100 protein-coding genes, 2 tRNA genes and 5 pseudogenes (1 of these 107 running past the window's edge) are annotated in these 111,683 nt (G+C 69.7%); 58 read left to right on the forward strand and 49 right to left on the reverse strand.

Annotation, left to right across the window (positions count from 1 at the left end):
* The 8 genes from ASF22_RS04495 to ASF22_RS04530 form a co-directional block, all read right to left on the reverse strand.
* On the reverse strand, positions 1-215 hold a 215-nt coding region (locus ASF22_RS04495; RefSeq protein WP_156647604.1), incomplete at its 3' end, for a transposase.
* Between the two features lie 145 nt (positions 216-360).
* Positions 361-1,623 carry a beta-ketoacyl-ACP synthase II gene (fabF, locus tag ASF22_RS04500; protein ID WP_056261908.1) on the reverse strand — a complete coding sequence of 421 codons (1,263 nt, stop codon included), beginning with the start codon at positions 1,621-1,623 and terminating at the stop codon, positions 361-363.
* A 99-nt stretch (positions 1,624-1,722) separates the two neighbouring features.
* Entirely contained in the window at positions 1,723-1,959 is a 237-nt protein-coding gene (locus ASF22_RS04505; RefSeq protein ID WP_018044468.1) for an acyl carrier protein, read from the reverse strand.
* A gap of 309 nt (positions 1,960-2,268) precedes the next feature.
* Positions 2,269-3,009: a 3-oxoacyl-[acyl-carrier-protein] reductase gene (fabG, locus tag ASF22_RS04510; protein ID WP_056261911.1), complete on the reverse strand. Its 741-nt coding sequence runs from the start codon at positions 3,007-3,009 to the stop codon at positions 2,269-2,271.
* A gap of 14 nt (positions 3,010-3,023) precedes the next feature.
* On the reverse strand, positions 3,024-3,962 hold the full coding sequence (fabD, locus tag ASF22_RS04515) for an ACP S-malonyltransferase (RefSeq protein ID WP_056261914.1): 939 nt from the start codon (positions 3,960-3,962) through the stop codon (positions 3,024-3,026).
* Between the two features lie 91 nt (positions 3,963-4,053).
* Complete coding sequence (locus ASF22_RS04520) at positions 4,054-4,770, reverse strand: carbonic anhydrase (RefSeq protein ID WP_056173922.1); 717 nt, start codon at positions 4,768-4,770, stop codon at positions 4,054-4,056.
* A gap of 299 nt (positions 4,771-5,069) precedes the next feature.
* On the reverse strand, positions 5,070-6,188 hold the full coding sequence (locus tag ASF22_RS22810; RefSeq protein ID WP_082483518.1) for a BLUF domain-containing protein: 1,119 nt from the start codon (positions 6,186-6,188) through the stop codon (positions 5,070-5,072).
* A 33-nt stretch (positions 6,189-6,221) separates the two neighbouring features.
* Complete coding sequence (locus ASF22_RS04530) at positions 6,222-7,838, reverse strand: EAL domain-containing protein (protein ID WP_244474199.1); 1,617 nt, start codon at positions 7,836-7,838, stop codon at positions 6,222-6,224.
* Between the two features lie 486 nt (positions 7,839-8,324).
* Here ASF22_RS04530 and rpoZ point away from each other — a divergent pair, with 486 nt between their 5' ends.
* The 4 genes from rpoZ to ASF22_RS04550 all read left to right on the forward strand — a co-directional run bounded on the left by rpoZ (position 8,325) and on the right by ASF22_RS04550 (position 12,930).
* A complete protein-coding gene (gene rpoZ / locus ASF22_RS04535) occupies positions 8,325-8,729 on the forward strand; it encodes a DNA-directed RNA polymerase subunit omega (RefSeq protein WP_056092390.1) in 405 nt (134 codons plus the stop codon).
* Positions 8,730-8,978: 249 nt separating this feature from the next.
* Positions 8,979-11,216: a bifunctional (p)ppGpp synthetase/guanosine-3',5'-bis(diphosphate) 3'-pyrophosphohydrolase gene (locus ASF22_RS04540; RefSeq protein WP_056261919.1), complete on the forward strand. Its 2,238-nt coding sequence runs from the start codon at positions 8,979-8,981 to the stop codon at positions 11,214-11,216.
* Between the two features lie 43 nt (positions 11,217-11,259).
* Complete coding sequence (pyrE, locus tag ASF22_RS04545) at positions 11,260-11,850, forward strand: orotate phosphoribosyltransferase (protein WP_056261922.1); 591 nt, start codon at positions 11,260-11,262, stop codon at positions 11,848-11,850.
* Positions 11,851-12,252: 402 nt separating this feature from the next.
* A complete protein-coding gene (locus ASF22_RS04550; protein ID WP_056262215.1) occupies positions 12,253-12,930 on the forward strand; it encodes an NYN domain-containing protein in 678 nt (225 codons plus the stop codon).
* Here ASF22_RS04550 and ASF22_RS04555 read toward each other — a convergent pair.
* The 3 genes from ASF22_RS04555 to dapA all read right to left on the reverse strand — a co-directional run bounded on the left by ASF22_RS04555 (position 12,927) and on the right by dapA (position 15,040).
* Positions 12,927-13,514, reverse strand: coding sequence for a peroxiredoxin (locus ASF22_RS04555; protein WP_056261925.1), 588 nt, complete (start codon positions 13,512-13,514; stop codon positions 12,927-12,929). The two genes, ASF22_RS04550 and ASF22_RS04555, sit on opposite strands and share 4 nt — an antisense overlap.
* 71 nt (positions 13,515-13,585) lie before the next feature.
* Positions 13,586-14,059, reverse strand: coding sequence for an SsrA-binding protein SmpB (gene smpB / locus ASF22_RS04560; RefSeq protein ID WP_056092401.1), 474 nt, complete (start codon positions 14,057-14,059; stop codon positions 13,586-13,588).
* Between the two features lie 81 nt (positions 14,060-14,140).
* Positions 14,141-15,040 (reverse strand): 4-hydroxy-tetrahydrodipicolinate synthase, encoded by a 900-nt coding sequence (gene dapA, locus ASF22_RS04565; RefSeq protein WP_056261928.1) that lies wholly within the window; start codon positions 15,038-15,040, stop codon positions 14,141-14,143.
* Positions 15,041-15,223: 183 nt separating this feature from the next.
* On the opposite strand from dapA, the gene ASF22_RS04570 reads away from it, so the two are divergent.
* Positions 15,224-17,551 carry a lytic transglycosylase domain-containing protein gene (locus tag ASF22_RS04570; protein WP_056261933.1) on the forward strand — a complete coding sequence of 776 codons (2,328 nt, stop codon included), beginning with the start codon at positions 15,224-15,226 and terminating at the stop codon, positions 17,549-17,551.
* 8 nt (positions 17,552-17,559) lie between these two features.
* Here the strand turns inward: ASF22_RS04570 and ASF22_RS04575 are convergent, their stop codons facing one another.
* From ASF22_RS04575 to ASF22_RS04600, 6 genes are all read right to left on the reverse strand, one after another.
* A complete protein-coding gene (locus tag ASF22_RS04575) occupies positions 17,560-17,835 on the reverse strand; it encodes a hypothetical protein (protein ID WP_056261937.1) in 276 nt (91 codons plus the stop codon).
* 10 nt (positions 17,836-17,845) lie between these two features.
* Entirely contained in the window at positions 17,846-19,795 is a 1,950-nt protein-coding gene (locus tag ASF22_RS04580; protein ID WP_082483520.1) for a hypothetical protein, read from the reverse strand.
* Between the two features lie 119 nt (positions 19,796-19,914).
* Positions 19,915-21,741 (reverse strand): ATP-binding cassette domain-containing protein, encoded by a 1,827-nt coding sequence (locus ASF22_RS04585; RefSeq protein WP_056262219.1) that lies wholly within the window; start codon positions 21,739-21,741, stop codon positions 19,915-19,917.
* A 64-nt stretch (positions 21,742-21,805) separates the two neighbouring features.
* Positions 21,806-22,015, reverse strand: a complete 210-nt coding sequence (locus ASF22_RS04590; RefSeq protein WP_056173895.1) for a hypothetical protein — start codon at positions 22,013-22,015, stop codon at positions 21,806-21,808.
* Positions 22,016-22,090: 75 nt separating this feature from the next.
* The gene (locus ASF22_RS04595) at positions 22,091-22,405 is read right to left on the reverse strand and encodes a polyhydroxyalkanoic acid system family protein (protein ID WP_056092422.1); all 315 of its coding nucleotides are present in this window, start codon (positions 22,403-22,405) and stop codon (positions 22,091-22,093) included.
* A gap of 144 nt (positions 22,406-22,549) precedes the next feature.
* Positions 22,550-22,897 (reverse strand): septal ring lytic transglycosylase RlpA family protein, encoded by a 348-nt coding sequence (locus ASF22_RS04600; RefSeq protein ID WP_056173892.1) that lies wholly within the window; start codon positions 22,895-22,897, stop codon positions 22,550-22,552.
* 609 nt (positions 22,898-23,506) lie between these two features.
* Between ASF22_RS04600 and ASF22_RS04605 the strand changes: the two genes are divergently transcribed.
* Positions 23,507-24,700 (forward strand): site-specific DNA-methyltransferase, encoded by a 1,194-nt coding sequence (locus ASF22_RS04605; protein WP_274533799.1) that lies wholly within the window; start codon positions 23,507-23,509, stop codon positions 24,698-24,700.
* 63 nt (positions 24,701-24,763) lie between these two features.
* Here ASF22_RS04605 and mutY read toward each other — a convergent pair whose 3' ends face one another.
* Complete coding sequence (gene mutY, locus ASF22_RS04610; protein ID WP_056262222.1) at positions 24,764-26,062, reverse strand: A/G-specific adenine glycosylase; 1,299 nt, start codon at positions 26,060-26,062, stop codon at positions 24,764-24,766.
* 195 nt (positions 26,063-26,257) lie between these two features.
* On the opposite strand from mutY, the gene ASF22_RS04615 reads away from it, so the two are divergent.
* From ASF22_RS04615 to ASF22_RS04660, 10 genes are all read left to right on the forward strand, one after another.
* A complete protein-coding gene (locus ASF22_RS04615; protein ID WP_056173886.1) occupies positions 26,258-26,755 on the forward strand; it encodes a DUF721 domain-containing protein in 498 nt (165 codons plus the stop codon).
* A 93-nt stretch (positions 26,756-26,848) separates the two neighbouring features.
* The gene (locus ASF22_RS04620) at positions 26,849-27,505 is read left to right on the forward strand and encodes a thioredoxin domain-containing protein (protein WP_056261939.1); all 657 of its coding nucleotides are present in this window, start codon (positions 26,849-26,851) and stop codon (positions 27,503-27,505) included.
* A gap of 172 nt (positions 27,506-27,677) precedes the next feature.
* Positions 27,678-28,052: an AtpZ/AtpI family protein gene (locus ASF22_RS04625; RefSeq protein WP_056173881.1), complete on the forward strand. Its 375-nt coding sequence runs from the start codon at positions 27,678-27,680 to the stop codon at positions 28,050-28,052.
* Between the two features lie 85 nt (positions 28,053-28,137).
* On the forward strand, positions 28,138-28,893 hold the full coding sequence (locus ASF22_RS04630) for a F0F1 ATP synthase subunit A (protein WP_056173877.1): 756 nt from the start codon (positions 28,138-28,140) through the stop codon (positions 28,891-28,893).
* Between the two features lie 110 nt (positions 28,894-29,003).
* Positions 29,004-29,231, forward strand: coding sequence for a F0F1 ATP synthase subunit C (locus tag ASF22_RS04635; RefSeq protein ID WP_018044493.1), 228 nt, complete (start codon positions 29,004-29,006; stop codon positions 29,229-29,231).
* 130 nt (positions 29,232-29,361) lie between these two features.
* Complete coding sequence (locus ASF22_RS04640) at positions 29,362-29,925, forward strand: ATP synthase subunit B (protein ID WP_056261944.1); 564 nt, start codon at positions 29,362-29,364, stop codon at positions 29,923-29,925.
* Positions 29,926-30,036: 111 nt separating this feature from the next.
* Positions 30,037-30,522, forward strand: a complete 486-nt coding sequence (locus ASF22_RS04645) for an ATP F0F1 synthase subunit B (protein ID WP_200927097.1) — start codon at positions 30,037-30,039, stop codon at positions 30,520-30,522.
* Between the two features lie 285 nt (positions 30,523-30,807).
* Entirely contained in the window at positions 30,808-31,731 is a 924-nt protein-coding gene (locus ASF22_RS04650; protein ID WP_056261951.1) for an ABC transporter ATP-binding protein, read from the forward strand.
* On the forward strand, positions 31,728-32,489 hold the full coding sequence (locus ASF22_RS04655; RefSeq protein ID WP_056261955.1) for an ABC transporter permease: 762 nt from the start codon (positions 31,728-31,730) through the stop codon (positions 32,487-32,489). Before ASF22_RS04650 ends, ASF22_RS04655 begins: the two co-directional genes overlap by 4 nt.
* 33 nt (positions 32,490-32,522) lie before the next feature.
* The gene (locus ASF22_RS04660; RefSeq protein ID WP_056261958.1) at positions 32,523-33,488 is read left to right on the forward strand and encodes a hypothetical protein; all 966 of its coding nucleotides are present in this window, start codon (positions 32,523-32,525) and stop codon (positions 33,486-33,488) included.
* Between the two features lie 10 nt (positions 33,489-33,498).
* Here ASF22_RS04660 and ASF22_RS04665 read toward each other — a convergent pair whose 3' ends face one another.
* The gene (locus ASF22_RS04665; RefSeq protein WP_056261962.1) at positions 33,499-34,263 is read right to left on the reverse strand and encodes an alpha/beta hydrolase; all 765 of its coding nucleotides are present in this window, start codon (positions 34,261-34,263) and stop codon (positions 33,499-33,501) included.
* A gap of 143 nt (positions 34,264-34,406) precedes the next feature.
* Here ASF22_RS04665 and ASF22_RS04670 point away from each other — a divergent pair, with 143 nt between their 5' ends.
* Positions 34,407-35,237, forward strand: a complete 831-nt coding sequence (locus ASF22_RS04670) for an FkbM family methyltransferase (protein WP_056173858.1) — start codon at positions 34,407-34,409, stop codon at positions 35,235-35,237.
* Positions 35,238-35,341: 104 nt separating this feature from the next.
* Here the strand turns inward: ASF22_RS04670 and sfsA are convergent, their stop codons facing one another.
* Positions 35,342-36,052, reverse strand: a complete 711-nt coding sequence (sfsA, locus tag ASF22_RS04675) for a DNA/RNA nuclease SfsA (protein WP_056261965.1) — start codon at positions 36,050-36,052, stop codon at positions 35,342-35,344.
* 216 nt (positions 36,053-36,268) lie between these two features.
* Here sfsA and ASF22_RS04680 point away from each other — a divergent pair, with 216 nt between their 5' ends.
* Positions 36,269-37,099 carry a DUF937 domain-containing protein gene (locus tag ASF22_RS04680; RefSeq protein WP_056261970.1) on the forward strand — a complete coding sequence of 277 codons (831 nt, stop codon included), beginning with the start codon at positions 36,269-36,271 and terminating at the stop codon, positions 37,097-37,099.
* 30 nt (positions 37,100-37,129) lie between these two features.
* On the opposite strand, the gene ASF22_RS04685 is transcribed toward ASF22_RS04680, so the two are convergent.
* From ASF22_RS04685 to ASF22_RS04695, 3 genes are all read right to left on the reverse strand, one after another.
* Positions 37,130-37,357 carry a Flp family type IVb pilin gene (locus tag ASF22_RS04685; RefSeq protein ID WP_056261973.1) on the reverse strand — a complete coding sequence of 76 codons (228 nt, stop codon included), beginning with the start codon at positions 37,355-37,357 and terminating at the stop codon, positions 37,130-37,132.
* 106 nt (positions 37,358-37,463) lie between these two features.
* Positions 37,464-37,718 carry a DUF3072 domain-containing protein gene (locus tag ASF22_RS04690; RefSeq protein ID WP_056174160.1) on the reverse strand — a complete coding sequence of 85 codons (255 nt, stop codon included), beginning with the start codon at positions 37,716-37,718 and terminating at the stop codon, positions 37,464-37,466.
* Positions 37,719-37,826: 108 nt separating this feature from the next.
* The gene (locus tag ASF22_RS04695; RefSeq protein ID WP_056173844.1) at positions 37,827-38,714 is read right to left on the reverse strand and encodes a branched-chain amino acid aminotransferase; all 888 of its coding nucleotides are present in this window, start codon (positions 38,712-38,714) and stop codon (positions 37,827-37,829) included.
* A gap of 275 nt (positions 38,715-38,989) precedes the next feature.
* On the opposite strand from ASF22_RS04695, the gene ASF22_RS04700 reads away from it, so the two are divergent.
* The 4 genes from ASF22_RS04700 (at position 38,990) to ASF22_RS04715 (ending at position 41,880) form a co-directional block, all read left to right on the forward strand.
* Complete coding sequence (locus tag ASF22_RS04700) at positions 38,990-39,448, forward strand: MarR family transcriptional regulator (protein WP_244473836.1); 459 nt, start codon at positions 38,990-38,992, stop codon at positions 39,446-39,448.
* A complete protein-coding gene (locus ASF22_RS04705; RefSeq protein WP_056173838.1) occupies positions 39,448-40,173 on the forward strand; it encodes a response regulator in 726 nt (241 codons plus the stop codon). Before ASF22_RS04700 ends, ASF22_RS04705 begins: the two co-directional genes overlap by 1 nt.
* Positions 40,174-40,249: 76 nt before the next feature.
* Complete coding sequence (locus tag ASF22_RS04710) at positions 40,250-41,575, forward strand: ATP-binding protein (RefSeq protein WP_082479300.1); 1,326 nt, start codon at positions 40,250-40,252, stop codon at positions 41,573-41,575.
* Between the two features lie 119 nt (positions 41,576-41,694).
* Positions 41,695-41,880, forward strand: a complete 186-nt coding sequence (locus ASF22_RS04715; protein WP_056173834.1) for a hypothetical protein — start codon at positions 41,695-41,697, stop codon at positions 41,878-41,880.
* A gap of 432 nt (positions 41,881-42,312) precedes the next feature.
* Here ASF22_RS04715 and ASF22_RS04720 read toward each other — a convergent pair whose 3' ends face one another.
* Together ASF22_RS04720 and ASF22_RS04725 are read right to left on the reverse strand one after the other, a co-directional pair.
* Positions 42,313-45,450 (reverse strand): efflux RND transporter permease subunit, encoded by a 3,138-nt coding sequence (locus tag ASF22_RS04720; RefSeq protein ID WP_056261979.1) that lies wholly within the window; start codon positions 45,448-45,450, stop codon positions 42,313-42,315.
* A gap of 16 nt (positions 45,451-45,466) precedes the next feature.
* The gene (locus ASF22_RS04725; RefSeq protein ID WP_156647605.1) at positions 45,467-46,732 is read right to left on the reverse strand and encodes an efflux RND transporter periplasmic adaptor subunit; all 1,266 of its coding nucleotides are present in this window, start codon (positions 46,730-46,732) and stop codon (positions 45,467-45,469) included.
* Between the two features lie 218 nt (positions 46,733-46,950).
* Here ASF22_RS04725 and ASF22_RS24490 point away from each other — a divergent pair, with 218 nt between their 5' ends.
* The gene (locus ASF22_RS24490) at positions 46,951-47,124 is read left to right on the forward strand and encodes a hypothetical protein (protein ID WP_200918877.1); all 174 of its coding nucleotides are present in this window, start codon (positions 46,951-46,953) and stop codon (positions 47,122-47,124) included.
* 63 nt (positions 47,125-47,187) lie between these two features.
* Here ASF22_RS24490 and ASF22_RS04730 read toward each other — a convergent pair whose 3' ends face one another.
* Together ASF22_RS04730 and ASF22_RS04735 are read right to left on the reverse strand one after the other, a co-directional pair.
* Positions 47,188-47,418: a hypothetical protein gene (locus ASF22_RS04730; RefSeq protein ID WP_056262228.1), complete on the reverse strand. Its 231-nt coding sequence runs from the start codon at positions 47,416-47,418 to the stop codon at positions 47,188-47,190.
* A gap of 184 nt (positions 47,419-47,602) precedes the next feature.
* Complete coding sequence (locus tag ASF22_RS04735; protein ID WP_056261982.1) at positions 47,603-47,803, reverse strand: hypothetical protein; 201 nt, start codon at positions 47,801-47,803, stop codon at positions 47,603-47,605.
* A 372-nt stretch (positions 47,804-48,175) separates the two neighbouring features.
* On the opposite strand from ASF22_RS04735, the pseudogene ASF22_RS24720 reads away from it, so the two are divergent.
* A pseudogene (locus ASF22_RS24720) lies at positions 48,176-48,524 on the forward strand (hypothetical protein); the annotation flags it as partial.
* Positions 48,525-48,744: 220 nt separating this feature from the next.
* Here ASF22_RS24720 and ASF22_RS04740 read toward each other — a convergent pair.
* Positions 48,745-48,834 (reverse strand) — tRNA-Ser (locus tag ASF22_RS04740).
* A gap of 288 nt (positions 48,835-49,122) precedes the next feature.
* On the opposite strand from ASF22_RS04740, the gene ASF22_RS04745 reads away from it, so the two are divergent.
* The 3 genes from ASF22_RS04745 to ASF22_RS04755 all read left to right on the forward strand — a co-directional run bounded on the left by ASF22_RS04745 (position 49,123) and on the right by ASF22_RS04755 (position 52,386).
* On the forward strand, positions 49,123-49,776 hold the full coding sequence (locus ASF22_RS04745; RefSeq protein WP_056174155.1) for an ABC transporter ATP-binding protein: 654 nt from the start codon (positions 49,123-49,125) through the stop codon (positions 49,774-49,776).
* A gap of 143 nt (positions 49,777-49,919) precedes the next feature.
* Positions 49,920-51,161 carry a hypothetical protein gene (locus ASF22_RS04750; protein ID WP_056261985.1) on the forward strand — a complete coding sequence of 414 codons (1,242 nt, stop codon included), beginning with the start codon at positions 49,920-49,922 and terminating at the stop codon, positions 51,159-51,161.
* A gap of 70 nt (positions 51,162-51,231) precedes the next feature.
* Positions 51,232-52,386 carry a dimethylmenaquinone methyltransferase gene (locus ASF22_RS04755; RefSeq protein ID WP_056261988.1) on the forward strand — a complete coding sequence of 385 codons (1,155 nt, stop codon included), beginning with the start codon at positions 51,232-51,234 and terminating at the stop codon, positions 52,384-52,386.
* A gap of 49 nt (positions 52,387-52,435) precedes the next feature.
* On the opposite strand, the gene ASF22_RS04760 is transcribed toward ASF22_RS04755, so the two are convergent.
* Positions 52,436-53,677, reverse strand: a complete 1,242-nt coding sequence (locus ASF22_RS04760; protein ID WP_056261991.1) for an acyl-CoA dehydrogenase family protein — start codon at positions 53,675-53,677, stop codon at positions 52,436-52,438.
* Positions 53,678-53,866: 189 nt separating this feature from the next.
* Here ASF22_RS04760 and ASF22_RS04765 point away from each other — a divergent pair, with 189 nt between their 5' ends.
* The 4 genes from ASF22_RS04765 (at position 53,867) to ASF22_RS04780 (ending at position 59,902) form a co-directional block, all read left to right on the forward strand.
* Positions 53,867-55,243, forward strand: a complete 1,377-nt coding sequence (locus ASF22_RS04765; protein ID WP_056173815.1) for a Wadjet anti-phage system protein JetA family protein — start codon at positions 53,867-53,869, stop codon at positions 55,241-55,243.
* Between the two features lie 138 nt (positions 55,244-55,381).
* Positions 55,382-55,648 (forward strand): hypothetical protein, encoded by a 267-nt coding sequence (locus ASF22_RS04770; RefSeq protein ID WP_056173812.1) that lies wholly within the window; start codon positions 55,382-55,384, stop codon positions 55,646-55,648.
* 74 nt (positions 55,649-55,722) lie between these two features.
* On the forward strand, positions 55,723-56,355 hold the full coding sequence (locus tag ASF22_RS04775) for a DUF4194 domain-containing protein (RefSeq protein WP_056261993.1): 633 nt from the start codon (positions 55,723-55,725) through the stop codon (positions 56,353-56,355).
* A gap of 88 nt (positions 56,356-56,443) precedes the next feature.
* Positions 56,444-59,902, forward strand: a complete 3,459-nt coding sequence (locus tag ASF22_RS04780) for an SbcC/MukB-like Walker B domain-containing protein (RefSeq protein ID WP_056261996.1) — start codon at positions 56,444-56,446, stop codon at positions 59,900-59,902.
* Here the strand turns inward: ASF22_RS04780 and ASF22_RS04785 are convergent.
* A complete protein-coding gene (locus tag ASF22_RS04785) occupies positions 59,847-60,818 on the reverse strand; it encodes a LysR family transcriptional regulator (RefSeq protein WP_056261998.1) in 972 nt (323 codons plus the stop codon). The genes ASF22_RS04780 and ASF22_RS04785 overlap by 56 nt on opposite strands.
* A 92-nt stretch (positions 60,819-60,910) precedes the next feature.
* On the opposite strand from ASF22_RS04785, the gene ASF22_RS04790 reads away from it, so the two are divergent.
* Entirely contained in the window at positions 60,911-61,837 is a 927-nt protein-coding gene (locus ASF22_RS04790; RefSeq protein WP_056262002.1) for a ring-cleaving dioxygenase, read from the forward strand.
* Positions 61,838-61,899: 62 nt separating this feature from the next.
* On the forward strand, positions 61,900-62,526 hold the full coding sequence (locus ASF22_RS04795; RefSeq protein ID WP_056262004.1) for an alpha/beta hydrolase: 627 nt from the start codon (positions 61,900-61,902) through the stop codon (positions 62,524-62,526).
* A gap of 37 nt (positions 62,527-62,563) precedes the next feature.
* Here the strand turns inward: ASF22_RS04795 and ASF22_RS04800 are convergent, their stop codons facing one another.
* Positions 62,564-64,708, reverse strand: coding sequence for a TonB-dependent siderophore receptor (locus ASF22_RS04800; RefSeq protein WP_056262231.1), 2,145 nt, complete (start codon positions 64,706-64,708; stop codon positions 62,564-62,566).
* Between the two features lie 376 nt (positions 64,709-65,084).
* Between ASF22_RS04800 and purB the strand changes: the two genes are divergently transcribed.
* From purB to ASF22_RS04825, 5 genes are all read left to right on the forward strand, one after another.
* Positions 65,085-66,392, forward strand: a complete 1,308-nt coding sequence (purB, locus tag ASF22_RS04805; protein WP_056262007.1) for an adenylosuccinate lyase — start codon at positions 65,085-65,087, stop codon at positions 66,390-66,392.
* 60 nt (positions 66,393-66,452) lie between these two features.
* Positions 66,453-67,313: a D-amino-acid transaminase gene (locus ASF22_RS04810; protein ID WP_056262009.1), complete on the forward strand. Its 861-nt coding sequence runs from the start codon at positions 66,453-66,455 to the stop codon at positions 67,311-67,313.
* 148 nt (positions 67,314-67,461) lie between these two features.
* Positions 67,462-67,755, forward strand: coding sequence for a hypothetical protein (locus ASF22_RS04815; RefSeq protein WP_056173783.1), 294 nt, complete (start codon positions 67,462-67,464; stop codon positions 67,753-67,755).
* Positions 67,756-67,924: 169 nt separating this feature from the next.
* Positions 67,925-69,217: an adenylosuccinate synthase gene (locus tag ASF22_RS04820; protein ID WP_056262012.1), complete on the forward strand. Its 1,293-nt coding sequence runs from the start codon at positions 67,925-67,927 to the stop codon at positions 69,215-69,217.
* Positions 69,218-69,296: 79 nt separating this feature from the next.
* Complete coding sequence (locus tag ASF22_RS04825) at positions 69,297-70,727, forward strand: hypothetical protein (RefSeq protein WP_056262015.1); 1,431 nt, start codon at positions 69,297-69,299, stop codon at positions 70,725-70,727.
* A gap of 77 nt (positions 70,728-70,804) precedes the next feature.
* Here the strand turns inward: ASF22_RS04825 and rpoH are convergent, their stop codons facing one another.
* On the reverse strand, positions 70,805-71,695 hold the full coding sequence (gene rpoH, locus ASF22_RS04830; RefSeq protein WP_056173774.1) for an RNA polymerase sigma factor RpoH: 891 nt from the start codon (positions 71,693-71,695) through the stop codon (positions 70,805-70,807).
* Between the two features lie 261 nt (positions 71,696-71,956).
* Positions 71,957-72,961, reverse strand: a complete 1,005-nt coding sequence (locus ASF22_RS04835) for an RluA family pseudouridine synthase (RefSeq protein WP_056173768.1) — start codon at positions 72,959-72,961, stop codon at positions 71,957-71,959.
* A gap of 199 nt (positions 72,962-73,160) precedes the next feature.
* On the opposite strand from ASF22_RS04835, the gene ASF22_RS04840 reads away from it, so the two are divergent.
* Positions 73,161-73,235 (forward strand) — tRNA-Glu (locus ASF22_RS04840).
* Between the two features lie 314 nt (positions 73,236-73,549).
* On the forward strand, positions 73,550-73,723 hold the full coding sequence (locus ASF22_RS24495) for a hypothetical protein (RefSeq protein ID WP_200927096.1): 174 nt from the start codon (positions 73,550-73,552) through the stop codon (positions 73,721-73,723).
* 49 nt (positions 73,724-73,772) lie between these two features.
* Here the strand turns inward: ASF22_RS24495 and ASF22_RS04845 are convergent, their stop codons facing one another.
* Entirely contained in the window at positions 73,773-74,672 is a 900-nt protein-coding gene (locus ASF22_RS04845; protein ID WP_056173765.1) for a metallophosphoesterase, read from the reverse strand.
* Between the two features lie 85 nt (positions 74,673-74,757).
* A pseudogene (locus tag ASF22_RS04850) lies at positions 74,758-75,237 on the reverse strand (VIT1/CCC1 transporter family protein); the annotation flags it as partial.
* Positions 75,238-75,550: 313 nt separating this feature from the next.
* Between ASF22_RS04850 and ASF22_RS04855 the strand changes: the two are divergent.
* The 4 genes from ASF22_RS04855 to ASF22_RS04870 all read left to right on the forward strand — a co-directional run bounded on the left by ASF22_RS04855 (position 75,551) and on the right by ASF22_RS04870 (position 79,302).
* Complete coding sequence (locus ASF22_RS04855) at positions 75,551-76,273, forward strand: lysophospholipid acyltransferase family protein (protein WP_056173759.1); 723 nt, start codon at positions 75,551-75,553, stop codon at positions 76,271-76,273.
* Entirely contained in the window at positions 76,270-77,616 is a 1,347-nt protein-coding gene (locus ASF22_RS04860; protein WP_082483528.1) for a 3-deoxy-D-manno-octulosonic acid transferase, read from the forward strand. Before ASF22_RS04855 ends, ASF22_RS04860 begins: the two co-directional genes overlap by 4 nt.
* A gap of 10 nt (positions 77,617-77,626) precedes the next feature.
* Entirely contained in the window at positions 77,627-78,604 is a 978-nt protein-coding gene (gene lpxK / locus ASF22_RS04865) for a tetraacyldisaccharide 4'-kinase (protein ID WP_056262019.1), read from the forward strand.
* Positions 78,605-78,669: 65 nt separating this feature from the next.
* A complete protein-coding gene (locus tag ASF22_RS04870) occupies positions 78,670-79,302 on the forward strand; it encodes a LysE family translocator (protein WP_056173753.1) in 633 nt (210 codons plus the stop codon).
* 4 nt (positions 79,303-79,306) lie between these two features.
* Here the strand turns inward: ASF22_RS04870 and ASF22_RS04875 are convergent, their stop codons facing one another.
* Complete coding sequence (locus tag ASF22_RS04875; protein WP_156647613.1) at positions 79,307-80,206, reverse strand: zinc ABC transporter substrate-binding protein; 900 nt, start codon at positions 80,204-80,206, stop codon at positions 79,307-79,309.
* Between the two features lie 185 nt (positions 80,207-80,391).
* Here ASF22_RS04875 and ASF22_RS04880 point away from each other — a divergent pair, with 185 nt between their 5' ends.
* The 4 genes and pseudogenes from ASF22_RS04880 (at position 80,392) to ASF22_RS04895 (ending at position 85,027) form a co-directional block, all read left to right on the forward strand.
* Positions 80,392-82,173, forward strand: coding sequence for an ABC transporter transmembrane domain-containing protein (locus ASF22_RS04880; RefSeq protein WP_056262025.1), 1,782 nt, complete (start codon positions 80,392-80,394; stop codon positions 82,171-82,173).
* A 57-nt stretch (positions 82,174-82,230) separates the two neighbouring features.
* Positions 82,231-83,268 carry an aldose epimerase family protein gene (locus tag ASF22_RS04885; protein WP_056262028.1) on the forward strand — a complete coding sequence of 346 codons (1,038 nt, stop codon included), beginning with the start codon at positions 82,231-82,233 and terminating at the stop codon, positions 83,266-83,268.
* Positions 83,265-83,585 (forward strand): annotated as a pseudogene (locus tag ASF22_RS04890) (YnfA family protein). Before ASF22_RS04885 ends, ASF22_RS04890 begins: the two are co-directional and overlap by 4 nt.
* 152 nt (positions 83,586-83,737) lie before the next feature.
* The gene (locus tag ASF22_RS04895; protein ID WP_056173735.1) at positions 83,738-85,027 is read left to right on the forward strand and encodes an alpha-hydroxy acid oxidase; all 1,290 of its coding nucleotides are present in this window, start codon (positions 83,738-83,740) and stop codon (positions 85,025-85,027) included.
* Between the two features lie 131 nt (positions 85,028-85,158).
* Here the strand turns inward: ASF22_RS04895 and ASF22_RS04900 are convergent.
* The 4 genes and pseudogenes from ASF22_RS04900 to tesB form a co-directional block, all read right to left on the reverse strand.
* Positions 85,159-87,943, reverse strand: a pseudogene (locus ASF22_RS04900) (DNA translocase FtsK).
* A 201-nt stretch (positions 87,944-88,144) separates the two neighbouring features.
* Entirely contained in the window at positions 88,145-89,650 is a 1,506-nt protein-coding gene (locus ASF22_RS04905) for an ammonium transporter (protein WP_056173726.1), read from the reverse strand.
* A gap of 132 nt (positions 89,651-89,782) precedes the next feature.
* A complete protein-coding gene (locus ASF22_RS04910; RefSeq protein ID WP_056094106.1) occupies positions 89,783-90,121 on the reverse strand; it encodes a P-II family nitrogen regulator in 339 nt (112 codons plus the stop codon).
* Positions 90,122-90,436: 315 nt separating this feature from the next.
* A complete protein-coding gene (gene tesB / locus ASF22_RS04915) occupies positions 90,437-91,315 on the reverse strand; it encodes an acyl-CoA thioesterase II (protein WP_056262031.1) in 879 nt (292 codons plus the stop codon).
* Between the two features lie 160 nt (positions 91,316-91,475).
* On the opposite strand from tesB, the gene ASF22_RS04920 reads away from it, so the two are divergent.
* Positions 91,476-92,735, forward strand: coding sequence for an FAD-dependent monooxygenase (locus ASF22_RS04920; protein WP_056262035.1), 1,260 nt, complete (start codon positions 91,476-91,478; stop codon positions 92,733-92,735).
* A gap of 19 nt (positions 92,736-92,754) precedes the next feature.
* Here ASF22_RS04920 and ppa read toward each other — a convergent pair whose 3' ends face one another.
* The 3 genes from ppa to ASF22_RS04935 all read right to left on the reverse strand — a co-directional run bounded on the left by ppa (position 92,755) and on the right by ASF22_RS04935 (position 94,336).
* Positions 92,755-93,294, reverse strand: coding sequence for an inorganic diphosphatase (gene ppa, locus ASF22_RS04925; protein ID WP_056173721.1), 540 nt, complete (start codon positions 93,292-93,294; stop codon positions 92,755-92,757).
* A 142-nt stretch (positions 93,295-93,436) separates the two neighbouring features.
* The gene (locus ASF22_RS04930; RefSeq protein WP_056173718.1) at positions 93,437-93,760 is read right to left on the reverse strand and encodes a DUF2892 domain-containing protein; all 324 of its coding nucleotides are present in this window, start codon (positions 93,758-93,760) and stop codon (positions 93,437-93,439) included.
* A gap of 69 nt (positions 93,761-93,829) precedes the next feature.
* Positions 93,830-94,336 (reverse strand): GNAT family N-acetyltransferase, encoded by a 507-nt coding sequence (locus ASF22_RS04935; RefSeq protein ID WP_056262038.1) that lies wholly within the window; start codon positions 94,334-94,336, stop codon positions 93,830-93,832.
* A 194-nt stretch (positions 94,337-94,530) separates the two neighbouring features.
* Between ASF22_RS04935 and ASF22_RS04940 the strand changes: the two genes are divergently transcribed.
* The 3 genes and pseudogenes from ASF22_RS04940 to ASF22_RS25285 form a co-directional block, all read left to right on the forward strand.
* Positions 94,531-95,256 carry a tyrosine-protein phosphatase gene (locus tag ASF22_RS04940; protein WP_056262040.1) on the forward strand — a complete coding sequence of 242 codons (726 nt, stop codon included), beginning with the start codon at positions 94,531-94,533 and terminating at the stop codon, positions 95,254-95,256.
* A 73-nt stretch (positions 95,257-95,329) separates the two neighbouring features.
* Positions 95,330-95,818: a hypothetical protein gene (locus ASF22_RS24725; protein ID WP_244473061.1), complete on the forward strand. Its 489-nt coding sequence runs from the start codon at positions 95,330-95,332 to the stop codon at positions 95,816-95,818.
* A 253-nt stretch (positions 95,819-96,071) separates the two neighbouring features.
* Positions 96,072-96,422: pseudogene (locus ASF22_RS25285) on the forward strand (cell wall hydrolase); the annotation flags it as partial.
* Positions 96,423-96,662: 240 nt separating this feature from the next.
* Here the strand turns inward: ASF22_RS25285 and ASF22_RS04955 are convergent.
* The 3 genes from ASF22_RS04955 to ASF22_RS04965 are packed head-to-tail and all read right to left on the reverse strand — an operon-like array spanning position 96,663 to position 98,679.
* On the reverse strand, positions 96,663-97,049 hold the full coding sequence (locus ASF22_RS04955) for a hypothetical protein (RefSeq protein WP_156647606.1): 387 nt from the start codon (positions 97,047-97,049) through the stop codon (positions 96,663-96,665).
* Between the two features lie 4 nt (positions 97,050-97,053).
* Positions 97,054-97,911 carry a prephenate dehydratase gene (locus ASF22_RS04960; protein WP_056262044.1) on the reverse strand — a complete coding sequence of 286 codons (858 nt, stop codon included), beginning with the start codon at positions 97,909-97,911 and terminating at the stop codon, positions 97,054-97,056.
* A 24-nt stretch (positions 97,912-97,935) separates the two neighbouring features.
* Entirely contained in the window at positions 97,936-98,679 is a 744-nt protein-coding gene (locus ASF22_RS04965; protein ID WP_056173705.1) for a 3-deoxy-manno-octulosonate cytidylyltransferase, read from the reverse strand.
* Positions 98,680-98,980: 301 nt separating this feature from the next.
* Here ASF22_RS04965 and ASF22_RS04970 point away from each other — a divergent pair, with 301 nt between their 5' ends.
* From ASF22_RS04970 to ASF22_RS04995, 6 genes are all read left to right on the forward strand, one after another.
* Positions 98,981-99,796, forward strand: coding sequence for a cytochrome c family protein (locus ASF22_RS04970; protein WP_056262046.1), 816 nt, complete (start codon positions 98,981-98,983; stop codon positions 99,794-99,796).
* Positions 99,797-100,038: 242 nt separating this feature from the next.
* Positions 100,039-101,946, forward strand: a complete 1,908-nt coding sequence (locus tag ASF22_RS04975; protein WP_056262049.1) for an extracellular solute-binding protein — start codon at positions 100,039-100,041, stop codon at positions 101,944-101,946.
* Positions 101,943-103,799 (forward strand): extracellular solute-binding protein, encoded by a 1,857-nt coding sequence (locus ASF22_RS04980; protein ID WP_056262052.1) that lies wholly within the window; start codon positions 101,943-101,945, stop codon positions 103,797-103,799. The genes ASF22_RS04975 and ASF22_RS04980 overlap by 4 nt, the downstream gene beginning before the upstream one ends.
* Positions 103,800-103,809: 10 nt before the next feature.
* Positions 103,810-104,916: a microcin C ABC transporter permease YejB gene (locus ASF22_RS04985; RefSeq protein ID WP_056262237.1), complete on the forward strand. Its 1,107-nt coding sequence runs from the start codon at positions 103,810-103,812 to the stop codon at positions 104,914-104,916.
* Complete coding sequence (locus ASF22_RS04990) at positions 104,913-105,416, forward strand: N-acetyltransferase (protein ID WP_056262054.1); 504 nt, start codon at positions 104,913-104,915, stop codon at positions 105,414-105,416. The genes ASF22_RS04985 and ASF22_RS04990 overlap by 4 nt, the downstream gene beginning before the upstream one ends.
* Positions 105,417-105,448: 32 nt before the next feature.
* Complete coding sequence (locus ASF22_RS04995; RefSeq protein ID WP_056262057.1) at positions 105,449-106,333, forward strand: alpha/beta hydrolase; 885 nt, start codon at positions 105,449-105,451, stop codon at positions 106,331-106,333.
* A gap of 7 nt (positions 106,334-106,340) precedes the next feature.
* Here the strand turns inward: ASF22_RS04995 and ASF22_RS05000 are convergent, their stop codons facing one another.
* The 3 genes in view from ASF22_RS05000 to ASF22_RS05010 are tightly spaced (at most 37 nt apart) and all read right to left on the reverse strand, a layout consistent with a single transcriptional unit that may run on beyond the window.
* Positions 106,341-108,422, reverse strand: a complete 2,082-nt coding sequence (locus ASF22_RS05000) for a hypothetical protein (protein WP_056262060.1) — start codon at positions 108,420-108,422, stop codon at positions 106,341-106,343.
* Positions 108,423-108,459: 37 nt separating this feature from the next.
* The gene (locus tag ASF22_RS05005; RefSeq protein WP_056262063.1) at positions 108,460-111,270 is read right to left on the reverse strand and encodes a DUF4159 domain-containing protein; all 2,811 of its coding nucleotides are present in this window, start codon (positions 111,268-111,270) and stop codon (positions 108,460-108,462) included.
* Between the two features lie 11 nt (positions 111,271-111,281).
* Positions 111,282-111,683, reverse strand: the final stretch of a protein-coding gene (locus tag ASF22_RS05010) for a DUF58 domain-containing protein (RefSeq protein WP_056173677.1). 534 nt of this gene lie beyond the right edge of the window; only the last 402 of its 936 coding nucleotides appear in the window; the start codon falls outside the window, past its right edge — the gene reads right to left on this strand; its stop codon occupies positions 111,282-111,284.

Raw genomic sequence — 111,683 nt, forward strand, 5'->3', positions numbered from 1 at the left:
GCCTGCTGATAGACGGCTTCCCAGGGCGGGAGGTCGTGGGGCATCCACCGCCAGGGTGCACCCGTCTTCACCACGTAGCGCAATCCGTTGAACGCCTCGCGAAGTGAATACTCACGCTGCCCCGCATCCTCGCGCAGCAGCGTCAGGTACGGCGCGACCAGCGCCCATTCATCATCGGAAACATCGGACGGGTAGGCTTGGCGCGAAGAGGTCATGCCTCCTCATCTGGATTCCAGACCGCTCAGGTCCATAACAGCCTCTAGCTGATGACGCAAAGGGATACGCGGCTGTCTGAACTGACGGGGATAGTCTCGAAGCGTCAGAAGAGGTGCTGACCCCTCATGATGGAGGCCGTTGGCCTCAATCCACCCGCCGCATCACTAAGCTCGCATTCGTCCCACCAAACCCAAACGAATTCGACAGTACGACATCGACGCGCTTGCGCTTGGCCTCGTGCGGCACGAGGTCGATGGCGGTCTCGACGGAGGGATTGTCGAGGTTGAGGGTCGGCGGGAGGATGCCGTCGCGGATGGTCAGCACCGAGAAGATGGCTTCCACGGCGCCGGCCGCGCCGAGCAGGTGGCCGATGGCGGATTTGGTGGACGACATGGCGGCGCGGGGCGCGGCGTCCCCGAGCAGGCGCTCCACGGCCTTCAACTCCAGCTCGTCGCCCATGGGCGTCGAGGTGCCGTGGGCGTTGATGTAGTCGATGTCGGAGGCCTGGATGCCGGCGCGCTTCACGGCGGCGCTCATGCAGCGGTAGGCGCCGTCGCCGTCCGGGGCCGGCGAGGTGATGTGGTAGGCGTCGCCCGTGAGGCCGTAGCCCACCACCTCGGCGTAGATCTTGGCGCCGCGCGCCTTGGCGTGCTCGTACTCCTCCAGCACGACCACCCCGGCGCCCTCGCCCATGACGAAGCCGTCGCGGGCCTTGTCGTAGGGGCGGGACGCGCGGGTCGGGTCGTCGTTGCAGCCCGTGGAGAGGGCGCGGCAGGCGGCGAAGCCCGCGAGCGCCAGGCGGTTCACCGGGGATTCGGCCCCGCCCGCCACCATGACGTCGGCATCGCCGAACTGGATCAGTCGGGCCGCGTCGCCGATGGCGTGGGCGCCGGTGGAGCAGGCGGTGACGACGGAGTGATTCGGGCCCTTGAGGCCGTGGGCGATGGAGACCTGACCGGAAGCCAGGTTGATGATCCGCCCGGGGATGAAGAACGGCGAGATCCGGCGCGGACCCTTGTCGTGCAGGGTCACGGACGCGTCGTAGATGCCGCCGATGCCGCCGATGCCGGAGCCGATCATCACGCCCGTGGCGCACTGATCCTCGTGGCTCTTCGGATGCCAGTCGGCGTCGTCCAGTGCCTGGCCGGCGGCCGCCATGGCGTAGACGATGAACGGATCGACCTTGCGCTGCTCCTTCGCCTCCATCCAGGCATCCGGATCGAAGGTGTCGTTAGAGCCGTCGCCGAACGGCACGGAACAGGCGATGCGGCAGGCAAGATCGTCGACGGGGAAAGCCGTGACCACTTTGGCCGCCGACTCACCCGCGATCAACCGGCTCCAGGTGGCCTCGACCCCGCTGGCCAGCGGCGTCACCATGCCCAAACCCGTCACCACAACCCGACGCATCGCGCTATCCCGAACCGGTCCCATCATGAAACGAATGGCGCGCGGGGTCGGACACGACCCCGCTCATGACTCGCGAGTCAATCGGCGCCTCGTCGTGCCTCAGGCGGAGTTCTTCTCGAGGAACTTCACCGCATCGCCGACCGTCTGGATGGTCTCGGCCGCATCGTCGGGGATCTCGACGTTGAATTCTTCCTCGAACGCCATCACGAGCTCGACGGTGTCGAGGCTGTCGGCGCCGAGATCATCGATGAAGTTCGCGCCCTCGACCACCTTCTCCGGCTCGACACCGAGGTGCTCGACAACGATCTTCTTCACGCGCTCAGCGATATCGCTCATCGTTCTTGGTCCTTAGCTCTTCAAGGTCGTGATGGTGTCGCCGTGGCCGCCGGCCCGTGACCGAAATGGACTGGTCTGGGATACGGCCGGTGTGTTCGATCGCGCGCGTCTCGGGCGGTCCTTAACAAGGTCCGCGTCGTTATGGAAATCTCCGCAACACGCCGAACCGTCAACCCCCCTCGCACGGCAGGCGGGGTGTTAACACAGGGTTCCGGTGCTGGCGAGGCCCGGTTCACAAGCCGTTCATCGCTGTGGCTTTTTCGAGCCGCCCGGGGCTATTCCGGGTGTGCGGTGCAGCAAAGCTCGCGCTCACACCATCGCCATGCCGCCGTTGACGTGGAGCGTCTGGCCGGTGACGTAGCCGGCCTCGTCGGAGGCGAGGTAGAGGGCAGCGGCCGCGATCTCCGCGCCGGTGCCGAGGCGGTTCATGGGCACGCGGGTGAGGATGCCCTCGCGCTGCTTCTCGTTCAGGGCGTCCGTCATCGGCGAGGCGATGAAGCCCGGCGCGATGCAGTTGACCGTGAGGTTGCGGGTGGCGACCTCGGCCGCCATGGCCTTGGTCATGCCGACCAAGCCGGCCTTCGCGGCGGCGTAGTTCACCTGGCCCGGATTGCCCGTGGTGCCGACGACGGAGCCGATGTTGATGATGCGGCCGTGGCGGCGCTTCATCATGCCCCGCACGGCGGCGCGCGACAGGCGGAAGGCGGCGCTGAGGTTGACGGCGATCACCGCGTCCCACTCGTCGTCCTTCATCCGCAGGAGGAGGTTGTCGCGGGTGATGCCGGCGTTGTTCACCAGCACGTCGAGGCCGCCCATGGCGCTCTCGGCCGCCGGCACCAGGGCCTCCACCGCCGCCTTGTCGGAGAGGTCGCACTCGGCGATGTGCAGGCGCTCGCCCCCGAGTTCCGCCACCAGGGCTTCGAGGGCCGGGCGCCGGGTGCCCGACACCGTCACGGTGGCGCCCTGCGCGTGCAGGGTCTTGGCGATGGCGCCGCCGAGGCCGCCCGTGGCGCCGGTGACGAGGGCCTTGCGGCCGGAGAGATCGAACATGGCTCGTCCTGTGCTCAGAAGGTGGGGAACGCCGCGATGTCGTCGGGCGTGCCGACGGCGCTGGCCGCGGCCCCGGCGGCGATGCGCTTGACGAGGCCGGTGAGCACCTTGCCGGCGCCGATCTCGTTGAAGCAGTCGATGCCCTCCGCCGCCATGGCGGCGACGCTCTCGCGCCAGCGCACGGTGCCGGTCACCTGGGCGACGAGCGCGTCCCGGATGGCGTCGCGGTCGGTGATCGGGGCGGCCAGGACGTTGGCGTAGATCGGCACCACGGGGGTGTGCATGGCGACCTGCCCGAGGGCCGCCCGCATGGCCTCGGCGGCCGGGGCCATGAGGCGGCAGTGGAACGGCGCCGAGACGTTGAGCATCACCGCGCGTTTGATCCCGCGGGCCTGCGCCAGGGCGACCGCGCGCTCCACGGCGGCGCGATCGCCCGACAGCACCACCTGGCCGCCGCCGTTGTCGTTGGCGACGTCGCACACGCCGCCCTGCGCCGCCTCTTCGGCGATGGCCTGCGCCGCGGCGATCTCGGCACCGATCAGGGCCGCCATGGCGCCCGCCCCCGGGGCGACCGCCGCCTGCATGGCCTCTCCGCGAATCCGCAGCAACCGCGCCGCGTCCGCGATGGAGAAGGTGCCGGCGGCGGCGAGCGCCGTGTATTCGCCGAGGGAGTGGCCGGCGACGCAGGCCACGTCGCGTTTGAGATCGAGGCCGCGCTCGGCCTCCAGCACCCGCAGGGTGGCGAGCGACGCCGCCATGAGGGCCGGCTGGGCATTGGCCGTGAGGGTGAGCTCGTCCACCGGCCCCTCGAACATGAGGCGGGAGAGGTGCTGCCCGAGGGCCGCATCGACCTCCTCGAACACCGCGCGGGCCTGCGGAAAGGCCTCGGCCAGCGCGCGTCCCATGCCAACGGCCTGGCTGCCCTGGCCGGGGAAGATGAGTGCGCGCGCCATTGAGCTGTCCTCGTTCGCGAAGAGGGCGGCGCAGTCGCACCGCCCGCCCCCCGTGTCAACTTTTCCCGTCGAACGCGACGGACGGCGCCGGTCAGGCCTCGTCGAAGAAATCCACCGTGCCGGTATCGAGGCTGTAGGAGGCGCCGACGATCCGCAGCTTGCCGGCCTTCAGGGGATCGAGCAGGGACGGCTCCGAGGCGGAGCGCAGGCGGTTCACCACCCGGCTCACATTGGCCCGGACGCAGTTCTCGACGTAATCGCCGGGCTTGTCGCGCTGCGACAGGATTGCGGGGACGATGGGCTCGATCATCCGGCCGATGGAGCCCGGATAGACGGTGTTGTTCTTCACCACATCGATGGCGGCCTCGACGGCGCCGCAGCGGCTGTGGCCCATCACCAGAACCAGGGGCACGCCGAGCTGCGAGACGCCGTACTCGATGGAGCCGAGGGCGGCGGTGTCGACGCAATTGCCGGCGTTGCGCACGATGAAGAGTTCGCCGAGGCCCCGGCCGAACAGGATCTCGGGCGAGACGCGGGAATCCGAGCAGCTCACCAGCACCACGAACGGGGTCTGGCCGAGCGCGATCTCGATGCGGCGCTCGCGGCCCTGCACGGCGCGCACGGGGCTGTCGGTCTGGTAGGCGCGGTTGCCCTGCTTCAGGGTCTCCAGGGCCTCGTCGGCGCCGAGCGTCGTCTTCTTCGCGGACGGGCTTGCCGCAAGGGCCGGCAGGCTGGTGGCGGCAAAGCACGCGGCGCCAAGGCCGCAGCCGCAGGCGAGCAGGCCGCGGCGGCTGAGCAGGGTGGTCATCGGTTTGGAGCTCCCCTCGTTCCGGTCTCGGGCGAGCCCCGGACGCGCGACGATAAGGAGTATTCGGCACGGTGTCGCCCGGGCCATTCGCGCAGGGCGGTGCCGGGATGAGGCGGCCCGTTCGGACGTACAGGCCGCCTCATCCCGGGGGGCTTGGCCCCACGACGCCGGATCCTTCCCTACGCCGTCCGGCTCGAATCAAGTGTATTCCGGGGCGGAACTCGAGGGACGCGACCCCTCGTCGTCCCACCGCCGGGGACTCCGACGGCGTGTCCGGTCATCGACGTGGCCCGGCCCTCTCAGGCGACGGCCTTGATCGACGAGCCCGAGCGATCCTCCCGGTGCGCAGGCGCGGTGCCGCGATCCCCGTTTCCGGAACGCCCCGGGACCGCACCCGCTTCTTGGCTCATGGCGCTTGCGAGCAGCTGCGCACGCCCGGCCCAGAGGTCGCGCTCCCGCGAGAGCCGGTCCGACTGTTCCTGCTGGAGTGCGATTGCGATGCGCAGGCCGTCGAGTTCGTTGCGCAGGTCCGTCGTCAACTGACGCTCCTGCGCTAGGGCCGTGCGCAGCACCGTGAGGACGGCATCGGGCTTGGCCGCAAAACGATCCCCGTCGTCCGATGCTGCGCGGGCGGCTTTCGCCTCGCTGGCCTTCGTTTCAGCGGCTTGCGCCGTCCCGCCGTCCTGTCTGCGTCCCGCATCCTGCGCGATGGAAGCACCTCGCTCGGTGCGGCGGCCGTCCCTGTTGGAAGCGTCTTCCCTGTTGGAAGCGTCTTCCCCGACGGAAGCGTCTTGCTCGATCGAAGATCCGTGCCTGGCCTGCAAGGCTTGGCCGGGTTGCGGCAACTCGGCTCGGACGCGCGCGACGTCCAGCGTCGCCCCGGATCCGGGAGTGGGAAATCTGCCGGTGGCCGCCGATTTCTCGGCTTCCACCGGCTTGTCGGCCCCCGCGGGCGTCCCGGAAGCGGCGAGGCTCGCCGGTGGCAGGCCTTCCTCGTCCAGCACCAGTTCGTGCAGCATGGCGAACACCGCGTCGCCGTCGAGGCGGGTCAGATCGAATCCGCTCGCGGACGCGATTCCCTCCCAACGGGTTTTGCCGAGTGCGGATTGCCCGACGAAGGCCATGGACCAATTGGTGAAGCTGCGATTCTCGGCCGGGCCGCATTGCAGAACCGTCACGTCGCCGTGACGCGGATCGCACTGGATGCGCTCGAAGGTGGTTTCGACGCCGCGCTGCGGGCCTTCCAACACCTGCGCGAACGCCCCGGCATTGAACATCAGCGCGCCCGTGACGTCGACGCCGGTGTTGTTGCGCTGCGAGGCCGCGAGGATCTGGGAGACCGCCTGCGCGATCTCGGCGTCCGTGCCTTGAAGAAGATTCTTGCTGGCATAGACCAGTCGGTAAAGGTCGCTCATCATGAAAACTCCGAAATCGAAAATAACCGCAATCTTTTATCTGGGGTTGTCGAGTGTGAGGAACTTGAAGACTTCGGAAGCGGAAATGGGCTTGCTGATGAGGTAGCCCTGTACATCGGTGCACCCCTCCGCCCGGATACGCTCCAACTGGTCGGCGGTCTCGACGCCCTCGGCGACGGTGGTCATCCCGAGGCTTCGCCCCAGGCCCGCGATGGCCCGGATGATCGCTTCGCCGTCGCGCTTGCCCGAAAGGTCGCTGATGAAGGACCGATCGATCTTGATCTTGTCGAACGGGAACGAGCGGAGGTAGCTCAGGGACGAGTACCCGGTCCCGAAATCGTCCATCGACACGCGGACGCCGAGTTCGCGCAGGCGATGCAGGGTCTGCAGGGTCTTCTCGCTCTCGTTCAGGAGGACGCCTTCGGTGATCTCCACTTCCAGGCGCGTCGCAGGGAGGCCCGAGGCCGACAGGGCCGACATGACCATCTCGACCAGACGCTCGCTCTTGAACTGCGCCGGCGAGACGTTCACCGCGACGGAGAGCGGGGCGGGCCAGGTCGCCGCGTCGCGGCAGGCCTGACGCATGACCCATTCGCCGATGGGAACGATGAGGCCGATCTCTTCCGCCAAGGGAATGAAGTCGAGGGGCGAGACCATGCCCCGCACGGGGTGCTGCCAGCGGATCAGGGCCTCGCACCCCACGAGACGGTTGCCTTCCAGCTGGAGCTGCGGCTGGTAGTGCAGGTAGAACTCGCGGCGTGCCAGGGCCTGACGCATGTCGAGTTCGAGCTGACGGCGCGCCTGCATGCGCGCATCCATCTCCGGTTCGAAGAAGCGATAGGTGCCCCGCCCGTCGAGCTTGGATCGATAGAGGGCCAGGTCGGCGTTCTTCAGGAGCCGGTCGGCATCCTCGCCGTCGTTCGGCGCGAGGGCGACGCCGACACTGGCGCCGATGGTGAGGAGCTGCCCTTCGACCATGTAGGTCCGGCCGACCAGATCGACGATGCGCCGTGCGAGGATCTGGGTATCGGATGCTCCGCGAATCCCGGTTTGCAGGATCACGAACTCGTCGCCGCCGATCCGTGCCACGGTGTCCGTGACCCGCACGGTCGAGCGCAGGCGATCGGCGACCTTCTTTAGGAGGGCATCTCCCATGGGGTGGCCGAGGGTATCGTTGATGGGCTTGAACCGGTCGAGATCAATCAGCAGGACTGCGCAGGCCTCCCCGGTCCGCTGCAACCGTCCCAGGGCTTCCTTCAGGCGCTCGCGCAGGAGTAGGCGGTTCGGCAGGCCCGTGAGCAGATCGTGACGGGCCATCTCCTCGGCTTGCGCTTCGGCGGCGCGCCGCGCCGTGACATCCTCGAACGCGACGGCCCAGCGCCCGCCCGCGACGGGGTGCAGGTGCACCTCCAGCAGATTCCCGCGAAGGGTCACTTCGAACCGGGACGAGTCCGGCTGCACGAAAGAGCGCGGAAGCTGGGCTCGAACCTGGTTCCAGGTATCCCCCGCATGGTCCCGGACGAGGTACAGCACCTGTCGAAGGGACGATCCCACGGAGATCAAGGCCTCCTCGCTCCCGAGCAGGTGCAAGGTCTGGCCCGACGCGAGGACGATGCGTCCGGTCTCGTCGATCAGCAGGAGGCCGTGGCGCATGGCATTCAGGTACGGCAGCAAACCAGCGACGAAGGATGGGACCTCCGTCGGGGAGCCGGAATTGATATTTGTTATGTCTCGGATGGTTGTGTCGATCTGATTGCGCAGTGGAGCGGCCATATCAAAGCAATCCGATGCCGGCGCTGAAATCGCCATGGGCGTGTTATCGAACGGTCTGCCTGGGAACAGCTAAATTTCTACTAAGCCGTGGCTACCATGATCGCGTCTGAACTCGGCCGCACAACGTCGCACCGCGTCGTCTCGGGGGAGCGCCCTCGCCGGTGCTTTGCAAGTCCGGGATCCCGCGTTTCCGAAGTTTCCGGGATCGACGGCCGTTCGTTGCGTCGGGGCCGAGCCATGGGCGAGACCGCACGCCCCTGCCCAGGGGCGTCGCTCCATCCCCACCCCTGCCTTGTTGCCAAACGTCAAGGGGTGTAAGAGGCCGGTTCAATTCCCCACACCCTGTTCGAGGAAGGAGCCGTCCACATGGCTCGCGTCACCGTTGAAGACTGCATCGACAAGGTCGAGAACCGGTTCGAGCTCGTGCTGCTCGCGAGCCACCGCGCCCGCCTGCTCGCCGCCGGCGCACCCCTGACCATCGACCGCGACCGCGACAAGAACCCCGTCTGCGCCCTGCGCGAGATCGGCGACGCGACCATCACGGCCGACGACCTCAAGGAACAGCTCATTCACTCGATGCAGAAATACGTCGAGGTCGACGAGCCCGAGGCCGAGACCGTGCCGCTGCTGTCGAGCTCGCCCGCCGCCGCCGCCGTCGCCCCGCAATCCACCAGCGACGACGTGCAGTTCGACCGCATGAGCGAGGAAGATCTTCTGCGCGGCCTCGAGAACCTGGCGCCCCCGACCGAGACGGACGAAGAGGCCGAGTAATCGGTCCACCCGACGGGACGTTTCGAACAACCCGGCCTCGCGGCCGGGTTTTTTGTTGGATGTCCGCGCCCGAAACCCTGCTCGTCGCGCCTTCGCTGCGGCCTGCGACGTTCTAAAACCAACGGGGGGCCGCATTAATGTCCGCCCGCGCGCCTTGGGGGCTGGCGTGGGCGCGTGCGATGCGGGACAAATCCAGGGGGGCGCCCGCGCGGTGCGGGACTTCGAAGCCGAAAAGGGTCTGTCTCGCGGATGATGCGCCAATACGAGCTTGTCGAGCGGGTCAAGCGCTACAACCCCGCCACGGACGAAGCCCTGCTCAACCGCGCCTACGTCTACGCCATGCGCGCCCACGGCACCCAGAAGCGGGCGTCCGGCGACCCGTTCTTCGCCCATCCCCTCGAAGTCGCCGCGATCCTCACGGATCTGCGCCTCGACGACGCCACCATCGTGGCCGCCGTGCTGCACGACACCGTGGAGGACACCGCCGCCACCCTGGACGAGATCCGCGCGATCTTCAGCCCCGAGATCGGCGCCCTCGTGGACGGCCTGACCAAGCTGAAGCGCCTCGACCTCGTCTCGAAGCGCGCGGCCCAGGGCGAGAACTTCCGCAAGCTCCTCCTGGCGGTGGCGGCCGATGTCCGCGTACTGCTGGTGAAACTCGCCGACCGCCTGCACAACATGCGCACCCTCCACCACATGCGCGTCGACAAGCGCGAGCGCATCGCCGAGGAGACCCTCGACATCTACGCGCCCCTCGCGGGTCGCATGGGCATGCAGGAGCTGCGCGAGGAACTGGAGGATCTGGCGCTTCGCAACCTCAAGCCTGAGATCTACGCCACCATCGCGCAGCGCCTCTCCGACCTCACGGCGAAGTCCGAGCGCCTGGTCGAGAGCATCGAGCAGGACCTCACCGCGCGGCTGGCCGCCCAGGGCATCACCGCCGCCGTGACGGGACGGCAGAAGCGCCCCTACTCGATCTCGGCCAAGATGGAGCGCAAATCCGTCGCCTTCGAGCAATTGTCGGACATCTTCGGATTTCGCGTCATCGTCGAGTCCCTGGCCGATTGCTACGGGGCCCTCGGCGTCGTCCACACCACCTGGCCAATGGTGCCGGGGCGCTACAAGGACTACATCTCGACCCCGAAGCAGAACGATTACCGCTCGATCCACACCACGGTGATCGGTCCGAAGAGCCAGCGCGTCGAGCTGCAGATCCGCACCGCCGCCATGGACGAAATCGCCGAGTACGGCATCGCCGCCCACGCCCTCTACAAGGAGGGGGCGGCCCGGGACGACGCGGGCGGCGTCCATCCGCGGCTCGCCACCGAGAGCGGCGCCTACCAGTGGCTGCGCCGCACCATCGAACTCCTGGCCGAGGGCGACAGCCCGGAGGAGTTTTTGGAGCACACCAAGCTCGAGCTGTTCCAGGACCAGGTGTTCTGCTTCACCCCGAAGGGCCGGCTCATCGCCCTGCCGCGCGGGGCGACGCCCATCGACTTCGCCTACGCCGTGCATACGGACGTGGGCAACTCGGCGGTGGGCGCCAAGATCAACGGCCGCATGGCGCCGCTCCTGCACGAACTCGTCAACGGCGACGAGGTCGAGATCGCCCGGGCCGACGGGCAATCGCCCCCGGCCGCCTGGGAATCCCTTGTGGTGACCGGCAAGGCTCGTGCGGCCATCCGCCGGGCGACGCGCTCGGCCGTGCGGCGTCAATATGCCGGCCTCGGCCGCCAGATCCTCGACCGGGCCTTCGAGCGGGCGGCGAAGAGCTTCTCCGAGGACAAGCTGCGCGGCGCCCTGCCGCGCCTCGCCCGCCTCTCGACGGAGGACGTGTTCGCGGCCGTGGGCCGGGGCGAGATGTTCTCGGGCGACGTGGTGCGGGCGGTCTATCCCGACCACAAGGACGAGCGCCGCACCGCGCCCTCCCCCCTGCAGCAGCCCGTCGCCGGCGGGGCCGGACGCCTCAGCCTCTCGAAGGACCAGACCATGCGTCTGACCTTCCCGGAGGGACCGTCCGAGGCCGGGCGCCCCGACGCGATCCCCATCCGGGGCCTCGACACCGACCTGCCCGTGAGCTTCGCGCCCAATGGCGGCGCCGTGCCGGGCGACCGCATCGTCGGCATCCTCACCCCCGGGATCGGGGTGACCATCTACCCGATCCAGTCGGCGGCCCTGGCCGCCTTCGACAACGAGCCCGACCGTTGGCTCGACGTGCGCTGGGACGTGGAGGCCGGCGCCAGCGAACGTTTCCCGGCGCGCCTCGCCCTCCAATCCATCAACGAGCCGGGCGTGCTCGCCTCCATTGCCCAGGTCATCGCCGACCACGACGGCAACATCGACAACCTCTCGATGAAGCGCAAAACCCAGGACTTCACCGAGATCGTCATCGATCTGGCGGTGTGGGACCTGAAGCACCTCAACGCCATCGTGGCGGAGCTGCGCGGCAAGCGCACGGTGGCGCGGGTGGACCGGGTGAACGGCTGAGCCTACATACGCCCTCAATCCCGAACCGACCGGAGCCGAGATCATGACCCCTGAGCAGGTGCTCGCCGAATTCCGAGACGCGAACGCCCTCCTCGACGGGCATTTCGTCCTCAGTTCCGGCCTGCACTCCGGGGTGTTCCTGCAGAAGATGGCGATCTTCTCCGATCCGGTCCGCACCGCGCGCCTGTGCAAGGCACTGGCGGCGAAGATCACCGAGCGGTTCGGCCCCGTCGACATCGTGGTCTCGCCCGCCATCGGCGGCATCGTGCCGGGCTACGAGACCGCCCGGCACCTCGGCGCCCGCGCGATCTTCGTGGAGCGCGACCCCGGCGGGCCCTTCACCCTGCGGCGCGGCTTCAGCATCCCGGCGGGGATGCGGGCCGTCATCGTCGAGGACATCGTCACCACCGGGCTCTCGGCGCGCGAGTGCCTCGCCTCCCTTGGCGACGAGGCCGGCGAGATCGTGGGCGCGGCCTGCCTCATCGACCGCTCGGGCGGGCGCGGCGAGATCGGCCTGCCGCTGGTCACCCTCGTCACCCTCGACATCCCGGCCTATCCGGCGGATGCCCTGCCGCCCGAACTCGCCGCCCTGCCGGCGGTTAAGCCCGGCAGCCGGGTCTCACCGAAACCGTGAGAGGCATACGGCGCCGCGCCTCCGGAACTTGCGTCGGGGCCGGCCACTTGTCCGCGTATCGGCCCCAAATCTGGGTCGTCGACATCACCCAAGCAGGCGCGCCAAGCTGGTGCGCCAAGCGATCGACAATTACATCCTCCGGAAACGCATTGAAACCAGGCCGGGTAATTTCATAAAAAGCCAGTGCCATTATGCTTGAGCTTGACAAAATTCTTATTAACCTGCATTAGTGATCTAGATTGTTTCGGCGCTCGTTTTTAAATCACGGTCGTTTGTCGAGCTCGCCGATTTGAAGTCAGGTCTTCCGAGGCCGATGCGTACAATTAAACTATCAGATCTTTTAGGTATCGGAGCGCTCAAGGCAGCTACGACCTAAATGCTTATCAGAAAATGGATCATTACATGAGCGCACAGCAGCGCAGCGCCCTCTTCATTGACGGGGCCAACCTCTATGCCGCTACCAAAGCGCTTGGGTTCGATATCGATTACCGGCGTCTGTTGAAGGAATTCCAGGCGCGCGACAATCTCATTCGGGCGTTCTACTACACCGCCATGGTCGAGGATCAGGAGTATTCTTCGATCCGCCCGCTGATCGATTGGCTCGACTACAACGGCTACCGAGTCGTGACCAAACCCGCCAAGGAGTTCACGGATTCCGCCGGGCGGCGCAAGATCAAGGGCAACATGGACATCGAGCTCGCCATCGATGCCCTCGAACTCGCCCCCCGCATCGACCATATGGTGCTGTTCTCCGGCGACGGCGATTTCCGCTCCCTCGTCGAGGCGATGCAGCGCAAGGGCGTGCGCGTGACCGTCGTCTCCACGATCCAGACCCAGCCCGCCATGGTGGCCGACGACCTGCGCCGGCAGGCCGACGAGTTCCTCGACCTCGTCCAGCTCATCCCCCGGGTCGGGCGCGATCCGGGCGAGCGGACCATGCGGTCCGCCCCGGACGCCCGCGGCCCCGGCGACACCGCGACCCGCTCGCGCGGCGAGACCCCCGAGCGCTCGGCCCGCCCGAGCCTCGGTCTCGAGACCCGCTACGGCATCCGCCAGGGCGAGGACAATCCGGAGGGTTAGTCCGCCCGCTCGGGCGACGATGCCCCCGCGTCGAGCCAGGCGATCACCTGCGCCGCGCTGCGGTCGGGCGGGAAGACCGGGTAGAACACCTGTCTCACCCGCCCGTCGTCGAGCACCAGGGTGAGGCGGCGCAGGAGGGTGAGGCCGCCGGCCGTGAAGGTCGGCAGCCGCATCGCCTGCGTGAGTGCCCCATGCGGATCGGCGAGCAGGCTGAACGGCAGGTGCAGGCGCGCCGCAACCTCGCGCTGGTAGGCGCTCGTCTGCGTCGAGAGCCCGTGCACCTGGGAAACCCCGCGCCGGATCAGCTCGGCGTGGTGATCGCGAAAGTCGCAGGCCTGAGGCGTGCAGCCGCGCGCGCCCGGAATCACGTCCCACTCGGGCACGAGGTTGGGTTGGCCGGGCTCCCCCGTGCGCGGATAGGCATAGATCACCGCACGGCCCGTCAGCCGGGCGAGGGACACCCGCGTGCCGTCGGTCGCCTCCAGGGACACGTCGGGCGCGATCGTACCTTCGAGGTGGCGCGCGGCGCCGTCATCCTCCGGCACGGGCAGGTCGGCGGGCAGGGACGCGTAGTCGGGGGTCATGACGGCGATCCGGCGGTTGGGGCGGCGTCAGGCTATCCCCGCTCCACCCCGGCGGACAAGGTTTCAAAAAATCAGCCGCGGTCGCGCATGATCCGGGCGCGATCGCGCTCCCAATCGCGCTGCTTCGTCGCCTCGCGCTTGTCGTGGAGCTTCTTGCCGCGCCCGAGGCCGAGCTCGATCTTCGCCCGGCCGCGCTCGTTGAAGTAGATCTTCAGGGGCACCACGGTGAAGCCGTCGCGCTGCGTGGCGCCGATGAGCTTGTTGATCTGCTTGCGGTGCAGCAGCAGCCGGCGCGGGCGCTTGGTCTCGTGGTTGAAGCGGTTCGCCTCGACGTATTCCGGGATGTAGGCGTTGAACAGCATCAGGTCGGAGCCCGACGGCCCGGCATAGGCCTCGCCGATGGTCGCCTTGCCCTTGCGCAGGGATTTGACCTCGGTGCCCGTCAGCGCGAGCCCGGCCTCGATGGTGTCGGTGATCTCGTAATGATAGCGGGCGGCGCGGTTGTCGGCGACGACGCGGCGGTCGGGATCGGGTTTGGGTGCCATCACATCGTCGGTTCAGGCCGGCCGCCGGAATACGGCCGGGCCGAGGGATATGGTCTGTCGCGTGCGGTTTCGCCAGCGGTTTCAGCCGTCCAGAAGACCGGCATGGCGCAGGGCGGCATCGATCGCCGCCTTGCTCTCCTCGCTCACGGGCAGGAGCGGCAGGCGCAGATCCTCGCGCATGTGCCCGAGGCGGGACAGGGCGTACTTCGCCGGCGCCGGGTTCGGCTCGATGAACATGGCCGTGTGCAGGGGCATCAGGATGTCCTGCAGCTGGAGCGCCTTGGCGTAGTCGCCGGAAAGCGTGGCTTCCTGCAGATCGGCACACAGGCGTGGGGCGACGTTCGACACCACCGAGATGCAGCCGCAGCCGCCCTGGGCGTTGAAGCCCAGGGCCGTCGCGTCCTCGCCGGAGAGCTGGACGAAGTCCGGCCCGATGGCCTGGCGCTGGAGGCTGACCCGGTCGAGCCTGGCCGTCGCGTCCTTCACCCCGACGATGTTCGTCAGCTCGGCAAGGCGTGCCATCGTCTCGACGCTCATGTCGACGATGGAGCGGCCGGGAATGTTGTAGAGGATGATCGGGATGCCGATGGCGTCGTTGACGGCCTTGAAGTGGGCGTAGAGCCCGGCCTGGGACGGCTTGTTGTAGTAGGGCGTCACCACCAGAACCGCATCGGCGCCGGCCTTCTCGGCATGGCGCGCGCGCTCGACCGCCTCGGCGGTGGAGTTCGAGCCGGCGCCCGCGATCACGGGCACGCGCCCGGCGGCCTCGGCGATGCAGATCTCGACCACGCGGTCGTGTTCGGCCGGAGTCACCGTCGGGGTCTCCCCCGTGGTGCCGACGGGCACGAGGCCGTGGATGCCCTGCGCGATCTGCCAGTTCACGAAGGCACGGAACGCGGCCTCGTCGAAGGCGCCGTCCCGGAACGGCGTCACGAGGGCGGTCATCGCGCCCTTCAGGCGCCGGGTGGTCGTGCTGGTCATCCTGGCGTTCCCGGCCCTTGGGGCTCGTCATGCGCCGGGGCCAGGACCGGCCCCGTATCAGGCGGGGAGACATAAGGCCTCGGCCGCACGGGCGCAAACGCTGCTTTGATGGGGTTAATGCCTTCTTAACGCCCTTTGGATGAGCTTGAAGGAGGCCCGCTCCCGCAGGGATTCGTAAGATCCATGGTGTTCCGGACGTGTTCGCATCGCGCCGCCCTGGCCCTCTTCCTGGGCGGCACCGCCCTGGCCGGGACGGCCTTCGTCGGTTCGACCCTGCCCCGCCCCCTCGGCTCCGGCGTGCTCGCGGCGGGATCGGACGCGCTGCCGGCGAGTGACGCCGCCGCCCCGTCGAGCGCCCTGACCGATACCAAGACCCTTGATCCCGTGGCGGCCGATGCCCTGAAGGTCGAGGCGCGGAGCACCGAGACCCCACCGGCCGACACCGCACCGCCCGGGGCCCGGACGGGCCTGCCCGCCACGGTGAAGGCCTACGCCTCGGCCGACCCCGAGGCCGGCATCGCCTTCCCCTTGCCCGACGCCGCCGTCTCGCCCGCGGCTCCGGTGCCCGAGCTGCCCGATCCGGTCCGCGCCGCCCGCATCGCCCCGGACATCGACGTGCCGGCCCTGCGCCAGGCCATCGACGCCTACCGCAAGGGGCGCGTCGGGGACGGCGACCGCCTGCGCGACGGGTTCAAGGACCCGGCCGCCCGCGCGCTCCTCGAATGGGTCGCGATCCGGGCCGGCGCCGGAATCGGGTTCGAGCGCACCATCGCGTTCACCCGCGCCAACCCGGACTGGCCGGCGGGGCCGCTGCTGCGTCGGCGCGCCGAGGAGGCCCTGCTCATCGAGCGCAAGGGACCGGCCATCGTGCGTGCCTATTTCGCGGCCTCCAAGCCCGCGAGCGCGCCGGGCCGGTTCGCCCTGGCGCTGGCGTTCCGGGCCGAGAACCTCGATGCCGACGCCGCCGCCCTGGTGCGCGAGCTGTGGCGCTCGGACACCTTCGGGCGCAGCCTCGAAGCCAAGGTGATGGACGCCTTTCCGGGCGTGCTCACCCGCATCGACCACCGCTTCCGCATGGAGCGCGCCCTCCTCAAGGAGGATTACGAGACCGCCGGCCGCGCCGCCGCGCTCGCGGGCGGGAGCTATGCCAGCCTGGTGCGGGCCCGCCGCGCCGTGGAGGACAAGAGTTCGGGCGCGCCCGGTGCCCTCAACGCGGTGCCGCCGTCCCTGCGCAACGACTCGTCCTACATCCTGTCGCGGGCGCAGCACCTGCGCCGCACCGACAAGTATGCCGAGGCGGCCGCCCTGCTCTCCGTCGCGCCGACGAACCCGGACGTCCTCGTCGACGGCGACGAGTGGTGGGTGGAGCGCCGGATCGTCGCCCGCAAGCTCGTCGATCTCGGCGACGCCCGCACCGCCTACATCGTCGCCGGTCGCCACAGCGCCCGCACGGTGGAGAAGCGCATCGAGGCCGAGTTCCATGCCGGCTGGATCGCCCTGCGCTTCCTCGACGACGCGGGAACCGCCGCCCGTCATTTCGACGCCGCCGCCGCCATCGCCGAGACGCCGATCTCGCAGGCCCGCGCCGCCTACTGGCAGGGCCGCGCCGCCGAGGCCGAGGGGCGGACCGACGTGGCGAAGGCCGCCTACGAGCGCGCCGCCCTTCAGCCCATCGCCTATTACGGCCAGCTCGCCCGGGCGAAGCTCGGCCGCGCCAACCTGTCGCTCCGCTCGATTCCCGAGCTCGACGCACCCGCGCAGGCGGCCTTCTCGGACCGGCTCTACGTCCGGGCCCTGCGCATGCTAGAGGCGGCCTCCCTGAAGGATCTGGCCCTGCCGCTCTACATCGACACGGCGACGAAGCTCTCCGATCCGGCCGAACTCGATGCCCTCGGCAACATCGCGGCGGATGTCCGCAACGCCCGGGCGCTCGTGGCCATCGGCAAGATCGCCGTGCAGCGCGGTTTGCCGCTGGACGCCCACGCCTACCCGACCATCGGCATCCCGGCCTACGAGGCCTCCGCCGCCGTGCCGCTGGTGGAGAAGGCCATGGTCTTCGCCATCGCCCGGCAGGAGAGCCAGTTCGACCCCCTGGCCCAGTCGAGCGTCGGCGCGCGCGGCCTGATGCAGATGATGCCGGCCACGGCCCAGCGCACGGCCCGCCGGGTCAGCGCCGCCTTCGACCAGGACCGGCTCACCAGCGATCCGGCCTACAACGCCCGCCTCGGCCACGCCCATCTCGGCGAGCTCATGGACGATTGGCGCGGCTCCTACATCCTTGCCTTCGCCTCCTACAATGCCGGCGGCGGCAACGTGAAGAAGTGGATCGACGCCTACGGCGATCCGCGCAAGGCGGGCGTCGACCCCATCGACTGGGTCGAGCGCATCCCCTTCACGGAGACGCGCAACTACGTCCAGCGGGTGATGGAGAACCTGCAGATCTACCGCACCCGCCTCGATACCAAGAGCGCGCTCCTCATCGACGGGGATCTGCAGCGCGGCGCGCGCTGAGGGACAGGTCAGGCCGCCTGTCGCCCGAGCGAGACGGCGCCCACGGCCGCACCCGCGAGGTAGGCCGCGAGGATCAGAGCACCGACCTCGACCCAGAGGCCGGCGCGGCCCGGAACGAGCCCGGCGAGGCTGAGCCCGCCCGCGACGGCCGCCGCGAGCACCAGGGCGAGGGTTCCCGCCAGGGTCGGCCCCGTGCGCGGCAGGCCGGCGAAGCGGCCCACCACCGCGCCGAGGAGGAAGCCGAGCACCAGGGCCGGGCCGATCAGCGTCAGCAGGGGGATCACGCGAGACTCCTCATGGACGCAGGGCCAGGCCGATGCCCTCGGCGGGCGGGCGGCTTTGCGCGGCGGGATCGGCGGCGACCCGGTCCGGCGGGAGGCCGGCCTGGAGCAGATACTCGACGAGGGCGAGGGCGCGCTGCCGCGGCAGGTCCGGCTCGGGCTCGGACGGGATGTCCGCTTTGGCGGACGGCTTCTTGGAAGGCGTCTTGGTGGCGGCCTTGGCACTCGTGCCGGTGGCGGGCTTCGCCTTGGTGTCGGCCTTCGCGGGCGCCTTGGCGTCCTTCGGGGGCTCGACGGAGGCCGTGCTGTCCACGGCGGTCTCGACGGCCGGCTTCGGGGCCGGCGGGGCGCCCGCCGGGTCCGTGTGGCCGGTGACCGCGATGCGGCCCGTGGGGCAGGCCTTGGCCCAGGCCGCCACCGAATCGAGGAGGGGATAGAACGCCGCCGTCAGGATGGCGCTGCCGGGCACGAACGTCATGGCCCGGCCCGGATCGAGGGCGGTGAACCGCGTCGCACAGGCCTTCGCGTCGGGGGCGGTACCCACGCCCGGCACCGCGATGGCCGCACTGCCCTGCCACCCGGCGGGCAGCGCGCGGGGCAGATCCGATTCGATGCGGCGCGCGCTCTCGGCGTAGAGGCTGTCGCCCGTGAGCGTGAGGGCGCGGTCGGCGATGCGGATCTCGCCGCGCGCCAGCACCGCCAGGGTGGCGATGCCCTGATCGAGGGCGCCCGTCAGGCCCTCGGGGGCGCCGTCGGCGAGGCGGCTCCGGTCGACGATCCGCTCGCGGAAGAACTTTGGACGCAGGGCCGCGAGGATGCGCTCGCGGGTGGCCGCGTCCGGCAGGTGGCCGCCCAGGGTCACGCTGTCGGCCTCGCGCCGGAGCTGGACGCGGTAGGGCTTGAGCGGCCGGGTCTCCAGGCGCACCGGCCCGGCCGCGACGCCGGAAGGGCGCCCGTCGCGCAGCAGGGCCGCGATCTCGTCCACCGCCTGCCCGTCGAGGGCGACGCCCGTGACCGACACCGCGCCGCGCGCGAAGGCGACGCCGCCCTCCTGCAGCAGGGCGACGAGGCGCAGGGCGAAGCCGGCGAGGCCGGCGGGATCGATGGCGGGATCGAGGCCGCGTGCCGTGCGGGTCTCGTCGAGGATGCCGGCGCCCTCGGCGATCTCCGTGGCGCGGGCCCGCAGGCTGGCGCGGGCGGCCTCGGAGACCACGTGGCCCGTGAGGGTGATGGCGCCGCCCGGCGCGCGGGCGAGGCCGAAGGCGAAGTCCGGAACGTTGGCCGGCAGGATCTCGATGGTGCCGAGGGTGAACCCCGTGGGCGGCGTCGCGAGGGACGCGCGCAGGCGCGCCTCGTCCTCCGTCGAGATCGCCTCCCCCCGAACCGACAGGCGCGTGCCGGACAGTTCGACCCGGGCGCCGGGCTGCAGGGCCTTGAGTGCCGAGATCGCTTCCGCGGCGGCCTGCGCGAACTCGGCCGGCGCGCCGTAGGCCGCACGGGCGTCGTCGTCGAGGCGCGTGCCCGGCGCGAGGGACGGGGTCAGACGGTCGGCCAGGGCAAGGGGGCCGATCTCGGCCGGGCGGTTGCCCGTGAGCGCGATGCGGTCCGGCCCCGTGCGCGTGGCCGTCCACACGAAGGGAGCGGCGGTCTCGACGAGCCCGAGACTGCCCTCGATCCGGCGCAGGCCCGGCAGGGCGGCGAGGCGGGCCAGGGTGGTGTCGCGGGACACCGCGTCGGGCGCTTCGCCGAACACCACGAGGTCGCGGCCCCGCGCCGTGGCACGCAGCCACGGCTCGGTGCCCGCCCGCGCCGTCTCGCGCACGATCGCGGCGGCCTCCGCGTCGAGGCGCGCCTCCAGGGGCGGCGTCACCAGGGGCACGGCGACGCCGAGGATCACGGCGACGCCGGGCAGGCCGACGAGCCAGCCCGTGCGACGGATCAGGGCGGAAAGAGAGGCGGACACGTTCGATCCCGGTGGAAGGCGGCGTTTCGCGAAGCGGCGCTTGGCGAAGTGGCGCTTGGCGAAGTGGCGCTTGGCGAAGCCAACCCAATCATACGGTTTTCACGGCATCATGAAGGCCGTCACGCGTCGCGCAGCATCTCCAGTTCGAGCCAGCGGTCCTCGGCCTGGCCGAGCTGGGTCTCGGCCTCGCTCAGCAGACCCGAGGCCTTGGCGAAGCGCGCCGGATCGCGGGCGTAGAGATGCGGGTCGGCCAGCACCGCCCTCAGCTTGCCGATGTCGGATTCGAGCTTCTTGATCCGCTCCGGCAGGGTCTTCAGCTCGTGCTGGTCCTTGAAGTTGAGCTTGCCCTTGGGGGGGGCGGCCTCCGCCTTGGCGGCCTCCTGCGCCTTGCCGCGCTCGCGCTGCTCGGCCCGGCCCGCCCGCGTGGTCGAGGCGACGGTGCGGGCCTGCACGCCCTCGCCGCGCTGGGCGATCATGTCGGTGTAGCCGCCCGCATACTCGATCCAGGCGCCCTCGCCCTCGCTGACGAGGACGCTGCCCACGACCCGGTCGAGGAAGTCGCGGTCGTGGCTGACCAGGATCAGGGTGCCGGAATAGTCGGTGAGCATCTCCTGCAGGAGGTCGAGGGTCTCGAGATCGAGGTCGTTGGTCGGCTCGTCGAGGACCAGCAGGTTGGCGGGCTGTGCGAGTGCCCGGGCGATGAGGAGGCGGTTGCGCTCGCCGCCCGACAGCACGCTCACGGGGGTGCGGGCCTGCTCGGGCGCGAACAGGAAGTCCTTCATGTAGCCGATGACGTGGCGGCTGACCCCGCCGACGGTGACCGAATCGCCGCTGCCGCCGGTGAGCACCTCGGTCACGGTCATCGACGGTTCCAGGACCGCGCGGGTCTGGTCGAGGAGCATCATCTTGAGGTTGGTACCGAGCGCGATGGTCCCGGAATCCGGCGGTTGCTGGCCGGTGAGCAGGTTGATCAGCGTGGTCTTGCCGGCGCCGTTGGGGCCGACGATGCCGAGGCGGTCGCCGCGCATCACCCGGATCGACAGGTCGGCGACGATGGTGCGCTCCCCGTAGGCTTTCGCCGCGCCCTTGGCCTCCACCACGAGGGCGCCCGACGGGTCGGCCTCCGTCGAGCTCATGGTGGCGGTGCCGACGGGGCGGCGGTCCTCGCGCCGGTCCTTGCGGAGCTGATGGAGGTTGCCGAGGCGCCGGACGTTGCGCTTGCGCCGGGCCGTGACGCCGTAGCGCAGCCAATGCTCTTCGTCGGCGATCTTGCGCTCGAGCTTGTGCCGGTCGCGCTCCTCCTCCTCGAAGAACGCGTCGCGCCACGCCTCGAAGGTGGTGAATCCCTGCTCGATCCGCCGGGTGGTGCCGCGATCGAGCCAGACCGTGGTCTTCGACAGGGCCGAGAGGAAGCGCCGGTCGTGGCTGATGAGGATGAGCGCGCCGCGCACGCTCTTCAGTTCGGCTTCCAGCCACTCGATGGCCGGCAGGTCGAGGTGGTTGGTCGGCTCGTCGAGGAGCAGAATGTCGGGCTCGGGCGCCAGGGCCTGGGCGAGGGCCACGCGCCGGCCCTCGCCGCCGGACAGGCGCGACGGGTCCTCCTCCCCGGTCATGCCGAGGCTCTCCAGCAGATAGCGGGCGCGGTAGGCCTCGTCGCCGTGGGTGAGCCCGGCTTCTACGAAGTCGAGGGTGGTGGTGAACCCTGAGAAGTCCGGCTCCTGGGCCAGATACCGGATGGTGGTGCCGGGCTGGACGAAGCGTAACCCCTTGTCGGGCTCCACCAATCCGGCGGCGATCTTCATCAGGGTCGACTTGCCCGAGCCGTTGCGGCCGACGAGGCAGGTACGCTCGCCCGGCGAGATCGCGAGCTCGGCCCGTTCGATGAGGGGCGTGCCGCCGAAGGTGAGGGCGACGTCTTGGAGGGTGAGAAGCGGGGGAGCGGCCATGGCCGGGCTTATGGCAGTGCCGGCGCCCGTGAACAAATGGTTCGGGGCGCCGGACGCGGAAACCCTACATGACCGGGTTGGCGGGACCCGTGGGCGCAGGGCCGACATCGGGGCCGACGCCCGGATCGTTCACGGGAATCTCGTCCGGCGTCACGTCGGGCGCTTCCGTCGGCGTATGGCCGGGAAACTCGGGCGCGGGCAGATCGGGCCCGGGCGGCGGCGTCTGCGGAGCCTCGTAGGGCGTCTCGGGAACGGGAGCACCGGGATTCGACATGGCAGGCCTCGCGAAAAGGTCGGGCGTGAGGAACGGGCGCCCGGCGTGCCGGTTCCGCCTCGTTTCCGGTCCCGCCTACTTCTTCGTCAGGAGGAGGTTGCCCTCCTGGCCGAGCTTCTTCTGGATGCGTTCGGCGAACAGGGCGAGCAGCAGCGGCAGGCGCACTTCGACCCGAACGGTCTGGGGGCCGACATCCACCTGCCCGTCGACCTTCTGGCCCATGGCCGCCATGGCGAAGTCGAGGCGGTCGTCGGTCCAGGCCAACTTGTCGACGGCGACGCCGGTCTTGTCGAGCAGCCCCTGGACCTGACCCATCCCGTCGGCGATGCGCCGGCGGGCTTCGGCCAGGCCGAGCTCATGCGGGATTTCGACGATCAGGGGCTTGGCCATGGGGGTCCTGCGCGGTTGGCTCCGACCCCCGACATGGGGACGGCCGCCGGCGAGACAACGCCGGCGGCCGCGGAAGGTGACGTTTTCGAGGGAGGCGACGCGATGCGGGCCTCGGTTTTCACGAGGCGCGCTGCGATGCGCGCCTCAGTGAACCACGCTCAGCGCCACATGGGTCACGCCGCCCATGCCGATGGCGCGGGCCGGTCCCTTGGCGAGGTCGATGATCCGGCCGCGCACGAACGGCCCCCGGTCGTTGATCCGCACCACCACGGAGCGGCCGTTGCGCTTGTTCTGCACCAGCACCCGTGTGCCGAAGGGCAGGCTGCGATGGGCGGCCGTCATGCCGTTCGGGTTGAAGCGCTCGCCGTTGGCCGTCTGGCGACCGCTTCCGTACCAGGACGCGCCACCGCTCTGGGCGGCGGCCGGCAGGCTGGCGAAGGTCATGACGGTGCCGATGAGGGTGGCGGCCACACGAACGGAATTGATGTTCATTCGGTCTTGCTCGGTTGTTTCGGATGGCCGGCAAAATGAATTCGAACGGGGCCAAAATGAGACCGGGTGAAATGAGGCATTTGCGGTCACATATGAGGCTAGATCCGAGGCATCATCTGTAGTTGTACAACAATGTAGTGTGGATCGATGTGTGAAAGCCGAAAAGACGTTTCATTCCAAGTGAATGCTGCCGTGGGCCGATCCGGCCGCGGGCTCTGCCTGCCCCCGCACCGAGCAGCAAAAAACTGCCCTGCGCGCGACGAAACCCAGCCATGCGCCGCCCTCCCGGGGCCGAAGGAGAAAGATTATTTTCAAGATCGCGGCTTGGGGGCCGGTTGCCTGACGTCCGGGGGTTCAGCAGACCCCGCCCTACCCGTGTTCCGGATCGGTGAAAATGTTGGCGACATCTCGGGTTATGCCCTCCGACACCCAGGGCAACATTGATGCAGGACCGATCGGTGCTCGCAATTAGCCTGCGGGACGGTCCGGCAACGCACCCGGCAAAAACTGCAGCCCCAAATCGAGACGCATTCACCTCAACCCGGCAACCCGCCCTTTACGTTAACGGCCGCATGGTCCGCCTTGTCAGTCGCGTAACCGGTGTTTGCCATGGCTCCCCTGCGTACCGCGGTTGCCGATACCGTCGCCCGGAAAAGTGTCTCGCGTACCGGGCGACTCGTGTCGGCGCCGCGGATGGGTCTCGTACCCCCCGTTCAGCGCCTTCCCCTCGATGAGATTCTCGTTGGGGATTGTATCGGCGCCATGAACGCCCTGCCGGCGGGCAGCGTCGACTGCGTGTTCGCCGATCCACCCTACAACCTCCAGCTCGGCGAGGGCTCGCTCCTGCGGCCCGATCAGAGCCGCGTCGACGCCGTCGACGACGCCTGGGACCAGTTCTCGAGCTTTGCCGCCTACGACGCCTTCACCCGCGCCTGGCTCACCGCCGCCCGCCGGGTGATGAAGCCGAACGCGACCCTGTGGGTCATCGGCTCCTACCACAACATTTTTCGCGTCGGCGGCGCGCTCCAGGACCTCGGGTTCTGGATCCTCAACGACATCGTCTGGCGCAAGGCCAACCCGATGCCGAACTTCCGCGGTAAGCGCTTCACCAACGCCCACGAGACCCTGATCTGGGCGTCGCGCTCGGCCGAATCGAAGGGCTACACCTTCCATTACGAGGCGCTGAAGGGCGGCAACGACGACGTTCAGATGCGTTCGGACTGGTTCATCCCCCTCTGCACCGGCGACGAACGCCTGAAGGGCGCCGACGGCCTGAAGGTCCACCCGACCCAGAAGCCGGAGGCCCTGCTCGCCCGCACCATCCTATCGGCCACGAATCCGGGTGACGTGATCCTCGACCCGTTCTTCGGCACCGGCACCACCGGCGCCGTGGCCAAGCGCCTCGGCCGCCGCTTCATCGGCATCGAGCGCGAGACCGTCTATGCCGACGCGGCCCGCGCCCGCATCGACGCCGTCGAGCCCCTGTCGCAGGCCGCCCTCATGGTGGCGCCGACGAAGCGCGCCGAGCCCCGCGTCGCCTTCCTCAGCGTTCTCGAGGCCGGTCACATTCGTGCCGGCGAGACCCTCACGGACGCGCGCGGGCGGCACTCGGCCATCGTGCGCCCCGACGGCACCGTGATGGCCGGCCCGGCCTCGGGCTCGATCCACAAGATCGGCGCCCTCGTGCAGGGCCTGCCGGCCTGCAACGGCTGGGACTTCTGGCACGCCACCCGCGACGGCAAGCCCGTGGTGATCGACGTGTTCCGGGCCCGGATGCGGGCCGCCATGGGTTCGGCCGCCTGAGTTTTTGGTACAGCCTGCCTTCCGCGGAATGCCCTCTCCCGCAGAGTAGGGAGGGGTCGCGCCCTACTGCCCGCGCGTCCTCGGCCGGCCGCGTTTTCGCGGCGGGGCAGGCGGCGCCTCCTCCGGCTCCCCGAAAAACCCCTCCCCGTCCTCGACGGGCGGTGCCACCACAGCACGCGGCGCCGGCTTCGGCACCGGGCGAAAACTCGGCGGTGGCGGCGGAGCCTCCTCTTCCGGCTCGGCGAAGAGCGGCGTGTCGGCGACCGCCCGCAGGGCCTTCGGGCGCCCGCGCTTCACCGGCTCGGGCTTCGGATCGAAGGCGTGGGCCAGCACCTTCTTCATCACGCCGGGCAGCGGTTCGTCGTCGAGATCCCGCCGCGGCGTGAAGCGCATGCCGGCGGGGGCCTGGGTGCTCAAGGCGACGCGGGCGAGGAAGACCGTCAGCTCGAGGGGGAAATGCGTGAAGCCGTGGCGCACGAGGCCCGGCAGACGCTTCCAGCGGGCGTCGAACGGCGCGTCGAGGAGGGCCTGGGCCGGATCGTAATCCGGCTCCCACGGGCTCATGGGCGGCTCGGCCATGGCGCCGAGCAGGCCCTCCGGCGGGCGGGTGCGCAGGAGGATCGCTTCATCGCCGGCCCGGACCGCCACGAAGGCCGCGCCCTTGCGCAGGGTCCCCTTCACCGCCTTCAGTTTTCGCGGAAACGTCTCCTGCGTGCCGGCGGCCCGGGCGCGGCACGGCGCCATCCACGGACACAGGGCGCAGGCCGGGCGCTTGGGTGTGCAGATCGTGGCGCCGAGATCCATCACCGCCTGCGCGAAATCGCCCGGCCGGTCGTGCGGCACCAGGGCTTGTGTCACGGCGCGAACCTCCGTGCGGGCGGCCGGCATCATCGTCTCGATGGCGTAGAGGCGGGTCATCACCCGTTCGACGTTGCCGTCGACGGCGGCCTCCGGGCGGTCGAAGGCGATGGCCGCGATGGCGCCGGCCGTGTAGGCGCCGACGCCGGGAAGCTTCCTCAGGCCCGCGAGGGTGTCGGGAAACGCGCCGGCCTCCGCCACAGCCTTGGCGCAGGCGTGGAGGTTGCGTGCCCGGGAATAGTAGCCGAGCCCGGCCCAGGCCGACATCACCGCCTCCTCGGAGGCGGCCGCCAGGGCATCCACGCTGGGGAAGCGTTCGAGGAACTTGTGGAAGTAGGGTTTCACCGCCGCGATGGTGGTCTGCTGCAGCATCACCTCGGAAAGCCAGATCCGGTACGGGTCCGGCGCCTGCCCCGGCAGGGCGCGCCAGGGCAGGACGCGGCGGTGCCGGTCGTACCAGGTCAGCAGATCGTCCGCCCGGGGGCTTGGTAGATTGCCCGCCAGGGGGCTTGGTAGATCGCCCGCCAGGGGGCTTGGCAGAGATGCGTCGGTCACGGGGCTCGGCACTGGCATGGGGCACCCGTCCTTACCCCGGCCGCTCGACGCCTCCAACCGGGCCTTCGGCGGCACGCAACGCCGTGCTAACCATTCGGGCGCGATACGGTGTGGATCGGCGGCGGGAAACGGAAGCGGTTGCGCATGGCGCGGGTCAAGCCACTCGCCGAACTCCTCGATGCCTGCATCGGCCCGGCCTTCGCCGCGCAGGGCTTCGCCTCCACGGACATCCTCGCCGCCTGGCCCGAGATCGTCGGCGAGCGCCTGGCGCGCTACTGCCAGCCCTCCAAGCTCGAATGGCCGCGCCGGCGCCGGCGCGAGGAGGAGGGTCGCCCCGATCCCGGCACCCTGGTGGTGCGGGTGGAGGGCGTGTTCGCCCTCGAACTCCAGCACCTCGCCCCGATCGTGATCCAGCGGGTCAACGCCCATTACGGCTGGGCCTGCGTCGCCAAGATCGTCATGCGCCAGGGCCGGGTCGACCGTATCGGCCGAAAGGTGCCACCGCCCGTCGTCGACCCCGTCCGCCGCGGCGAAGTGGCACTCGCTGTCCGCACCATCGACGACGACGCCCTGCGCGATGCCCTCGACCGCCTCGGCATGGCGGTGGTCGCGACGGCCCCGAAAGCCGTGCCCCGGCGCTGAGTCGGGCGCCCGCGCGCCTTGTCAGGACGGCCGGCAGATTCTACCGCAGGCGGGAGACGATGCGTTTGTCCGCAAGCGGAGCCTGTCACGACTATGATCACCCGGCGCGACGCCCTCAAAGCCACCGGCCTCGCCATCGGCGCGGCGGCCCTCCTGCCCCGGTTCACCCTGGATGCGTTCGCGCAAGGCGGGGCGAATCTCTCGACCCTGATGGAGCCCGGGCCCTTGGGCGACGTCTGGCTCGGCCCGAAGGACGCGAAGGTGACGATCATCGAGTACGCCTCGATGACCTGTTCCCATTGCGCCGCCTTCCACCGGACGACGTACCCGGTCCTCAAGGAGCGCTACATCGACACCGGCAAGGTGCGCTTCACCCTGCGGGAATTCCCCCTCGATCCGCTCGCTACCGCGGCCTTCATGCTGGCGCGCTGCGACGGCGACGCGAAGTACTACCCCATCACCGACCTGCTGTTCGACCAGCAGCAGGGCTGGGCCTACGTGCAGAAGCCGCAATCGCCCGTGGACGCCCTGGAGCAGATGCTGCGCCAGGCCGGTTTCTCGAAGGACAAGTTCGAGGCCTGCCTCAAGGACCAGAAGCTCTACGGGGCCATCAACACGGTCAAGCAGCGTGGCATGGACACCTTCAAGGTGGATTCCACCCCGACCTTCTTCATCAACGGCGAGCGTTACACCGGTGAGATGTCCATCGAGGGCATGGAGAAGGTGATCAAGCCGATTCTCGGCGCCTGACGCATCGCTTTTGCAATGCACGGGCAAAAGAGCGAATTCCCGAATGGGCGCAATATGTTAAGTCGTGTCGAGGTCGCCTTGACACCCAAGGTGGGCGAAACTATGTTGCCGCCCGCTTGAAGGAGGCGTCCCGGCCGGTTCTCTCCGCTCTCGCCAATGTGAGTTTTCGCGTATGAGCGGCAACGACGCTGGGGATGGGCGCGGAGCCGAACGGGAGCAAGCGCGGGACGAGGACCTCTCCCAGAGGCTCAAACGTCTCGAGACGCAGATCGAGCGGAAGCGGCCCAGCGCCCCTCCCGGTCCTTCGTCGCGTTCCGGTTCTTCGACCGGGCCCTCTCCTCTCGGCCAAGCGATGCGACTCTCCACGGAGTTCATCGCCGGCGTCCTGGCGGGGGGCATACTCGGCTGGATGTGCGATCATTTCCTGGGGACGAAACCCTGGGGCCTGATCGTCCTGCTGATGCTGGGCTTCCTGACCGGCGTCTATAACGTCATGCGTGTCTCGGGATCGCTCTCGAAGGCGCCGACGAAGGAACGGGATCGCTAGGCGATTTCGTGAGAACGCCGCTCGCGCGGCGATTGGTGGTGGCGGGCCTCCGGCCCGTTCGGTTTCGAAAAGGACGGGAGCGGCAATGGCCGTAAAGATGGATCCGATCCACCAGTTCGAGCTCAAGCCGCTCGTCTCGTTCGGACATATCGGTAACCAGGAGATCGCGTTCACGCAGTCGGCCCTGTACATGTTCGCCGCCGTGGGGATCATCGCGCTGATCACCATCGTGGCCACCGCGCAGCGCTCGGTGGTGCCGGGTCGCATGCAGTCCATGGCCGAGGTGTTCTACGAGTTCATCGGCTCGACCCTGCGCCAGTCCGCCGGCCACGGCTCCGAGCGGTTCATGCCGCTGATCTTCTCGCTGTTCATGTTCGTGCTCGTGCTGAACATGCTCGGCATGATCCCCTACGCCTTCGCGGTGACCAGCCACATCATCGTCACCTTCGCGCTGGCCTTCCTCGTGATCGGCACCGTGATCGTCTACGGCTTCATGGCCCATGGCACGAAGTTCCTGAAGGTGTTCGTGCCCTCCGGCGTGCCCGGCTGGCTCCTGCCGATGATCGTCGCCATCGAGATCGTGTCGTTCATCTCGCGCCCCATCAGCCTCGCGGTGCGTCTGTTCGCCAACGTGCTCGCCGGCCACATCGCCCTCAAGATCTTCGCGGGCTTCGTTCCGGCGCTCCTCGCCGCCGGCGCCTGGGGGGCGATCTCGCCCCTCCCTCTGGCCCTCAGCGTCGCGGTCACGGCCCTCGAGTTCCTCGTGGCCGGCCTGCAGGCCTACGTCTTCGCCACGCTCGCTTCGATCTACCTCAGCGACGCGCTGCATCCCGGCCACTAAGGCCGGTGGATTCCGGCCCTCGCGGCCGGGCACCCCTTCCGTCCCCGGGTCCGCCCTCGCGGCCCGGATTCTCTCCACGCAACGACGACACGGACCCCAGGAGCAATTTGATGGATCCCTTAGCTGCCAAGTACATCGGTGCCGGCCTCGCCTGTCTCGGCATGGCGGGCGCCGCCATCGGCCTCGGCAACCTCTTCGGCCAGTTTTACGCCGGTGCCCTGCGCAACCCGTCGGCCGCTGACGGCCAGCGCGGCAACCTGCTCCTCGGCTTCGCCCTCACGGAAGCGCTCGGCATCTTCTCGCTGCTCGTCGCGCTGCTTCTCCTGTTCGCCGTCTAAGTCCAGCGAACCGATACCGGGCCGGACGCGGCATCCCCGAGGGGATGCCGCGTCCCCAAAGGGATGCAAGGCGCGTCCGGCCCCAGTCTCTGATTTGACCGCAAGTCCCCCGATTTGACCGAAGGACGTCATGGCTCAGCCGGCTCATCCGACCGCAACGCATGAAGGCTTCGCCGCGACGCCGGCCTCCGAGCACGGCGGCGGCTTTCCGCCCTTCGAGAGCCACACCTTCGCGTCCCAGCTCATCTGGCTCGCGCTCGCCTTCGGGCTGCTCTACTACCTCATGGACAAGATCGCCCTGCCGCGCATCCAGTCCATCCTGAACGACCGCGCCAATCGCCTGTCGTCGGACCTCGACGAAGCCCAACGCCTCAAGGCCGAGGCTGACGCCGCCGGAGCCGCCTACGAGAAGTCCTTGGGCGATGCCCAGGCCAAAGCCCAGGCCATCGCACTCGAGACCCGCACGGCCCTGACGCGGGACGCCGAGACCAAGCGCAAGGCGCTCGAAACCGAACTCAACGCCAAGATCGCGGCCTCCGAGGCCACCATCCGCGGCCGCACCGCCGAGGCCATGGGCAATGTCCGCGGTATCGCCGGCGAGACGGCGTCCGCCATCGTCGAGCGCCTGACCGGCCGGAGCCCGGACGAGGCGGCCATCGCCAAGGCCCTCGATAGCGTCGCCCTCCCGCACTGAGCGGGCACGCCACCCTACACCTTACCGGCCGGCGGTCCCTCCGGGGGCCGACGGCTCCGCCCAGGACCGATCCTCCGGCCCGGGCGCCATCGAGTTGGGACGACGAGCATGTTGTTGGAAGCCGAATTCTGGGTCGCAGTCGCCTTCGTGCTGTTCATGGCCGTCGTCTGGAAGGTCGGCGGCTTCAACCAGATCACCAACGGTCTCGACGGCCGGGCCAAGCGCGTCCGCTCCGAGCTCGACGAGGCCCGCCGCCTACGTGAAGAAGCCGCCGGTATCCTCGCCGACTACAAGAAGCGCCGGTCCTCCGCCGAGGCCGAGGCCGATGCCATCGTCTCCGGTGCCCGCGCCGAGGCCCAGCGCATCGCCGACGAGGGCCATGCCCGCCTGAACGAATTCATCGCCCGCCGCACCAAGTCGGCCGAAACCAAGATCGCCCAGGCCGAGGTCCAGGCCACCGCCCAGGTCCGAGCCGCCGCGGCCGACGCCGCCGTGAAGGTCTCGGAGGTCATCCTGCGCGAGCGCATGCAGGGCGACGCGGCCCAGGATCTGGTTCGCCAGAGCCTCGGTGAGGTCCGCACCCGCCTCCGGGCCTGAACGCCCCATCGACCTGACGGGAGAGCCGCCGCGAGGCGGCTTTTTTCGTTTCTCGGATCGTTCGCGGGTCGGGGCTCGGCCGGGATCGGACGATCGCGACAGGCTCCCTCTCCTGGAAGAGGGGGTTGGGGTGAGGTGTGTGACCGATTCGGATGAGCTACACACCTCACCCTGTCCCTCTCCTCCAGGAGAGGGGCCCCGCGCCGGTCGGCCCCGCCGCCGGGCCGACTCATCTGTCCCGTAGCCCGGCCCCTCGCGCGCAAGCGCCCTCCAAGCGGAGACTCGATGCCGCCGATCATCTCGATTGCCAACCTGTCCAAGGTCTACGGTACGGGGCACAACGCCCTGAAGAACATCTCCCTCGACATCCGCAAGAGCGAGATCTTCGCCCTGCTCGGCCCCAACGGCGCCGGCAAGACCACGCTGATCAGCATCGTCTGCGGCATCGTCACGGCGAGCGCGGGCAGCATCCGCGTCGACGGACATTGCATCGACAAGGATTACAAGGCGGCGCGCCGGGCCATCGGCCTCGTGCCGCAGGAGCTCACCACCGACGCATTCGAGACCGTGTGGGCCACCACCGGTTTCAGCCGCGGCCTGTTCGGTCTGCCCCCCGACCCGGCCCATATCGAGCGGGTGCTTCGCGACCTCTCCCTGTGGGACAAGAAGGACAGCCGGATCATGACCCTGTCGGGGGGCATGAAGCGGCGCGTGCTCATCGCCAAGGCGCTCGCCCACGAGCCCCGCATCCTGTTCCTCGACGAGCCCACGGCCGGCGTCGACGTGGCCCTGCGCCAGGACATGTGGCGCCTCGTGCGCAAGCTGCGCGACCAGGGCGTCACCATCATTCTCACCACCCACTACATCGACGAGGCCGAGGAGATGGCCGACCGGGTCGGCGTGATCCGCAACGGCGAGATCATCCTCGTCGAAGAGAAGGCCGAGCTCATGCGCAAGCTCGGCAAGAAGCAGCTCACCCTCCACCTCGAGGCCCCGCTCGCGGCGTTGCCCCCCGCCCTCTCGGGACACGACCTCGAACTGGCGGAGAACGGGCGCGACCTCGTCTACACCTACAGCACCAAGGGCGACGCGGCCCTGACGGGGTTGCTCGCCGACCTCGCCCGCGCCGGCATCGGTTTTCGCGACCTCGATACCAGCCAATCCTCCCTGGAGGACATCTTCGTCGACCTCGTGAAGGAACGGCCATGAACTGGTACGCGGTCCGCGCCCTCTACCGCTTCGAGATGGCCCGCTTCTGGCGGACCGCCCTGCAGAGCATCGTCGCCCCCGTCATCGCCACGTCCCTGTATTTCGTGGTGTTCGGCGCGGCCATCGGCTCCCGCATGGCCTCCGTCGACGGGGTCGCGTACGGCGCCTTCATCGTCCCCGGCCTGATGATGCTCTCGCTCCTGACGCAGAGCATCGCCAACGCCTCGTTCGGCATCTACTTCCCGCGCTTCGCCGGCACGATCTACGAGATCCTGTCGGCACCGGTCTCGCCCCTGGAGATCGTGCTCGGCTACGTCGGCGCGGCGGCGTCGAAATCGATCCTCATCGCGCTCATCATCCTGGCCACCGCGACGCTGTTCGTGCCGATCCGCATCGAGCATCCGTTCGTGATGGTGGGCTTCCTCCTGCTCACGGCGGTGACCTTCAGCCTGTTCGGCTTCCTCATCGGCCTGTGGGCGGACGGGTTCGAGCGGCTGCAGCTCGTGCCGCTCCTCATCGTCACGCCGCTGACGTTCCTGGGCGGCAGCTTCTATTCCATCGACATGCTGCCGCCGGTGTGGCGGGCCCTGAGTCTCGCCAATCCGGTGGTCTATCTCATCAGCGGGTTCCGCTGGGCGTTCTTCGGCAATTCCGATGTGGGCATCGGCGTGAGCTTCGCCATGGCCCTCGTGTTCTTCGCCCTGTGCCTCGCCGGCGTCACCTGGATCTTCCGCACGGGGTATCGGCTGAAGAGCTGAGCGGCCGTCGCCGTCGGGATGGAGAAACGAGGCATGTCTACGCGCGTCTACACGGTCGACGAGGCCGATATCCGCCGGGCCTTTCCGCCCAGCCTTGAGCCTCCCGGCCTGCTGATGGAGTTCGGGCAATGGCTCGCGGGCCGGCCCTGGGGCAGCGTCGGCTGCTTCGATCTTGCCGGAAGCTGGGCCGATGATGCGCCCATCGTGGACGGCACACCCCTGCGCCGGGAATTCGCCCTGTTCCTGCATCTGCCGGACGGATCGGAGGCGGGGTTCTGGCTCCCGCCCGGACACGATCCGAACGCGCCGAGCATCGTCGGCTTGGGCTCCGAAGGCGAGGCTGGCGTCATTGCCCCGAGCCTCGAAGCCTTCCTCGCGAGTCTCGCGGTCGGGGCCTTCGACGATGGCGGCACATGGAGCGATTTCGCGCCGTCCGAACTCGTCGTGGAGGACGGCCTCGATGACTTGGCGGAGTGGTTGCGGGGACGGCTGGGTCGATCCGACCTCGAGGCCGTCGCGCTGCCGGGCGACAGCAGCGTGTTCGCGACCCGGATGGCGCGTCGGAGCGAGGAGCGCGAAGCCTATTGGGGCCGGCATCCGGCGCTGGCCGATCTGGCCCATCTCCTGAATGCTCATCGTCCCAAAGGCCGCAACCCCTGGGCATCGACCCGTTTCGAGGTCTCCCTCGTCGGCGACCTGTTTCAAGCGCGTGTCTTCGAACGTGGACCGCAGCCGATTCCCGAAGCAGCCCTCATGGAGCCCATACTCCGGGCTTTGCGCGACGCACAGGCGCTGTCCGAGCCGGGATGCGGCCTGTGGTTCACCATGCACTTCGACATGCACGCGGACGGGACCATCCTGCCGCGGTTCGATTATCAGACCCGCCCGGTCATCGACGGGGCGTCGGCGCCCGTGGATCAGGGGCGTGCCGACCTTGCCCGTGCCCCCCGGCCCGAGCGCTGGGTTCCTGCGTGGCTTTCGGACCCGGACGCCGCGTAGATGTCCGGTCTCAGGCCCGTCCGTCGAGGAACGCGAGGACGCCCTCGCGATGCTGCCGGTCGCCCACCGCCGTGCTGTGGTCGCGGTTGGGCAGTTCCAGGGACTGGGCGTTAGGCATGAGCGCGACGAGGGCCGGGCCGGGCCCCGAGACCGTGTCGAGGGTGCCGACGGTGACCAGGGTCGGCGCCCGGATCTCGGCGACCTCGGCCCGCGACAAGGTCTGGCGCGAGCCGCGCATGCAGGCGGCCAGCGCCCTGAGATCGCTTTTCGTCTGTTCGGCGAAGGTGCGGAAGGCCGCGGCGGTGGGGTTGGGAGCGGGAGTGCCGGGCTCCGCCTCCAGGGCTTCGGCGATCCCGCTCGGCAGACCGCGTCCCTCCACGAGGTGCAGGCCGAGGCCGCCGAGGAGAAGCGAGCGCACGCGGGGTGCGTCGTCCAGCGCCAGGTAGGCCGCGATGCGCGCGCCCATGGAATAGCCCATGACGTCGGCGCGATCGATGCCGAGATGGTCGAGGAGGCGGGCCGCGTCCCGGGCCATGAGGTCGGACCCGTAGGCCTCCGGATCGTAGAGCTTCTGGCTCTCGCCGTGACCACGATTGTCGAGGGCGATCACCCGGCGCCCGGCCTCCGACAGGGTCTTCACCCAGAGGGTGTTGACCCAGTTGACGCGGTGGTTCGAGGCGAAACCATGGATCAGCAGGATCGGGTCGCCGGCCCCGTCGCGCGCGGGCGTGTCGAGGTAGGCGATGCTGACGCCGTCGGAGAGGAAGGTCTGCATGGGAGGCTCGGGGTGATGGGAGGCTCGGGGTACGGCAGCGGGCGGGGCCGATGCCGTTGTGGTCCGCGCCGGCGATGGAGGGAAGCCCCCCGGATGGCGCCGGCGCTTGCCCCCGCCGGATCGGGCTGGCATCACCCCTGGCGATGAAGGACACGCAGCCCTACGGCACCTACGCCCCCACCGGCCTCGTCGCGCGCATCGCCCGACGCACGGGCCGGCTCTCCTACGGGAGCTGGGGCGCCCGCCGCCTCGCCCTGTTCCTGCGCCGGATCGGCATCGGCCTGCTGCGCGGAAAGCCCCTCGACGTCGAGCGCTACGGCGCCCGGATGCGGCTCTACCCGTACAACAACAATTGCGAGAAGAAGGTGCTCTTCACGCCGCAATTCTTCGATCCCGAGGAGCGTGCGCTTCTCAAAGCGCGCCTGGAACCCGGCTGCACCTTCCTCGACATCGGCGCGAACATCGGCGCGTACGCCCTGTTCGTGGCGGCCTTCGCCGGGCCGCGGGCCCGCATCCTCGCCGTCGAGCCGCAGCCTGACGTGTTCGACCGGCTGACCTACAACATCGGCCAGAACCCGTTCGGCACCGTCAAGGCCGTGGCCTGCGCGGTGGCCGACAAGGCGGGTGCCCTCACCCTGTTCGTCGATCCGCGCAACCGGGGCGAGTCGAGCCTGAAGATCGTCGGCACCAACGAGGGGGCGCAGATCCGCGTGCCGGCCGTCACCCTCCTCGACCTTGCGCAGGGCGAAGGCATCACCCGCATCGACGCGATCAAACTCGACGTCGAGGGCGCCGAGGATCTCATCCTCGAGCCGTTCTTCCGCACTGCCCCGGTCTCGCTCCATCCGCAGCTGCTCCTCGTGGAGAACGGCACCGACCAGTGGCAGATCGACCTGCCCGCCCTGCTGCAGGCCAACGGCTACCGCCTCCTGGCCCGGACCCGGCTGAACCTGATCTTCGAGCGGAGTGCCTGACACTGTTTTCCGGATGATCCATTCGGGGACAGTCTCGGGCAGCCCGCGCGGCGCCTGAGCGAAGCCCAAATCCGCATCGCGAGGCGATCGACCGGCATGAGGCGTCACCCGACCACGGGAATCGCGTCCGCGAGGGCGACGCCCTCGGGGTCGACCCGGCAGCGATGGGCGTGGACCGCGACGCCGGCCGCGCGGGCGGCCTGGAAGGCGGCGTCGAAGGCCGGATCGATGTCGCGGGCGACGTCGAAGCGGGTCGCCCACATTTGTACGACGACGATGAGCATGGCCCGGCCGCCGTTCGCCACCACGTCGGCGAGATCCACCATGTGCCGGGCGCTGCGGGCGGCGACGCAATCGGGGAACTCGGCGAGGCCGGGCGTCCGCAGGAGGTGGCAGTTCTTGACCTCGACGTGGCAGGGCCCGAGCCCCTCCCCCTGCGCCAGAAAATCGACGCGGCTCGCTGCGGCGTAGCGGACCTCCGGCCTCAAGCCCGTATAGTCGGCGAGCTGCGGCAACGCCCCGGCGCGAAACGCTTCGGCCACGAGGGCGTTCGGGCGCTGGGTGTCGATGCCGACCCATTGCGGGCCGCCGGGGAGGTCGGCCTCCACGAGCTCCCACGAGAATCCGAGCTTCCGGGACGGCTTCGTCGATGCGGAGAGCAGGGTCCGGGCGCCGGGCGTCAGCAGGCCCAGCATCGCCCCGGGGTTGGCGCAGTGGGCCGTGACCAGGCTGCCGTCCGCGAGCTCCATATCGGCGAGGAAGCGTTTGTAGCGGCGCACGAGGCGCGCGGGGATGAGGGGCGCGGGAAACCGCATCGGGGCGCCTTGCTGAGGATGTTGGTGGCGAAAACGGGTGGCGCCGTATCGATTCGACGGGGAAACGCCGTCCGGAATCGGCATTCCGGGCCTCCCGCAGGGGGCATCGCCATCGGCGGGCTGGTAAGTCAACCGCCGATGCGACAGACTTGAACCCACGCACGCGAGCATACGACCCGGATCGGCGTCGCCCATCCGTTCACGAGGCCCAGTTCCATGTTCAACCTGTTCGATATCCTCCAGGCGCAGGCCGGTCCGGGCGCTCAGGGCTTCGGACAGCAGTTCGGTCTGTCGCAGGACCAGACCCGGCGAGCCATGGAGGCGCTGCTGCCCGCCCTCACCATGGGGCTCCAGCGCAACGCCGCCAACGATCCGACGGGCTTCGCCCACCTCTTCAGTCTGGCGGGTGCCGGTGCGACGGCGCCGCGCCCATCGGCTTCGCCGCAGATGGACATGCTGGTCCGCCAGCTCTTCGGCTCGCCGCATCTGAGCCAGGCGGTGCTGCAGCAGGCGGCGGGAACGAGCGGCATCGCCACGCCGGTGCTCAAGCAGATGCTGCCGGTAATGGCCGGAATGGTGGTGGCCGGCATCGTCCACGTGATGATCAACCAGACGCCGCAGGCGGCGCCCGCGCCGGCGCCGAACGCGTTCGGCATTCCGCCGAACCCCTACTGGACCGATATGGTGAACGCCTTCATGACGGCCGGGGGCGCCCTCGCGTCCGGAACGCCGGCGCCGAAGGCGCCCCCGGTCCGCACGGCCGCGAAGCCGAACCGGCTGGCACCCCAGCCCGCCCCGGCGCGCGTCACGCCCGGACAACCGGCCCCGGCCACCAACGACGCGGCGCCCTTCGAGCTGTTCCAGCAGATGTTCCAGTCCGGCCTCGACGTCCAGCAGGAGAACGCCAAGGCGATGCAGCGCCTGTTCGACACATTCTGGCAAGAGGGCCGTCAACAGGAGAGCGGTCGGAACGCGAACCCGCCGGGCGACGCCACCGCGCGCACCGGGTCGGGCAAGGCGGAATCCGGCAAGTCAGGCGGGCGCTGACGTCCCGTTCCGCCGGCTCCCAGGCCCCTTTCAGGGTGTGGTGATCGCCGTGGCGAGGGTGTTGTAGACGATCACCATCTTGTCGGAATAGGCGCGCATCGCCCCGACCACAGCAAGGCCGATCAGGCCGACGAGGAGCGTGTATTCGACGGCCGTCGCGCCGCTCGCGTCGGCGGCGAACCGTGCCCGCCCGCGCTGGACGTCCTGTGCCGCATCGGGATCACCGCGATGCTCGAAACCGTTCGGAACCCCAGCCATCGTTCGAAAAAATCCCTGCCGGTCCCGAAGCAACGTAACGGTAACCGGTCAGATACTTCCGGGGGCTTAACCCGAACGTAGAATTCGAGCCGGCCCCCGGTTTCGATCAGTTGCCCTTGGTCTCCTTGCGAAGGGCATCGATACGCTGCGAGGCCTCGGCCTTGTCGAGGTCGGGCGAGAAGGCGTCGGGGTCCTTGGCCTGCTCCGACAGAGTCTTGAGGTAGGAGGCCTGGGCGCCGGTCATCGGCTCGCCGCCGGTGGTCCACTCGCTCGGATCCTTGATCTGGTTCGACGTGTCCTTCGGGTCGATCTTCGGATTGGTCTCGTCGGCCGCGACGGCCTTCTCAGCAGCCTTGGTCATCATCGCCTCGCGTTCATGGAATGTTCCCTGTGAACGCATGGTCGGGGTCGCGGTTCCGCATCGCCCGACCCAAGGCCCCCGGGGGCCTTGGACCGGATGTCGCGGGCCTCAGGCCGCCTCGGCCTTGGGCTGCACCTCGGCGGTGTAGTCGTCCATCAGCGTCTTGGTCAGGCTGGCGGGCACGAACCGGTACGGACCGATCTCGGACACCGGCGTCACCTCGGCCGCCGAGCCGGTGATGAAGCACTCCGAGAAGCCTTCGAGCTCGGCCGGCAGGATGCGCCGCTCCACCACCTGGATGCCGCGGCGCTTGGCTAGCTCGATCACGGTCTGGCGGGTGATGCCGTTGAGGAAGCGGTCGGCGAGCGGGGTGTGGATCACGCCGTCGGCCACGAAGAACACGTTGGCGCCGGTGCATTCGGCGACGTTGTCCTCCCAGTCCAGCATCAGGGCGTCGGCGTAGCCCTTGTTCTCGGCCCGGTGCTTGGAGATCGTGCAGATCATGTACAGGCCCGCCGCCTTCGAGGTGGAGGGGGCTGTGCGGGGGTCCGGCCGGCGGTAATCGGCGATGTCGAGGCGGATGCCCTTCATCTTGGTCTCGGGATCGAAGTAGCTCGGCCATTCCCACGCGGCGATGGCGAGGTGGATGGTGTTGTTCTGGGCGGCCACGCCCATCATCTCGGAGCCGCGCCACGCCACCGGGCGCAGATACGCGTCGGCGAGGCCGCTGGTCCGCAGGACGAGCTCCTTGGCCGCCTCGATCTCGGCCGCACTGTAGGGGATCTTGAAGTCGAGGAGTTCGGCCGAGCGAAGCAGGCGCTCCGCATGCTCGCGGCTCTTGAAGATGCGCCCGCCATAGGCCCGCTCGCCCTCGAACACCGACGACCCGTAATGCAGGCCGTGGGACAGCACGTGGATCTTGGCATCCTTCCACGGCACCATCGCGCCATCGTACCAGATGGTGCCCTCGCGCGCGTCGAACGGGATCAGGGACATGGTGGGCTTCCTCGGCACGCGGGCTTGCCCTCGAAGCCGGCGTCAGATGGGAGTCGGGGGTCGGGCGGCGGAACAGGCCGGGAGTCGGAACAGGCCACGGGTCGTGACGCCCTACCGGAAGGCTTGACGGGTAGCAACGCACCTGAAATATGTCAATAACACTGACATAAAATCAGGCCGCCCCCGACGTGACCTTTCCCGCGACCCAGACGGCCGGCAGCGACGCACACGGTCCGGAAGAGACCGCCTCATCCCAAAGCCCCGGCGACGACCTCATCGAGCTGCTGTTCTTCGCCTATCGCGATTTCGTCGGTGACCCGGACCGCATCCTAGCGCAATACGGGTTCGGCCGGGCGCATCACCGGGTGCTGCACTTCGTCGATCGCTACCCGGGCCTCACCATCGCCGAACTCCTCGATATCCTGCGGATCACGAAGCAGAGTCTGAACCGGGTGCTCAAGGATCTCATCGAGCAGGACTACATTGTCCAGAAGACCGGAACGAGCGACCGGCGCCAGCGGCTGCTGTTCTGTACGGATCGCGGCACCGCGCTCGCGGGCGACCTCATCCGGGTCCAGACCCACCGGGTGACGCGGGCGCTCGCCGAGCCGGCGCCCGGCGCCGGGGAAGGCGGGGCGCTCTCGGCCCAGAACTTCCTGCTCGCCATGATCGAGCCCGAGGAGCGCGCCGCCGTGCGTCGCCTCATGGCCCGCCGGGCCCGGAGCGCCGCCTGATGTCCCTCCCCGGTCTGAAGGCCAGCGTCGAGCTGGCCGACAACGCGCCCCACATCCTCGTGGTGGACGACGACCGCCGCGTGCGCGAGCTCCTCACCCGCTTCCTCTACGAGCAGGGCTTCCGCGTCACCGCCGCCGCCAACGTCGCCGAGGCGCGCACCAAGGCGCAGTGCTTCGTGTTCGACGCCCTCGTCCTCGACGTGATGATGCCGGGCGAGAGCGGGTTCGACTACGCCCGCCACGTCCGAGAGACCTCGCGGGTGCCGATCCTCATGCTCACGGCCCGCTCCAACCCCAACGACCGTGTCATGGGCCTCGAGATCGGCGCCGACGATTATCTGCCGAAACCCTTCGAGCCGCGCGAACTGATCCTGCGTCTCAACAACATCATCAAGCGGCGCGCCGAGGGCGCCCCGGCGCGCGAGCCCGGCCTCGAGACCGTGACCTTCGGGCCGTTCTCCTACCGCATCGACCGGGGCGAGCTGCGCCGCGCCGACGAGACCATCCGCATCACCGAGCGCGAACGCGAGATCCTCACCGTGCTGGCCCAGGCCGGGGGCGCCAACGTGGAACGCGAGGCGCTCGCCGGGGCCGGCGGCCTCGCCGCCGAGCGCAGCATCGACGTGCAGATCAACCGCCTGCGCCGCAAGACCGAGGTCGACCCGGCGAACCCCCTGTTCCTGCAGACCGTCCGGGGCGTCGGTTACCGCCTCGCCGTCGATTGATCGCCGGGCCGTGCCGCGCACGCACGCGCCGAATCGGCTGCTGACGGCCCTCGCGCGGGTGCCGCCGCCGCGACGGATGTGGCGGCTCCTCAGCCGCGCCATCGGCGACCTCCTGCCGAAGGGCCTCTATGCACGGTCGCTGATCATCATCATCGCGCCCGTGGTGTTGCTGCAATCGGTGATCGCCTACACGTTCATGGAGAGGCACTGGCAGCTCGTGACCCGGCGCCTGTCGGCGGCGGTGACGGCGGATGTGGCCGCCCTCATCGACGTCTACGAGAGCTACCCCCAGGACAAGGACGCCGAGACCCTCACGCGCATCGCCGGCACCCGGCTCAACCTCGACCTCGACATCCTGAAGGGGGCGACGCTGCCCGTCGCCGGGCCGCGACCGTTCTTCTCGATCCTCGACGAAGTGCTGTCCGATGAGATCAAGCGCCAGATCCGGCGACCGTACTGGATCGACACGGTGGGCCGCTCCAGCCTCATCGAGATCCGCGTCGCCATTCCCGACGGGGTGCTGCGGGTCACGGCGCGGCGCAGCATGGCCTACGCCTCGAACTCGCACATCTTCCTCCTGTGGATGAGCGGATCGTCCCTGGTGCTCCTCGGCGTCGCGATCCTGTTCCTGCGCAACCAGATCAAGCCGATCCTGCGGCTCGCCGCCGTCGCCGAGAGTTTCGGCAAGGGCCGCGAGATCGAGTTCCGCCCGCGCGGCGCCCGCGAGGTCCGCCAAGCCGGTCACGCCTTCATCGAGATGAAGCGCCGGATCGAGCGGGCGATGGAGCAGCGCACTACCATGCTCAACGGGGTGAGCCACGACCTGCGCACCATCATCACCCGGTTCAAGCTGACCCTGGCGCTCATCGATCAGACGGCCGACGTCGAGGACCTCCAGCGCGACGTCGACGAGATGAGCCGGATGCTAGAAGCCTACCTCGCCTTCGCGCGCGGGGATTCCGGCGAACTCGCCGTGCCCACCGACATGCGTGCGATGCTGGAGGACCTGCGCACGGATATGGAGCGCCTCGGCGCCCACGTGGAGGCCGTCGAGATCGAGGGCGAGGCCAGCGTCACCCTGCGGCCCGACGCCATCCGGCGCTGCCTGTTCAACCTCGCGGCCAATGCCGCCCGCTACGGCGACACCGTCGCGGTGGTCGGCCGGCGCGAGGTTCGCAGCTTTCTCGTCTCCATCGACGACGACGGACCGGGCATTCCCCTCGACCAGCGCGAGGAGGTGTTCAAGCCGTTCGTGCGCCTCGACGACGCACGCCAGGATGCCGGCGGTTCGGGACTCGGCCTCTCCATCGCCCGCGACATCGCCCGGTCGCATGGCGGCGACGTCAGCCTGCACGACTCGCCGCTCGGAGGCTTGCGCGCCACCGTGCGGATTCCGGCCTGACGCGACCCCTTGGCGCCGCGCGACCCTTGGCGCCGCACGGACCGGAGTGCTAAGGAGGTGAACGTAATCGCGATCATACGGGCCGGCACGTCGGGTCCGCGTCGAGGCTGAGTGACCCCATGAACCCGCTGACCCCGATCCTGGCCCTTCTGCTCCTGCCCATCGCCGCCATCGGCCTGCTGCTCTATACGGACGCGGGCATCGAGCCGGCTCTGTTCTATTCCACGGTGAAGACCTTCGTGGTTCTGTTCATCGTCGCCGGCGGCCTCTGCTACGGCGCCAGCCGCCTCGCCGAGCGCGCCTGAGCTTCTTTTCGGTTTTTTGCGACGCGATTTTGCGGCCCGGACCTCTCAGGTTCGGGCCGTTTTCGTTTGCGGGCGTCATTACCTGATCGGTTCGGGCATCGGCATGGACCGAGCGCGGGTCCCTCTCCTGGAAAGCAGCCGGATTTACACAACCTCGATCGAACCGCTTCCATGTGGAAACAGGGCACCGGACGGCATCCGGATGCGGGCGTAAGGCGCACCGGTGCTCACTCTCCTGTTTGGGAGAGGGTTGGGGTGAGGGTCGTGGATTTTTCCGGAGCGTTCGCACACCTCATCCTGTCCCTCTCCTTCCAGGAGAGGGACCCGCGCTGTCCGCGAGATCCATGAATGTCGTCACCTGGAGGAGAGCGAGCGCGTTACGGCTCACGCCGACCTTCCGTCCTTGCGAAAGGAACGCGAACCGAGAAGAATTCACTCCGCCGCGATGCGTGGCGGAAAGCCTTTCCGGTCGTTGGCGGACGCGGCCGGCAGGGCGAAGGCGCCGTCCTCCGGTTCGTCCTTCTGGCCGATGAAGCGGGCGAACAGGCGCACGAACAGGCGCGAGAGGTCGTCAACCAGCACGAAGATCGCCGGCACGAAGATCAGCGACAGGCCCGTCGAGACGATGAGGCCGCCGATGACCGCGATGGCCATGGGCGCGCGGAACTCGCCGCCGATGCCGAGGGCCATGGCCGAAGGCACCATGCCGGCCGCCATCGCGATGGTGGTCATGACGATGGGCCGCGCGCGCTTGGCGCCGGCGTCGGTGATGGCGGTGGCCCGGTCGACGCCCTTGGCCATCTCCTCGAGGGCGAAATCCACCAGCATGATGGCGTTCTTCGTCACCACGCCCATGAGCATGAGGATGCCGATGACCACCGGCATGGAGATGGGCTTGTTGAAGATGAGCAGCCCGAGGATCGCCCCGCCGATGGAGAGCGGCAGGGAGAACAGGATGGTGAGAGGCTGCAGGAAGTTGCCGAACAGCAGCACGAGGACGCCGAACACCATCATCAGGCCCGCACCCATGGCGAGCGCGAAGCCCTCGAACACCTCACCCATCACCTCGGCGTCGCCGGTCTGGCGGATGACCACGCCCGGCGGTAGGTTCTTGGCCGCCGGCAGGTCGAGGACCGCGGCGATGAGGGAGCCGAGTGCGTCCGAGCCCTCCATGTTGGCCTCGAGCGCCACCCGGATGGCGCGGTCGTAGCGGTCGATGGCCGTGGGCCCCCGCCCGAGGCTGAGATCGGCCACCGTCGAGAGCGGCACGGAGGCCCCGCCCTTCACCGGCACCTTCAGGGTCTCCAGCTGCGAGAGGTCGCCGCGCAGGCGCTCGGGCAGCATCACGCGGATCGGCACCTGCCGGTCGATGGCGTTGAACTTGGCGAGATTGGCGCCGATGTCCCCGATGGTGCCGACCCGCACGGTCTCGGCGATGAGGTCCGTGGAGACGCCGAGATCGGCCGCGACCCCGGCTTTCGGGCGGATGCGGATCTCGGTGCGGTCCAGCGGCGCGGTGGAGAGCACGTTGACGAGGTGGGGGACTTGCGCCGCCTCGCGCTGGAGTTGGGCCGCCACGTCGGCCACCACGGCCTTGTCCGGCCCCGAGACGATGAGGGTGAGGTCGCGCTGGCCGCTCTCGCGCAGGGCCCAGGAGCGGATGTCGGGCTCCTGGCGCAGGAGGGCGCCGATGGCGACATCGACTTCCTTCTGCGTGCGGTGCCGCGCGTTCTTCGGCGTCAGGTTGATGGTGAAGGTGGCGAGCCGCACCTCTTTCTTGCCCGGCAATTGGCGGCCGCCGTCGACGAAGACGCTGCGGACCTCCGGCAGGGTCTTGATCCGGTCGACGAGGCCGTCGCTGACCCGGGTGGTGTCGGCAAGCCGCGCCCCCGGGGGAAGCTCCACGACGAAGATCGTGCGCGCCGCGTCCTCGGCCGGCAGGAAGCCCGCCGGCAGGAGGCGGGTGGACATGATCGAGGCGGCAAAGCAGGCGAGCCCCACCACCAGGGTGATGAACTTGTGGCGTACGGACCAGGCCACCACGCGGGTGTAGGCCCGCATGACCGGACCCTCGCGCTCGTCCTCGGGGCCGTGATCGCGCAGGAAGTAGGCGGCGAGCAGGGGCGTGATCAGCCGCGCCACGAGCAGCGACATGAACACGGCCGCCGCGATGGTGAGGCCGAACTGCTTGAAGTACTGCCCGGCGATGCCGCTCATGAACGACACGGGGGCGAAGATCGCCATGATGGTCGCCGTGATGGCGATGACGGCCAGCCCGATCTCGTCGGCCGCCTCGAGGGCCGCGCGGTAGGGCGATTTCCCCATCCGCATGTGACGGACGATGTTCTCGATCTCCACGATGGCGTCGTCGACGAGGATGCCGGTCACCAGGGTGATGGCGAGGAGACTCACCGCGTTGAGCGAGAAGCCCAGCGTGTTCATGATCCAGAACGTCGGCAGCACCGACAGCGGCAGGGCGATGGAGGCGATGAGGGTCGCGCGCCAGTCCCGCAGGAACAGGAACACCACGATGACGGCCAGCGCCGCGCCCTCGACGAGGCTCAGCATCGCCGAGTGGTAGTTGCCCACCGTGTTGGTGACCGAGGTGTCGATGAGATCGAAGCGCACGCCCGGGTGCTTGCCCCGGAGTTCGTCGATCTTCCTCGCCACGGCGGTGGCGACCTCGGCGTCGCTCGCCCCCGTGGCGCGCGAGATGGCGAAGGCCACCACCGGCTCGCCGTTGAAGCGGGCGAAGGTGCGTGGCTCCTCCGCGCCGTCCACCAGGGTTGCGAGTTCGTCGAGGCGGACCTTGCGGTTGCCCGGGACGATGATGGAGGTCTGTGCCAGGGTGTCGAGGCTGGCCGCGCCCGCGAGCGTCCGGATCGACTGCTCCTGGCCGCCGAGTTCGCCGCGCCCGCCGGCCATGTCGGCGGAGGTCAGGCGCAGCTGCCGGTTCACGTCCGCCGCCGTGATGCCCAGCGCCAGCAGGCGGTCGGGCTTCAGGGTCACGCGGATCTCGCGGGCGACGCCGCCGAGGCGCTCGACTCCGCCCACCCCCTTCACGCCCTGGATCTGGCGGGCGATGACGTCGTCGATGAGCCAGGACAGGTCTTCGGGCGTCATCGCCGGGGCGGCGGCGCCGTAGATCATGATCGGCAGGCCGGCGATCTCGACGCGGTTGATGATCGGCTCGTCGATGGTGCGGGGCAGGTTCACCCGCACCTTCGAGATGGCGTCCTTGACGTCGTTGACCGCCCGGTCGGTGTTGGTCTCCAGGCGGAACTCGATGGTGGTGGTCGAGATGCCCTCGGTGATGGCCGAGATGGTGTGCTTGACGCCCTTCACGCCGGCCACCGCGTCCTCCACCACCTTCGTCACCTGCGTCTGCAGCTCGGAGGGGGCGGAACCCGCCTGCGTCACCGTGACGGCGACGATGGGGATGTCGATGTTGGGAAACCGGGTGATCGGCAGGGCGCGGAAGCTGACGAGGCCGAGCACCACCAGCACCAGGAACAGCACGATGGAGGGGATCGGCTTGCGGATGGCCCAGGCGGAGATGTTGAGGCGCATGGCGGCGGGTCCGATCTCAGCGCGCGGCGTCTTGCGGAGGCGTCGCGTCCGCGGCTTTCGCCCCTACGGCTTTCGTCCCTGCGGCCTGCCCGGCCGGCCGGACCGCCCGCACCAGGTCGCCGTGCCGCAGGAAGGAGCTGGCGCGTGCCACCACCGCCTCGCCGGCCTGGACGCCCGAACGGACCTCCATGATGCCGTCGGCGGCGAGCCCCGGGGCGATCCGGCGGGCCTCGACCCGGTCGTCCTTCACCACGAAGACCGAGGCGGCCCCATCGGTCGCGTAGAGCACCGCCGAGAGCGGCACGGCGACCCCGCGCCGGCGCGCGACCTCGACCTTGCCCCGCGCGAAGGCGCCGATGCGCAAGGAAGGGTCGGGTGCCAGGGCGATGCGGACGCGGCCGAGGCGGGTCATGCGGTCGACCTCCGGATCGATGCGGCGGACGCGTCCCGTGAGGATGCGGCCCTCCTCGCCCTCAAGGCTGACGGGATCGCCGAGCTTGAGCCGCGGCATCGACACCTCGGGAATCTCGCCTTCGAGTTCGATCTCGCCCCGGGCGATGAGGCGGAACATCGGCTCGCCGACGGCGCTCGCCGTGGCGCCGACCCTTGCCGTGCGCCGGCTGACGATGCCGCCCTCGGGCGCGCGGATGTCCGTGCGGGCGCGCCGCAGGGCGATCTCGGAGCCTTGGGCGCGCGCGGTAGCGCGGTCGGCCTCCGCGAGCTGGAGCCCGCCGCGGGCGGCGGCGAGACGCCCCTCCCCGCCCTGTGCCGCCGAGACCCGCTGCTCCAGCACGGCCGCCGTGGCGTTGCCGGTCTTCACCAGGCTTCGCGCCCGCTCGAGGGCCAGGCTGGCCTCGACCTGCGCGGCTTCGGCCTGAACGATCTGGCTGCGGGCCTGGACGATCGCGGCGTCGGCCCGCGCCAGGGCGGCGGCGTTGGCGGCTTCCTGGGTGACGATCATCTCCAGGGACAGGCGGGCCAGCGGCTGGCCCTTCTCGACCCGCGCGCCCTCTTCCACCAGGAGTTCGGTGATGCGGGTGCCCTCGATCTCGGGGGCGACCAGGATCTCGTCGCGCGGCACCAGGGTGCCGGTGACCACCGCCCGCTCGACCACCTCGCGCTCTTCGGCCGGCACAACGGTGACGGCGGGCGCCAGGGCGGCGGCATCCGGGACGGCAGCGGTCTCGGCCGCCTTCGCTCCGCTCGTCCCCTCGGCGCCGATCGGGGTGAGGAGAAAGGCCGGCAGCAGGGCGAGGGCCGGAAGAAGGTCGCGCGCGCGCATGGGCTGTGGCATTCGCTCGAGGTGTGCCCACAGGGCCGAGGATGAGGCGCCGAGCCGTGACGCCCGACGCCGGCCTTTTCAAGGCGTCGTTCCGGGCTTCGAACATAGCCGGATCGTCGGCGGTGACGAAGGACCGAACCGCTCGACCTTGCCGCAACTGAGGCGCCCTTCGCGCGTTCTGACTTTCGAGATCCCTCGACAGCCTGGGCGAACGCATCATGAGCATCTTCCAGATCAAGCAGAAGACCAACGGCGCCGTGCTGTGGACCGGCAGCGCCGCCGATGCCGTGTCGGCCCTCGACGCCATGGCGCGCGAGGCCGGTTACGCCGATTTCGCCGCCCTGCCCGAAACCATCCGCGCGGCCTGTCCGGAGGCGTCTCAGCTCGACTGAACCGCCTTCACCCGACGGTCGCAGCGGCGCCGGTGGCTTCGGGCCACCGGCGCCGTTCTCGTATCAGGGGGCCGTGAGGGCTTCCGTAAAGGGAAATTCGAGGACGATCTCCCCCGCCGCATCGGTCACGACGACGACGGCCTTCATCAGGCGCCGATTGCCGCTCGCCGCCCAGATCTCGCGCGCGAGCCGACCCGCCTCGTCCCAGGCCGCATCGGCGTCGCGCAGGTGCCGAAACACCGGCTCGTGCGGCACATCGCTGTCGATGGTGACGGTGAAACGGTAGGCGGGCATGAGGGAGCGTTCGGTCATTGACGGGAAACGGGTCGAAGCCGCTGCGTCCAGTTCCTAAGCCGGCCCATGAACGTTGAAAAGCCCTGTCGCGTCGGGGCGTTGACAGGAAATCCCCCGCGGCATGCCGTCTAGGATCGCCCGTTGGATAACGCCCCGCTGATCGGATTTCTACCCTCGGGCACCATCAAGCATGAGGTTTTCCGGCCTTGTCGCGATCCAGCTGCATCATTAGCTCGGCAAGCCGTGGGTCGAGGGGCTCATCGATGACCGGTTCATACATCGCTTGAAGCTGACGCCCCAGGCGCAGGCGCGTCATTTCGCTGAGAACGATTCTGCCGGTCTCGCTGGATGCGACCGGCAGTTCCTCATGTTCGTCGCGCAGCATCACGGCTCCTGGGCAAGGACTGGAAACGACACGAGGCGGCGGAATGTTCATTCGTCGACGCGCGATTGTTGGGTGCAACGCCCTCGCGCCGTGAACGCTCGCTCACCGGGGGAAGGGCGAACTCGCGTCCCGATGAAACGCCTTTCCGAGCGCCTGTGTGTGATGCCCGACAAGCTAAGGTGTACGGGCCAGGTGATTTATCAAATGAGTGATGACCGCTCGGAGGGTAGGATAAGAAATCGTCGAGGTGGATCGTGTCAAATATCGCGTAGTCTAGGTTTCGGAAAGCTGGGGTTGACGTACGGACTGCCTGTGAGGCGCCCCGAGATCGTGCTTTTCCAGGGTGCATCCCATGATGTCAGGATACCCCTGATGCATCGTCGTGGTTTCGCTCGCGGTCTGCTTGCGGCTACAGACACCTCTGGCCGTCACACGAACGGCGGTTGCCCAGCCGACGCCCGCAGGCGTGATTCCGGCCCCGGCTTACCGCAACATGGCAACGAAGGGCAGGCTGTTCCTCGAGATCACGACGCGGGACGCCTTCGAGAAGACCTTGGATCCGCGTGAAGACGTTTATCCGGGCGGAGGTGGTCGAACAGATGAACCTTTCCGCAAACCGGGTCCCTATTCGGAGGGTCTGGCAGCGCCCGGTGGGGCCCTTGGCCCCGGCGGTTTGATCGGTGGCCTCGTCCCTGCGCCGCTCGCCGTTGCCGGCGGCATTCGGCCCACAGGCTCTCACGCCGATCGAGACCTTCGAACGGAACCGCCAACCCACCGAGGCGGGTCGGGACACGGACGTATACGCAACCCCGGCGACATCGCAGAATATCGGGACGGCGCACCGTTGGCTTCGCTCCCCACAGCCACGGTGACACAATAGTCTGCACGTGGGCCGGGATCGAGCGCTAAAAGCCGTTGATCTGCGGTGGTTTATAGGAAACTGGCGGAGGGAGCGGGATTCGAACCCGCGATACCGTTTCCGGTATACACACTTTCCAGGCGTGCGCCTTCAACCACTCGGCCACCCCTCCAGCCCCCTGCATCGCGACCGACGGCGTCCGGTTGGTAAATCCGGGGCCTGCAGGGTCGCCGCGACGCCGCGGGTGGCACGCTGTACAAGCCGTGTCGGCGGGGTGCAAGGCGCGATCGTGTCGAACGTACCGCGAATGTGTCGATTTCCCGCGTCCCGGCGATCCGGCCCCTGCCTTGCTCCTCTACTACCCCGGACGGTGGTCCTCAGATTCGCCGCTTTCCCGGGCGAAACGCGGGACGCGCGGCCCGTTCTCCGGGCCCGAGCCTCCCGGAGCCACAAACCGACCGTGATCCGCTTCGACAATGTCACCAAGGTCTACCGGACGGATGGGCACCGCCGGACGATCCTCGAGCGCGTGTCGTTCACGCTCAAACCCAATGTCTCCTACGGCATCCTCGGCATCAACGGGGCCGGCAAGTCCACGATGATGCGCCTCATCGCCGGCACCGAGGCGCCGACGCGGGGGCGCGTCCAGCGCACCATGCGGGTGTCGTGGCCCCTCGGCTTCGGCGGCGGTTTCCATCCGCAGATGACGGGCCGGGACAACATCATCTTCGTGGCCCGCATCTATGGCGAGGATCCGAAGAAGGTGCTCGAATTCGTCGAGGATTTCTCCGAACTCGGCAGCTATCTCGACGTGCCGATCCGGACCTACTCGTCGGGCATGGGCTCGCGCCTGGCCTTCGGCATGAGCATGGCGATCCCGTTCGACTGCTACCTCATCGACGAGGTCACGGCGGTGGGCGATGCGCGCTTCCAGAAACGGTGCGAAGAGGCCTTCGCCGCCCGCCGCGTCAATTCCAACGTGATCATGGTCTCCCACGGCATGGAGGTGATCCGGACCTGGTGCCAGCAGGGCATCGTGCTCATCAACGGGCGCGCGATCCTGTACGAGGACGTCAACGACGCCATCGAGGTCTACCGCCGCCTGAACGCATGACCGCGGCACCGGCGAAGCCGGCGTTCGCCCGTGCCCTCATTCGGGCGTGCAGGGGCCCGGACATGCTTTCGCCGTCCCAATCGTGGAATAGGGTACGCGCGGCGAAGGATGGCCGCCCGAACGGAATGGATGGCTGAAGGCAGATGAGCGTCGAGATCCGCAACCCCACCGGGCAGCCCGTCACCACGGCCGACCGCTCGAATGCCGTGGCGGAGTCCCTGCGTCAGGTCGCCCGCGTCTCGCGCTTCGCCGACCGCAAGAAGGGTATCCGCTCCTACCAGAGCCACAACAAGTCCGACCCCGTCATCCCGATCCTGTTCGGGCTCTGCTTCGTGCTGCCGACGCTGCTGGGGGTGATCTATTACGGGCTCATCGCCTCGGATCGCTACGTCACCGAGGCGCGCTTCGCCCTGCGGCCGGCGCTGGGCTCCGCCGACAAGGCCTCGTCCGACCAGGTCGGGACCACCAAGGGCGTCGTCTCCCAGATGGTGGCCCAGGACAGTCTCGTGGCCCTCAACTACATCCACAGCCGGCCGATGATCGAGGTCCTGGAGAAGGACCTGCCCCTGCGGGACATGTTCTCCCGGGATGGGATCGACTTCCTCTCGCGCTTCGACCGGGACAAGCCCATCGAGCGCTTCGTGCGATATTGGAGCGAGCGGGTCACCACCAAGATCGAGAGCGGTTCGGGCATCATCAGCCTGACGGTCAGCGCCTTCGACCCCGCCGAATCCCTGGCCCTCACCCAGGCGATCCTGAAGGAGAGCGAGCGCATGGTGAACGCGCTCAGCGACCGCGCGCGTGCCGACGCGGTGGTCGAAAGCGCGCGCGAACTCAAGCTCGCCGAGGAGCGGATGACGAAGGTCCGCCTCGCCATGGCGACCCTGCGCAACCGCGAGGGCATTCTCGATGCCAAGAAGACCAACGACAGCAACCTCAAGGTGATCGGCGAGTTGCGCACCGCGCGCATCAACCTCGCCGTGCAGCTCAATCTCGGCCAGCGCGACCTCGGTCCGGAGTCGCGCCGCATCCAGGACATCAAGTCCCAGATCAAGGATCTCGACGACGCCATCACGCGCATCGAGAACCAGTCGGCGAGCGAGGACCCGGAACAGCGGCGTATCCTCGCCGACGCCCTCACCAAGTTCGAGGCCTTCGAGAACGACCGCGACGAGGCGGAGAAGTACTTTTCCAAGGTCCTGGCCGCCTACGAGCGCTCGCGCATCATCGCCAGCCGGCAGGTCGAGTTCTTCAGCATGATCGTCCAGCCGGTGCAGGCCGAATCCGCCCAGCAGCCCCGCCGGCTCCTGATGATCAGCCTCATCGCCGGGGGCGCGGCGCTCCTGTTCGCCGGGGCCGTGTTCGCCCGCAAGCAGACCAGCTGATCCGTCACGGGTCGCCGCGGGCCGGAAAACGCGTCATAAGCCGCGGACGCCGCCCGCCGAGGACCCCGTCTTGACCGTTACCCAGATCACCCATCACGACCTCGACGGTTACGGCGCCTCCACCATCGTGGGGCGCTTCGTTCCGGTCTCGCGGATCGTCCACGTGCCGCGCTACAGCGATGTCGGGCCCGTGGTCGAGGGCGAGCTGAAGCGCCTCGGGCGGACGCGGCAGCCCGAGACCCTGATCCTCACCGATCTCGGCCTCGAGCCCGTGGCGGTGACCTTCATCCGCAACTTCGCCGCGATGAACCGGGGCCGGGCCGAGGCCGAACGGCATCGGCTCATTGTCCTCGATCACCATGCCTCCTCCATCGACCGCTTGCGCGAGCAGACCCTCGAGCCTGTGCCGGAGGCAGACGATCCGGGCGTGATGCGGTTCGACCTCGACGATCCCGCCATCGTCGTGCTCATCGACGAGGGCCGCTGCGCCACGAAGCTCGCCTATCACCGCCGCACCCTCTACGCGCCGGACGCGTCCCAGGGCGACGACGACCTGCTCGCCCTCGTCGAGGCGGTCGACGCCGTCGACCTGTGGCGCAAGGACCGGCCGACCTTCGCGGGCGGCCATGCCCTCGACGAGGTGTTCTGGGACAACGTCTCCAACCTCGTGCCCATCGGGCATGCGTGGCACGACCGCTTCGTGAGCGACCTCCTCGTCGCCCTCGCCGGACGCCTGCGCGCCGGGGCCTCACCGGCCGAACTCGAAGCCGGGGTCGGCGCCATCCGCACGGGAATCGTCGACGGGTATCTGGCCGGCGACGAGACCGACGATCCCCGCCTCACCACCCGCATGCGGATCGCCCGCGTGCTCGCACGCTCCGACCTGTTCCAGCCGCTCTCGGACGGGACCTACCTGTCCTTCGGCCTCGATTCGGGCACCTTCCAGCGCGTCTCCGACCTGATCATGGATGCGGGCAAGGCCAAGCGCGTCCTCAACGTCCAGCGCACGGGCAACATGTCGTTCCGCTCCAACGACGAGACGGCGCTGGAGGGCGCGCGCCGGTTCCGCGGCGGCGGCCACAAGGATGCGGCCGGCGGCAAGCTGCCCACCGGCTCCGCCTTCTCCCTTGCCGATGCCGTCGCGCAGGTCGAGCCGATCCTCAATCCGCCCCCGCCCGACCCGTCGAGCAGCCCGTTTGCCGCCCTGAAGGGCTGGAAGGGGTAGTCTCTCGGCCCTGAGCTGCGTCCCGGACCCATCATCCGGGACGCTTCCATCAGGGGCGCGGCAGCATCCGGTCGCTGATGATCCGGCGCTGGATCTCGCTCGTACCCTCGAAGATCGTGGTGAGACGGGCGTCGCGCCAGTAGCGCTCCACCCGGCGTTCCGTGGTGTAGCCGTTGCCGCCGTGAAGCTGCATCGCCTGGTTGGTCACCCGCACGGCCATCTCGGTGGCGAGCAGCTTGACCATGGCGGATTCGCTCTCGGCCGCCTCTCCGGCATCGAGCAGATGCGCCACCTGCTGCCAGAACGCCCGCGCTTGTGCGACCTCCGCCGCCATGTCGGCCAGGGCGAAGCGCAGGGCCTGGAAGTCGCCGATGGGGTGGCCGAACTGCTCGCGCTCCTGCAGGTAGAGCTGACAATCCTCCACCGCCGCCCGGGCGACGCCGACGGCGCGCGCCGCCGTGTGCACCCGTGCGATGTTGAGGCCGCGTTGCACGGACGCGAAACCGCCGGCATCGGCATCCGCCCCCTGGTCGCCGTAGAGGCCGGTGAGCCGGTCGCTCTCGGGCACGCGCACGCCGTCGAGGGCGAGCTCGAAGGTGAGGAAGCCGTGATAGCCGATCTTGTCGATCACCTGGCCGGTCATGCCGGCCGGGAAGGTGCCGGGCTCCTTGACCACCAGGAACGGCTCGAGGCCGGCCGAGCGCGACTCGCCGGGCTCCGGGTCGCGGGTGCGGGCCAGAACCTCGACGAAATCGGCCGCCTGCGCGAAGCCGGCCCAGCGCTTGGTGCCGGTGAGCACCCAGGTGTTGCCCTCGCGCACCGCGCGGGTCTGCACCCCGGCCAGATCCGAGCCGGCGGTCGGCTCCGACAGGGCGATGCTGCCGATCCATTCGCCCCGGGCCGAGCGGGCCAGCAACTCGCCCCGGCGCCCCTCGTCGAGGACCTGGGTGCCGAGGCCCTGGCCCCGCGCGAGGATGCTGCCCACGGACAGCCAGGCCCGGGCGAGTTCTTCCGAGACGAGGCAATACTCGAACACCCCGAGGCCGAGGCCGCCATGCTCCGTCGGGATGGTGATGCCGAACCAGCCCTTCCGCGCCATGGCGTCGATGAGCGTGCGCGGCATCTCGGCTTTCTGCCGGTCGAGTTCGTCGGCGATGGGCATCACCACGTCGCGGGCGAAGGCTCGGGCCTCGGCCTGCAGGGCGGCGCGCGCCTCCGTGCGCCACGGCGTCACGAGTTCGGGCGGACGGGGCTCTTGTCTGCGACGGGGCTCTTGATCCGGCTTCGGCATGGGGTCTCCCGTGATGGTTCGGTGACGCCTTCGCGGCGCCTTGCCGTCCGTCCTAGCATGTCCGCGTTCCCGCCACCCACTTCCACCCGGACGGTCGCTTCCCCCAGGGAAACCGCCCGTTCGGTCCGCTACGGGCCTCGGATCGATTGACAGACGCCGTTCCGGCGGGCTGCAGTCCGTCCCAGTCCCATGCTGTTCACCCGCCTGTCCGACGACCTGTTCCGGCCCCTCGCCTCCCCGAGCCGGGCCTTCAACGCCGCCCTGCTGCTGCACCTGCACGCGCGGGTGTTCGGCGATACGGCCGAGCCCCTGCGCAAGACCGAGCTGCTCGCCGCCATCGGCGACTTCTCCGCCGATTTCGCCCAAGGCGAGATCGCCGACGACGAGACCACGCCCGTCGATCCCATCGAGCGGCGCTCGGCCGTCTACCGGCGCCTGCTGGACTCCGGCTGGCTGGTGGAGCGGCGCGAGCGCTACGTGCCGGTGGTGGATTTCGACCCCGAGGCCCGCATCCTCATCGAGGAACTCGCCCGCCTCGACCGGGGCGAGACCCGCTCCTACGGCGGCGCCGTGCTCGATGTGCTGGGGAGCCTGGAGAGCGCCATCGCCAACCCGGCCGAGCGTTCCGAGGCCCTCGTCAACGCCGCCAAGGCGTCGCGGGCGTTCCTCAGCCACCTGCGGACGCTCGCCGGCTCCATGCGCAAGATCGAGGCGCGCATCCTGGCGCAGGAGGACCAGCGCGCGGCCTTCCGGCTCTACTTCGACGAGTTCGTGGCCCGCCACATCGTCAGCGACTACCGCACCCTGCACACCCGCCTGAACCCGTTCCGCTTCCGCTCCGGTATCGTGCGCGAGGCGGGCCGCGCCTTGCGCGATCCCCTCACCCTGCGGGCCCTGGCGGAGGCCGGGATCCGCGAGGGCCGTGCGCCCGATGTCGAGGTGGCCGAGCGGGCCGTGCGGGCGGATCTCGCCGAGATCCTGGCGATCTTCGAGGGCCTCGACCGTCACCTCGACGCGGTGGCCGACATCGTCGCCCGCCTGGAGCGGCGAATCGCGGCGGCCCTGCGCTACATGGACCACCGGGATTCCGACCGCATCGAACGCACGGCCGCGGCGCTCCGCGCCGTGGCGGGCACCGATGCGCCGATGGAGGGCATGCCACCGGCCGGGATCTCGCTCCTGCGCCCGCCCATCGGCGCCGTCCACCTCTACGCGCCGCGCCTCAAGCGCCCGCCCATCGACTGCGAGCCCCTGCCGGAACTCTTCCTCGATCCGGCCGTGGAGGCCTTCATCGCGGCGAAGGACGCGTTCCGCCACCGCGTGGCGGTGACGCCCGACCGGATGGTGGACTTCCTCGAGGGCCGGCTCGGGCGCAAGGGCGCCGTGCGGGGTTCGCAGATGCCGATCGCCGACGTCGATGCCTTCGTGGTGTTCCAGCGCCTGCGCGAGATCGACGTGCTGTTCGACGGAAGCCTGAGCGGTCGCTACCGCCTCTCGCGGGTCGAGGGCCGGGTTGCCAACGGCTGGCTCGACTGCCCGGACTTCCTGCTGGAACGCACACGCTGAGTGCTGCGGCGCAATATTCGATCGCCGCGAGACTTCGGCGTCCCATGCAACGACCACCCTTGGCATCTGCGAAGACAGGGTTCATCCTGGTCTCCGACGCGCAGTGCGGAAGAACGTCGCGTCTTCGGGAGATGGGCCATGGTATCCGGCAAATGCTTGATCAAATCCGCCTGGGTCGCCGTCGAGGTCGGGCGTGAGCGCTGCGAACGGGTGCTGGTGGTGGAGACGTACATCGCCGTGAGCCCCCTGGAGCAGAACTACGACGCGGCGCGCTACGACAGCATCGTCGCCGAGGTCCGCCGTGTGCTCGCCGCCAACCCGTCCCTCGACCGGGCCTCGATCCTCAGCATGCACCGGGACACCAAGTGCATTTCCCTGTTCCGGGCCGAAGCCGCCGCCGCCTGAGCGGATTGGCGCGACCGGCGGGAGGCGGATAGACACGCGGCCTCGCGCGTCCCATTCGCTCCCGGACCACCGCCATGCTCGAAGCCTTCCGCGCCATCGTCGACGGCGACGAGCCGCCGCCGCCCGGCGCCCGCGCGCCCTCCGACGAGGAGCTGACCCGCGCCCTGCAGGTGCTGCTCAAGAGCCAGTGCGTCTATTCCGGCACCCCCGGCATCGGCCGGACCTACGACCTCGCCCGGCACTACGCGCCGTTCTTCCAGAGCTACTTCGCCTGCCTCGGGTACGGTTTCGAGGTCTCGCACCGGGACCAGATGGTGTTCCTGCGCGTGCCCCCGGAGGGCGTGCGCCACGACGGTCAGGCCGAGCGCCTGCGCAAGGACGAGACCCTGGTGCTGCTCGCCCTGCGGCTCGCCTACGAGGAAGGGCTTCGCGACCACCGCGTCACCACCGAGGGGGTGGTGGAATGCACCACCGACGACATCGCCGAATCGATCCGCACCGCCACCCGCAGCGATCCGCCGGAGGAGACCCGCCTGCTGGAGATCCTGCGGCTGTTCTCCCGGAAAGGCGCCCTGCGCCTGGGCGAGCGCGACAAGACCGAAAAGCTCACGCCCCTGATGGTGCTGCCCGGCATCGGCGTGCTCTCGCCCGACGCCTGGATGGAGCACGTCCGGGCCTGGGCTTCGGCCGGGGATGACGCCGCCTGATCGCCCCGGCCGGCTTGCCTCGCCGCCCCCGGCCATGCGAGCGAAGGCCCGACGATCCTTCGCAGCGTGCAAAAATCACCCGGCCTCAGTGTATCGCCTCACCGACATCGCCCTCTCGAACTGGTACCTGATCCGGCGCGAGCAGATTCGTATCCGCGGCGCGACGGCCCTCGTCGGGCCGACGGGGGCCGGCAAGTCGACGATCTTCGATGCCGTCGGCACGGTGCTGGCCGGCAACAACGCCAGCCGTCTGGCGCTCAACGCCTCGGCGTCGGGCCGCTCGGCCCGCACGGTGCGCGACTATTGCCTCGGCTGGATCAGCGACCCGGCCGAGGGCGGCCGCCCGACTCGCGAGGCCTGCGAGACCCTCATCGTCCTCGTGTTCGAGAACCCGGTCTCGGGCCGCGTCGTCTCCGTTGGGCTGGCGCTGAGCGCCCGGGCCGAGGACAGCCGCGAGACCACCCTGTCGCGCTTCGTCTGCACAGGCCATCGCTTCGAGATCGCCGACTACGTCCGCGAGACGCCCGACGGCTCCTTCGTCGCGCCCTGGGCCGAGATCGCCAAGGATCTGCGCATCCGCTCCGAGACCTTCGAGGAGTTCCGCGCGTCCGGCGAGCGCTTCACCGCGGAGGTGCTCGGGCTCCTGCGCGAGGGCGCGCCGGTGCCCGAACCCCGCCACTTCCTGCGCACCTTCTCCAATGCGGTCGCCTTCAAGCCGATCTTCGATTCCTCCGCCTTCGTGCGCTCCTTCGTGCTGGAGCCCGAGCCCCTCGACGTCGCCCGCATCCGCCAGTCGGTGGAGAACTGGCGCCGTCTCCTCGAGACCATCGAGGAGTTGGAGCGGCGCCTGTCGCATCTCGGCCGCATCCTCGCCCGCTACGAGACCTGGGCGGAGGCGAGCCTGTCGGCGGCCCTCGACGACCTACGGGCCGCCGGCGCGGATCTGCGCCGCCGGGTCGTCGAATACACAACCGCCCGCACCGGCCTCGCCGATGTCGCCGAGCGCCTGCGCATCGCCCGCGAGAGCGTCGCCACCAGCCAGGGCTTCGTGCGCGACATCGACGGCGAGATCGCGCAGAAGAAGGCCCTCATGGCCGGGACCCACGCGCAGGGGCGGCTCGCCGCCTCGGATGCGGGCCTCGCCGTGCTCACCCGCGACCGACGCGACCTCACCCTGCGGGTGACGGGCCTCGTCGGGCTGATCCAGGACGTCGCCCGCCTGACGGCGGTCATCGGCGAGGTCCGCCGGGTCGATCCGGGTGCGGCCCGCTTCGTCGAGGCCTGCGCCCGCGCGGGGCTCCGCCGCGAGGCCCCGCCGGAGGAAACGCTTCGCTCGGACGGGCCCCTGAATACCCTGGTGACGGCGCTCGTCGACATGCCCGACATCGCCGGCCCCCTCGATACGGCGGCCGAGGACATGGCCCTGCGCGCCCGCGCCGCCGAGACGGAGGCGCAGAGCCTGTCGGCGCCCTTCGCCGGCGGCGGGGCGGCCAAGGGCGCGCGCCTGTCCTCGGATGTGGCGGCGTTCCGGGACGAACTCGCGCGGCTGGGCATCGACGCCGTGCCGGTCTGCGAACTCGCCGAGATCGTCGAGCCGAAATGGGGCATGGCCCTGGAGGGCCTTCTGGGGGGTGCTCGCGAAGCCCTGGTGGTGCAGCCCGACCGGCTGAATCAGGCGTTCGCCCATCTCGAAGCCCGGAAAGCACAGTTCTACCGCTGCCTTCTGGTCAAGACCACGGACACGGCCCGGCGCCGGGGCGGGCGCTACGACGACGGCCCCTTGGGCATGATCGAGACCCGCGATCCCCACGCCGAGGCGTTCCTCGCCGCGCGCCTCGGCGGCTACGACCTCGCCCCCGACGATGCGGCCCTCGCGCATATGAGCCGGGCCGTGGCGCCGAGCGGGCGCTCGACCTCCGGCATGGCCTATTCGGTGGTCCGTCCCGTGCAGCTCATGATGACGCGCGGCAGCCGTGGTCCGACGGAGGAGGGCCGCGAGGCCATGGAGCGGGCTGTGGCCGAGGCGCGGCGCCTGCGCGGCGAGGCCGGCGTGCTGCGCGAGGCCGCCCGCATCGCCGCGCAGCTCAAGGCACGTCTGGCCGAAGCGCCCATCGACCTGTTCGGCCTGCGGGCCGAGTGCGACGCCATCGAGGGCCGCCGCCGCAGTCTCGCCACCGAGCGCGAGAGCGTCGAGAAGGCCGATACCGGCGCCCTCGAAGCCGAATTGAAGGAGCTCGCGAAGGAGCGTTCGGCCTACCTCACGGAACTCGTGCAGGTGCTCGAACCCAAGCGCGATGCCCTGCTGGGCGAGGAAGCGGGCCTGAAGGCCAAGGTCGCCTCCTCCCGCGAGGCGGCGCGCACGGCGCTGGCCGCCCGGCGCTCGGCGCATGCGCGCTGGGTCGGCGGCGACACGGTCCGCATCCGCCTCGTGCGTCCGGAGGGCTTCGACCCGCGGGCCGTGGCCAAGGCCCGGGCGGACCTCGCCGGCCTCGACGCGAAGGAACTCGCGGCTGCCGCCGCCGCCGCCCGCAGCGCCGCCCGCGAGGCCCTCGAGACGGCCCGTACGCAGGGCCGCACCGCCGAGCGCGACTTGGCCGAGTATTGCGTGCAGTGGCGGATCGACAACCCTCTGGGGCGCGGCGACGCTCCGGCCTCGTTCGGCTACGGCTGGACCCGGCGCGCCTACGACGAGGTCGCGGGCCACGAGCTCAGGCGCTACCGCGATCAGGCCGTGCGGGCGGAAGGCGAGATGCGCCGCCTGATGACCGAGGACCTGCTGACGCGTCTCGCCGACAAGTTCGAGCGCGTCCGCGCCCGCCTCGACGCCCTCAACGAACGCCTGTCGAGCCAGACCTTCACCGGCCAGACCTACGCCTTCGAGGCCGCCGTCGACCGGCGCTACGCCGCCGTCCACGCGCTCGCCACCGAAGTCGCACGCTCGCCCGATGCGGCGCAGGCGGTCCTGCCGGGCCAGGGCGAGACGCCGGCCGAAGGCCCGCTCTCGGCCGCCATCGAGGAGATCTCGGCCCTCATCGCCGGTGAGGAGAGCGCGGCGCGTTTGGCCGATTATCGCAACTACTTCGTCTACGAGATCGGCATGCGCGATGCCGCCGGCAACCGCACCACCATGTCGAACCGGGCTCTGCGCGGCTCCGGCGGCGAGGCGCAGGCGCCGTTCTACGTCGCCATCGCAGCCTCCCTGGCCTCGGCCTACTATCCCGGCGACCGACCGGGCGACGAGAATCCGGGGCTCGGCCTCTGCCTCCTCGACGAGGCGTTCTCGAAGCTCGACGTGCGCAACTCCCAAGCCCTCGTCGACCTCTACCAGGCGTGGGGCCTGCAGCTCCTCATCGCCGCGCCCGAGGACAAGCGCACCACGCTCACCGAGGTGATGGACACCATCGTCACCGTCTACAAGAGCCCGGACCTGAAGGGCGTCCGCATCGAATCCGAGCACCCCCTGGAAGCGGCCAAGCGTGCGCTCGCCGCCATCAACCCGGAACGCCAGGGGATCGAGGGGTTTCGCCTGCCCGGTGCGGCTGCGTGACGTCGGCGCCGCGCGCCCAGGGCGCCGCCGAGAGCGTGCGGGCGAGATAGTCGGCCAAGGCCGTGACCCGGGCCGGGCGCGGATCGCCCGGCGGCGTCATGAGGTGGAGCGCGATGGGCGGGGCCGACCACCCGGGCAGCACCCGCTCCAGCCGTCCGGCCGCGAGATCGTCCCACAGCATGAAGTCCGGCTGCACGGCGAGTCCGAGCCCGGCGCGCAGGGCCGGCGCCAGGGCGTCGGCGTTGTTCGCGCGCAGCGGCCCGCCAGGGATCACCACGGCCTCGGTGCCGTCGGGCGCGAGGAAGCGCCAGCGGTCGGGGCTCGGCAGGTAGGCGTAACCGAGGCAGGCGTGACGGGCGAGGTCGCGCGGATGCTCCGGCCGCCCTTGCGCGGCGAGGTAGGCGGGGGCGGCCACGAGGGAGCGGTGGACCGTGCAGAGCCGGCGCGCCCGAAGGGACGAATCCGGCAGGGCCGCGATGCGCAGCGCGAGGTCGAACCCGCCGCCGACGAGGTCGACGAGGGCGTCGCCGAGATGCAGGTCGATGGTCAGGCCCGGATGAGCGGCGAGGAAGTCCGGCAGCAGGGGCGCGACGTGCATCACGCCGAACGACATCGGGGCCGCGAGCCGCACCCGCCCGTGCGGCGCGGCGGCTCCGTCGCGGGCCTGCGCCTCCGCCGCCTCACCCTCGGCGAGCAGCCGGGCCGCCCCGTCCCGTGCCGCGAGGCCCGATTCGGTCAGCGCGAGCTTTCGCGAGGTGCGGTGGAACAGGCGCGCGCCGATGCGGGCCTCCAGGCGACCCACCGCCTTCGACACGGTGCCGGGCGCGACCCCGAGGTCGCGCGCCGCCTGCCCGAACGAGCCGGTCTCCGCCACCTTGGCGAAGACCGCCCAAGCTTCGAAATCGGGGAGTTTCATGCCTGCATTCCGGAAACGATGTGTTTCCATCGTTTCCGTTTTAGCGGGATGCGGCAAGGGCCATCTTGTCTCCAGCAGAAGGAGACAGTAGCATGACCCATCACGGACTCCACCACGTCACCGCGTTTTCCGGTTCGGCGTTGCGCAATCTCGATTTCTACACCGAGGTCCTCGGCCTGCGGCTGGTGAAGAAGACCGTCAACTTCGACGATCCGGGCACCTATCACCTCTATTACGGCGACGAGACCGGCCGGCCCGGCACGATCCTGACGTTCTTTCCCATCGCCGACGCGGCCCCCGGCCGGGTCGGCATCGGCGAGACCAGCGAGACTGCGTTCCGGGTGCCCCGCGCCTCCATCGGCTGGTGGCTGCAGCGCCTCCTCGAAGCCGGAATCGTCCATGACGCGCCGGTCGCGGTGATGGGCGAGCCGACCCTGCGCCTGCGCGATCCCGACGGGACGATGCTCGCCCTCGTGGGTGTCGCGGAGGCCGGCGAGGCGTCCGCCTGGACCGGTACCGTGCCGGCCGAGCATGCCATCCGGGGCCTGCACGGCGTCACCCTGCTGCTCGGCGAGGCCGGACCGACGGCGGCGATCCTGACCGACGTTCTCGGCTTCACCGAAGACGCGCGGGAGGGGTCCTCGACCCGATACGCGAGCGGGGCCGCGGAGGGCGGCTTCGTCACCCTGCGGGCCGTGGGTGAATTCCTGCGGGGCCGCCAGGGGGCGGGCTCCGTCCACCACATCGCCTTCCGGGCGGCGGACGACGCCGCGCAGGCGGCGATGGTCGAGGCCCTCACCACCCGTCACGGGCTCGGGGTCACCGAGCAGCGCGACCGGGCCTACTTCCGCTCGGTCTACTTCCGCGAGCCCGGCGGAATCCTGTTCGAGATCGCCACCGATGTGCCCGGCTTCAGCGTGGACGAGCCCATCGCCGACCTCGGCACGGGGTTGAAGCTGCCCGCCGGCCTCGAGCCGCACCGCGCCCGGATCCAGGCGGCCCTGCCGCCCCTCGCCTGACCAGTCTTTCCCGGCCCGCATTCCCGCGGGCCGGGGCCGCTCGTGACACCCGGAGGTCCGCCATGACCGCGTCCACCCCGAAAACCCTCGCCTTCGTCCACCGCTTCGAGCCCGGTGCGAAGCGCCCGCCCCTGCTCCTGCTCCACGGCACCGGCGGGGACGAATCCGATCTCCTGCCCCTCGGCCGCGCCGTGGCGCCGGGCGCGGCCCTGGTGTCGCCGCGCGGACCTGTGCTGGAGAACGGGATGCCGCGCTTCTTCCGGCGCCTGTCCGAAGGCGTGTTCGACGAGGACGACGTGCGCCGCCGCGCGAAGGACCTGGCGGATTTCGTCGCCGACGCGCGGGCGGCCTACGGCCTCCCCGCCCCCGTGGCGCTCGGCTTCTCAAACGGCGCCAACATCGCCGCCGCCCTGCTCATGCTGCATCCAAGCGTCCTTGCCGGGGCCGTACTCCTGCGTCCGATGCTGCCGCTGGCCCAGCCGCCGGCGTTCGACCTCACGGGGCTGCCCCTGCTGATGCTCTCCGGCGCGCAGGACCCCATCGTTCCGGAGGCCAACGCGCGAGCGCTGGCCGAGCGCTTCCGCGGATCCGGCGCCCGGGTCGAGCACGGCGTACTCCCCGTTGGGCACGGTCTGTCCCAGGCCGACGTGACGACGGCGGAGGCTTGGCTGGCGGGACTCGCGATCTGAAGGGGCGCCGGCCACGGGGCCGGCGCCCCTGCCCGGCTCAGAAGTTCGCCACCACCTGGAAGCGCACCAGGCGCGGTGCGCCGGGGGTGATGTTGTTGTTGCCGTCGGCGGTGGCGATGTAGCGCCGGTCGAACAGGTTCTCGATGTTCACCTGGGCCCGCACGAACTCGTTCACCCGGTAGAACAGTCCGAGGTCGAAGCGGGTGATCCCCGGCAGGCGGACGGTGTCGTCCGCCGAGGCGAAGGTGTGGCCGGTCTGGATGTAGCCGACGCCGAACGAGAATTGTGGCGTCACGTCGAACTTGTTCCACAGGGTGAAGGCGTTGAACGGCACGAGGCCGACCCGATTCCCCGGTCGCACACCCTGGGCCGCCGTGCCGAAGCCGCTGACGATGGTCGCGTCGGTGAAGGCGTAGCCGCCGGCCACCTGCCACCACTCGGTGACGTAGCCGTTGGCTCCGATCTCGGCGCCCTGCGTGTTGGTCTGGCCGGTGGCCAGGAAGAAGCCGGCCCGGTTCGGATCGGCGAGGCGCTGGTTGAACCGGTCGAGGTTGTACAGGGCTCCGGTGAGCTGGAGCACGGGCGAGACGTCGAGCTTCACGCCGATCTCCCCGTTCTCGAACCGCTCGGGCTGCGAAATCGCCAGCCCCGGGGCGAGGCTGCTGAACTGGTCGCCCGCGGAGGGCAGATAGGAGACGCTGTAGCTGCCGTAAAAGGCGAGGTTGTCCATCGGCTTCACCACGACGCCGGCCCGAGGGGAGAGCAGATTGTCGATGCGCGTGGTGCGGACGGGGGTCGAACCGGTCGCGTTGAGGTTGTCGGCCTTGAAGTCGAAGTGGTCGTAGCGCAGGCCGCCGATGAACTGCAGGTGCGGCCCGATCTCGATCTGGTCCTGCGCGTAGATGGCGGCCAACCCGAGGTCGTAGCGGGTGTTGGCGCCGGTCGTGTTCCGGAAGTTGACCGGCGCGCGGGTCGTCGGGAAGCGCGGGTTGACGGCCAGCGTCAGGCCGCCGTTGGCGAAGAACCCTTCCTCGCGGAAGGCACGGCCTTCCTGATAGCCGAGCTCGAACCCGGCGAGCAGGGTGTGCTTCAGGGGGCCGGTGTCGAACTTATAGGTGAAGTCGTTCTGCGAGAAGTAGTTCGTCCGGGGAGTGTCGTTGTTGTACGCGGTGATGTTCACGGACGTGCCGGCGGCGTTGACCGCCCCGCCCGGATAGACGTTCGAATAGAACTTCTGATAATCGGCGAAGCGAAGGGTGCTGTGCAGGTCGACACCGGAATCGAAGCGATGGTCCAGGGTCGCGGTGGCGATGTTGGCGTCGATGCGCGCGACGCTCAGATCCGGATTGCCGAAGTAGGTCGCGGTGTTGCGTCGGTAATTGTACGGCCGCCCGAATTGCGAGGGAATGCCCCGGTCCGTGTTGCGCTCGTCGTGGAAGTATTCGTACGAGAGCTTGAGCGTCGTCGCCGGGCCGAGCAGGAAGGTCATCGTCGGATTGAAGCCGTAGCGGCGGATGTCGACGAAATCGCGGTAGGTGCCGGTATCTTCGAACACGCCGTTCATCCGGAAGAACACGCTGTCGCTGACCCGGTCGCCGACATCGAGCGCCACGCGCTTGTTCCAGAACTGGCCGCCCTGGACCAGAACCTCGCGGATCGGGGTGCCGTCGGCTTCCTTCAGAACGCGATTGATGACGCCGCCGCCGCCGCCGCGACCGAAGACGAGGGCATTGGGGCCCTTGAGCACTTCGATGCGCTGGGTGTTGTACAGGTCACGGAAGTACTGAACGTCGTCGCGCACGCCGTTGACGTAGAAATCGGCGTTGGAGCGCTGACCGCGGATCACGAGATCGTCGCGGTTGCCCTCGCCCTGGTGCGGGATGATGCCGGGCACGTAGCGGATCGCCTCGTTGATGCTCTGGAAGCCCTGGTCGCGGATCTGCTGCTGGGTGACCACCGTCACGGATTGCGGCGTGTCGATGAGCGGCGTGTCGGTCTTCGTCGCCGAGCGGGTGCGCTTCGTGAGGTAGCCGACGGTGCCGCCCGCGCCCTCCACACTGAGCTGATCGAGGGTGACCGCGCTGCCGATCGCCGGCGTCGCGATCTGTGCCTGTGCCGTCCCGGCCGCGAACGTCCCCGCCAGCAGGAGCCCTACCGCCTGCCCATCCCGTCGCCGAAGCATGATCGTGAACTTTCGTCGTATCGCCCGAATCGAGGGCGCGTCGTCGCCGGCGCGAAACATTTCACGCGGCCGAAAGCTCCTGTATGTCCGGGCGTGAAAACGGCAAGCGATTTGAAGAGGTTAGGAGGGTTTCCAGTTTCGAGTGCTTCTAAGAGCCGGTCCAGTAAGGCGGTTAAGTTGCCCGCAATGGACAGGAAATCCGTCCTCCTTCGACATCGGAATGTTTCCAGATTGTAATCGAAACTCCAGCATCTCGATAAAAATATCACATTTGTTAGGGCCTCTCGCGCCGCCGGACTTCGGTTGAGGCCGCACCCCCGCCCATGCTAGGCGCCCCTCAGCACCCGTCTGCATCGCGAAAACCTCCGAGGCGCCCATGATCCCCCGTTACAGCCGCCCCGAGATGACCGCGATCTGGTCGCCCGAGACCCGCTTCAAGATCTGGTTCGAGATCGAGGCCCACGCCACGACGGCGCTGGCCGAGATCGGCGTGGTGCCGAAAGCCGCCGCCGACACGATCTGGGAGAAGGGCCGCGACGCCGTGTTCGATGTCGCGCGCATCGAAGCCATCGAGGCGGTGACGAAGCACGACGTCATCGCCTTCCTCACGCATCTCGCCGAGATCGTCGGCCCCGAGGCCCGCTTCGTCCACCAGGGCATGACCTCGTCGGACGTTCTCGACACCTGCTTCAACGTGCAGCTCGTGCGGGCCGCCGATCTCCTCATCGCCGACGTCGACGCGTTGCTCGCCGCGATCAAGCGCCGGGCGTTCGAGCACAAGATGACGCCGACCATCGGCCGCTCGCACGGCATCCACGCCGAACCCGTCACCTTCGGCCTCAAGCTCGCCCAGGCCTATGCCGAGTTCGAGCGCAATCGCGCCCGCCTCGTGGCGGCCCGCGAGGAAGTGGCGACCTGCGCCATCTCGGGGGCGGTCGGCACCTTCGCCAACATCGATCCGCGCGTGGAGGAGTACGTCGCGAAAGCCATGGGCCTGTCGCCGGAGCCGGTCTCGACCCAGGTGATCCCGCGCGACCGCCACGCCATGTTCTTCGCGACGCTGGGCGTGGTGGCGAGCTCGGTGGAGCGCCTCTCCATCGAGGTGCGCCACCTCCAGCGCACGGAAGTGCTGGAGGCCGAAGAGTTCTTCTCGGAAGGGCAGAAGGGCTCCTCGGCCATGCCGCACAAGCGCAACCCCGTGCTCACCGAGAACCTCACGGGCCTCGCCCGCATGGTGCGCTCCTACGCCCTCCCGGCCATGGAGAACGTCGCCCTCTGGCACGAGCGCGACATCTCGCATTCCTCCGTCGAGCGGATGATCGGCCCGGACAGCACCGTGACCCTGGATTTCGCCCTCGGCCGCCTCACCGGCGTCATCGACAAGCTGTTGATCTATCCCGAGCAGATGCAGCGCAACCTCGACAAGCTCGGCGGCCTCGTCCACTCGCAGCGCGTTCTCCTGGCCCTGACCCAGGCCGGCGTCTCGCGCGAGGATTCGTACCGCCTGGTCCAGCGCAACGCGATGCCGGTCTGGCGCGGCGAGGGCGACTTCCTCACCCTGCTCAAGGCCGACACCGACGTGACCGCCGCCCTGAGCCCGGCGGAGATCGAGGCCTGCTTCGACCTCGGCTACCACTTCAAGCACGTCGACACGATCTTTTCACGGGTGTTCGGGGCTTCCTGAGCCCCGTCGCACAAATCCTGCGTCGCGCCCTTCCCATCGGCGATTCAAAGGTCCCGCTCCGTGTCGAACCCCCGCATCGTCTACCTCAACGGCGCCTTCCTCCCCTTCGAAGACGCGCGGGTGCCGATCATGGATCGCGGCTTCCTGTTCGCCGATGGGATCTACGAGGTCTCGGCGATCCTCGATCGCCGCCTCGTCGACAACGAAGCGCATCTCGCCCGCCTCGACCGGTCGCTCGGTGAGATCGACATCGCCAATCCGCACACGCTGGCCGAGTGGGTCGCCCTGCAGACGGAGCTCGTCGCCCGCAACGGCGTCACCGAGGGCCTCGTCTACATGCAGGTGACGCGCGGCGTGTACGAGCGTGACTTCGCCTATCCGCCGGCCGGCACCGCGCCGACCGTGATGATGTTCACGCAGGCGAAGACCGTGGCGGCCAACCCCCTGGCGGCCAAGGGCGCCCGGGTGATCACCGTGCCGGACCTCCGCTGGAAGCGCCGGGACATCAAGTCCATCGCGCTGCTGGCCCAGGTGCTCGCCAAGCAGCAGGCCGCCGCCGCGGGCGTCAGCGAGGCCTGGATGGTCGAGGACGATGCGGTGACGGAGGGCTCGTCGTCGACGGCCTTCATCGTCACGGCCGGCGGCACCCTGGTGACCCGTCCGCTCTCGACGGCGCTCCTGCCCGGCATCACCCGGCAGGCGGTGCTGCGTCTCGCCGCCGAATCCGGCCTTGCCCTGGAGGAGCGCCTGTTCTCCGTGGCCGAGGCCCACGCGGCGGCGGAGGCGTTCTATACCAGCGCCTCGGCCTTCGTGATGCCGGTGGTGGAACTCGACGGGCAGCCCATCGGCACCGGCGCCCCCGGCCCCCACACCCTGCGCCTGCGCGAACTCTACCTCGAACTCGCCCGCGCGAGCGATTGAATCCCGCACGGCCGCAGGACATCCGTCTCACGCCAGGAACACACTCACGCCAGGAACACACTCAAGCCAGGAACGCACTCGCGCCAGGAACGCATCGGCCCCGGATCGGTTCTTCCGGCACGAACCCTGTCTTCCAGAAGGTGTCACGATGCGCATGATATGGCCCCTGGCCGCCGGCCTGAGCCTGCTGGCGACCGCCGCCTTCGCTCAGGTAACGGCGCCGAGCAGCCCGGTTCCCGACAAGATTCAGCCCGATGCCGGCCCGCCCGGCACCGGTGGCACCCTGAGCGACCGACTCGAGAAGAACGACGGCGTGATCAAGCCGCCGGGCAACACGGCCCCTGGCATGGTGGTGCGCCCGCCCGATCCGAACCCGGGCTCCATGCCGGTGATCAAGCCGGGCGACCTCCCCGGTCGCGAGCCGGGCACCGAGGCCAAGTAGCCGCCCTCGGGCGACCGCACGGTACGTATTCCCCCGGTGATTCGGAGCCGGATCGGCCAGTTGCTTGATTTCCGGCTACGGATCGCAGAAAGACCCGAGGAACGTGGGACGGTCCGGCCCCCATGGCCGGATCGTTTTCGCGCGGGTCCTCGGGACAGGTCTTGAGTGAATGGCAAACGTCGTCGTCGTAGGCGCCCAATGGGGTGACGAAGGCAAAGGCAAGATCGTCGACTGGCTCTCCGAGCAGGCCGACGTGGTGGTGCGCTTCCAGGGCGGCCACAATGCCGGCCACACCCTCGTGATCAACGGCGTGACCTACAAGCTGGCCCTGCTGCCCTCGGGCGTGGTGCGGGGCGGAAAGTTGTCGGTGATCGGCAACGGCGTCGTGGTCGATCCGTGGCACCTCGTCGACGAGATCGCCCGGCTTCAGGCCCAGGGCGTCGAGATCTCGCCGAAAACCCTGCGGATCGCCGATAACGCCACGCTGATCCTACCTCTGCACCGCGAGCTCGACCATTTTCGCGAGACCTCGAACGCGGGTCTCAAGATCGGTACGACGAAGCGCGGCATCGGACCGGCCTACGAGGACAAGGTCGGGCGCCGCGCCATCCGGGTCGTCGATCTCGCCGACGAGAGCACGCTGGCCGCCAAGATCGAGCGGGTCCTGACCCACCACAACGCCCTTCGGCGCGGCCTCGGAATCGAGGAGGTCGATGCCGAGGCCCTGCTCGCCGAACTGAAGGCCATCGCGCCCACCATCCTGCCCTACGCCGACACTGTCTGGAAGCTCCTCGACGAGGAGCGCCGGGCCGGCAAGCGCATCCTGTTCGAGGGCGCGCAGGGCGCGCTCCTCGATGTCGACCACGGCACCTATCCGTTCGTGACCTCGTCCAACATCGTGGCGGCGCAGGCCGCGACGGGCTCCGGCATGGGGCCTTCGGCCATCGGCTACGTGTTGGGCATCGCGAAAGCGTACACCACCCGGGTCGGCGAAGGTCCGTTCCCTACGGAGCTGTTCGACGAGATCGGCGAGACCATCGGCGCGAAGGGCCGCGAGTTCGGCGTCAACACTGGGCGCAAGCGCCGCTGCGGCTGGTTCGACGCCGTTCTGGTGCGCCAGACCGTGAAGACCTCGGGCATCGACGGCATCGCGCTGACCAAGCTCGACATCCTCGACGGGTTCGAGACCATCCGGGTCTGCACCGGCTACCGCCTCGACGGACAGGTGATCGACCACCTGCCGGCGAACCAGGCGGCGCAGGCCAAGGTCGAACCCATCTACGAGGATATCGAGGGCTGGTCGGGCACGACGGCGGGGGCCCGCTCGTGGGCCGATCTCCCGGCTCAGGCGATCAAGTACGTGCGCCGCATCGAGGAACTCATCGGTGCGCCGGTGGCGCTGCTCTCGACGTCGCCGGAGCGCGACGACACCATTCTAATGCACAGCCCCTTCGAGGATTAACGCGTCTGAGAGGATGGGCGGCGCATCCGCTCTCGGGCGGGGTGCCGGCCCGCCCTGAGTTGAGCGGACCCCAGTCACGATGGCCGATTACTACCCCTTGCTGGCGCGCGCCCTCGAAGCGATGCCGGACCGTTCGCCGGCCCTTCGCAAGGCCGTGTACGAGCGCGCGCGCAGCGCCCTGATCGGCCAGCTTCGCTCCCTCGATCCCCCCCTGTCCGAGGCGGATATCGATATTGAGGCGCGGGCCCTCGAGACCGCCATCGATCGGCTCGAGACCGAGCACGGCCCTCCGGCCCCCGAGCCCTTGGCCGAGCCTCCGTCCGAGCCCGTGCCGGAACTCAAGCCCGAGCCCGAGCCGCCCGTCACAGCGGATGCGTTGCGGGATCTGCCGGAATCGCTACCCGACGCCCCCGGGTCGGAGCCCCTGCGCCCCACCGCTCCGGCCCCGGAGCCGTTCCTGCCGCCGGCGCCCCCGCCGGACCTCGGCCGGACCCCGTTCATGCCGCCGGAGGAGCCGGCGAGCGCGCCGATCATCCCGATCCAGGCCCGCAAGGGTCGGTCGCCCGCCGCCGTGGCCGATCCCGCCGCCGAGGCGGGGTCGTCCTCGACGGACGCGTCCGCCCAGGAACCGGCGTCCGACGACCTCGTGGCCGATGCGGGCGGTGCCCGTCAGCGCCCGCGCATCGACGTGGTCGCGCCGCGGGCCGGACGGTCGCGCCTCCTGCGCAACGCCGTCGTGGGAGCCGTGCTGTTCACTGTCATCGGCCTGATCGCGGTGGCGGCGTTTCTGTTGCGCGACAAGCCGGCCGACCTTCAACCCCTGGCCGAGCAACAGGACACGGCGCAGGACAGCGCCGAGACCAAGTATGCCGACCGTATCGGTGGCGACCCCGTGGCGCCGCCGGCGCCGGCACGGCCTGCGCAGGCGCCTTCCTCGGCGGGCGCCGTGCAGCCGGACGTCTCCGTGGCGCAGCGCGCTGTCCTCTACGAGGAGAACACGTCCGCCACCAACGCCCAGCCGACCGTTGTGCAGGGGCGCGTCCTCTGGCGCCTCGAAACCGTGAATGGCGAGCGCGGTCAGGCCCTCGAAACGGCCGTTCGCGCGAACGTGGAGTTCCCCGAGGCGGGGATCACCCTGCAGATGACCATCAATCGCAATCTCGATGCGAGCTTGCCGGCATCGCACACCATCGAGCTCGCCTTCACCACGGACGGCACCAATGCCGCGCGCCGGACGGTGCAGGACATCGGGCTGCTTCAGGCCAAGGACGAGGAGAATGCCCGCGGGTCGCCGGTCTCGGGCCTGCCGGTACGGGTACGGGAGAACCTGTTCCTCATCGGTCTGTCGTCCCTGCGCAACGACATCGACCGCAACACCGACCTGCTCCTTCACCGGAACTGGCTCGAACTCGCGGTGAAGTTCAACTCCGGTGCGCGCGCGATCATCAATTTCGAGAAGGGCGCGGCGGGCACGCAGGTGATGGAGAAAGCCTTCGCGCAGTGGCGCTGACGGGCCGGGACCGCTGACACGAAAAAGGCAGCCCGAGCGCTTCGGGCCGCCCTTGTCGTTTGAAGTCGTCGCTCCGCTCAGGCGTGGGCGGCTGCGCGCGGTGCCTCGCGGGACGCCAGGTTGCGCTTGACCGCCTCCTGGATCTTCTCGAAGGCACGCACCTCGATCTGCCGCACGCGCTCGCGCGAGACGCCGAACTCGCCCGACAGGTCCTCGAGGGTGATCGGATCGTCGGCCAGACGCCGCGCCTCGAAGATGCGGCGCTCGCGGGCATTGAGCACCGAGAGGGCATCGCGCAGGGCCGAGAGCCGGTTCTGGCCTTCTTCCTCACGGGCGAGCACCGTCTCCTGGCTCGGGCTGTTGTCGACCAGCCAATCCTGCCACTCGCCTTCGCCTTCCTCGCGCAACGGCGCATTGAGGGAGGTGTCGCCCGAGAGGCGACGGTTCATGTCGATCACCTCCTGCTCGGGCACGCCGAGCTTGACGGCGATCTGCGCCACCTGATCCGGCTTGAGGTCGCCCTCTTCCAGGGCCGAGATGCGGCCCTTGGCCTTGCGCAGGTTGAAGAACAGCTTCTTCTGGTTGGCGGTGGTTCCCATCTTCACGAGGGACCACGAGCGCAGGATGTATTCCTGGATCGCCGCCTTGATCCACCACATGGCGTAGGTGGCCAAGCGGAAGCCCTTGTCCGGCTCGAAGCGCTTGACCGCCTGCATCAGGCCGACATTGCCCTCGGACACGACTTCGCCGATGGGCAGGCCGTAGCCGCGATAGCCCATGGCGATCTTGGCCACGAGGCGCAGGTGCGAGGTGACGAGGCGATGGGCGGCGCCACGATCGCCCTTCTCCCGCCAATCCTTCGCGAGCGTGAACTCCTCGTTCGGCTCCAGCATCGGAAACTTGCGGATCTCATCGAGGTAGCGCGACAGGCCACCCTCGGTGGCGAGCACGGGCAATGCGCCGGCCATGGTCTTCCTCCTTGAATGGTCCCCGAATGGGCGGACCCGAACCGAACCGCCGCTCCCTTGAGCCGGCGTTTCGGCTCCCCATCTCTACCGGGAAACAGAAGACCCCGGAAGGCGGCTCGCCCAACGAACATCGCGGTCAACGCGCGATGTCGCCGATGGCTCAGGGGTGACACGAAACGCCGCGCCGGGCGGTGCCGTTCCGCACGCCCTTCGGGTCCGGGCTTGACCGTGACAGATGCGCCACGCGGGTACTGCGTTCCCTCAGGTCGTCGCCCCCTTCTTCCGCAGCGCCGACAGGAGCGCCTCCATCTCGGGCGGCAACGGCGACTCGAAGTGTAGGGTCTCGCCCGTGCGCGGATGGGCGAAGCCGAGCACGCTGGCGTGCAGGGCCTGACGCCCGAGGGCCAGGAGCGCGGCACGGGCCTCCTCGCCCAGCCGCGTGGCCTTGGTCTTGAACGCGCTGCCGTAGACGGCGTCGCCCAGGAGCGGGTGGCCGCGATGGCTCATGTGCACCCGGATCTGGTGCGTGCGTCCGGTCTCCAGCTCGCACCGGACCAGGGCGACCAGACCCATCGCGTCGAGGGCTTCCTCGACATGGTAGTGCGTGATGGCCTCCCGACCCGTCTCGGCCCGCACCACGGCGATCTTCTCACGATTTCGGATGCTGCGGGCGAGATAGGCGTCGATGGTGCCGATGCGCGGCTCGGGCACGCCCCAGACCAGGGCGCGGTAGACCCGCTCCAGGGGGCCGGTGCGGCCGTGATCGGCGAACTGCTCGGTCAGGCCTTTGTGCGCCCGGTCGTTCTTGGCCACCACGAGGAGCCCGCTCGTGTCCTTATCGAGACGGTGGACGATTCCCGGCCGCCGCACGCCGCCGATCCCCGACAGGCTGTCGCCGCAATGGGCGATGAGGCCGTTAACCAGGGTGCCGGAATCATGTCCGGGCGCGGGGTGGACCACCAGACCCGCCGGCTTGTCGATGACGATCAGGTCGCTGTCCTCGTAGACCACGACGAGATCCTGGGTCTCGCCCTGCGGGGTCGCCGCCACGGCGGTCGGAATCGTCACGGCGAGTTCGGTGCCGGGCCCGACCTTCACCGACAGATCGAGCACCACCGCGCCGTTGCGTGTCACCTGTCCGGTCCGGATCAGATCCTGCAGGCGCGCCCGCGACACGTCCGGGAATGCCCGCGCCAGGGCGCGGTCGAGGCGCTCCGGCGTCACGTCGTCGGCGAGTGTCGCCCGACGGTCCTCTGGTTGCTGCAACGATCGTCCCTCCGCCCCGTTCACCGCGACCCGGACGGACCGCGCAAAATCCGCGCGGGGGCACTTGCTCCCTCGCAGGACCGTCGCTATACGATCGCCACACCGCCGGGAAGCTTCCTCCCGTCGGACGGTCCCACGGGATCGGAGTGAACGGGAAGCGGCGTCGGTGCCCCAAGGGTGCCGCGTTGGATTGAAGACCGCGCCCATCGTCTAGCGGTTAGGACAGGTCCCTCTCACGGATCAGACCGGGGTTCGATTCCCCGTGGGCGCGCCAATCCACTTTATCTCCAGTCTACTTGAGTCGGTGCAAGTCGAGTTGATTCGCTTCAAGTCGAGGCATTCGCCCGACGCGTTGTTTCCGCTGGTCGCAAAGATCGTCCAGGGCGTGACGCGCTGCGGAACTTGCGAAGCGCCGGTGGTCATTCCCCAAAATCCGTTCTGTCGACCTTATTCATGCCGCGGATGGTGCGTTGCCGCAACGAAAGTCTTGTGCGCGCGCCGGGCTCGGCCTTGCTGCGTCTTAAGTTTGGGTTACCATCGGCGACTTCACAGCGTTCGACGATTCCAGATCGAGACAAGGTGTTTGCCATGTCCCAGACCATTCGCGTCACGCCGACCCACGATGGCACCTATACTGTCTATCGTGGGACTGAAGTCCTGGTGAGCGGCCTCACTCGCACCCAGGCCGAGCGCTACGAGGCCGATCTCGGTTTCCTCGCCTCCCTCGGCACGCCCAACCGCCCGACCGGCCTCTCCGCCTGACGGGCTATCCCGGCGTCGCCCGTCCGCGGGCGACGCACCTGCGCGCCGGTCAAGCTGGCGTCAATCGTAGCGGTCCGCGATCGTCGATGAGGCCGGTTTCCGTGAGTCCCCGCTCCCGCCCCGCGATGCCGTAGCCGGCGGGACCGCGCGTGATGGTGTACAGGTAGTAGCTCGCCCGCCGGTTCGGTCCGCCCTCGCGGGCCGAGGCCGAGGTGCATCCCACCACCGGCACCGGCCGCCCCCCGGGCCCCTTCGCGAAATGCACGCTGCCGACGTGGTTGTGGCCGTGCAGGATGAGGTCGGCTCCAGCCTGCGCGATCATCGCCATGAACGCTTCGGCATCCTTCAGTTCACGCCCCGACGAGGCACCGCCCGGATGGGGCGGATGGTGAATCATCACCACCCGGCACGGCGGTTCGGCCTCGGCGCCGAGGCGTTCCAAGATGCCGCGAGCCGCTACGATCTGCGGTGGGCCGAGGCGCCCGCTGGCCACGAACGGCTTCGTCGGGATCGCCGAAGACAGGCCGATGAGCGCCACGGGGCCGCGGCGGCGCAGGTAGGGGAACACGCCCGGCGTGCCGTCGTCGTCCGTGGTCCAGGCGCCGCAGGCGGCCAGCAGCCCGTCGAGGGAGCCGCGCACGTAGGCGTCGTGGTTGCCCGGCACGAAGCTCACCGCCTCGGGATCGCCCAGGGCCTCCAGGAACACCCGTGAGGTCGCCCACTCGCTCGGCAGGCCGATATTGCAGAGGTCGCCCGTACAGGCGATGTGGTCGTGCGGCTGCGTCTGCAGGTCGGCCACCAGGGCGGCGAGCAGGTCCATGTCGTGGGCGTTCTTGCGCCCGCGCCGCCAGTTCACGTAGCCCGTGGCGCGCTTGCTGAAGAGCTGGCGCAGGCGCGGGCGCGGCAGCGGCCCGACATGCGGGTCGGTGATGTGGGCGAGGCGGAACATGCGTGTCCGTTGCGGATGGAAGTCACGCCCGGCATCGCCACTCGCGGCGGCGGGGTCAACCCGGTCGGCGCGCACCACACGCCACTCACGCGCTGCCGATGACTATGCCGGTCGCCAGCACGAGGGCGCCGCCCAGCACCACCTGAAGCGCGGCCCGCCAGAACGGTGTGGCCATGTAGCGCGTGCGGATGCCGGCAATGAGGAACAGCTCGACGACGACCACCAGGACGGCGAGACCCGTCGCCACGGCGAAGGCATTCGGCCACGCATCGGGGATCAGGTACGGCAGCGTATGCCCCAGGCCGCCCAGCGTCGTCATCACGCCGCAGACGAGACCGCGCATCCAGGGCGATCCACGTCCGGTGATCGACCCGTCATCCGACAGGGCCTCGGTGAAGCCCATGCTGATGCCGGCACCGAGGGAGGCGGCCAGCCCGACGAGGAAGGTCGCGCCGTTGCTGTGCGTCGCGAAGGCCGCGGCGAAGATCGGCGCCAGGGTCGAGACCGAGCCGTCGATGAGTCCGGCGAGCGCCGGCTGAACGTAGCGGAGGACGAAGGCCCGGTGCGCGTCGGCTGTTGCCGCACCCGGCGTCGGGGAAGGAATGCGCGTCTCGGCGCCCGCAGTCGCGATCATCACCCGGTCTCCAGTTTTGATTCGTTCCAATCTATAATTTAGAATTGTTATGAACAAGCGAATTTGTCGGGTGTCGACGGGGATTTGCCGCGTTTCGCCGTGAGTCGGACCGGGGGTGCCCGGAGGCCGAGCGTTGCGCCCCAACGGGGAACGGCGCTAGACACCGCCCGGCGACGGCCAAGGCGGCCCTCCCCGGCCCTCGCGCCGGGTCGGTCCGCGTACCGCGCCGCGAAGGCGTTGCATCATGAGTGTCCTCAAGCGCATCGGCCGCGCCCCGGCGGTCCAGCAGGCCCTCGGCCGCGCCGCGGGCGGGTACCTGCGCCTCGTGCGCGCCACCAACCGCTTTTCCATGGAGCCGGCCGAGCCCGATCCCTGGCTCGACGGCCTCGGGCCGTTCATCGCCGGCATGTGGCACGGCCAGCACACGATGATCTCGTTCATGCGCCGGCCGCACGACCGCATCGCCACGATCATCTCGCGCTCGGCCGACGGCAACATCAACACCATCGCGTTGGAGCGCATGGGCGTGCGGGTGATCCGGGCGTCGGGTGCGCGCGGGCGGGCCGTGCGCGACGTGAAGGCTAAGGGCGGTGCCGAGGGCCTGCGCGCCATGCTGCGCGCCCTGAAGAACGGTGAATCCGTCGCCTTCAGCGCCGACGTGCCGAAGGTCTCGCGCCGCTGCGACGCCGGCATCCTCACCCTCGCCCGCTTCTCCGGTCGGCCCATCGTGCCCGTGGCCGTGGTCACCAGCCGGCACCTGCGGCTGAACAGCTGGGACCGGGCCTGCTTCGGCCTCCCGTTCGGGCGCGGCGCCATGGTGTTCGGCACGCCGATCCACGTACCCCGCGAGACCGGACCCGAGGCGTTCGAGGCGTTGCGCCTCGCGGTGGAGGCGGAGATGAACCGCGTTCACGACCGCGCCTATACCCTCGTCGGCCGCACCGACCGGGTGGGAAACCCCGCATGAGAGCGCCGGCTCAGCCCGCGTCGGTGAAGGCGATCCCCACCAAGGCCCCGCCCCTGACGGCGATCCTGAAGCTCTATCGCTACGGTCTCCTCGTCGGCGAGCCGGCGGTGGCCGGTCTGCTGGCGTGGCGCTCGCGCCAGGGTAAGGAGGACCCGGGGCGCCTCTCCGAGCGCCGCGGCCTGCCCGGCCGCGCCCGCCCCATCGGCCGCCTCGTTTGGATGCACGGCGCCAGCGTCGGCGAGATCCTCTCCCTCGTCGGCCTCGTCGACGGCATGATCGCGCGGGGGTTCTCCGTCCTCGTCACCACGGGCACCCGCAGCGCCGCCGATCTCATCGGCAGCCGCCTGCCGTCGGGAGCCGTGCACCAGTACATGCCCCTCGACGCACCGCGCTGGGTCGGGCGCTTCCTCGACCATTGGCGGCCGGACCTCGCCCTGGTGGCGGAATCCGAGATCTGGCCCAGCACCGTCGCCGGCCTCCACGCCCGCGCCATTCCCCTGATCCTCGTCAACGGCCGGATGTCCGAGCGCTCGTTCCGCGGCTGGGGCCGTACGCCCCGCACCGCCCGCGCGCTCCTGGCGCGCATCTCCGTCTGCCTCGCGCAGACGGAGGAGGATGCGGCGCGCTTCGCCAAGCTCGGCACACCCCGGGTCGTCGTCTCGGGCAACCTCAAATACGATTCGGACGTGCCGCCCGTGGACGAGCAGCAACTCGCGCACTTGCGCGACTGCATCGGCGACCGCCCCGTCTGGGTCGCGGCCAGCACCCATCCGGGCGAGGACGCCGTGGCGGCCCGCGTCCACGCGGTGCTGAAGCGCCGCTGGCCCGAAATCCTCACCATCGTGGTCCCGCGCCATCCCCATCGCGGCGGCGATGTCGCGGCCCGCGCCTCGGCCGAAGGATTGCGCAGCGCCCGGCGCTCCCAGGGCGGGCGCCCGCACGGGAGCATCGACCTGTACGTCGCCGACACGCTCGGCGAACTCGGCCTGTTCTATCGCCTGACGTCCCTGGTCTTTCTCGGTGGCTCCCTCGTGGAGCACGGCGGCCAGAACCCCATCGAGCCGGCGCGCCTCGGCGCCGCGGTCCTGCACGGGCCGCACATCTTCAACTTCACGCAGGTCTACCGGGCCCTCGACGGTGCCGGTGGCGCCCGCTGCGTCGCCGACGCGGACGACCTCGCGGCGGCCCTCGCGGATTTTCTCGCCGAACCCGCCCGCATCGACGCCATCGCCCGCGCGGGAGCAGCGGCCCTCGCGCCGTTCGAGGGCGCCGTCGATCGCACCCTGGCGGTGCTCGATCCGTTCATCGCGCAGATGCGGCTCACCGCCATGACGGCGCAGTGAGCCGGGCCTGATGCGGCCCCCGGCCTTCTGGCATGCCGGGCCTGGGCACCCCGCCGCACGGGCTCTGGCGCCCCTCGCCGCCCTCTACGGCTGGCGCAGCGCCGCCAGGATGGACCGGCGGGGCACGCCCGGCCCCTATCCCATCGTGTGCATCGGCAATTTCACCCTCGGCGGCGCCGGCAAGACGCCGACCGCCCTCGCGGTGGCCGGTCTCCTGCGCGACCTCGGCGCATCCCCGGCCTTCCTGACCCGTGGCTATGGCGGCCGCCTCGCCGGCCCGGTGCGCGTCGATCCCGACCGGCACGCCGCCGTGGACACCGGCGACGAACCCCTGCTGCTCGCCCGGTTCGCCCCCACCATCGTGGCGCGGGACCGGCTGGCGGGCGCGCCTCACTGCATCGAGGCGGGCGCCGACGTGATCGTCATGGACGACGGTCTGCAGAGCCCGGCGCTCGCCAAGGCTCTGTCCTTCGCGGTGGTGGATGCGGGGGTGGGCGTCGGCAACGGCCGCGTTTTCCCCGCCGGCCCCCTGCGGGTGCCCCTCGCCCGGCAATGGCGCCACATCCACGGCCTCGTTCTCATCGGTGCCGGCGCCCCCGGCGAGACCGTGGCCGAGGACGCCGCGCACCGTGGGTTGCCGGTGCACCGCGCCCGGCTCGTCCCGGAAGGCGACTGGGCCGGGCGCCGGGTCCTGGCGTTCGCCGGTATCGGCCGGCCCGACAAGATGTTCGCCACCCTGCGCGAAGCCGGCGCCGACGTGGTCGCGACCCGCGCCTTCGCCGACCACCATCCCTACGGACGGGCCGAACTCGGCGCCCTCGCGGCGGAGGCGGAGCGCCTCGGCGCCGACCTCGTCACCACCCGGAAGGACCACGTCCGGCTGCCGCCCGAATTCGCCACCCGCGTCACGGTCCTGCCCGTGACCCTCGCGTTCGTCGATGCCGGTGCCGTCGCGGCGCAACTGGCGGACATCCTGCCCCGCCCCTGAGTGTCCGGTCCGCCCTCGTTCAAGTGTCCCTGTGGTTGTGCGCGATGGGGGGTTAGCGTCGGATCATGCCCGAATCGACCAGCCTCCTCGCCTTCGCCCTCGTCTCCCTCGGCATGGTCCTGACGCCGGGGCCGAACATGATCTACCTCGTGTCGCGCTCCATCGCGCAGGGGCCGCGGGCCGGGCTGATCTCCCTCGGCGGCGTCGCGCTCGGGTTCGTCGTCTACATGCTGTGCGCGGCCTTCGGCATCACCGCCCTGCTGCTCGCCGTGCCGTTCGCCTATGATACCCTGCGCTGGGCGGGGGCCGCCTACCTGCTCTACCTCGCTTGGCAGGCCGTGCGGCCGGGCGGGCGCAGCCCGTTCGCGGCACGCGCCCTGCCCCATGACGGCCCGGGCCGGCTGTTCACCATGGGGTTCGTCACCAACCTGCTGAACCCGAAGATCGCGGTGATGTATCTGTCGCTGCTGCCGCAATTCATCGACCCGGCGCGGGGCAGCGTCCTCGTCCAGGCCCTGATCCTCGGCACGGTCCAGATCGTTGTGAGCGTCGGCGTGAACGCTTTCATCGCGGTGGGGGCCGGGTCGGTGTCCACCTTCCTCGGTGGCCGTCCGGCCTGGCAGGTGGCCCAGCGCTGGCTCATGGGCACGGTTCTGGCCGGCCTCGCCCTGCGCATGGCCGCCGAGTCGCGGCGCTGACGCGTCAGCGTGGGCCGAGCGCCCGCGCGAAGGCCGTCAGGTTGTTGCGCATCATCGCCACGTAGGTCGGTGCCGGGCCGTCGGGGCCCGACAGGGCATCGGAATAGACCTTGCCGCCGATGGCCGCACCGCTCTCGCGGGCGATCTGCTCCATGAGGCGCGGGTCGGCGATGGTTTCGAGGAACACCGCCGGGATCTTCTCCGCCCGGATCTGCCGGACGATCCGCGCCACGTCGCGCGGGCTCGCCTCGCTGTCCGTCGAGACCCCTTGCGGCGCGATGAAGGTCAGGCCGTAGGCGGCGGTGAAGTAGCCGAAGGCGTCGTGGGTGGTGATGATCCGCCGCTGTGCGGGGGGAATCTTCGCGATGGTGGCGCGGACCTCGCCTTCCAGGGCATCGAGTTCGCCGAGATAGGCCGTGGCCCGGGCCGCGTACGCCGCCGCATGGGCCGGATCGCGCTTGGCGAGCCCATCGCGGATGGTGGCGACGTAGACCTTGGCGTTGGCGATGCTCTGCCAGGCGTGCGGATCGGCGTGGTGGTCGTGGGCATGGCCGTGCCCATGGTCGTCGGCCTCCTCGATGGGCTTGATCCCCTTCGAGGCCACCACGACGGGTGCCTTGGCGCCGGACGCCTTGATGAGGCGGTCGATCCACCCCTCGAGTCCGAGGCCGTTGACCACCACGAGGTCGGCCGCCGCGAGCGTGCGGGCGTCGCTCGGTGCCGGCGCGTAGCCGTGGGCATCGGCGTCGGGCTTGACCAGGGTGGTCACCGCCACCCGCTCGCCGCCGACCTGTGAGACGAGATCGCCGAGGATCGAGAACGTGGCCACCACACGGAGTCTTTCGGGGTCGGCCAGGGCCGGCGCCGCGCCGCAGAGAACGGCGAGCAGCAGGGCGAACGCCATCGGCAGTCCGGTCGGGAGGCGTCCACGCAACATCGGCAAAGGTCCTCGGTTCAGGCTTCCTCGGTTCAGTAATGTAACATTATCACATTGCCAAGCCTGGATGCCTCGACTTGATCTCTCGTCCCCCCGGCCGCAAACACCGGCCGATCCGATTTCTCGGGGCGTTGAGAAAGTCATAAAAAACCATGGCGCGTCGGCCGCTCCTGAGGGGTGACACCCTCCCCCTCCTGGGCCGTGTCTGGCGCGAGTGGCTCAGCCCCCACCGGGCGACGCTGGCCGTGGTCCTCGTGCTCATCGCCATCGTGGGCGCGGCGACGGGGTTCTACCCGGCCCTCATCAAGGGCGCTTTCGACGCCTTCGACGCCAAGGACACGGCGGCCCTCGCCTACGGTCCCCTCATCGTCATCGCCATCACGTCGATCCGGGGCTTCGCCCTGTTCGGCCAGACGGTGCTGACCAACCGGGTGGTCACGCGGGTCGAGGCCGACATGCAGGCGGCCCTCTACGCACACCTCATCGACTCGGATCTGGCCCAGCTCGGGCGCGAGAGCCCGGCCGCCTTCACCCAGCGCTTCACCACGGATTTCGCCTTCATCAAGGAGGCGCTCACCCGCATTTCCACGGTGCTCCTGCGCGACATCGCCATGCTCATCGCCCTGGTGGCGGCGCTGATCTGGATGGACCCGCTCCTGACCCTGGTGGCCGGCGTGACCGTGCCGTTCGTCGCCGGCCCCATCGGCCGGGTCGGCAAGAAGCTGCGCCGGGTCTCGACGACGACGCAGGAGCAGATGGGGCTCACCGCGAGCCTCATCTCCGAGAGCCTGCAGGGCGCGCGCATCGCCAAGACCTACGCGCTGGAAGGCTACCTCAAGGGCCGGGCGCAGGGGGCCTTCGACGAGGTACGCCGCCTCAAGATGAAGGCGGCCAACGCCCGCGGGCGCCTCGATCCGCTCCTCGAGATCGGCGGCGGCTTCGCCGTGGCCGCCGTGCTGGTGCTGGTCGGCCAGCGGGTGATGTCGGGCGAGCGCACGGTGGGGGATTTCACCGGCTACGTCGCAGCCCTGCTGCTCGCCGCTCAGCCGGCCCGGGCGCTCGGCACCCTCAACGCCATCCTGCAGGAGGCGGGCGCGGCCCTGCAGCGCTACTTCGCCCTCATGGACGAGGCCCCGCTGATCCGCGAGGCGGCGGACGCCAGGGACCTGCTGGTGGGCGGCGGCGCGATCCGCTTTTCCGACGTGCGCTTCCGCTACCGCGCCGACGCGCCGGCCCTGGAGGGGATCGACCTCGCCGTGCCGGCCGGCGCCACCGTGGCCCTCGTGGGGCGCTCGGGGTCGGGAAAATCCTCGCTGCTCAACCTCGTGCCGCGCCTCTACGACGTCGATGCCGGAGCCGTGTCCATCGACGGTCAGGACATCCGGCACGTGACCTTCGCATCGCTCCGCCGGGCCGTCGCGGTGGTGTCCCAGGAGGTGGTGCTGTTCGACGACACGGTGGCGGCCAACATCGGCTTTGGCCGCCCCGGCGCCTCCCGAGCCGAGATCGAGGCGGCGGCGGAGGCGGCGGCCGCCCACGGATTCGTCTCGCGCCTGCCCGAGGGCTACGAATTTCGCGTCGGCCCCGCCGGTGGGCGGCTGTCGGGGGGGGAGCGCCAGCGCATCTCGCTCGCCCGCGCCTTCCTGAAGGACGCGCCGATCCTGCTCCTCGACGAGGCGACGAGTGCGCTCGATTCCGAGTCCGAGCGCCTCGTCCAGGCCGCGCTCCTGCGCCTCATGCGCGGGCGCACCACCCTCGTCATCGCCCACCGCCTCTCGACGGTGCGCGACGCCGATCTCATCGTGGTGATGGAGGCCGGCCGCGTCGCCGAGACCGGCACCCACACCGACCTCATGGGCCGTGGCGGAGCCTATGCCCGCCTGCACCGGATGCAGCTCTCGGGCGACGCCCCCGACGAGACCCTGGCGCCTTGAGGCGACGGCGTGCCGCGCACGTCGACCGCCCGTGACCCTCGCGGAGATACGCCGCCGATGACACCCGAGCCCTACGGCCGCACCAAGAACGGGCAACCCGTCGCCCGCCACACCCTCGCGCGCGGGCGGCTTACCGTGCGGATCCTCGATTACGGCGGAATCGTCTCCGCCATCGAGACACCCGACCGGACGGGACGGAGAACCAACGTGGTCCTGGGCGCCATGGACCTCGCCGGCTACGAGGCCAGCGACGCGCATTTCGGCGCCCTCATCGGCCGCTACGCCAATCGCATCGCGCACGGCCGGTTCAGCCTCGACGGACAGGTCCATGATCTGCCCCGCAACGAGGGGGACAACACCATGCATGGCGGCCCGGCGGGGTTCGACCGCAAGGTCTGGCGGGTTGAATCGGCGACCGGTACCGACCTCACCCTCGCCCATCGCTCGCCCGACGGTGACCAGGGCTTCCCCGGCACCCTCGACGTGCGGGTGACCTACGCCCTTCCCGACGACGAGACCCTGTCCATCACCTACGCGGCCGAGACCGACCGGCCGACGGTTCTGAACCTGACCAACCACAGCTATTTCAACCTCGCCGGCGAGGGCGCGGGCGATGCGCTCGACCACGTGGTGGGAATCGCCGCCGACGCATACCTGGCGGTCGACGCGGATCAGATCCCCACCGGCGAGCGGTGCGCGGTCGCCGGCACGCCCTTCGATTTTCGCACCCCCACGGCCCTCGGCGCCCGCATCCGCGCGGCCGATCGCCAATTGATCCGGGGCCATGGCTACGACCACACCTTCGTGCTGCGCGGAGCCGGCGGCCTGCGTACGGTCGCCACCGCGCACGATCCTTCGAGCGGCCGGCACCTGACCGTGGCCACCACCCAACCCGGCCTGCAACTCTACACCGCCAACATGCTCGACGGCACGGCGACGGGCTCGGGTGGTGGGCTCTATCGCGCCGGGGATGCCGTGTGCTTCGAGGCGCAAGGGTTTCCCGACGCGCCGAACCATCCCGACTTCCCGAGCACCGTCCTGCGTCCGGGCGAATCGTTCTCGGCGGTCACCACGTACCGATTCACCGTCGCATGACCGTTGTCGTGTACGCCGCCGCCGCCCTGTTCGAGATCGGCGGGTGCTTCTCGGTCTGGGCCTGGCTGCGGCTCGGGCGCTCGGCCTGGTGGCTGGTGCCGGGCGCCGTGGCCCTGGGGCTGTTCGCCTGGCTGCTGACGCGCTTCGAGAGCGAGGCGGCCGGCCGCGCCTATGCGGCCTATGGCGGGCTCTACATCGGCGCGTCCCTCCTGTGAATGTGGGGCGCGGAAGGCCAGCGGCCGGACCGCTTCGATGTCGCCGGCGCCGCCCTGTGCCTCGCCGGGGCGGGCCTCATCCTCTATGGTCCGCGCACCTGAAAGGTCCGCCGTGGGACTGGATGCGGCAAAGCTGCAGGCCGATGAATTGCACTGCAGCATGGCTGTTTTGCAGTGCGGCATCTTGCGTTTTCGACTGCGAATAGGTCAAAACCGTCGCCTGTCGTACCCGACGCGCGAGATTTATAGTTCACATGTCAAGCCACAACCAGCAGACCAACGGTCGAGAGGCGTCGCTCAATCGCAGGAAACTGCTGGAATTCCTGTCCGCCAGCCCGATCCTCGCACCGGGCGCCATCAGCGCGGTCGCCGGAATGCTCGCCGCCGGCACTTCGGGGGCGATGGCTCAGAGCTACGACGTCCTCCGGCAGGCGCCCGTCATGGACGGCGACCTCATCGCCAATCCCGCCCAGGCCCTGAACGTCTTCGATTTCGAGGCGGTGGCGAAGAAGACCCTGCCCCCGGCCCATTACGGCTACCTCGCCAGCGGCGTCGACGGCGACGAGACCCTGAAGGCCAACCGCGAGGGCTTCGAGAAGATCGCCATCCGCGCCCGCCGCCTTATCGACGTGCGCAAGATCGACACCACGGTGAAGATCTTCGGCGAGACCTGGGGCAGCCCCATCGCACTGGCGCCCATCTCCAGCCAGGGTGCGTTCCACCCGGAGGCCGAGGGCGCCGTCGCCCGCGCCTGCAAGGCGAAGAACCATCAGATGATCCTGTCCACCGTGGGCAGCACCTCCATCGAGGACGTGATCAAGGAGCGCGGTTCCCCGGTCTGGTACATGCTGTACCCCACCGACGACTGGGCCGTGACCGAGGCCCTGGTGAAGCGCGCCGAGAAGGCCGGCGCCCCGGCCATCGTGCTCACCGTTGACCGGCAGGGCGGTCGCAACACCGAGACCCTGTTCCGTGAGCGCCGCAGCGATACCCGTACCTGCACCGATTGCCATACGCCCGGCTTCAAGAACGAGGTGAGCCGCAAGCCAATGTTCGACGACCTCGACGTGTCGAAGGTGACGAACCTCTACGGCACCGGCATGACCTGGGACTACGTCAAGCGCCTGCGCGGCATCGTGAAGGGCAAGCTCGTCCTCAAGGGCATCGTCACCCACGAGGACGCCAAGAAGGCCATGGAATACGGCGTCGACGCCCTCATCGTGTCGAACCACGGCGGCCGCGCCGAGGAGAGCCTGCAATCGACCATCGGCGTCCTGCCGGAGATCGTTTCGGCCGTGAACGGCAAGGTGCCGATCCTCATCGACGGCGGGTTCCGGCGCGGCACCGACGTGATCAAGGCCCTGGCGCTCGGCGCCACCGCCGTCTGCGTCGGCCGCCCCTACGCCTGGGGGCTCGCCGCCTTCGGCCAGCCCGGCGTCGAGATGGTGCTCACCCTCATGCAGCGCGAGTTCGAGACGATCATGCGTCAGGTCGGTGCGACGAAGATCGCCGAGATCAACGCCGCGAGCGTCAGCCGGGCCTGATCCCGCCGGGGGAGCGGGATTTCGTTTCCGCTCCCCCGAGACACCGCGACGCGAAACAGAACCGCCCCGAGGGTTTCCCTTCGGGGCGGTTCTGTTTTCATCGAGAACGCTTTCGGATCAGCTCTTGCGGATCAGCTCACGTGAGCGTCCGCCTCGACCAGGATCTCGCGCTTCCCGGCGTGGTTGGCCGGTCCGACGATGCCCTCCATCTCCATCTTCTCCATCAGGGAGGCGGCGCGGTTGTAGCCGATCTGCAGGCGGCGCTGGATGTAGGACGTGGACGCTTTCTTGTCCCGAAGCACCACCTGCATGGCCTGGGCGTAGAGGTCGCCGCCGGTCTCGCCGAAGCTGCCCTGGTCGAACACCGCACCGTCCACCTCGACCTCGTCGGCGGCCGACCCCTTAGCCCCCTCGCCCTCGTCGGCGGTGACCGCCTCGAGGTAGGACGGCCGGCCCTGGCGCTTGAGATGAGCGACGACGCTCTCGACTTCCGAATCCGAGCAGAACGGCCCGTGCACGCGGGTGGTGCGGCCGCCGCCGGCCATGAACAGCATGTCGCCCTGGCCCAAAAGCTGCTCGGCGCCCATCTCGCCGAGGATCGTGCGGCTGTCGATCTTGCTCGTCACCTGGAAGGAGATCCGGGTCGGGAAGTTCGCCTTGATGGTGCCGGTGATGACGTCGACCGTCACCTGGAAGGAGATCCGGGTCGGGAAGTTCGCCTTGATGGTGCCGGTGATGACGTCGACCGACGGGCGCTGCGTCGCCATGATGAGGTGGATGCCCGCCGCCCGAGCCATCTGGGCGAGGCGCTGGATCGCGCCCTCGATGTCTTTCCCCGCCACCATCATCAGGTCGGCCATCTCGTCGACGACGATGACGATGTAGGGCAGCGGGGTGAGGTCCATCTCCTCGTTCTCGTAGACGGCCTCGCCGGTCTCGCGGTCGAAACCGGTCTGCACGGTCCGGGTCAGGATCTCGCCGCGCCCCCGCGCCTCGGCGAGTCGGGCGTTGAACCCGTCGATGTTGCGCACACCGACCTTGGACATCTTCTTGTAGCGCTCCTCCATCTCGCGCACGGCCCACTTCAAGGCGATGACCGCCTTCTTCGGGTCTGTGACCACGGGCGAGAGCAGGTGCGGAATACCGTCGTAGACCGACAGTTCGAGCATCTTCGGATCGACCATGATCAGGCGGCACTCCTCGGGCTTGAGCCGATAGAGCAGGCTGAGGATCATGGTGTTGGCCGTCGTAGACCGACAGTTCGAGCATCTTCGGATCGACCATGATCAGGCGGCACTCCTCGGGCTTGAGCCGATAGAGCAGGCTGAGGATCATGGTGTTGATGGCCACCGACTTGCCGGAGCCGGTGGTGCCGGCCACCAGCAGGTGCGGCATCCGGGCGAGGTCGGCGATGATCGGCTCGCCGCCGATGTTCTTGCCGAGGCACAGGGCAAGGCTCTGCTTCGTCTCGGCGAAATCGACGGAGGCCAGGAGCTCGCGAAGGTACACGGTCTCGCGCCGCGCATTGGGTAGCTCGATGCCGATGGCGTTCCGGCCCGGGACCACGGCGACGCGGGCCGAGACGGCGGACATGGACCGGGCGATGTCGTCGGCCAGCGAGATCACGCGGCTCGACTTGGTGCCGGGGGCCGGCTCCAATTCGTAGAGGGTCACGACGGGGCCGGGGCGCACGGCCAGGATGTCGCCACGCACGCCGAAATCGCTCAGGGTGGCTTCGAGCAGGGTCGCGTTCTGCTCGAGGGCTTCCGAGGACACCTGGGCTGAGGGTGAGACCAGGGGCGGCTCGGCCAGGAGACCCAGCGCCGGAACCGCGTAGGCACCCGGATTGTGCACAGGAGCCGGGGCCGGACGCCGCTGGGGCACGGGGGGCGACGGCGGCGCAGCGACGCGCGAGCGCGCATCCGGGGGCGCGGGCTGGGGATCTTGCGCGAAGACCGGCTCCTCGCCGCCATCGTCGGGCTCGTCGTCGTGCAGCACGGGAGCGGCCCGTCGCGCGGGCGCGGGCGCAGCTTCGGTGTCGAACACCGGTTCGCGGCGCGGATCGCGCGGGCTGGGTGCCTCCCAGGGGGTGTCGTCGTCTGAGAAGGCGCGCCGTGCCGCCAGGGCCGGCGAGGCGCCGTCATGGGCGACAACCGCCTGCGCGGCGCGGCCCTCGCGCCAAGTCTCGACACGCGAGGCCAGGGCGGCGCGGCCACCCATGAGCATCTGCGCCAGGGCGCCGAGGGACACGACTCCGAGGCTCGGTTCGTCGTCCTCGTAGCGGTCGTCGTTGCGGGCGCGGGCGGGCTGCCGCACGGGATGCAGCGGCTCGTCCTCCTCCTCCGGGATCTCGCCCACCCGGCAGGCACCGGTCAGGCTCAGGATGGCGATGGCGGCGAAGAGGAAGCCCACCAACGCCGCGGCCGGCGAGGCGACGATGCCCACGATGGTGCGGGCCGCGTGGATCAGGGCATCGCCGGTGACGCCGCCGAGCCCCGTGGGCAGGGGCCAGCGCGCCGTGGACGGCAGGGCGCTGGCCACCGCGCTCGCGGAGAAGAAGCCGATGATCCACAGGGTGATGCGCAGGCCCCCGCGCGGCAGGGCACGGGAGCGCATGAGCTGCACCCCCCACAGGGCCGGCGGCAGGACGAAAGCCAGGGAGCCGAGGCCGAGGAGCTGCATGGCGAGGTCGGACATCACCGCCCCGCTGGTGCCGAGCACGTTGTGGGCGGCGTGGTCGGTGGCGTGGTTCAGGCTCGGGTCGTCGATGGACCACGTCGCCAGGGCGACGGTCAGGGCCGTCGCGCCGGCAAACAGGATGAGACCGCCCAACTCCGTCATCCGCTTGGCCAGGAACGGCCGAAAGCTGTCGACGAACGTGTCGTAGGGCGATGCGGAACGGCGAAGCGAGCGCATTCGGAACCAGACGCGATGGGGAAACGATCCGGTAACGCTAACGCCCGCGCGGTTAACGGGGGTTTAAGTGTGCTCCTGAGCTCCCGAATGCGACGGGTGTCCAAGATGACGTGCAGACGAAAGAAGGCCCCGGATCGTGCGATCCGGGGCCTTCTTTCGTGTTGCCTCGGGCCGCCCCGGAAGTCGGCCCTGGGATCGATCCTAGTAGTTGTAGGCGCGCTCGCCGTGATCGGCGATGTCGAGGCCTTCGCGCTCCTCGTCCTGGGTGACGCGCAGGCCGATGGTGAGATCGACGAGCTTGTACAGGATGGCGGAGCCGATGCCGGACCACAGGATGGTGAAGCCGACGGCCTTGAGCTGGCTCATCAGGGCCGCCGCCGTCTCGTAGGTGCCCACCGCGAGTTCACCGGGCTTCGAGGCGTAGTCCGGCAGGCCGACGCCGCCGAAATCCGGGTTCACCAGGATGCCGGTCGCCACGGCGCCGAGGATGCCGCCGATGCAGTGCACGCCGAAGACGTCGAGGGAATCGTCGTAGCCGAGCGCGTTCTTCACCGTGGAGCACATGATGAAGCACACGGCGCCCGCGACGAGGCCCAGCACGATCGAACCCATGGGACCGGCGAAACCGGCGGCCGGGGTGACGGCGACGAGGCCCGCGATGGCACCCGACAGCATGCCCAGCAGGGAGGGCTTGCCCTTCAGCATCCACTCCACGAACAGCCAGGAGAGGGCGGCGGCGGCGGTGGCCACGAAGGTGTTGAGCATCGCCATGGCGGCGGTGCCGTTGGACTCGAGGTTCGAGCCGGCGTTGAAGCCGAACCAGCCGACCCAGAGCAGCGAGGCGCCGATGGCGGTCATGGTCAGGGAGTGCGGAGCGAGCAGGTCACGGCCGTAGCCGATGCGCTTGCCAAGCATGAGGCAGCCGACGAAGCCGGCGATGCCCGCGTTGATATGCACCACGGTGCCGCCTGCGAAGTCGAGGGCGCCCCATTTGAACAGCAGGCCGGCATCGGCGTTCACCGCGTCGAGGGCCGCCTGTGCGGTCGCCTTCGAGGCGTCGTCGGTGGCGGCGGCCAGCGCCTTGGCGGCGTTGCCGACGGCGTCCGGGCCGCCCCAATACCAGACCATGTGGGCCATCGGGAAGTAGATGAGGGTGGTCCAGAGGATCATGAACACGACGAGCGCCGAGAACTTCATCCGCTCGGCGAAGGCGCCGACGATGAGGGCCGGGGTGATCATCGCGAACGTCATCTGGAAGCAGATGTAGACGTACTCGGGGATCACGACGCCGTTCGAAAAGGTTGCGACGGTGGAGTTGGCGTCGATGCCCTTCAGGAAGGCCTTCGAGAACCCGCCGACGAAGTCGTTCAGGCCGCCGCCGTTGGTGAAGGCGAGGCTGTAGCCGAAGATCACGAACAGCAGCGAGGAAATGCACGCGATGGCGAAGACCTGCGTCAGCACCGAGAGCATGTTCTTCGTGCGCACGAGGCCGCCGTAGAACAGGGCCAGGCCCGGCACGACCATCAGCAGCACGAGGGCGCTGGAGATCAGCATCCAGGCGGTGTCGCCCTTGTTCGGGACGGGCGCGGCCACTGCGGCGGCCGGTGCGGCCTCCGTGGTCGGCGACTGCGCGAGGGATGGCTCGATGAACAGGAGCGCCAGGGCGGCGCCTCCCATTCCGAGCGCCAGGGCATTGCGAAGTTTCATGGAAACAGGACTCCCGGTCACTGTGCGATGCTGAAGGGGGACGATCGTGGGGCGGGGACCGGCGGGCGGCCCGACTCTCCCGGGGGCCGGCGCGCGGACCCGAAGTACGGCTGTGGACTGCGAGGGGCTGCCTCAGAGGGCGTCGACGTCGGTCTCGCCGGTGCGGATGCGGACGGCCTTCTCGAGGGGAAGAACGAAGATCTTGCCGTCGCCGATCTGGCCCGTGCGGGCGGCGGCCGCGATGGCGTCGATGACGCTGCCGGTGAGGTCGGAGGCCACCGCCACCTCGATCTTCAGCTTGGGCAGGAAGCTCACGGCGTACTCGGCGCCGCGGTAGATCTCGGTGTGGCCCTTCTGGCGGCCGTAACCCTTCACCTCGGTGACGGTGAGCCCGTGCACGCCGATGCCGGTCAGGGCGTCCCGGACCTCCTCCAGCTTGAACGGCTTGATGATAGCCATCACGATCTTCATGGGCGGCGCCCCCTTGTCCCGATTGGTTGCCCGGCCGGCGCGCTCTCGCGTCGCGACCCGACGGGTCCGGATGTTCGGCGTGGATCGGACTGACCCAGACGCTCGCCCTTCGTTATTCAAGGACTATGCCAACGGGAACTTTTCGCGTTCGGCCCTATCTGCTTAGAAACTGTCCGTGCCGTGCCCTGGATACGGGCGAAATTCCCGCCAAGTTTGCGCTGTTCGCAAGCATTATGGCGCATCGATAGGCAGATTGAGAGGTGTCCGGGCACCTCGCGAGATGCCTGGACATCGGCGCCGCGCCGCCGCTTAAAGTCAGCCTTCGGCGCGTCGCGGCCGAATCATGCCTTCCTGGGCGACGGACGCCACGAGGGTGCCGTCCCGCGAAAAGATCTGCCCCCGGGCGAAGCCGCGCGCTCCCCCGGCGCTCGGACTGTCCTGGGCATAGAGCAGCCACTCGTCGGCGCGGAACGGGCGATGCAGCCACAGGGCATGGTCGAGGCTCGCCGACTGGATCTCGCCGTCGAACACCGTCTGCCCGTGCGGGATCAGGGTGGCATCGAGCAGCGTCATGTCGGAGGCGTAGGCCAGCACCGCCCGGTGGATGGCGGGATCGTCGGGCAGCCGGTCGACGGCGCGCATCCAGACGTGGAAGCGCGGGTCGCGCGGCGCGCGTCTGAGGTAGCGCTCGATCTCTACGGGGCGCAGCTCGATGGGGCGGCGGCGCCCGAAATAGGACAGGATCGGCGCCGGAATCGCCGCGCCCTCGCGGGCTGCCTGCGCGGCGGCGGCCGGCGCCTCGGCCACCCCTTCGGGGGGCGGCACGTCGGGCATCGTCGCCTGGTGGACGGCGCCCTCCTCCGCGTCGTGATAGGAGACCGACATGGCGAAGATCGCCCGCTCGTGCTGGCTCGCCACCACCCGGCGGGTCGCGAAGCTGCGCCCGTCGCGGATGCGCTCGACGGCGTAGTCGATGGGCGCCTTCGGATCTCCGCCGAGCAGAAAATACGCGTGCAGGGAATGCGGCGGACGCGTCTCCGGCACCGTGCGCGAGGCCGCCACCAGGGCCTGGGCCACCACCTGCCCGCCGAACACCCGGAACCAGCCGGTCTGCAGACTCTCGCCCCGGAAGCGGTCCTGCCCCAGTGGGGCGAGATCGAGGATGTCGAGGAGTTCGGCGACGATGCCGGCCATGGGGACCCCCGGTGGTGGAACGGACGATGCCGCCGCCATAGCAAGCTTGGGAGGCGCGATCCATGCGGCCGGCGACGATGCCGCTGCCGCGGAGGCGGCCCGCGCGTTGCCCTCGACCCCGGGGAGTGGCACTCCGGGCGGATCGGGACGGGGACGCGAGATGGCGGGATCGGGGCAGCGCAGGGTGGTGGTGGCCGGGGCCGGAATCCCGGGGCTGAGCCTCGCCCTGGCGTTGAAGCGGGCGCACGGCCCGGCGCTCGCCGTCACCGTCTGCGATCCGGCCCTGGCGTCCGGCGCGGCGCGCCACCGCGGCCGGGCCTTCGCCGTGGCGGCGGGGGGGCGACGGATGTTCGCCCAACTCGGGATCTGGGAGGCCGTGTCCGCGGCGGCCGAGCCGATCCGCGACATGGTGGTGAGCGACAGCCGCCTCACCGACCCGGTGCGACCGGTCTTCCTCACCTTCGCTCAGGAGCCTTCCCCCCAGGATGCGGTGGCGGGCGAGCCCTTCGCCCATATGGTCGAGGCCGAACCCCTGGTCGCCGCGCTGCTGGCGGCCTGCGCGGCGGCGGGGGTGGTCCTCGATCCCGTCGGGATCGCGTCCGCCGATCCGGGGCCCGAGGCCACCGAACTCCATCGCACCGATGGACGAGCCGAGACAGCGAGCCTCCTCGTGGCGGCGGACGGAGCGCGCTCGCGCCTGCGCGAAGGGGCCGGCATCGGCTGGGTCGGCTGGTCCTATCCGCAATCGGGCATCGTCGCGACCATCGGGCATGAGCGTCCCCATGGGGGCCGGGCCTACGAGCATTTCCTGCCGAGCGGCCCGTTCGCGATCCTGCCCCTCGTCGAGGGCGGCGCATTGGGGCACCGCTCGTCCATCGTCTGGACCGAGCGGGCGGCGGACGTGCCGGCTCTTCTCGGTGGCGGACCCGACGAGACTTTGGTGGAGATCGAACGCCGGTTCGGCCACGGCCTCGGCCGGATCGTGCTGGAGGACGGCCCGAGCGCGCACCCCCTCGCCTTCGGGATCGCCCGCCGCTTCCGGGCCGACAGGATGGCGCTGCTCGGCGACGCGGCCCACGTCATCCACCCCATCGCGGGACAGGGGCTGAACCTCGGGCTCGCGGGCGCGGCCTCCCTGGCGCAGGCCGTCACCGACGCCCTGCGGCTCGGCCTCGATCCCGGCGCCCCCGACGTGCTGCAGACCTACGAGCGCGAACGCCGGTTCGAGACCCTCGCCATGGGGGCGATGACGGACGGGCTCAACCGCCTGTTTTCCACGGACGCCCTGCCGGTGCGCCTGGCGCGCGATCTCGGCCTCGGCCTCGTCGATCGCCTGCCGGGCCTCAAGCGCCTGTTCATTGGGCAAGCCGCCGCGGTACGCGGCACCCTGCCGAGACTTTTGCGCGGGCAGGCGCTCTAGGCCGCCCGCGCAACCGGTCCTATTTGTCCTTGTTGGCCTTCGCGCGCGCGATGCCTTCGTGGATGAGGCGGTGGGCCTCGGCCTTGTCACCCCAGCGCACGATCTTGACCCACTTGCCGGGCTCCAGATCCTTGTAGTGCTCGAAGAAGTGCTGGATCTGATGGATCGTGATGTCGGGCAAGTCGGTGTAATTTTCCACGCGGTCGTACCGCATGGTGAGGTGACGCGACGGCACGGCGATGATCTTCTCATCCTCGCCGGCATTGTCCTCCATCACCAGCACGCCGACGGGGCGCACGCTCATGACGGCGCCCGGCGCGATGGCGCGCGTGTTGGCGACGAGCACGTCGCACGGATCGCCGTCGCCCGAGAGGGTGTGCGGGATGAAGCCGTAATTACCCGGGTAATGCATCGCCGTGTAGAGGAAACGATCGACCACGAGGGCGCCCGATTCCTTGTCCATCTCGTACTTGATCGGGTCGCCGCCGATGGGAACCTCGATGATGACGTTCACATCATCGGGCGCGTTCTTGCCGATCGAGACATTGTCGATGATCATGGGCTGTTTCTCCCGTGCACTTCGGGCCGCAGAGGCCTCTCCGGGCGTCTCTTAAAGCCGTTGCCGCCTCAAGGAAATCTCCGGCCCGGTCGCCCGGCTACGTTTGGCGGGGATTATCACGCCTCCGCCCGGGCGCGCGGGCTTAGCGCCGGAAGGACGCCCTCACCCGCGCCCACGTCGCCACGATCCAGCGTGCGCTGCGCTCCAGGGGAACCTTGAGTCCGGGAATGTCCTCGCTGAGCAGCGCGAGGCCGACGGGCAGCATCCACAGGCCGAGTACCGGCAGGATCGAGAACACACCGCCGAGGATGAACAGAAGAGCGGCGATGATCCGGACGATGCGCCGCGACGGTTCGCGCAGCCAATCGAGGGCCTCCCCCAGGCGCGTGGGCAGCTTCTCCGTCAGGCGCGCGACCCGGTCGTCCCAGTCCTTCGCGGTGACGGTCTCGTGTCCGCTGGCGGTCATCGGCTCTCCCCTCGGCCAATCGGCCACAGGGATGAGATGGGGAGGCCATGACGATTCGGCGAGCCGGCCTCAGGCGAAGCGGTAGCCGACCTTGGGCAGCACCGAGCCGGCGATGCTGTCGCTGGCGTGCCCGACGATCGTGGCGCCGAGGCCGAGGTAGAACGCCTCCGCCCGGTCGTTGCCCGCGAGGGCCCAGACCCCGAGGGTGTGGAGGCCGTGATCCATCATGTCGTTGCGCACGGCCCGACACAGCCGCCGGCCGAGGCCGAGCCCCTGATGCTCGGGCAGGATGTAGAGTTCGTCGATCTCGCCCGCGGTGCCGAGACCCCGGCCCCTGGCCTGCCCGTAGACCGCGTAGCCGACCACACCCTCGCGGGTCTCCACCACCACGAGGGGACGCCGGCGCTGGGCCGCGCCGAGCCACCATTGGGCGCTGCGCCGGGCGATCATGCGCTCGAGGGAAACACCCGGGATGATGCCCCGATAGGCCTCGCGCCAGGTTTCATCGAACACGTCCGACAGACGGTCGGCGTCGGTGGGGCGGGCGCGGCGAATGCTGGTGGTGCTCGTGCTCATGACGGGTCCCCGCGCTCGAAATCGATCGATCAGGCATCGGTATCGGAGATGACGATCCGGGCGAACACAAGGCAAGGGCGATGCCGGGTCGCGCCGACCCCGTTTGTCCCGAGGGGCCCGCCGTTTGCCGGGCCAGGGCGCGCCTGTTAGATGCCGGGGCTCCTCCCCCGTAGAGCCGCGACGTTCCCCGCCCCGTGTTCAAGCGCTTCCTCAAGCCCGAGACCCGCTACGCGCGGCGCATGGCGCGCATCGCCCGGTTCGAGAAGCCCATCGCCGGGCCGGTCTCGCGGGCGAAGGCGTGGGCCAACATGCTCCTCGTCGATCACGGCGTGTTCCGGTTGGCCTACCTCAACCGGCACCGGGTGGGACAGGGCAAGCTGTGGCGCTCGGCCCAGCCGACGCCGCACCAGCTCGCCTGGTTCAAGCGCCAGGGCGTCCGCACGGTGATTTCCCTGCGCGGCGGGCGCGAGCACGGGTCCTGGCCGCTCCAGCGCGAGGCCTGTGCCCGCCAGGGCCTGACCCTCGTGGAGTTCGTCCTGCGCTCGCGCGAGGCGCCGTCCCGCGAGACGATCCTGGCCGCCAAGAATTTCTTCGCCGGCGTCGAATATCCGGCGATGATGCACTGCAAGTCGGGCGCCGACCGGGCCGGCATGGGGGCGGTGCTCTACCTCATCCTGCACGAGGGCCGGCCCGTCGCGGAGGCCATGGGCCAGCTCTCGGCCCGCTACGGCCATTTCCGCTTCGCCAAGACCGGCATCCTCGATGCATTCTTCGACCTCTACCTTCGCGAGGGCGAGGCCCGCGGCCTCGACTTCCTCACGTGGGTCGAGACGGTCTACGACCCGGAGGCCCTGAAGCGGGAGTTTCGGCCTGGGTTCTGGTCGGATTTCGTGGTCGACCGGCTGATCAAGCGGGAATAGCCGCCCGGCCCGGTAACCCCCCGTTAACCAAACCGGGCCGAACTGATGCTTCCGCACAGTGACGAGACCCGCGATGGCAGCCTCTCCCCTCCGGCCGACCACGCCGACCCTGGCGAAGTACCCGATCCCCGTCGAACTCATTACGACCCTGTATCGGGCGCGTGGGGCGGAGCTCGATGCGCTCATCGCCGGCATGCCCGAATATGCCCGCGCCCGGGTGGCGGCCTATTGCGTCGAGCGCGAACGCCTCCTCGACCTCGGTCAGCGCATGGCCGGCACCTGCGGCGAGGCCACCCTGATCAAGGCTGCCGGACCCAAGGCGGGGGCGGCCCTGTTCGCCCAATCGCGCCCGGCGCCCGTGCCTCAGTCCGAGATCGTGGCGGCTGAGACCGAGGCCGGCGAGATCGCGTCGAAGCCCGCGGTTTCGGCGGATGCGACCCCCGCCCCACTCCTGCGCGTCCTCGAATTCCCCGCCGTCCCCGCCCCCGTCGTGGTCGCGGGTGAGGCCGATACGGCACAGTCCCCGGCGATGGCGAACGCGGCCCGTCCGAAAGCCGCCTGAGTCCGGGTCCTGCCCGAAAAAGACCCGAATGGCGGCCAAGCCTGGCCGTCGCGGATCGTCAGGGGCCTGCGCCCCGGCGACGGAAATCACGATGGAGCGAGACGGCATGCAGGGTTCGTGGGCGACGAAAACGGGTTCTCTCCTCGGCTTGATCGTGGTGATTCCCGCCCTCGGGGCCTGCAATTCCACCCTGATCCCGGGCCAGAACACGGGCAGCCTCGCCATGGCCCAGCCCGTCGCCGCCACGGACGAGGAGCGCGACTGCCTCGGGCGCGCCATGTACTTCGAATCGAACCGCAGCGACCGCGACGGCCTCCTGGCCGTCGGCACCGTGGTGATGAATCGGGTGCAGTCGGCGCCTCAGGGCAGCGGCATCTGCTCGGTGGTCGGTCAGCCCCGGCAATTCGCCCCGGGCGTGCTCACCAAGTCGATGGAGGCCAAGGATCTCCAGCGCGTCGCCGACGTGACCGACGCGGTGCTGGCCGGGCAGCGCCACCCCAAGGTCGGCCGGGCCATGCATTTCCACACGGCTGGCCTGCGCTTCCCCTACAACAACATGCATTACGTGGCGGTGGCCGGCGGCAACGCGTTCTACGAGAAGCGCAAGCCGGGCGCCCCGGCACCCACGGGCCCGAGCATGCCCACCACCGCCATGGCGTATGCCGCTGCGGCCCCCGCGGCCCCCGCGGCTTCGCCGATCCAGGCGCGCATGGCCGATGCCGAGCGCGATGTGCCGGCGGCTCAGACCATCCTCAACGAACCCGCCAAGGACATCTGTCGGACCGCGGGGCTGAGCAGCGCGAGCCGGGGCGGCTAGGGCCTGACCCGACCCTGTCGGGTCGGATCAGTCGTTCGGTTCCCTTGTCTGCAGCACATCCATCCGACCCTGCTCCCGCGCCGCATGCACCAGGGCGACGATCTGCTGCGCGCTCGCGCGATAATCCGCGGTGCCGTCGATCGCCCGGAAGCCGTGGAACAGGGCGGCCTCGACCGTGAGGTTCTCGGCCTCGCTGCCGGGCGTCGGTGCCGTCGGGACCGTATGCCCGACGTCGCGGGATCGCCGCGCTTCGCGCAGGCCGTTGTAGATCCGCTCGATCAGAACGTGCCCGCTCCAATCGTCCGCGACCCGAAGCACGGTCGATCCATGATGGATTTCGAACCGGCAGGGGGTCGTGTCGTCAGTCTCGGGCATCCCGCTCACGATCCGGCTCGCTGCGTCGCGTTCGCTCAAGGCCCTATTCCGCCGCCAGGCGGCTGACCTCGCGATAGGGATCGGCCGGATAGGTGCCGATGATCCGCACTTCTCGCGAGAAGTAGGCAAGTTCTTCAAGGGCCCGGGCGAGGCCGGGCTCGTCGGGGTGGCCGTCGACCTCGGCGTAGAACTGGGTCGCCGAGAACTGGCCCTCGACCATGTAGCTCTCGAGCTTCGACATGTTGACGCCGTTGGTGGCGAAGCCCCCGAGTGCCTTGTAGAGGGCGGCCGGGATGTTGCGCACCCGGAAGATGAAGCTCGTCACCGCCGGACCGGCCTCCGCCGCGAGGGGCTCGGCCTCGGGGGCGAACACCACGAAGCGGGTGGTGTTGTGGCTCTCGTCCTCGACATCGCGGGCGACGATCTCGAGGCCGTAGACTTCGGCCGCCAGCGCCGGCGCCAGGGCACCCCGGCTCGGGTCGCGGGCCTCCGCCACCTCACGGGCGGCGCCCGCCGTGTCGCCCGCCACCACGGCGCGGAGCCCGAGGCGCCGGATGATCTTGCGGCACTGGCCGAGCGCATGGACGTGGCTGTGGACGGATCTGAGCGTCCCCACCTCGGTCCCCGGCAGCACCATCAGTTGGAAGTGAATCGGCAGGAAGTGCTCGGCGACGATGTGGAGGCGCGCCGTCGGAATGAGGTGGTGGATGTCGGCGACCCGGCCCGCGATGGAGTTCTCGATGGGGATCATCGCCCGGGCGGCCCGGCCCTCGTTCACCGCCGCGAAGGCGTCCTCGAAGGTCGGGCACGGCAGCGGCGTCCAGTCCGGGTAGGCCTGGGCGCAGAGGATGTGCGAGTTGGCGCCGGGCTCGCCCTGGTATGAGATGGTGCGGTGGGGCATCGGAATCTTTTCGCGTCCAACGGTTCAGTTCAGGCGCCGGGCCGAGAGGACGGCGCGCGCCCGCTCCAGGTCGGCGGGGGTATCGACGCCGAGAGGCAGGTCGTCGACGATCATGGCGTCGATGCGCAGGCCGGCTTCCAGGGCGCGCAGCTGCTCCAGCTTCTCGCGGGTTTCGAGGGTGCCGGGCGGCAGGGCCATGAAACGCGCCAGCGCCCGGCGGCGATACGCGTAGAGGCCGATGTGGTGGTAATGCGGCCCCTCCCCCCACGGCGCCCGCGCCCGGGTGAAATAGAGCGCGCGCAGACGGTTCTCGCCGACGGGATGGCCGACGAGCTTGACCACGTTGGGATCGTCGCGCTCCGCCGCGTCGGTGATCACGGCGCACAGGGTGGCGATGTCGACGGCCTTGTCGGCGAGCGGCAGGATCGCGGCACCGATGATGGCGGGATCGATGGTCGGCAGGTCGCCCTGGACGTTGACGACGATGGTGTGGTTGCCCTGCGGATCGATGATCTCCAGGGCCTCGGCGAGGCGGTCCGAGCCCGTGGGGTGGTCGGCTCGGGTCATCACCGCGATGCCCCCCTCCGCCTCGATCACGTCGCGGATGGCCGTGGTATCGGTCGCCACCACCACGGGGCCGATTCCGGCCTCGACGGCCCGGCGCCAGACGTGGACGATCATCGGTGCGCCGCAGAGATCCAGGAGCGGTTTGTCCGGAAGGCGGGTCGCGGCGAGGCGGGCGGGGATGAGCACGAGGGGATCGGACATTCTTTTCGCCCATCGCTTCGGCTGGCTGCCGAGGATCTCTGACTTCGAAAACGTCCGTTCCCGGCGCGTTCGAAGCCCGTCGCTTATCAGCGGGGTGGGGTGTTGTCATGCACCGGGGGCGATCCCCGGGGGCCACACCGGTGACGGATCGGCCTCTGCGACTACGCGGCGTCGCCGCGCGCCATTGTCAAGATCGGGCTCCAGCGGCTAAGCACCCTCGACTGTTTCCAAAGTCCGACACATCCCCGTGTCCGGACCCGCCCGCAAGCGCGCCCAGCCGGACGCATCGGAGTTGTCGAGAATGGACTCTTTCGAGCTGAACAAGGTCGCGGGTGCTGCGCTCGGCGCACTCCTGTTCGCCGTAGGGTCCGGGTTCGTCGCCGAGCTGATCTACCACCCCAAGCCCGCCGGGGCCGCGGGTTACGCCCTGCCGGAGCCCCAGGCGAAGGCCGCCGGTGGTGCCCCCGAGGCGAAGGCCGAGCCCCTGCCGATCCGGCTCGCCAGCGCCAGCGCCGACAAGGGCCAGTCGGCGGCCAAGAAGTGCGCCTCGTGCCACAGCTTCGACAAGGGCGGCCCCAACAAGGTCGGCCCGCACCTCTGGGGCGTCGTCGAGCGCCAGAAGGCCCATGAGAGCGGGTTCGAGTATTCGGCCGCCCTCAAGGAGAAGGGCGGCACCTGGACCTACGACGACCTCGACCACTTCCTGACGAGCCCGAAGGGCTACGCCGCCGGCACCAAGATGGCGTTCGCCGGCATCACCTCGCCCGCCGAGCGCGCCGACGTCATCGCGTATCTGCGTACCCTCGCCGATACCCCGGCGCCCCTGCCGGCGGCGGAGAAGAAGGCCGAGGCCAAGCCGGCGGAAGCCAAGCCCGATGCGGCGAAGCCCGCCGAAGCCAAGCCTGACGCTGCCAAGCCTGACGCTGCCAAGCCTGACGCTGCCAAGCCGGCGGATAAGGCGGCGGAGGCCAAGCCGGCCCCGGCCGCAGCTCCGGCCGAGAAGCCGCCCGCCCCTCCTGCTCCCCCGGCCGAAGCGCCGCCTGCCCCCCCGGCGGCGCCCGAGAAGCCGCCCACTCCGCCCGCGCCTCCGGCTCCCGCCGAGAAGCCGGCCGAGTAGGTCGCGCCAGCATCGTCACGATCGTGAAGGCCGGGCTCAGTCCCGGCCTCTTTTTGTTTGAAGGCCCGCGACGACGCCCGCGCCAGGACGCGTCGGGCGTCTCGCGCGCATGCGGACCCTTCGTCCTGCGCGAATGGGGCCGCTTGGCGTGTCCCCTCCGTCCGTCCTAGAACGGCCCTTGCGGTCGTCGTGCGGACGGCCCGCGAGGATGCCGTCGAAATCGGAAAGAGCGCCCCATCGTGATGCGACAAGCCCTGATCGGACGTTGTTTCGCCGCCGCCGTGTCGGTCTGCGCCATGACCCTCTGCGCCATCACTTCGGCCTCTGCCGATCCCGTCGCCGGCATGCCGGTCGCCAATGCGCCGTCGGGCGACTGGCGCCACGCCGTCACCCTCATGGGTGAGCCGAAGTACCCGGCCGACTTCAAGCATTTCGACTACGCCGACCCGGCCGCGCCCAAGGGCGGCCTCGTGCGCCTTGGGGCGCAGGGCGGCTTCGACAACTTCAACATCGTTGTGGCGGGCCGCAAGGGCGACCTCGAGAACGGCATCGCCCAGCTCTACGATACCCTGACGACGGAATCGGCCGACGAGCCGTTCTCGTCCTACGGACTCCTCGCCGAGGGGCTCAGGCTGGCCGACGACCTCTCTGCCGTGACCTATCGCCTGCGCGAGGGCGCGCGCTGGCACGACGGCCGGCCGATCACCCCCGAGGACGTGGTGTGGTCCTTCACCGTGCAGAAGGAGAACAGCCCCTCGCTCGCGGCCTACTACCACAACGTCACCAAGGCCGAGGTCACGGGACCGCGCGAGGTGACGTTCAGCTTCGCCGAGGCCGGCAACCGCGAACTGCCCCAGGTGATCGGGCAGCTGCGCGTCCTGCCGAAGCACTGGTGGACGGGAACGGACACGCAGGGCAGAGCCCGCGACGTGACGCAGACGAGTCTGGAGATACCGCTGGGGTCCGGCCCTTATCGGCTCGCGAAGTTCGAGCCGGGCCGCAGCGCCACCTACGAGCGCGTGGCCGATTACTGGGGCAAGGATCTGCCCGTGAACGCCGGGCGCAACAATTTCGGCACCATGCGGTTCGAGTACTTTCGCGATGCCACCGTGCAGATCGAAGCCCTGAAGGGCGACCTCTACGACTTCCGCGCCGAGAACATCGCCCGCAACTGGGCCACCGCCTACGACGATTTCCCGGCCGTGAAGGACGGCCGTCTCGTCAAGGAGGAGTTCCCGGATCGCGGCAACGGCAACATGCAGGCTTTCGCCTTCAACACGCGGCGCGCCAAGTTCGCCGATCCGCGGGTGCGCCGGGCCTTCAACCTCGCCATGAACTTCGAGGAGATGAACCGGTCGCTGTTCTTCGGCCTCTACAAGCGCATCGACTCGTATTTCTACGGCTCGGAACTGGCGTCCTCCGGCCTGCCGCAGGGCGAGGAACTGGCGATCCTGGAGAGCGTGCGCGACAAGGTCCCGGCCTCCGTCTTCACCACCCCCTACACCAACCCCGTGGCCGGCACGCCGGATTCCGTGCGCGCCAACCTTCGCGAGGCCGTGCGCCTCCTCAAGGAGGCCGGCTACGAACTGCGCGGCGGCCAGATGGTCGACGCCAAGACGGGCGAGCCGCTGACCGTCGAGTTCCTCGAGTTCCAGAGCGTGTTCGAGCGCGTGGTGCTGCCCTTCGCGGCCCAGCTCAAGCTCATCGGGATCCAGAGCAACCTGCGGGTCATCGACCAGGCGCAGTACCAGAACCGACTGCGCGCCTTCGACTTCGACATCACCACTTCGTCGTGGCCGGAATCCCTCTCGCCCGGCAACGAGCAACGCGAGTACTGGGGTTCGGCCGCCGCCGGCAAGGAAGGCTCGCGCAACCTCATCGGCATCAAGGATGCGGGCATCGACGCCCTCATCGACCGGGTGATCTACGCAAAGGACCGGCCGGGCGTGCTGGCCGCCACCCACGCCCTCGACCGGGTGCTGCTCGCCCACGATTACGTGGTGCCGCAATGGGCCTCCAACGTCTCACGGACGATCCGCTGGAACCGCTTCGCCCGGCCCAAGGTCCTGCCGACCTACGGCAGCTCGGGTTTTCCGACCACCTGGTGGTACGACGAGGCCCTGGCCGCCAAGACCGGGGCGCCGCGTTGACGGGCCCGAGCCGGCGCACCCTCGTCCTTGGTGCCGGGGCGGTCGCGGGTGCTTGCATCCTGCCCGGATCCGGCCGGGCGCAAGGGGCGGCGCGCCACGGTCTGTCGAGCTTCGGCGAACTGAAATACCCGGCCGCGTTCAAGAATTTCGATTACGTGAACCCGGAGGCGCCGCGCGGCGGCCGCTTCTCGGCCCAGCTCGCCTCGACCCTGGGCAACCAGGCGAGCGACACCTTCAACACCCTCAACATCTACGTCCTGCGCGGCGATGGCGCCGCCGGCATGAACCTCACTTTCGATTCCCTGATGGTGCGGGCGCTCGACGAGCCCGACGCCCTCTATGGATTGCTGGCCCGGTCCGTCGAGGTCTCCGAGGACGGGCTGACCTACCGTTTCGCCCTGCGGCCCCAGGCGCGGTTCCACGACGGCACCCGGCTCACAGCCCGCGACGTCGCGTTTTCCCTCACGATCCTCAAGGCCAAGGGTCATCCCGGTATCGCCCAGATGCTCCGGGACATGAGCGAGGCGACGGCCGACGGCGACGATACCGTGGTGGTGCGCTTCGTGCCCGGCCGCAGCCGCGACTTGCCCCTGTTCGTGGCGGGCCTGCCGGTGTTCTCGGCAGCGTATTACCAGCACCGCGACTTCGAGGCCTCGACCCTGGAGACGCCGCTGGGCTCCGGTCCGTATCAGGTCGGGCGCCTGGAGCCGGGCCGATTCATCGAGTTGCAGCGCGTGGCCGATTACTGGGCCGTCGATCTGCCGGTGAATGTCGGCCAGAACAATTTCGACGCTATCCGGTACGAGTATTTCCGCGATCGGCAGGTGGCGTTCGAGGCATTCAAGAGCGGCGCTTTCACCTTCCGTGAGGAGTTCACGTCCCGGGTCTGGGCGACGCTCTACGACTTCCCCGCCGTGACGGAGGGCCGGGTGCGCAAGGAGATCGTGCCCGATGCGCGTCCCTCCGGGACGCAGGGCTGGTTCCTCAACACCCGCCGGGAGGCGTTTCGCGACCCCCGCGTGCGGGAGGCCGTCGGCCTGTGCTTCGACTTCGCCTGGTCGAACAAGAACCTGTTCTACGGGGCCTACATCCGCACGGCCTCGTTCTTCGAGAATTCCGACCTGAAGGCCACCGGCACCCCCGATGCGGCCGAACTCGCCCTGCTCGATCCCCTGCGCGCCGATCTTCCGGCGGAGGTGTTCGGCGAAGCCTGGAGCCCACCGGAATCCGACGGATCGGGCCAGGACCGGGCCAATCTCAGCCGCGCCGTGGCCCTGCTACGCGAGGCCGGCTGCACCCGCGACGGCGGTGTCGTGCGCCTGCCCGGCGGCAAGCCCCTGGAACTCGAGTTCCTCGACAGCGATCCGGTGTTCGAGCCGGTGACGCACCCGTTCATCCGCAACCTCGGCCTCATCGGGATCAAGGCGCGCATGCGGGTGGTCGATGCCTCGCAGTACCAGTCCCGTCTCAAGGATTTCGATTTCGACGTGACCTCCCGGCGCTACGCCAGCGGCATGACGCCCGGCGCCGAGCTGCGGGAGGCCTACGGATCGGGGAGTGCGGCCACGCCGGGTTCCAACAACCTCGCGGGGATCGCCAGCCCGGCCGTCGACCGGCTCATCGACCGGGTGGCCAATGCGGCAACCCGGGCCGAACTCGTCACCGCCTGCCGCAGCCTAGACCGGACCCTGCGCGCCGGACGCTACTGGGTGCCGATGTGGTACAAGGCCGACCACCGCCTCGCCCTGTGGGACGTCTACGGCCGCCCGGCCAAGGGCCCGGCCTACGACCTCGGCGCACCCGCCCTATGGTGGTACGATGCGGCACAAGCCCGGCGCATCGGCCGGAATTGAGGACGCTTCCTTGCTCGGCTACATCCTGCGCCGCCTCGCCCTCATGGTGCCGACCATCCTCGGCATCATGCTCATCACCTTCGTCATCGTGCAGTTCGCCCCCGGTGGACCCGTCGAACGGGTGCTGGCCCAGCTCCAGGGCCAGGGCGAGGGCAGCCTGTCGCGGGTCACCGGTGGGGCCGGCGATCTCGGAGGGGCCGCTCGGTCGAGTGGCGGCGGGGGCGAAGCCAACGCCCGCTATCGCGGGGCGCAGGGGCTCGACCCGGCCTTCATCAAGAAGCTCGAACAGCAATTCGGCTTCGACAAACCGGCACCCGAACGCTTCCTGAAGATGATCTGGGACTACGCCCGGTTCGATTTCGGCAACAGCTATTTTCGCGATGTGTCGGTGCTGCAATTGATCCGCGAGCGGCTGCCGGTGTCGATCTCGCTCGGCCTGTGGATGACGCTGATTTCCTACGCGATCTCGATTCCGTTGGGGATTCGCAAGGCCGTGCGGGACGGCTCGCGCTTCGATCTCTGGACTTCGGGCGTGGTCATCGTCGGCTACGCCATCCCGAGCTTCCTGTTCGGCATCGCCCTCATCATTCTGTTCGCCGGCGGTTCGTTCTTCCAGATCTTCCCCTTGCGCGGCCTCACGAGCGAGAACTTCGACTCGTTGAGCCTGTGGGGCAAGGCGGTGGATTACGCCTGGCACATGGCCCTGCCGCTGGCCGCCCTGGTGCTCGGAGCCTTCGCCACCTCGACCCTGCTGACGAAGAACTCGTTCCTCGACGAGATCCGCAAGCAGTACGTGCTTACGGCGCGGATGAAGGGCCTGTCCGAGCGCCGGGTGCTGTACGGGCACGTGTTTCGCAACGCCATGCTGATCGTCATCGCAGGTTTCCCGGCGGCGTTCATCTCCGCCTTCTTCACCGGCTCGCTTCTCATCGAGACGATCTTCTCTCTCGACGGTCTCGGGCTCCTGTCCTTCACCTCCATCGTCGGGCGGGATTATCCGGTGGTATTCGCGACCCTGTACATCTTCTCCCTCGTGGGGCTCGCGGTGAACCTCCTGTCGGACCTGATCTACACCTGGATCGACCCGCGCATCGATTTCTCGGCCCGGGCGACGTGACCTCCCTGCCCCTGGTCCTGCGGATGGAGCATCCCGGGGACGCCGCGGCCATCGAGCGCCTGCACGCCCGCGCCTTCGGGCCGGGACGCTTCGCCCGCACCGCCTATCGCCTGCGCGAGGGCACCGCGCCGCTGGCCGACCTGTGCTTCACGGCCCTGATCGGCACGGACCTCGTCGGCTCCGTGCGCCTCGGGCCGGCGGAGGCGCAAGCACCGCTCCTGGTGCTGGGGCCGCTGACCGTCGATCCGAGCTTCGAGGGGCGCGGCATCGGCGGCGCCCTGATGCGGGCGAGCCTGGATGCGGCCCGCGGCGCCGGCCACGGCCTCGTCGTGCTGGTGGGCGACGCCCCCTATTACCGCCGCTTCGGCTTCAGCCCGGTGCCACCCGGCCGGCTGATACCGCCCGGCCCCGTCGATCCCACCCGCTTCCTGTGGTGCGAACTCGTGTCCGGTGCCGCCGGGACGGTGTCGGGGAACGTGAGCGCGGTGCGCCGGCGTTGATCCCCCGCGCGGCAACCGCGCGGGAGTGAACGATGACACCCATCCACCACGAGACCGTGCAGGCCAACGGCATCGCTCTCCACGTCGCCCGCGCCGGGCGCGGTAAGCCCCTGGTCCTGCTCCACGGGTGGCCGGAATTCTGGCTGACCTGGGAGCCGGTGATGGCCCGGCTCGCCGACCGCTTCGACCTCATCGTCCCCGACCTGCGCGGCTTCGGCATGAGCGAGAAGCCCGATCCCGGCCCCTCCGACAGGGCCGGGGCCGAGGTCCACGCCGCCGACATGGTGGGGCTCCTCGATACCCTCGGGATCGAACGCGCCGGCGTGGTGGGGCACGATGTCGGCGCCTATGTGGGGCAGGCATTGGGCCGCGCTGCGCCCGACCGCCTCACCGGCCTGTTCTTCTTCGACTGTCCGTATCCGGGTATCGGCCCGCGTCTGGCCGCGCCCGAGATGCTGGCCGAGATCTGGTACCAGTCGTTTCACGTCAAGCCGTTCGCCGCCGACCTCGTGGGCTCGTCGCGCGAGGCCTGCCGGCTCTACATCGGCCATTTCCTACGCCACTGGGCCGGTGGCAACCCGGCCGCCTTCGACGCGGTGCTCGACGCCTTCACCGACAACTTCATGGCACCGGGCAACCTGCAGGGCGGCTTCAACTGGTACCTCAGCGCGCAAGCCGGCCGCCTCGCCATGATCGCGGGCACGGCCCCGCCGCAGGATCCCATCTCGGTGCCGACCTGCGTGCGCTGGGGCACCGCCGACCCGCTGTTCCCCTACGCCTGGACCGACCGCCTCGGCGAGACGTTTTCGGACCTGGACCTCGCGCCGTTGGAGGGCGTCGGGCACTTTCCACACCGCGAGGCGCCGGACCGGGCGGCGACGGAGATCGCACGGTTTTTCGAGGGGCGTGGGGCATGAGAACGGCTCACGCCGTCCGGCCGCGCCGCCCTTCCACCAGCCACATGGCCAATACGGCCGCTGCCAGCGCCGCGAGCGCCCACAGGCCGAGTGCCAGGGGATAGACCGCGACGCCGCGGATATTGGCGCTGTCGCTCGGGCGGAACCCGATCCAGTCGGCCCCGGTCAAGCGCCCGCCGCGCACCGCCTGCAGGCGCGGCACCACGGTGCCGCCGGCTTCGGCGACCCGGCGGATCGAGCCGCCCGTGGCTTCGGCGAGGGCTTTGAGACGCTCGGTGTCGCTGAACACGTCGGCGAGCTCACGCGGGTTCGGCGGGCCGACGCTGACGAAGGCGACCAGGCTCCCCGAGCGCAGGGTATGCAGCCCGAGCTGCTCCGCCTCGAAGGTGGATGAGAACAGGCCGGGCTCGGCCTGCGCCAGGGTCAGGGTGCGCTCGACGCCCGTGGGACCCGTGACGGTCACGGGCTCGACGGTGTCCGCCATGGTCTGGCGCTCGACGCGGACTTCACGTCCGCGCCCCGTGGTCTGGGCGCGCAGGGCCTCTTCCTCGAGGGCGGGTTCCTTCATCAGCCAGTGACCGAGGCGGCGCAGCAGGTCGAGGTAGGGGCCGCCCTCCTGATAGCCGCGCGCCCACAGCCAGGCGTGGTCCGAGAGCAGGAGCGCCACGCGACCCTTGTCCTCGCGCGACAGGGCCAGCAGCGGCAGGGCATTCGGCCCCTGGAGGATCGGCTGGATGCCGGGCTTCACCTGGGCCGAGACGATGCGCAGCCAGTCGCCCCAGGCCGGCGGAGAGGCCTCCGATCCGGGCAGGGCCCGGGTGACGGGATGGCGCGTGCCGATGCCGGTGAGCCCGGCCTTGTAGGGCTGCTCGACCACGCGGCCGTTGGGCTCGCCCGGCAGGATCGCCGAGAGCCGGGTGCGCGAGAGGCTCGCCTGGCCGGCGAATTCCGGTCCCGCCGCCACGAGGAGCGCTCCGCCCTCGCGGACGTAGCGGACGATGTTGTCGAAATACGCTGAGGGCAGCACGCTCTGGTTGGCGTAGCGGTCGAAGATGATCAGGTCGAAATCCTTGATCTTCTGGACGAACAGCTCACGCGTCGGGAAGGCGATGAGCGACAGCTCCGAGATCGGCGTACCGTCCTGCTTCTCCGGCGGCCGCAGGATGGTGAAGTGCACGAGATCGACGTTGGCGTCGGACTTGAGCAGGTTTCGCCACGTGCGCTCGCCCTGGTGCGGCTCGCCCGAGACCAGCAGCACCCGGAGCTTTTCGCGGATGCCCTCGATGGGGAGCACCGCGCGGTTGTTCACGACGGTGAGCTCGCCCGGCAGCGGCTCGACCTCGATCTCGACCACGTTGGGGCCGCCGTGCTCGATCCGCATGGTGAGGGAGAAGGGCCGTCCCGTCGGGAAGGCGCGCCGGCCCACCTCCTCGCCGTCCCGCCGCACGGTGACGACGGCGTTGCCGGTGCCGCCGCGTTCCATCACCTCGGCGCGGATCGTGAGGTCCCGCCCGACGATGCCGAAACGCGGCGCTTCGATGAGCTTGATCTGCCGGTCGCGCTCGTCCGGATGCCCCGTGACGAGGACGTGCAGCGGCCCCTTGATGCCGAGCGCCGACGCCGAGGCCGGGATGTCGTGCACCACGCCGTCGGTGAGCATCACGACGCCGGCCAGCCGCTCGGGCGGCACATCAGCCAAAGCCTGAGACAGCGCGGTGAACAGCTTCGTGCCGTCGTCGCTGTCCTTGGCGTCCGGCACGTCGACGAAGCGCGGCTCGATCCCCGTCAGGGCCCCGAAGCGGCGCTGCAGTTCGGCCCGCACGGCGTCGGTCATGGCCGGACGGTCGCCGAGACCCTGGGACCCCGATCGGTCCACCACCACGGCGACGATATCCTTGACGGGTTCCCGGTCCTCCCGGACCAGGGCGGGGTTGGCGAGGGCGAGCAGCACTAGGGCGAGGGCCACGGCGCGCAGGATGGCCGTGCCGCCGCGCGCCAGGATCGCCAGCACGGCGAACAGCGCGACCAGGATCCCGAAACCGGCCAGCACCGGCCATGGGACGAGGGGGGTGAAGCTGAGGCTCAGCATCGGCGCATGGCCTCCCGCATTCCGGATCCGGCTCCGCTCACTGGCCCAACCGTTCGAGCAGGGCGGGCACGTGGACCTGATCCGCCTTGTAGTTGCCGGTCAGGGTGTAGATCACGAAGTTCACCCCGCCACGGAATGCCATTTCGCGCTGGCGCTCCTCACCGCCGACCACGGGGTAGAGCGGCTCGCCGCGCTTGCCCACGGCCCAGGCGGCGGCCAGATCGTTGCCCGTGATGACGATGGGCGACACCCCGTCCCCGGCCCGCGCCGGGCGGCGCTCGGTGCCGTCCGCCGCCGGCGGCAGGGCTTCGACCCAGGTCTGGCCCGTGGCGTACCGGCCGGGGAACGTGTCGACGAGGTAGAACGCCTTGGTCAGCACGTGGTCGGCTGGGATCGGTTCGAGTTCGGGGACTTCGAGAGTGGACAGCATGGTGCGCAGGTAGAGGGCTTCCGGCGTCGGCGGTCCACCCGGGCGGGCCGTCAGCGCATCGCGGGTGTCGAACAGGACAGTGCCGCCGTTGCGCATGAACGCGTCGATGCGCCGGATCGCGACGGCGCTCGGCTGGGGTCGGCCGGCGACGATGGGCCAGTAAATTAGGGGATAGAACGCGAGTTCGTCCTTGGCCGGATCGATGCCGATGGGATCGCCGGGCTCAAGGGCGGTGCGGTTGGACAGCACCTGCGTCAGGCCGGCGAGGCCCGCGCGGCTCGCCGTATCGGCCGCTTCGTCGCCGGTGACGACGAAGGCGAGACGGGTCGCGAGCGCCGAGTCGATGCCGTTCGGCCGACCGGTCGCTTGGGCCTGGGCCCAAGCCGGCGCCGGGGCGAAGTCGGGGGCCGCGAGGCAGAGGAGCACGAACGCGGCCGCTGCCGCCCGTCCGCCCGTCCGGCGAAGGAAGCCACCGAGCCAGAGCCCCGCAAGGGTGTCGAGGAGGAGGAGCATGAGGGCCAGGGTGAAGAGCGTGGCGCGCAGATCGAGGGTCTCGGCACCGGCGAGCGATCCCGTGCGGGCGCTGGCGAGGGGTGCGAAGTCGATGGGCTTGAGACGGTCGGCCACCGTCAGCGCATTGACGGCGACGCCGCCATCGGCGGGACCGTAAAAGCCGGGCGGATGCTCGAACGAGCCGCGCTCGGCGTAATCCGCCGGCACGGCGGTGGCGCCGGCCGGCGGCGCGCCGAGGGCCCCGAACCCATCGAGGGTCAGGCGTGGGGCGAGCACCGCCGCCGGGGGACGTGCGACGTCGCCGGCAGGCGCCGCTCCGGTGCCGGCCAGGGCCACGACCCGGCGCAGCATGTCGATGAACAAGCCCGACAGGGGCAGGTTCGACCATGTGGTGTCGGCGGTGACGTGGAAGAGCACCACCAGCCCTTGGCCCCGCTTCTGCGCAGTCACGATGGGGGTGCCGTCCTGGAGCGACGCCCAGGTCCGTCCCGGGAGCTCGCCGTCGGGCTCGGCGAGGATCTGCCGGCGCACGCCGATATCCGCCGGTGGAACGAGTCCGGCGAACGGGCTCTCCGGCGCGAAGGCCGCGAAGGTCTTCGGGCTGTCCCACGATAGGGTCCCGCCTAGTGTCCGACCGCCCCGGCGCAGGCGCACGGGCACGAGGGGGTCGTTGCCCGCCGCCAGGCGCGGCCCGGCGAAGCGCAGGAGTAGGCCGCCGGCATCGACGAAGGCTTCGACCCGCTCCAGGGTGGCGGCGTCGAGGGCACCGACATCGGCCAGCACGAGCACAGAAACCTGCGCATCGAGCATCTGCGCAACGGATTCGGCGACGCCCTTGGCGCCGCGCGGCTCCTGCACGTCGGCGAAAGGCACCAGGGCGCGGGAAAGGTAGTGCGTCGGGGCCAACAGCGGCTGGGCTTGATCGCTGGTTCCGCCGAAGACGAGCCCGACGCGGCGGCGCTTGCCGCGCTCGTCCACCAAGGTCACGGCGCCGGCCGAGCGTTCGCCAAGGATCTCGAGGCGGCTGATGCCGTTGCGCAGTTCCACCGGCAGATCGAAGGCGACCGCTGCTTCGGTTGCACCGTCCGGGAAGGTGAAGTCGTGCTCGGCCAGCGGCAGGCCCTTCGCGTCGAGGGCACGCACGGTGCCGCCGTCGCGACCGTTGGGCGAGGCGCGCAGGGCACGGGCCGTGAGCCGGCCGCCGGATTCCGCGGCCGAGAGCGCGAGGGCCGGCGGCCGGTCGGCGCGCAGGATGGTGAAACCGGTGCCGTGCTTGCCGACGAGGTCTGCGAGGCCCTTGGCGAAGGTGTCCTCGCCCGGTCCCGCGACGCCGTCGCTGATCCACAGCGCAGCGGCGCCCGGTGTCCGCTCGAAGAAGGCGGCCAGGACGGACAGATGTGTCGCGCGCTCCGCGAGGTGCGGCCGGGGCGCGACGGCGCGCAGGCGCTCCAGGGCATCGGCGGGCACGCGGGCCTCGATGGGCGCGGCCGGCTCGGCCAACGCCATCAGGGCCACGGGACGCCCGTCGCGGGCGGCGGTCTCCACGGCATCGGTGGCGACCCGCTGGCGCTCGCGCCAATCGTGGGCGGCGGAGAATCCGTTGTCGATCATCACCACGAGGGGCGTGCGTCCCGCCTCCCCGCCGAGGCCCGACGGGTTCCAGACCGGCCCGGACACCGCCAGGATCAGAAAGGCCGCCACGAGCAGGCGCAGGATCAGGAGCCATGGCGGCGTGCGGGCCGGCGTCTCGCGCCTGGGCAGCAGGTCGGCCATGATCCGCAGCGGCGGAAAGTCGATGCGGCGCGGACGCGGCGGCGTCACCCGCAGGAGGAACCACAGGGCCGGCAGCGCGACGAGCGCGGCGAGCGCCAGGGGGGCGGCAAAGGTCAGGGGCAATCCGAGCACGGTAACGATCCTCAGCCGGTCCCGCGCGCGGCGGCGACGAGGGTGAGCAGGCGAAGGGCGGCTTCGCTGGCCGGTCGGTCGGTGCGGTGGATGGTCAGGGTCCAACCCTGAGCGCGGGCGATCTCGGAGAGGCCGGCCCGATGCTCGGCGATGCGGGCACGGTAGGCCTCACCCCAGGCTCCGGCGTCGCCGATGGCCAGAGTCCGGTCCGTTTCCGGATCGTGCAGGACGGCTTGGCCCGAGAACGGGAAGGTCTCCTCGACGGGATCGACGATCATCACGAGGTGGCCGTGGGTGCCGTGCGCCGCGATGGCCTCCACGGCTTGGCGCACCTCGGCGAGCGGCGACAGGAAATCGCTGATCAGGATCGCCTCGTCGAAGCGACCCGGCGAAGCGCGGGGCGGCATGTCGCG

Source organism: Methylobacterium sp. Leaf87 (assembly GCF_001422775.1).
Classification (GTDB): domain Bacteria; phylum Pseudomonadota; class Alphaproteobacteria; order Rhizobiales; family Beijerinckiaceae; genus Methylobacterium.

Bases quoted from the DNA above. Each gene is read 5' to 3' on its own strand.
- fabF (WP_056261908.1), bottom strand. From the start codon at position 1,623: ATGCGTCGGGTTGTGGTGACGGGTTTGGGCATGGTGACGCCGCTGGCC.
- ASF22_RS04505 (WP_018044468.1), bottom strand. From the start codon at position 1,959: ATGAGCGATATCGCTGAGCGCGTGAAGAAGATCGTTGTCGAGCACCTC.
- fabG (WP_056261911.1), bottom strand. From the start codon at position 3,009: ATGTTCGATCTCTCCGGCCGCAAGGCCCTCGTCACCGGCGCCACGGGC.
- fabD (WP_056261914.1), bottom strand. From the start codon at position 3,962: ATGGCGCGCGCACTCATCTTCCCCGGCCAGGGCAGCCAGGCCGTTGGC.
- ASF22_RS04520 (WP_056173922.1), bottom strand. From the start codon at position 4,770: ATGACCACCCTGCTCAGCCGCCGCGGCCTGCTCGCCTGCGGCTGCGGC.
- ASF22_RS22810 (WP_082483518.1), bottom strand. From the start codon at position 6,188: ATGATGAGCGACCTTTACCGACTGGTCTATGCCAGCAAGAATCTTCTT.
- ASF22_RS04530 (WP_244474199.1), bottom strand. From the start codon at position 7,838: ATGCGCCACGGCCTCCTGCTGATCGACGAGACCGGACGCATCGTCCTC.
- rpoZ (WP_056092390.1), top strand. From the start codon at position 8,325: ATGGCTCGCGTCACCGTTGAAGACTGCATCGACAAGGTCGAGAACCGG.
- ASF22_RS04540 (WP_056261919.1), top strand. From the start codon at position 8,979: ATGATGCGCCAATACGAGCTTGTCGAGCGGGTCAAGCGCTACAACCCC.
- pyrE (WP_056261922.1), top strand. From the start codon at position 11,260: ATGACCCCTGAGCAGGTGCTCGCCGAATTCCGAGACGCGAACGCCCTC.
- ASF22_RS04550 (WP_056262215.1), top strand. From the start codon at position 12,253: ATGAGCGCACAGCAGCGCAGCGCCCTCTTCATTGACGGGGCCAACCTC.
- ASF22_RS04555 (WP_056261925.1), bottom strand. From the start codon at position 13,514: ATGACCCCCGACTACGCGTCCCTGCCCGCCGACCTGCCCGTGCCGGAG.
- smpB (WP_056092401.1), bottom strand. From the start codon at position 14,059: ATGGCACCCAAACCCGATCCCGACCGCCGCGTCGTCGCCGACAACCGC.
- dapA (WP_056261928.1), bottom strand. From the start codon at position 15,040: ATGACCAGCACGACCACCCGGCGCCTGAAGGGCGCGATGACCGCCCTC.
- ASF22_RS04570 (WP_056261933.1), top strand. From the start codon at position 15,224: ATGGTGTTCCGGACGTGTTCGCATCGCGCCGCCCTGGCCCTCTTCCTG.
- ASF22_RS04585 (WP_056262219.1), bottom strand. From the start codon at position 21,741: ATGGCCGCTCCCCCGCTTCTCACCCTCCAAGACGTCGCCCTCACCTTC.
- ASF22_RS04590 (WP_056173895.1), bottom strand. From the start codon at position 22,015: ATGTCGAATCCCGGTGCTCCCGTTCCCGAGACGCCCTACGAGGCTCCG.
- ASF22_RS04595 (WP_056092422.1), bottom strand. From the start codon at position 22,405: ATGGCCAAGCCCCTGATCGTCGAAATCCCGCATGAGCTCGGCCTGGCC.
- ASF22_RS04600 (WP_056173892.1), bottom strand. From the start codon at position 22,897: ATGAACATCAATTCCGTTCGTGTGGCCGCCACCCTCATCGGCACCGTC.
- ASF22_RS04605 (WP_274533799.1), top strand. From the start codon at position 23,507: ATGGCTCCCCTGCGTACCGCGGTTGCCGATACCGTCGCCCGGAAAAGT.
- ASF22_RS04615 (WP_056173886.1), top strand. From the start codon at position 26,258: ATGGCGCGGGTCAAGCCACTCGCCGAACTCCTCGATGCCTGCATCGGC.
- ASF22_RS04620 (WP_056261939.1), top strand. From the start codon at position 26,849: ATGATCACCCGGCGCGACGCCCTCAAAGCCACCGGCCTCGCCATCGGC.
- ASF22_RS04625 (WP_056173881.1), top strand. From the start codon at position 27,678: ATGAGCGGCAACGACGCTGGGGATGGGCGCGGAGCCGAACGGGAGCAA.
- ASF22_RS04630 (WP_056173877.1), top strand. From the start codon at position 28,138: ATGGCCGTAAAGATGGATCCGATCCACCAGTTCGAGCTCAAGCCGCTC.
- ASF22_RS04635 (WP_018044493.1), top strand. From the start codon at position 29,004: ATGGATCCCTTAGCTGCCAAGTACATCGGTGCCGGCCTCGCCTGTCTC.
- ASF22_RS04640 (WP_056261944.1), top strand. From the start codon at position 29,362: ATGGCTCAGCCGGCTCATCCGACCGCAACGCATGAAGGCTTCGCCGCG.
- ASF22_RS04650 (WP_056261951.1), top strand. From the start codon at position 30,808: ATGCCGCCGATCATCTCGATTGCCAACCTGTCCAAGGTCTACGGTACG.
- ASF22_RS04655 (WP_056261955.1), top strand. From the start codon at position 31,728: ATGAACTGGTACGCGGTCCGCGCCCTCTACCGCTTCGAGATGGCCCGC.
- ASF22_RS04660 (WP_056261958.1), top strand. From the start codon at position 32,523: ATGTCTACGCGCGTCTACACGGTCGACGAGGCCGATATCCGCCGGGCC.
- ASF22_RS04665 (WP_056261962.1), bottom strand. From the start codon at position 34,263: ATGCAGACCTTCCTCTCCGACGGCGTCAGCATCGCCTACCTCGACACG.
- ASF22_RS04670 (WP_056173858.1), top strand. From the start codon at position 34,407: ATGAAGGACACGCAGCCCTACGGCACCTACGCCCCCACCGGCCTCGTC.
- sfsA (WP_056261965.1), bottom strand. From the start codon at position 36,052: ATGCGGTTTCCCGCGCCCCTCATCCCCGCGCGCCTCGTGCGCCGCTAC.
- ASF22_RS04680 (WP_056261970.1), top strand. From the start codon at position 36,269: ATGTTCAACCTGTTCGATATCCTCCAGGCGCAGGCCGGTCCGGGCGCT.
- ASF22_RS04685 (WP_056261973.1), bottom strand. From the start codon at position 37,357: ATGGCTGGGGTTCCGAACGGTTTCGAGCATCGCGGTGATCCCGATGCG.
- ASF22_RS04690 (WP_056174160.1), bottom strand. From the start codon at position 37,718: ATGACCAAGGCTGCTGAGAAGGCCGTCGCGGCCGACGAGACCAATCCG.
- ASF22_RS04695 (WP_056173844.1), bottom strand. From the start codon at position 38,714: ATGTCCCTGATCCCGTTCGACGCGCGCGAGGGCACCATCTGGTACGAT.
- ASF22_RS04705 (WP_056173838.1), top strand. From the start codon at position 39,448: ATGTCCCTCCCCGGTCTGAAGGCCAGCGTCGAGCTGGCCGACAACGCG.
- ASF22_RS04710 (WP_082479300.1), top strand. From the start codon at position 40,250: ATGTGGCGGCTCCTCAGCCGCGCCATCGGCGACCTCCTGCCGAAGGGC.
- ASF22_RS04715 (WP_056173834.1), top strand. From the start codon at position 41,695: ATGAACCCGCTGACCCCGATCCTGGCCCTTCTGCTCCTGCCCATCGCC.
- ASF22_RS04720 (WP_056261979.1), bottom strand. From the start codon at position 45,450: ATGCGCCTCAACATCTCCGCCTGGGCCATCCGCAAGCCGATCCCCTCC.
- ASF22_RS04725 (WP_156647605.1), bottom strand. From the start codon at position 46,732: ATGCGCGCGCGCGACCTTCTTCCGGCCCTCGCCCTGCTGCCGGCCTTT.
- ASF22_RS24490 (WP_200918877.1), top strand. From the start codon at position 46,951: ATGAGCATCTTCCAGATCAAGCAGAAGACCAACGGCGCCGTGCTGTGG.
- ASF22_RS04730 (WP_056262228.1), bottom strand. From the start codon at position 47,418: ATGCCCGCCTACCGTTTCACCGTCACCATCGACAGCGATGTGCCGCAC.
- ASF22_RS04735 (WP_056261982.1), bottom strand. From the start codon at position 47,803: ATGCTGCGCGACGAACATGAGGAACTGCCGGTCGCATCCAGCGAGACC.
- ASF22_RS04750 (WP_056261985.1), top strand. From the start codon at position 49,920: ATGAGCGTCGAGATCCGCAACCCCACCGGGCAGCCCGTCACCACGGCC.
- ASF22_RS04760 (WP_056261991.1), bottom strand. From the start codon at position 53,677: ATGCCGAAGCCGGATCAAGAGCCCCGTCGCAGACAAGAGCCCCGTCCG.
- ASF22_RS04765 (WP_056173815.1), top strand. From the start codon at position 53,867: ATGCTGTTCACCCGCCTGTCCGACGACCTGTTCCGGCCCCTCGCCTCC.
- ASF22_RS04770 (WP_056173812.1), top strand. From the start codon at position 55,382: ATGGTATCCGGCAAATGCTTGATCAAATCCGCCTGGGTCGCCGTCGAG.
- ASF22_RS04775 (WP_056261993.1), top strand. From the start codon at position 55,723: ATGCTCGAAGCCTTCCGCGCCATCGTCGACGGCGACGAGCCGCCGCCG.
- ASF22_RS04785 (WP_056261998.1), bottom strand. From the start codon at position 60,818: ATGAAACTCCCCGATTTCGAAGCTTGGGCGGTCTTCGCCAAGGTGGCG.
- ASF22_RS04790 (WP_056262002.1), top strand. From the start codon at position 60,911: ATGACCCATCACGGACTCCACCACGTCACCGCGTTTTCCGGTTCGGCG.
- ASF22_RS04795 (WP_056262004.1), top strand. From the start codon at position 61,900: ATGACCGCGTCCACCCCGAAAACCCTCGCCTTCGTCCACCGCTTCGAG.
- ASF22_RS04800 (WP_056262231.1), bottom strand. From the start codon at position 64,708: ATGCTTCGGCGACGGGATGGGCAGGCGGTAGGGCTCCTGCTGGCGGGG.
- purB (WP_056262007.1), top strand. From the start codon at position 65,085: ATGATCCCCCGTTACAGCCGCCCCGAGATGACCGCGATCTGGTCGCCC.
- ASF22_RS04815 (WP_056173783.1), top strand. From the start codon at position 67,462: ATGCGCATGATATGGCCCCTGGCCGCCGGCCTGAGCCTGCTGGCGACC.
- ASF22_RS04820 (WP_056262012.1), top strand. From the start codon at position 67,925: ATGGCAAACGTCGTCGTCGTAGGCGCCCAATGGGGTGACGAAGGCAAA.
- ASF22_RS04825 (WP_056262015.1), top strand. From the start codon at position 69,297: ATGGCCGATTACTACCCCTTGCTGGCGCGCGCCCTCGAAGCGATGCCG.
- rpoH (WP_056173774.1), bottom strand. From the start codon at position 71,695: ATGGCCGGCGCATTGCCCGTGCTCGCCACCGAGGGTGGCCTGTCGCGC.
- ASF22_RS24495 (WP_200927096.1), top strand. From the start codon at position 73,550: ATGTCCCAGACCATTCGCGTCACGCCGACCCACGATGGCACCTATACT.
- ASF22_RS04845 (WP_056173765.1), bottom strand. From the start codon at position 74,672: ATGTTCCGCCTCGCCCACATCACCGACCCGCATGTCGGGCCGCTGCCG.
- ASF22_RS04855 (WP_056173759.1), top strand. From the start codon at position 75,551: ATGAGTGTCCTCAAGCGCATCGGCCGCGCCCCGGCGGTCCAGCAGGCC.
- ASF22_RS04860 (WP_082483528.1), top strand. From the start codon at position 76,270: ATGAGAGCGCCGGCTCAGCCCGCGTCGGTGAAGGCGATCCCCACCAAG.
- lpxK (WP_056262019.1), top strand. From the start codon at position 77,627: ATGCGGCCCCCGGCCTTCTGGCATGCCGGGCCTGGGCACCCCGCCGCA.
- ASF22_RS04870 (WP_056173753.1), top strand. From the start codon at position 78,670: ATGCCCGAATCGACCAGCCTCCTCGCCTTCGCCCTCGTCTCCCTCGGC.
- ASF22_RS04875 (WP_156647613.1), bottom strand. From the start codon at position 80,206: ATGGCGTTCGCCCTGCTGCTCGCCGTTCTCTGCGGCGCGGCGCCGGCC.
- ASF22_RS04880 (WP_056262025.1), top strand. From the start codon at position 80,392: ATGGCGCGTCGGCCGCTCCTGAGGGGTGACACCCTCCCCCTCCTGGGC.
- ASF22_RS04885 (WP_056262028.1), top strand. From the start codon at position 82,231: ATGACACCCGAGCCCTACGGCCGCACCAAGAACGGGCAACCCGTCGCC.
- ASF22_RS04895 (WP_056173735.1), top strand. From the start codon at position 83,738: ATGTCAAGCCACAACCAGCAGACCAACGGTCGAGAGGCGTCGCTCAAT.
- ASF22_RS04905 (WP_056173726.1), bottom strand. From the start codon at position 89,650: ATGAAACTTCGCAATGCCCTGGCGCTCGGAATGGGAGGCGCCGCCCTG.
- ASF22_RS04910 (WP_056094106.1), bottom strand. From the start codon at position 90,121: ATGAAGATCGTGATGGCTATCATCAAGCCGTTCAAGCTGGAGGAGGTC.
- tesB (WP_056262031.1), bottom strand. From the start codon at position 91,315: ATGGCCGGCATCGTCGCCGAACTCCTCGACATCCTCGATCTCGCCCCA.
- ASF22_RS04920 (WP_056262035.1), top strand. From the start codon at position 91,476: ATGGCGGGATCGGGGCAGCGCAGGGTGGTGGTGGCCGGGGCCGGAATC.
- ppa (WP_056173721.1), bottom strand. From the start codon at position 93,294: ATGATCATCGACAATGTCTCGATCGGCAAGAACGCGCCCGATGATGTG.
- ASF22_RS04930 (WP_056173718.1), bottom strand. From the start codon at position 93,760: ATGACCGCCAGCGGACACGAGACCGTCACCGCGAAGGACTGGGACGAC.
- ASF22_RS04935 (WP_056262038.1), bottom strand. From the start codon at position 94,336: ATGAGCACGAGCACCACCAGCATTCGCCGCGCCCGCCCCACCGACGCC.
- ASF22_RS24725 (WP_244473061.1), top strand. From the start codon at position 95,330: ATGGCAGCCTCTCCCCTCCGGCCGACCACGCCGACCCTGGCGAAGTAC.
- ASF22_RS04960 (WP_056262044.1), bottom strand. From the start codon at position 97,911: ATGCCCCACCGCACCATCTCATACCAGGGCGAGCCCGGCGCCAACTCG.
- ASF22_RS04965 (WP_056173705.1), bottom strand. From the start codon at position 98,679: ATGTCCGATCCCCTCGTGCTCATCCCCGCCCGCCTCGCCGCGACCCGC.
- ASF22_RS04970 (WP_056262046.1), top strand. From the start codon at position 98,981: ATGGACTCTTTCGAGCTGAACAAGGTCGCGGGTGCTGCGCTCGGCGCA.
- ASF22_RS04975 (WP_056262049.1), top strand. From the start codon at position 100,039: ATGCGACAAGCCCTGATCGGACGTTGTTTCGCCGCCGCCGTGTCGGTC.
- ASF22_RS04995 (WP_056262057.1), top strand. From the start codon at position 105,449: ATGACACCCATCCACCACGAGACCGTGCAGGCCAACGGCATCGCTCTC.
- ASF22_RS05000 (WP_056262060.1), bottom strand. From the start codon at position 108,422: ATGCTGAGCCTCAGCTTCACCCCCCTCGTCCCATGGCCGGTGCTGGCC.